The sequence below is a fragment of the Microvirga sp. M2 genome, from assembly GCF_047497095.1.
Lineage (GTDB): Bacteria > Pseudomonadota > Alphaproteobacteria > Rhizobiales > Beijerinckiaceae > Microvirga.
Map to the genome: position 1 here is coordinate 3,643,196 of NZ_CP134063.1, position 114,022 is coordinate 3,757,217.

104 protein-coding genes, 2 tRNA genes, 1 other RNA gene and 2 pseudogenes (1 of these 109 only partly in view) are annotated in these 114,022 nt (G+C 65.0%); 41 read left to right on the top strand and 68 right to left on the bottom strand.

Translation table 11 applies throughout. The features are described from left to right. The first annotated feature begins 1 nt into the window (after window position 1). A pseudogene (locus tag RE429_RS17325) lies at window positions 2–1,088 on the top strand (IS3 family transposase). 65 nt (window positions 1,089–1,153) lie between these two features. On the opposite strand, the gene RE429_RS17330 reads toward RE429_RS17325, so the two are convergent. The 5 genes from RE429_RS17330 to RE429_RS17350 form a co-directional block, all read right to left on the bottom strand. After that, complete coding sequence (locus tag RE429_RS17330; RefSeq protein ID WP_414471945.1) at window positions 1,154–1,867, bottom strand: hypothetical protein; 714 nt, start codon at window positions 1,865–1,867, stop codon at window positions 1,154–1,156. A gap of 164 nt (window positions 1,868–2,031) precedes the next feature. Beyond that, window positions 2,032–3,089 (bottom strand): IS630 family transposase gene (locus RE429_RS17335; protein ID WP_414471946.1). Its coding sequence is split into 2 segments (ribosomal slippage): window positions 2,032–2,597 and window positions 2,597–3,089, totalling 1,059 coding nucleotides; the frame shifts between segments, so codons are not numbered across the junction. A gap of 28 nt (window positions 3,090–3,117) precedes the next feature. Next, entirely contained in the window at window positions 3,118–5,466 is a 2,349-nt protein-coding gene (locus RE429_RS17340; protein WP_414471947.1) for an HsdM family class I SAM-dependent methyltransferase, read from the bottom strand. Continuing rightward, window positions 5,463–5,843 carry a hypothetical protein gene (locus RE429_RS17345; RefSeq protein ID WP_414471948.1) on the bottom strand — a complete coding sequence of 127 codons (381 nt, stop codon included), beginning with the start codon at window positions 5,841–5,843 and terminating at the stop codon, window positions 5,463–5,465. The genes RE429_RS17340 and RE429_RS17345 overlap by 4 nt, the downstream gene beginning before the upstream one ends. Window positions 5,844–6,317: 474 nt before the next feature. Further along, a tRNA-Glu gene (locus tag RE429_RS17350) sits at window positions 6,318–6,393 on the bottom strand. Window positions 6,394–6,578: 185 nt separating this feature from the next. Between RE429_RS17350 and RE429_RS17355 the strand changes: the two genes are divergently transcribed. Continuing rightward, on the top strand, window positions 6,579–7,517 hold the full coding sequence (locus RE429_RS17355) for an RluA family pseudouridine synthase (RefSeq protein ID WP_414474236.1): 939 nt from the start codon (window positions 6,579–6,581) through the stop codon (window positions 7,515–7,517). A 198-nt stretch (window positions 7,518–7,715) separates the two neighbouring features. Further along, window positions 7,716–8,615: an RNA polymerase sigma factor RpoH gene (gene rpoH / locus RE429_RS17360; RefSeq protein ID WP_414471949.1), complete on the top strand. Its 900-nt coding sequence runs from the start codon at window positions 7,716–7,718 to the stop codon at window positions 8,613–8,615. A 110-nt stretch (window positions 8,616–8,725) separates the two neighbouring features. Here rpoH and RE429_RS17365 read toward each other — a convergent pair whose 3' ends face one another. Together RE429_RS17365 and RE429_RS17370 are read right to left on the bottom strand one after the other, a co-directional pair. Next, a complete protein-coding gene (locus RE429_RS17365; protein WP_414471950.1) occupies window positions 8,726–9,976 on the bottom strand; it encodes a histidine kinase in 1,251 nt (416 codons plus the stop codon). Next, window positions 9,973–11,265 (bottom strand): adenylosuccinate synthase, encoded by a 1,293-nt coding sequence (locus RE429_RS17370; protein WP_414471951.1) that lies wholly within the window; start codon window positions 11,263–11,265, stop codon window positions 9,973–9,975. The genes RE429_RS17365 and RE429_RS17370 overlap by 4 nt, the downstream gene beginning before the upstream one ends. Before the next feature lie 332 nt (window positions 11,266–11,597). Here RE429_RS17370 and RE429_RS17375 point away from each other — a divergent pair, with 332 nt between their 5' ends. Continuing rightward, entirely contained in the window at window positions 11,598–11,963 is a 366-nt protein-coding gene (locus tag RE429_RS17375) for a hypothetical protein (RefSeq protein ID WP_414471952.1), read from the top strand. 21 nt (window positions 11,964–11,984) lie between these two features. Here RE429_RS17375 and RE429_RS17380 read toward each other — a convergent pair whose 3' ends face one another. Beyond that, window positions 11,985–12,848 carry a type 1 glutamine amidotransferase gene (locus tag RE429_RS17380; protein ID WP_414471953.1) on the bottom strand — a complete coding sequence of 288 codons (864 nt, stop codon included), beginning with the start codon at window positions 12,846–12,848 and terminating at the stop codon, window positions 11,985–11,987. 76 nt (window positions 12,849–12,924) lie between these two features. Between RE429_RS17380 and RE429_RS17385 the strand changes: the two genes are divergently transcribed. Beyond that, window positions 12,925–13,827, top strand: coding sequence for a DMT family transporter (locus tag RE429_RS17385; protein ID WP_414471954.1), 903 nt, complete (start codon window positions 12,925–12,927; stop codon window positions 13,825–13,827). A gap of 24 nt (window positions 13,828–13,851) precedes the next feature. Here RE429_RS17385 and purU read toward each other — a convergent pair whose 3' ends face one another. The 3 genes from purU to RE429_RS17400 all read right to left on the bottom strand — a co-directional run bounded on the left by purU (window position 13,852) and on the right by RE429_RS17400 (window position 17,699). Then, entirely contained in the window at window positions 13,852–14,724 is an 873-nt protein-coding gene (purU, locus tag RE429_RS17390; protein WP_414471955.1) for a formyltetrahydrofolate deformylase, read from the bottom strand. A gap of 66 nt (window positions 14,725–14,790) precedes the next feature. Beyond that, window positions 14,791–16,383, bottom strand: a complete 1,593-nt coding sequence (serA, locus tag RE429_RS17395; protein ID WP_414471956.1) for a phosphoglycerate dehydrogenase — start codon at window positions 16,381–16,383, stop codon at window positions 14,791–14,793. 134 nt (window positions 16,384–16,517) lie between these two features. Continuing rightward, window positions 16,518–17,699 carry a phosphoserine transaminase gene (locus RE429_RS17400; RefSeq protein ID WP_414471957.1) on the bottom strand — a complete coding sequence of 394 codons (1,182 nt, stop codon included), beginning with the start codon at window positions 17,697–17,699 and terminating at the stop codon, window positions 16,518–16,520. Window positions 17,700–18,119: 420 nt separating this feature from the next. On the opposite strand from RE429_RS17400, the gene RE429_RS17405 reads away from it, so the two are divergent. Both RE429_RS17405 and RE429_RS17410 read left to right on the top strand, forming a co-directional pair. Further along, window positions 18,120–19,373: an efflux RND transporter periplasmic adaptor subunit gene (locus RE429_RS17405; RefSeq protein WP_414471958.1), complete on the top strand. Its 1,254-nt coding sequence runs from the start codon at window positions 18,120–18,122 to the stop codon at window positions 19,371–19,373. Window positions 19,374–19,584: 211 nt separating this feature from the next. Further along, complete coding sequence (locus RE429_RS17410; protein ID WP_414471959.1) at window positions 19,585–22,734, top strand: efflux RND transporter permease subunit; 3,150 nt, start codon at window positions 19,585–19,587, stop codon at window positions 22,732–22,734. Between the two features lie 94 nt (window positions 22,735–22,828). Here RE429_RS17410 and RE429_RS17415 read toward each other — a convergent pair whose 3' ends face one another. The 6 genes and pseudogenes from RE429_RS17415 to pal form a co-directional block, all read right to left on the bottom strand. Continuing rightward, the gene (locus RE429_RS17415; protein WP_414471960.1) at window positions 22,829–23,575 is read right to left on the bottom strand and encodes an outer membrane protein; all 747 of its coding nucleotides are present in this window, start codon (window positions 23,573–23,575) and stop codon (window positions 22,829–22,831) included. Window positions 23,576–23,781: 206 nt separating this feature from the next. Next, window positions 23,782–25,137 carry a phosphoglucosamine mutase gene (glmM, locus tag RE429_RS17420; RefSeq protein ID WP_414471961.1) on the bottom strand — a complete coding sequence of 452 codons (1,356 nt, stop codon included), beginning with the start codon at window positions 25,135–25,137 and terminating at the stop codon, window positions 23,782–23,784. 263 nt (window positions 25,138–25,400) lie between these two features. Further along, window positions 25,401–27,324, bottom strand: a pseudogene (gene ftsH / locus RE429_RS17425) (ATP-dependent zinc metalloprotease FtsH). A 152-nt stretch (window positions 27,325–27,476) separates the two neighbouring features. After that, the gene (tilS, locus tag RE429_RS17430; RefSeq protein ID WP_414471962.1) at window positions 27,477–28,574 is read right to left on the bottom strand and encodes a tRNA lysidine(34) synthetase TilS; all 1,098 of its coding nucleotides are present in this window, start codon (window positions 28,572–28,574) and stop codon (window positions 27,477–27,479) included. Next, window positions 28,565–29,521 (bottom strand): tol-pal system protein YbgF, encoded by a 957-nt coding sequence (ybgF, locus tag RE429_RS17435; RefSeq protein ID WP_414471963.1) that lies wholly within the window; start codon window positions 29,519–29,521, stop codon window positions 28,565–28,567. The genes tilS and ybgF overlap by 10 nt, the downstream gene beginning before the upstream one ends. A 106-nt stretch (window positions 29,522–29,627) precedes the next feature. Next, window positions 29,628–30,125: a peptidoglycan-associated lipoprotein Pal gene (pal, locus tag RE429_RS17440; RefSeq protein WP_414471964.1), complete on the bottom strand. Its 498-nt coding sequence runs from the start codon at window positions 30,123–30,125 to the stop codon at window positions 29,628–29,630. Between the two features lie 229 nt (window positions 30,126–30,354). On the opposite strand from pal, the gene RE429_RS17445 reads away from it, so the two are divergent. Both RE429_RS17445 and RE429_RS17450 read left to right on the top strand, forming a co-directional pair. Next, complete coding sequence (locus tag RE429_RS17445) at window positions 30,355–31,857, top strand: phospholipase D-like domain-containing protein (protein ID WP_414471965.1); 1,503 nt, start codon at window positions 30,355–30,357, stop codon at window positions 31,855–31,857. A gap of 72 nt (window positions 31,858–31,929) precedes the next feature. Continuing rightward, complete coding sequence (locus RE429_RS17450) at window positions 31,930–32,550, top strand: HdeD family acid-resistance protein (RefSeq protein ID WP_414471966.1); 621 nt, start codon at window positions 31,930–31,932, stop codon at window positions 32,548–32,550. Between the two features lie 40 nt (window positions 32,551–32,590). Here RE429_RS17450 and tolB read toward each other — a convergent pair whose 3' ends face one another. The 13 genes from tolB to ssrS all read right to left on the bottom strand — a co-directional run bounded on the left by tolB (window position 32,591) and on the right by ssrS (window position 42,953). Then, window positions 32,591–33,865 carry a Tol-Pal system beta propeller repeat protein TolB gene (tolB, locus tag RE429_RS17455; protein ID WP_370439371.1) on the bottom strand — a complete coding sequence of 425 codons (1,275 nt, stop codon included), beginning with the start codon at window positions 33,863–33,865 and terminating at the stop codon, window positions 32,591–32,593. Between the two features lie 87 nt (window positions 33,866–33,952). Beyond that, window positions 33,953–35,056, bottom strand: coding sequence for a cell envelope integrity protein TolA (gene tolA / locus RE429_RS17460; protein WP_414474237.1), 1,104 nt, complete (start codon window positions 35,054–35,056; stop codon window positions 33,953–33,955). Window positions 35,057–35,090: 34 nt separating this feature from the next. Further along, the gene (locus tag RE429_RS17465) at window positions 35,091–35,525 is read right to left on the bottom strand and encodes an ExbD/TolR family protein (RefSeq protein ID WP_414474238.1); all 435 of its coding nucleotides are present in this window, start codon (window positions 35,523–35,525) and stop codon (window positions 35,091–35,093) included. A gap of 24 nt (window positions 35,526–35,549) precedes the next feature. Further along, on the bottom strand, window positions 35,550–36,275 hold the full coding sequence (gene tolQ / locus RE429_RS17470; protein ID WP_414471967.1) for a protein TolQ: 726 nt from the start codon (window positions 36,273–36,275) through the stop codon (window positions 35,550–35,552). Between the two features lie 327 nt (window positions 36,276–36,602). After that, complete coding sequence (gene ybgC, locus RE429_RS17475) at window positions 36,603–37,058, bottom strand: tol-pal system-associated acyl-CoA thioesterase (RefSeq protein ID WP_414471968.1); 456 nt, start codon at window positions 37,056–37,058, stop codon at window positions 36,603–36,605. Then, the gene (gene ruvB / locus RE429_RS17480; protein ID WP_414471969.1) at window positions 37,051–38,097 is read right to left on the bottom strand and encodes a Holliday junction branch migration DNA helicase RuvB; all 1,047 of its coding nucleotides are present in this window, start codon (window positions 38,095–38,097) and stop codon (window positions 37,051–37,053) included. The genes ybgC and ruvB overlap by 8 nt, the downstream gene beginning before the upstream one ends. Before the next feature lie 98 nt (window positions 38,098–38,195). Beyond that, window positions 38,196–38,813, bottom strand: coding sequence for a Holliday junction branch migration protein RuvA (gene ruvA, locus RE429_RS17485; RefSeq protein WP_414471970.1), 618 nt, complete (start codon window positions 38,811–38,813; stop codon window positions 38,196–38,198). Between the two features lie 138 nt (window positions 38,814–38,951). Beyond that, window positions 38,952–39,455, bottom strand: coding sequence for a crossover junction endodeoxyribonuclease RuvC (ruvC, locus tag RE429_RS17490; RefSeq protein ID WP_414471971.1), 504 nt, complete (start codon window positions 39,453–39,455; stop codon window positions 38,952–38,954). 276 nt (window positions 39,456–39,731) lie between these two features. Further along, window positions 39,732–40,478, bottom strand: coding sequence for a YebC/PmpR family DNA-binding transcriptional regulator (locus tag RE429_RS17495; protein ID WP_370438647.1), 747 nt, complete (start codon window positions 40,476–40,478; stop codon window positions 39,732–39,734). 132 nt (window positions 40,479–40,610) lie between these two features. Continuing rightward, complete coding sequence (locus RE429_RS17500) at window positions 40,611–41,303, bottom strand: exopolysaccharide biosynthesis protein (RefSeq protein ID WP_414471972.1); 693 nt, start codon at window positions 41,301–41,303, stop codon at window positions 40,611–40,613. A gap of 65 nt (window positions 41,304–41,368) precedes the next feature. Further along, window positions 41,369–42,190, bottom strand: coding sequence for a TIGR00282 family metallophosphoesterase (locus RE429_RS17505; protein ID WP_414471973.1), 822 nt, complete (start codon window positions 42,188–42,190; stop codon window positions 41,369–41,371). A gap of 17 nt (window positions 42,191–42,207) precedes the next feature. Beyond that, on the bottom strand, window positions 42,208–42,792 hold the full coding sequence (locus RE429_RS17510) for a 5-formyltetrahydrofolate cyclo-ligase (RefSeq protein ID WP_414471974.1): 585 nt from the start codon (window positions 42,790–42,792) through the stop codon (window positions 42,208–42,210). A gap of 4 nt (window positions 42,793–42,796) precedes the next feature. After that, window positions 42,797–42,953, bottom strand: a non-coding RNA gene (gene ssrS / locus RE429_RS17515) — 6S RNA. A 276-nt stretch (window positions 42,954–43,229) separates the two neighbouring features. Here ssrS and RE429_RS17520 point away from each other — a divergent pair. After that, a complete protein-coding gene (locus RE429_RS17520; protein WP_414471975.1) occupies window positions 43,230–43,439 on the top strand; it encodes a hypothetical protein in 210 nt (69 codons plus the stop codon). Between the two features lie 56 nt (window positions 43,440–43,495). On the opposite strand, the gene RE429_RS17525 is transcribed toward RE429_RS17520, so the two are convergent. Together RE429_RS17525 and RE429_RS17530 are read right to left on the bottom strand one after the other, a co-directional pair. Continuing rightward, window positions 43,496–43,867, bottom strand: coding sequence for a cell division protein ZapA (locus RE429_RS17525; RefSeq protein WP_414471976.1), 372 nt, complete (start codon window positions 43,865–43,867; stop codon window positions 43,496–43,498). A 2-nt stretch (window positions 43,868–43,869) separates the two neighbouring features. Next, a complete protein-coding gene (locus RE429_RS17530; RefSeq protein WP_414471977.1) occupies window positions 43,870–44,163 on the bottom strand; it encodes a DUF4164 domain-containing protein in 294 nt (97 codons plus the stop codon). Window positions 44,164–44,583: 420 nt separating this feature from the next. Between RE429_RS17530 and tkt the strand changes: the two genes are divergently transcribed. The 9 genes from tkt (at window position 44,584) to RE429_RS17575 (ending at window position 54,740) form a co-directional block, all read left to right on the top strand. Then, complete coding sequence (gene tkt, locus RE429_RS17535) at window positions 44,584–46,518, top strand: transketolase (RefSeq protein ID WP_414474239.1); 1,935 nt, start codon at window positions 44,584–44,586, stop codon at window positions 46,516–46,518. 43 nt (window positions 46,519–46,561) lie between these two features. Then, the gene (gene gap / locus RE429_RS17540) at window positions 46,562–47,569 is read left to right on the top strand and encodes a type I glyceraldehyde-3-phosphate dehydrogenase (protein WP_414471978.1); all 1,008 of its coding nucleotides are present in this window, start codon (window positions 46,562–46,564) and stop codon (window positions 47,567–47,569) included. Between the two features lie 14 nt (window positions 47,570–47,583). Further along, a complete protein-coding gene (locus tag RE429_RS17545) occupies window positions 47,584–48,774 on the top strand; it encodes a phosphoglycerate kinase (protein ID WP_414471979.1) in 1,191 nt (396 codons plus the stop codon). Window positions 48,775–48,892: 118 nt separating this feature from the next. Then, window positions 48,893–49,981 carry a class II fructose-bisphosphate aldolase gene (gene fba / locus RE429_RS17550; protein ID WP_414471980.1) on the top strand — a complete coding sequence of 363 codons (1,089 nt, stop codon included), beginning with the start codon at window positions 48,893–48,895 and terminating at the stop codon, window positions 49,979–49,981. Window positions 49,982–50,085: 104 nt separating this feature from the next. Next, a complete protein-coding gene (locus RE429_RS17555) occupies window positions 50,086–50,736 on the top strand; it encodes a thiamine phosphate synthase (protein ID WP_414471981.1) in 651 nt (216 codons plus the stop codon). Window positions 50,737–50,753: 17 nt separating this feature from the next. Continuing rightward, window positions 50,754–51,635, top strand: coding sequence for a tetratricopeptide repeat protein (locus RE429_RS17560; RefSeq protein WP_414474240.1), 882 nt, complete (start codon window positions 50,754–50,756; stop codon window positions 51,633–51,635). A gap of 206 nt (window positions 51,636–51,841) precedes the next feature. After that, window positions 51,842–52,636, top strand: a complete 795-nt coding sequence (locus RE429_RS17565) for an inositol monophosphatase family protein (protein WP_414471982.1) — start codon at window positions 51,842–51,844, stop codon at window positions 52,634–52,636. Window positions 52,637–52,752: 116 nt separating this feature from the next. Next, on the top strand, window positions 52,753–53,712 hold the full coding sequence (locus RE429_RS17570; RefSeq protein WP_414474241.1) for a MotA/TolQ/ExbB proton channel family protein: 960 nt from the start codon (window positions 52,753–52,755) through the stop codon (window positions 53,710–53,712). After that, entirely contained in the window at window positions 53,712–54,740 is a 1,029-nt protein-coding gene (locus RE429_RS17575) for a peptidoglycan -binding protein (protein WP_414471983.1), read from the top strand. Before RE429_RS17570 ends, RE429_RS17575 begins: the two co-directional genes overlap by 1 nt. Before the next feature lie 19 nt (window positions 54,741–54,759). Here RE429_RS17575 and RE429_RS17580 read toward each other — a convergent pair whose 3' ends face one another. Then, window positions 54,760–54,939 (bottom strand): DUF3606 domain-containing protein, encoded by a 180-nt coding sequence (locus tag RE429_RS17580; RefSeq protein WP_414471984.1) that lies wholly within the window; start codon window positions 54,937–54,939, stop codon window positions 54,760–54,762. 236 nt (window positions 54,940–55,175) lie between these two features. Beyond that, on the bottom strand, window positions 55,176–56,975 hold the full coding sequence (locus tag RE429_RS17585; protein WP_414471985.1) for an ABC transporter transmembrane domain-containing protein: 1,800 nt from the start codon (window positions 56,973–56,975) through the stop codon (window positions 55,176–55,178). 163 nt (window positions 56,976–57,138) lie between these two features. On the opposite strand from RE429_RS17585, the gene rpmE reads away from it, so the two are divergent. After that, window positions 57,139–57,378 (top strand): 50S ribosomal protein L31, encoded by a 240-nt coding sequence (gene rpmE / locus RE429_RS17590; RefSeq protein WP_414471986.1) that lies wholly within the window; start codon window positions 57,139–57,141, stop codon window positions 57,376–57,378. Between the two features lie 65 nt (window positions 57,379–57,443). Here the strand turns inward: rpmE and RE429_RS17595 are convergent, their stop codons facing one another. Together RE429_RS17595 and RE429_RS17600 are read right to left on the bottom strand one after the other, a co-directional pair. Beyond that, a complete protein-coding gene (locus RE429_RS17595; protein WP_414471987.1) occupies window positions 57,444–57,977 on the bottom strand; it encodes a DUF1465 family protein in 534 nt (177 codons plus the stop codon). Between the two features lie 261 nt (window positions 57,978–58,238). Further along, window positions 58,239–58,445, bottom strand: coding sequence for a DUF1192 domain-containing protein (locus RE429_RS17600; RefSeq protein WP_414471988.1), 207 nt, complete (start codon window positions 58,443–58,445; stop codon window positions 58,239–58,241). Window positions 58,446–58,558: 113 nt separating this feature from the next. On the opposite strand from RE429_RS17600, the gene RE429_RS17605 reads away from it, so the two are divergent. Both RE429_RS17605 and RE429_RS17610 read left to right on the top strand, forming a co-directional pair. Beyond that, a complete protein-coding gene (locus RE429_RS17605) occupies window positions 58,559–59,548 on the top strand; it encodes an NAD(P)H-quinone oxidoreductase (RefSeq protein ID WP_414474242.1) in 990 nt (329 codons plus the stop codon). 257 nt (window positions 59,549–59,805) lie between these two features. Further along, on the top strand, window positions 59,806–60,519 hold the full coding sequence (locus RE429_RS17610) for a DUF1013 domain-containing protein (RefSeq protein WP_370438666.1): 714 nt from the start codon (window positions 59,806–59,808) through the stop codon (window positions 60,517–60,519). Between the two features lie 203 nt (window positions 60,520–60,722). Here the strand turns inward: RE429_RS17610 and RE429_RS17615 are convergent, their stop codons facing one another. Then, entirely contained in the window at window positions 60,723–62,636 is a 1,914-nt protein-coding gene (locus RE429_RS17615) for a propionyl-CoA synthetase (protein ID WP_414471989.1), read from the bottom strand. A 108-nt stretch (window positions 62,637–62,744) separates the two neighbouring features. On the opposite strand from RE429_RS17615, the gene RE429_RS17620 reads away from it, so the two are divergent. Further along, the gene (locus tag RE429_RS17620) at window positions 62,745–63,503 is read left to right on the top strand and encodes a sulfite exporter TauE/SafE family protein (protein ID WP_414471990.1); all 759 of its coding nucleotides are present in this window, start codon (window positions 62,745–62,747) and stop codon (window positions 63,501–63,503) included. A gap of 102 nt (window positions 63,504–63,605) precedes the next feature. Here the strand turns inward: RE429_RS17620 and RE429_RS17625 are convergent, their stop codons facing one another. Beyond that, window positions 63,606–63,788: a YdcH family protein gene (locus tag RE429_RS17625; protein WP_370439377.1), complete on the bottom strand. Its 183-nt coding sequence runs from the start codon at window positions 63,786–63,788 to the stop codon at window positions 63,606–63,608. A gap of 187 nt (window positions 63,789–63,975) precedes the next feature. Between RE429_RS17625 and RE429_RS17630 the strand changes: the two genes are divergently transcribed. The 5 genes from RE429_RS17630 (at window position 63,976) to RE429_RS17650 (ending at window position 67,499) form a co-directional block, all read left to right on the top strand. After that, window positions 63,976–64,176, top strand: a complete 201-nt coding sequence (locus RE429_RS17630; RefSeq protein ID WP_370438669.1) for a YdcH family protein — start codon at window positions 63,976–63,978, stop codon at window positions 64,174–64,176. A 199-nt stretch (window positions 64,177–64,375) separates the two neighbouring features. Beyond that, window positions 64,376–64,867, top strand: coding sequence for a 5-(carboxyamino)imidazole ribonucleotide mutase (gene purE, locus RE429_RS17635; protein WP_414471991.1), 492 nt, complete (start codon window positions 64,376–64,378; stop codon window positions 64,865–64,867). A 5-nt stretch (window positions 64,868–64,872) separates the two neighbouring features. Beyond that, window positions 64,873–65,952 (top strand): 5-(carboxyamino)imidazole ribonucleotide synthase, encoded by a 1,080-nt coding sequence (locus tag RE429_RS17640; protein ID WP_414471992.1) that lies wholly within the window; start codon window positions 64,873–64,875, stop codon window positions 65,950–65,952. Window positions 65,953–66,118: 166 nt separating this feature from the next. After that, window positions 66,119–66,349: a 30S ribosomal protein S21 gene (gene rpsU / locus RE429_RS17645; RefSeq protein WP_009763401.1), complete on the top strand. Its 231-nt coding sequence runs from the start codon at window positions 66,119–66,121 to the stop codon at window positions 66,347–66,349. Window positions 66,350–66,632: 283 nt separating this feature from the next. After that, complete coding sequence (locus RE429_RS17650; RefSeq protein WP_414471993.1) at window positions 66,633–67,499, top strand: tetratricopeptide repeat protein; 867 nt, start codon at window positions 66,633–66,635, stop codon at window positions 67,497–67,499. Between the two features lie 108 nt (window positions 67,500–67,607). Here the strand turns inward: RE429_RS17650 and RE429_RS17655 are convergent, their stop codons facing one another. Beyond that, window positions 67,608–68,087 carry an N-acetyltransferase family protein gene (locus RE429_RS17655; protein WP_414471994.1) on the bottom strand — a complete coding sequence of 160 codons (480 nt, stop codon included), beginning with the start codon at window positions 68,085–68,087 and terminating at the stop codon, window positions 67,608–67,610. Between the two features lie 242 nt (window positions 68,088–68,329). Here RE429_RS17655 and RE429_RS17660 point away from each other — a divergent pair, with 242 nt between their 5' ends. Then, on the top strand, window positions 68,330–68,665 hold the full coding sequence (locus RE429_RS17660; RefSeq protein ID WP_414471995.1) for a low affinity iron permease family protein: 336 nt from the start codon (window positions 68,330–68,332) through the stop codon (window positions 68,663–68,665). Window positions 68,666–68,735: 70 nt separating this feature from the next. Here RE429_RS17660 and RE429_RS17665 read toward each other — a convergent pair whose 3' ends face one another. From RE429_RS17665 to RE429_RS17695, 7 genes are all read right to left on the bottom strand, one after another. Then, window positions 68,736–70,172, bottom strand: coding sequence for an NAD(P)(+) transhydrogenase (Re/Si-specific) subunit beta (locus RE429_RS17665; RefSeq protein ID WP_414471996.1), 1,437 nt, complete (start codon window positions 70,170–70,172; stop codon window positions 68,736–68,738). Window positions 70,173–70,176: 4 nt separating this feature from the next. Further along, on the bottom strand, window positions 70,177–70,617 hold the full coding sequence (locus RE429_RS17670) for a proton-translocating transhydrogenase family protein (protein ID WP_370438676.1): 441 nt from the start codon (window positions 70,615–70,617) through the stop codon (window positions 70,177–70,179). A gap of 18 nt (window positions 70,618–70,635) precedes the next feature. Then, window positions 70,636–71,772, bottom strand: coding sequence for a Re/Si-specific NAD(P)(+) transhydrogenase subunit alpha (locus tag RE429_RS17675; protein WP_414471997.1), 1,137 nt, complete (start codon window positions 71,770–71,772; stop codon window positions 70,636–70,638). Between the two features lie 69 nt (window positions 71,773–71,841). Beyond that, window positions 71,842–72,135 (bottom strand): aa3-type cytochrome c oxidase subunit IV, encoded by a 294-nt coding sequence (locus tag RE429_RS17680; RefSeq protein ID WP_414471998.1) that lies wholly within the window; start codon window positions 72,133–72,135, stop codon window positions 71,842–71,844. A 111-nt stretch (window positions 72,136–72,246) separates the two neighbouring features. Continuing rightward, on the bottom strand, window positions 72,247–73,464 hold the full coding sequence (locus RE429_RS17685; RefSeq protein WP_414471999.1) for a glycosyltransferase: 1,218 nt from the start codon (window positions 73,462–73,464) through the stop codon (window positions 72,247–72,249). Window positions 73,465–73,581: 117 nt separating this feature from the next. Next, on the bottom strand, window positions 73,582–74,949 hold the full coding sequence (locus RE429_RS17690; protein WP_414472000.1) for an ABC1 kinase family protein: 1,368 nt from the start codon (window positions 74,947–74,949) through the stop codon (window positions 73,582–73,584). Between the two features lie 89 nt (window positions 74,950–75,038). After that, a complete protein-coding gene (locus RE429_RS17695) occupies window positions 75,039–76,883 on the bottom strand; it encodes a M3 family oligoendopeptidase (protein WP_414472001.1) in 1,845 nt (614 codons plus the stop codon). 171 nt (window positions 76,884–77,054) lie between these two features. On the opposite strand from RE429_RS17695, the gene RE429_RS17700 reads away from it, so the two are divergent. The 3 genes from RE429_RS17700 (at window position 77,055) to RE429_RS17710 (ending at window position 81,964) form a co-directional block, all read left to right on the top strand. After that, window positions 77,055–78,089, top strand: coding sequence for a sigma-54-dependent transcriptional regulator (locus RE429_RS17700; protein ID WP_414472002.1), 1,035 nt, complete (start codon window positions 77,055–77,057; stop codon window positions 78,087–78,089). 106 nt (window positions 78,090–78,195) lie between these two features. Then, window positions 78,196–79,974 carry a L,D-transpeptidase family protein gene (locus tag RE429_RS17705; protein ID WP_414472003.1) on the top strand — a complete coding sequence of 593 codons (1,779 nt, stop codon included), beginning with the start codon at window positions 78,196–78,198 and terminating at the stop codon, window positions 79,972–79,974. A 292-nt stretch (window positions 79,975–80,266) separates the two neighbouring features. Continuing rightward, on the top strand, window positions 80,267–81,964 hold the full coding sequence (locus RE429_RS17710) for a DUF882 domain-containing protein (protein ID WP_414472004.1): 1,698 nt from the start codon (window positions 80,267–80,269) through the stop codon (window positions 81,962–81,964). 36 nt (window positions 81,965–82,000) lie between these two features. On the opposite strand, the gene RE429_RS17715 is transcribed toward RE429_RS17710, so the two are convergent. Further along, window positions 82,001–82,861 (bottom strand): urea carboxylase-associated family protein, encoded by an 861-nt coding sequence (locus RE429_RS17715; RefSeq protein ID WP_414472005.1) that lies wholly within the window; start codon window positions 82,859–82,861, stop codon window positions 82,001–82,003. 315 nt (window positions 82,862–83,176) lie between these two features. On the opposite strand from RE429_RS17715, the gene RE429_RS17720 reads away from it, so the two are divergent. Together RE429_RS17720 and RE429_RS17725 are read left to right on the top strand one after the other, a co-directional pair. Then, window positions 83,177–83,317, top strand: a complete 141-nt coding sequence (locus RE429_RS17720) for a hypothetical protein (protein WP_414472006.1) — start codon at window positions 83,177–83,179, stop codon at window positions 83,315–83,317. 124 nt (window positions 83,318–83,441) lie between these two features. Continuing rightward, window positions 83,442–85,148, top strand: coding sequence for a PAS domain S-box protein (locus RE429_RS17725; RefSeq protein WP_414472007.1), 1,707 nt, complete (start codon window positions 83,442–83,444; stop codon window positions 85,146–85,148). Window positions 85,149–85,322: 174 nt separating this feature from the next. Here RE429_RS17725 and RE429_RS17730 read toward each other — a convergent pair whose 3' ends face one another. The 13 genes from RE429_RS17730 to RE429_RS17790 all read right to left on the bottom strand — a co-directional run bounded on the left by RE429_RS17730 (window position 85,323) and on the right by RE429_RS17790 (window position 100,622). Further along, complete coding sequence (locus RE429_RS17730; protein WP_414472008.1) at window positions 85,323–87,086, bottom strand: ABC transporter substrate-binding protein; 1,764 nt, start codon at window positions 87,084–87,086, stop codon at window positions 85,323–85,325. A 91-nt stretch (window positions 87,087–87,177) separates the two neighbouring features. Further along, complete coding sequence (locus RE429_RS17735) at window positions 87,178–87,459, bottom strand: DUF2160 domain-containing protein (RefSeq protein WP_414472009.1); 282 nt, start codon at window positions 87,457–87,459, stop codon at window positions 87,178–87,180. A gap of 11 nt (window positions 87,460–87,470) precedes the next feature. Next, window positions 87,471–88,247 carry a carbohydrate ABC transporter permease gene (locus tag RE429_RS17740; RefSeq protein WP_370439378.1) on the bottom strand — a complete coding sequence of 259 codons (777 nt, stop codon included), beginning with the start codon at window positions 88,245–88,247 and terminating at the stop codon, window positions 87,471–87,473. Between the two features lie 104 nt (window positions 88,248–88,351). Continuing rightward, entirely contained in the window at window positions 88,352–89,248 is an 897-nt protein-coding gene (locus tag RE429_RS17745; RefSeq protein WP_370438690.1) for a carbohydrate ABC transporter permease, read from the bottom strand. Then, on the bottom strand, window positions 89,245–90,345 hold the full coding sequence (locus tag RE429_RS17750; protein WP_414472010.1) for an ABC transporter ATP-binding protein: 1,101 nt from the start codon (window positions 90,343–90,345) through the stop codon (window positions 89,245–89,247). Before RE429_RS17750 ends, RE429_RS17745 begins: the two co-directional genes overlap by 4 nt. A gap of 10 nt (window positions 90,346–90,355) precedes the next feature. Then, window positions 90,356–91,444, bottom strand: a complete 1,089-nt coding sequence (locus tag RE429_RS17755) for an ABC transporter ATP-binding protein (RefSeq protein WP_414472011.1) — start codon at window positions 91,442–91,444, stop codon at window positions 90,356–90,358. Window positions 91,445–91,455: 11 nt separating this feature from the next. Beyond that, a complete protein-coding gene (gene glpD / locus RE429_RS17760; protein WP_414472012.1) occupies window positions 91,456–92,982 on the bottom strand; it encodes a glycerol-3-phosphate dehydrogenase in 1,527 nt (508 codons plus the stop codon). Between the two features lie 151 nt (window positions 92,983–93,133). Continuing rightward, the gene (locus RE429_RS17765) at window positions 93,134–93,913 is read right to left on the bottom strand and encodes a DeoR/GlpR family DNA-binding transcription regulator (protein WP_414472013.1); all 780 of its coding nucleotides are present in this window, start codon (window positions 93,911–93,913) and stop codon (window positions 93,134–93,136) included. A 210-nt stretch (window positions 93,914–94,123) separates the two neighbouring features. Next, window positions 94,124–96,892 carry an EAL domain-containing protein gene (locus RE429_RS17770; RefSeq protein ID WP_414472014.1) on the bottom strand — a complete coding sequence of 923 codons (2,769 nt, stop codon included), beginning with the start codon at window positions 96,890–96,892 and terminating at the stop codon, window positions 94,124–94,126. 300 nt (window positions 96,893–97,192) lie between these two features. Beyond that, window positions 97,193–98,866, bottom strand: a complete 1,674-nt coding sequence (locus RE429_RS17775) for a diguanylate cyclase (protein WP_414472015.1) — start codon at window positions 98,864–98,866, stop codon at window positions 97,193–97,195. 281 nt (window positions 98,867–99,147) lie between these two features. After that, window positions 99,148–99,405, bottom strand: coding sequence for a DUF2312 domain-containing protein (locus tag RE429_RS17780; RefSeq protein ID WP_036361868.1), 258 nt, complete (start codon window positions 99,403–99,405; stop codon window positions 99,148–99,150). Between the two features lie 62 nt (window positions 99,406–99,467). Next, on the bottom strand, window positions 99,468–99,773 hold the full coding sequence (locus RE429_RS17785; RefSeq protein ID WP_414472016.1) for a DUF1244 domain-containing protein: 306 nt from the start codon (window positions 99,771–99,773) through the stop codon (window positions 99,468–99,470). 15 nt (window positions 99,774–99,788) lie between these two features. Continuing rightward, complete coding sequence (locus RE429_RS17790; protein WP_414472017.1) at window positions 99,789–100,622, bottom strand: N-formylglutamate amidohydrolase; 834 nt, start codon at window positions 100,620–100,622, stop codon at window positions 99,789–99,791. Between the two features lie 105 nt (window positions 100,623–100,727). Here RE429_RS17790 and RE429_RS17795 point away from each other — a divergent pair, with 105 nt between their 5' ends. The 3 genes from RE429_RS17795 to pyk all read left to right on the top strand — a co-directional run bounded on the left by RE429_RS17795 (window position 100,728) and on the right by pyk (window position 103,775). Further along, window positions 100,728–101,660: a DMT family transporter gene (locus RE429_RS17795; RefSeq protein ID WP_414472018.1), complete on the top strand. Its 933-nt coding sequence runs from the start codon at window positions 100,728–100,730 to the stop codon at window positions 101,658–101,660. Window positions 101,661–101,874: 214 nt separating this feature from the next. Then, window positions 101,875–102,342: a DUF1036 domain-containing protein gene (locus RE429_RS17800; RefSeq protein WP_414472019.1), complete on the top strand. Its 468-nt coding sequence runs from the start codon at window positions 101,875–101,877 to the stop codon at window positions 102,340–102,342. Continuing rightward, the gene (gene pyk / locus RE429_RS17805) at window positions 102,339–103,775 is read left to right on the top strand and encodes a pyruvate kinase (RefSeq protein WP_414472020.1); all 1,437 of its coding nucleotides are present in this window, start codon (window positions 102,339–102,341) and stop codon (window positions 103,773–103,775) included. Before RE429_RS17800 ends, pyk begins: the two co-directional genes overlap by 4 nt. 156 nt (window positions 103,776–103,931) lie before the next feature. On the opposite strand, the gene RE429_RS17810 is transcribed toward pyk, so the two are convergent. The 5 genes from RE429_RS17810 to cpdR form a co-directional block, all read right to left on the bottom strand. Continuing rightward, the gene (locus tag RE429_RS17810) at window positions 103,932–104,951 is read right to left on the bottom strand and encodes an alpha/beta fold hydrolase (RefSeq protein WP_414472021.1); all 1,020 of its coding nucleotides are present in this window, start codon (window positions 104,949–104,951) and stop codon (window positions 103,932–103,934) included. 135 nt (window positions 104,952–105,086) lie between these two features. After that, window positions 105,087–105,686: a tetratricopeptide repeat protein gene (locus RE429_RS17815; protein WP_414472022.1), complete on the bottom strand. Its 600-nt coding sequence runs from the start codon at window positions 105,684–105,686 to the stop codon at window positions 105,087–105,089. Window positions 105,687–105,755: 69 nt separating this feature from the next. Further along, window positions 105,756–105,881, bottom strand: coding sequence for a type B 50S ribosomal protein L36 (ykgO, locus tag RE429_RS17820; RefSeq protein ID WP_009763379.1), 126 nt, complete (start codon window positions 105,879–105,881; stop codon window positions 105,756–105,758). A 42-nt stretch (window positions 105,882–105,923) separates the two neighbouring features. Then, window positions 105,924–105,998 (bottom strand) — tRNA-Val (locus tag RE429_RS17825). Window positions 105,999–106,090: 92 nt separating this feature from the next. Beyond that, window positions 106,091–106,447, bottom strand: a complete 357-nt coding sequence (cpdR, locus tag RE429_RS17830; protein ID WP_047191407.1) for a cell cycle two-component system response regulator CpdR — start codon at window positions 106,445–106,447, stop codon at window positions 106,091–106,093. Window positions 106,448–106,621: 174 nt separating this feature from the next. Between cpdR and RE429_RS17835 the strand changes: the two genes are divergently transcribed. Continuing rightward, window positions 106,622–107,512, top strand: coding sequence for an N-formylglutamate amidohydrolase (locus tag RE429_RS17835; RefSeq protein ID WP_414472023.1), 891 nt, complete (start codon window positions 106,622–106,624; stop codon window positions 107,510–107,512). Between the two features lie 239 nt (window positions 107,513–107,751). On the opposite strand, the gene RE429_RS17840 is transcribed toward RE429_RS17835, so the two are convergent. Next, window positions 107,752–109,011 carry an MFS transporter gene (locus RE429_RS17840; protein ID WP_414472024.1) on the bottom strand — a complete coding sequence of 420 codons (1,260 nt, stop codon included), beginning with the start codon at window positions 109,009–109,011 and terminating at the stop codon, window positions 107,752–107,754. A 114-nt stretch (window positions 109,012–109,125) separates the two neighbouring features. Here RE429_RS17840 and hisN point away from each other — a divergent pair, with 114 nt between their 5' ends. Continuing rightward, on the top strand, window positions 109,126–109,908 hold the full coding sequence (gene hisN, locus RE429_RS17845) for a histidinol-phosphatase (RefSeq protein WP_414472025.1): 783 nt from the start codon (window positions 109,126–109,128) through the stop codon (window positions 109,906–109,908). Here the strand turns inward: hisN and RE429_RS17850 are convergent. Next, complete coding sequence (locus RE429_RS17850; RefSeq protein WP_414472026.1) at window positions 109,828–110,901, bottom strand: alpha/beta fold hydrolase; 1,074 nt, start codon at window positions 110,899–110,901, stop codon at window positions 109,828–109,830. The genes hisN and RE429_RS17850 overlap by 81 nt on opposite strands. A 189-nt stretch (window positions 110,902–111,090) precedes the next feature. On the opposite strand from RE429_RS17850, the gene RE429_RS17855 reads away from it, so the two are divergent. Next, complete coding sequence (locus RE429_RS17855) at window positions 111,091–111,549, top strand: Hsp20 family protein (RefSeq protein ID WP_414472027.1); 459 nt, start codon at window positions 111,091–111,093, stop codon at window positions 111,547–111,549. A gap of 325 nt (window positions 111,550–111,874) precedes the next feature. Here the strand turns inward: RE429_RS17855 and RE429_RS17860 are convergent, their stop codons facing one another. Beyond that, window positions 111,875–112,951 carry a threonine aldolase family protein gene (locus RE429_RS17860; RefSeq protein WP_414472028.1) on the bottom strand — a complete coding sequence of 359 codons (1,077 nt, stop codon included), beginning with the start codon at window positions 112,949–112,951 and terminating at the stop codon, window positions 111,875–111,877. A gap of 495 nt (window positions 112,952–113,446) precedes the next feature. Here RE429_RS17860 and gltB point away from each other — a divergent pair, with 495 nt between their 5' ends. After that, window positions 113,447–114,022: the beginning of a glutamate synthase large subunit gene (gltB, locus tag RE429_RS17865; RefSeq protein ID WP_414472029.1), read on the top strand. Its footprint extends 4,161 nt past the window's final position; the window shows 576 of its 4,737 coding nt (coding positions 1–576); it begins with the start codon at window positions 113,447–113,449; its stop codon lies off the right edge, out of view.

The following is a 114,022-nucleotide window of genomic DNA, read 5'->3' on the forward strand; positions in this document are numbered from 1 at the left end:
GATGAAAGCCTCGCAGTTTTCGGACGCCCAGAAGGCGTTCATCCTCAAGCAGGGCCAGGACGGCGTGCCGGTGGCGGAGATCTGCCGCAAGGCCGGGATCAGTCAGGCGACCTATTTCAACTGGAAGAAGAAGTACGATGGGCTGCTGCCGCCGGAGATGCGGCGGCTCAAGCAGCTCGAGGACGAGAACGCCAAGCTGAAGAGGATCGTCGCCGATCTGACCCTCGACCGCGAGATGCTCCAGGACGTCATCCGCCGAAAACTGTAAGGCCTGCTCGCAAGCGCAAGCTGGTGGACGGGGTGCGTGGCGAGTGGGGGGGCGATCCGGCGGGCGTGCCGGGTGCTCGATGTGGACACCTCGACCTATCACTACAAGTCCCGTCGCCCCGAGCAGGCCGGCCTCGAGCGGCGGATCCGGGAGATCTGCCAGACCCGGGTGCGCTATGGCTACCGGCGCGTCCATGTTTTGCTGCGGCGTGAGGGCTGGCGCGTCAATCACAAGAGGACGCGCCGGATCTACAGGGAGCTGGGCCTGCAACTGCGCAGCAAGACGCCCAAGCGGCGGGTCAAGGCGAAGCTGCGCGGCCACGCGGCCGAACGAGACCTGGGCGATGGACTTTGTGCATGACCAGCTCGCCACCGGCCGGAAGCTGCGGGTCCTGACCGTGGTGGACATCTTCTCGCGCTACTCACCGGTGATTGATCCGCGCTTCAGCTATCGGGGCGAGGACGTGGTGCAGGTGCTCGAGCGGACCTGTGCCGAGATCGGCTATCCGACGACGATCCGGGTCGACCAGGGCTCGGAGTTTGTCAGTCGTGACCTGGATCTGTGGGCCTATGCCAGGGGTGTCACGCTCGACTTCTCCCGGCCCGGCAAGCCGACCGACAACGCGTATATTGAAGCCTTCAACGGCCGCTTTCGGGCCGAGTGTCTGAACCAGCACTGGTTCCTGACGCTTGCCGATGCGCGCGAAAAGATGGAGGATTGGCGTCGATACGACAATGAGGATCGGCCACATGGCGCCCTTGGGCATAAGCCTCCGATCTCACTGACAAATCACGGCAGCACAGCCAGCCTGCCGCCGTGAACGAGGCCGGAAAACTCTAGCCTCCGGTGATCCAAAGAAGGGGCTCAGCGCAAAAGCATCATCCGTCAAATGCGCTCTAGTTCGATCTGGAGTAAGTTCACGGTGTTTACCACCCACATGCGTACAGCTGCCAGATCCGCAGGCCCGTGGGCGATAAGGCCATCAGCCCACGGCCTCATGGCACTGGCCAAATGCATTCGACCGATTTGGTACCAAGGCGGGTCAGGGACTGGAGCTGGCTCAGGAGCGCCGAACTCTCGCGGCTCAACTTCTCTCAGCAATTCGCGGGCCGCCTCAAGGTCTGCATCTAACTTCAACGTTTCAGCGATATCGATCTGCCAATGTGGATGAGCCGCGTTGCTGGGTTTGAAGGACCATCCTTCGAGGCTTTTCTCGGGCCCCATCCATTCAGCTCGCAGAATTTGCTGAAACGCTTCGCTTCCAGCAATTGCAAAGAAGATGGTCAGATCGGAAGAGGCGAAATTAAAGCGTTTGGGGTTGCCACCTTTTAATGTCCAGACTTCTCGATATCCAAGCCAGACTTCCCAGTTGCTGCTGATAGATCTAAACGGCACAACTGGCATTGGGTCTCCACGAAGCCGACCAGCCCGTCGTGCGGCTTCTCCGATGAAGGAGGCAATGAGCTTATCGCCAACTGGAGCGGCCTTTAGAGAGACTTTTGATGCGCGGATATCGAGCTGAGGGACTAACTCGGCTGTCAGTGTATTCCAATGTGGCGCGAGTTCACCCTCTGTTGCAGAGAATGGGTCAGGCATCATCCATTTCCAATAACGCTGCGACTAGATCAGGTCCCCAAGCCTTCCTTGAGAGTTCATCGGCTCTCTGAAGCCATCGCGATGAAAGCAAATCATCCGCGGTGGAGAGTTGAGCAAGTTCGCCCGTGAGGTCTCCATGCTCAATTAATACCAATTCCCGCTGATCATCATTGGTGCGCCCACTCGCGCAAGCCGATCGACATGATGGTCCAAGGCTGATCGATCAGCTTGTTCCAAGCCGCACAGCAGTGGTCGAGAATGTCCGTGTAGGACGTGAAGATCCGGTTGGAGATCCAGTTCTCCCTTATGAACTGCCAGATGTTCTCCACGGGGTTCAGCTCAGGCGCCATTGCCGGCAGCGGCACCAGAGTGATGTTGGGCGGCACCTTCAGCCTCCTCGAGACGTGCCATCCAGCTTGGTCGAGCAGCAGCACAGCATGCGCGCCAGGCGCCACCGCCTGCGAGATCTCGGCCAGATGCAGGGACATCGCCTCGGTCGTGCAGCGGGGCAAGACCAGGCCGGCGGCTTTGCCTTGGGCCGGGCAGATCGCCCCAAAGATGTAAGCAGACGCAGTCCGCAGATCGCGTGGGGCGGAGGGACGGGTGCCGCGCTTGGCCCAGCGCCGGGTGATCTTGTTCTTCTGGCCGATGCGGGCCTCATCGGCAAACCAGATCTCTATGGGCCGGCCGCCGGCCTCGTTGGTCGCGATCTCCTCCAGACGCGTGGGGAAGTCTTTTTAAAAGCAGCCACGGCCGCGTCGCTCCTGGCGTGATGACGCGGGCGAGCCGACAGCTTGCGGAAGCTCAGAGACCGCAGCTCACGGCTGAGCGTCTGCTTCGAGATCCGGATCCGGTACTCCTCCCAGAGCCACTGCATCAGGTCGGCCAGGCGCCAGCGCACTACCCCGTGGACGGCTGGGATCGGGCCGCTCTCGATCATCTCGCTCAGGCGCTGCCGATGCGCGTCGCTCAGGATCGAAGGCTGTCCCGGCGCCTTCCCGTCCAGAAGCCCATCGGGCCCATGGGCATTGAAGCGCAGGACCCAGTCACGCACCGTCTGCAGGCTGACCCCGCCGATCTCGGCCGCTTGGGTGCGCAAGCCGCCCTCGTAGATCACCGCCAGGGCCAGCAAGCGGCGGGTCTGCGGGGCATCCTTGCTCCGGCGGGCAAGTTGGCGCAGACGAACGGCATCGTAATCGGGCCGGAGGGCGACGGGAATGGACATGGCAAACCTCCTCGCTTGCCATGTTGAATCACATCTCAGGCGCTTTGACGCTGCGACGAGTCGCTCTCACCAGGACGTGGTATAAGGTTAGATCTGGAAGCGGAATTGGTCTGACGAAACGTGCGCTAAGATTGGACTGACCGCCTGCAACTGGATCAGAATAGACCTTCAACAGGCGCGCAAAGGTCCGAGAATTTAAAAGACTGTGGTAGGCGTTAAGAGTTTGCTCCAATGAGAAGCCAAGCGGCTGACCAGTGTTCTTCCGCCGTCCATTGAAAAACCAAACGTACCCATGTAGTGGAACAAATTTAGCGCTGTCATCGACTGCGAAGTCGCCAATTGCACCAAAGTACTTCGTCAGAATTCTGGCTTCTGTTGCCTGAACCCACGAATAGTACCGTGACAACGACCACCATGGCCTACGCACTTCGTCAATTCCAGAACGTTTCTTAAGTTCATGCTCGCGTTGCGCAAGATAACGTCCGAAATACACCGGAACTTGATTTCGGACATCCTCTTCACTCGAGAATATGAGACCTTCATTGTTGTATGGAAAGAAGACAAAGTATCGGTCGCGGATGACACCTTCAGAGATTGCATCACGAAAAAGCGCTGGTCGGAAGAACTGTTTCTCGGGACCAGGCAGTTCCTGAAGCTCCTGCGCGCTTAGGATGAAGGCGTCATTTAGCCCGGTGAGGAGACCTTGTTTGACGTCGAACAAATCTCCGACGCGCGGCATGCCAAGTTCGTCTAGGCGACGCAAAGAGTCGTCAACACTGGCAGGTAGGATACGCCACCGATCTGTCTTTAGAAGATCCCGTTTATCAATGTGAGCAATACGCCACCCCTTTCCGCTGGCATTAGCTACGACTGGGTGGTTTAGTCTGCGAAGCGCCCGAAGAGCTTCGCCAGTAGCGGCTTGCTCGTTTGCTGATCTAAGCGCCAAACCGGTCGTTTGCTTGTCCCCTGCGACAAGGACCATTGCTGCAACTTGAACTAAGGCATGCACAAAGAGGCCGTACTCCCCAAATGAGCCGAGGAACGCTAGGCGGGCGCGCTCAAGTAGGTCTCTACGCCACTCTTTTCCTGAGTCGAGCGCTAGAATGCTCGATGGCATCAAGCTGGCAACCACACCACCTTCGCCTACGGCATCAAGCGCTCTCGATACAAAAGCCATCGATAAGTCCGGTCGATGCTTGGCGGCCGAACCCAGGATTTGAGAGACCTTATCCCTTTGCAGCTTGTTCATCATTGGCCAAGCAAGGAAAGGTGGATTCATCACTACTAGATCAGCACGCGGTAATGAGTCGGGGTTGAGGGCATCCGCGACTTCGACGTCAATTTCAATTCCGCCAGCGGGTTGCCAGTCAAATTTAGCCGCGTGCAGCGCAAACTTCGCCATTAACACCGCTGATGGCGATAAATCACGTCCTACTAGCTTAAGCTTACCCGTGAAGCCGATTCTGCGCAGCGTTCGAGCAGTTTCAGTGAGAAAAGCACCCGAACCACATGCAGGATCGCACACTACAAGTTCAGGCCGTCGTTCAACATCGGCTATGGCAGCTAGTGACTGTTCGACGATGCTGCGTGCGAGTGATGGGGGCGTGAAGTGGTGTGCTCCACGAGTAATACTTTTTGTCGTGCTTGCCGGTTGATGCCCGAAAAGATCCGATTGGCCAGAGCTTTCGAAGGCAAAGTGCGCCTCCTGGAAGATCGCACTCGCAGCGTGTCGCACCGCTAAAGCTGCTGACAATTGAAGATCCAATAACGACGCAACTTGGTGTTTGAAGCCGACTTCAAGCCGCTGTTTCTGATCCGCGCTTAACGCGGAACCACCCTGCACGCTATTTCGAACATTATTCCAAACGGCTGCAAAGTTACCGCGACTGTCTGACGTTCGCTGCTCCGAAGCAACCAGCTCTGCCAGAACATCCAAAAACTCTGCGACTGCGGTTTCATCAGCAGCTCCCGCAACTTCAATCTCTCCGCGCACAGCTCTAAAGAGATCGAGCAGGGTAGCGATAACATCTCGTCTAGCTGACACTCTGCGCTGAGCCAGATAGCTATAGAAAGCATCAAGCTTTTGCGAGACGCTCTTATAGGTGAAGCTCTCGGGTGCCTGTAGAGTATCCCATCGGGTGACGAATACTTTGTCCTCGGTTACGGCTACGTGATGGGGCAATCCAGCGGACCATGCCCAAGATGCTGCCAAGCGCGGATCAAATGCTTCGTCGCATTGTGACAGGGCGAAGCTGCCATTTCCCCCATCCAGAAGAACAGCATGTCTATCTGGACTTTCGATTTCTCCGATCTCAAACAACGGAGCATGAGCCAAGCCAAAGCGCCGGCTCCAGTCTAATGAGAATTGGCTAGTCATCGTTTCACCAGAAGAGGCGGGAGAAGCGGCAGTTGGACTTCATCTTCTTCTGGACCGAACGCCCGCGAAATTTCGGCAAGATGCTCATCTAGTGGCAACGTAAGAAGGGCTTGCTTAGCATCGAAGGGGCTAGCAGGACTGATTACCATCCTTGCGCCGTCGTATACCGCCGCATGTCCATACAGCGCCGGAAAGGAAGATCCTTCCAGAGAGGCGCGCAACGCATCCATAATTGGTCCCCAATGCGCCACTGTTCCTCCAAATCGAATATGCACAAGCGCCAGGAGGCGCAGGACAAGAAGCGTGCGCCATCCAAAGAGCGCGTTGTGGCCACGCCCGCGTGGCAGCACATCAGGACGGATCAGGCCGCGCCGCATACACCACTCTTTGAGTTGGTGTTCGGTTAAACCTGCGATTTCAGCCGCGCGAGTGGATTGCACAAACATGGTAAAGAAGTGGTAACATACCCTTTCTTAGGGGCCAACAACCCCTCAACCTTATCAACGCCGAATAGTTCAAGCTGATTGGCTGACCAGTGGGCGTAAATCCCCGTCGGATATTTGAATTGCAAAACGCGGCCGCTAGAATCCATCGCCCAACGCAGAAGGCCAATCGAAACCGCAAATGGCCTTCAGATGGGGCGTTACTAGAGCGCACTTGTGTAGGAAGAAGTTGCTAAACGGGAGCTAAGGCTCCTCGGCCTCTGCCTGACAAGCCCCTGCGCACAGGTCAGCGCTGAGAACTCCGAATTTTCAGCCAAGTCGATTATGGCATCAAACTCGCATATTGGGTCGTTCTTGGGGTTTTGAGGCATTAGCATCAGAGGCCAAGCCTCTAAGCCTTGAAACCTTTGGCGCTCCCTAGGGGACTCGAACCCCTGTTTTCGCCGTGAGAGGGCGACGTCCTAGACCGCTAGACGAAGGGAGCTAGCAAGGTGGTGGGCGCTCGTATAACCAGCATCATGAATCGCTTCAAGCCCTTTCTCTCAAAAAAGAGAGGGCGACGTCAAAAATGAGGATGTGGTGGACGATACGACCCGGCAGGAATGGACCCTGAATGAAGAAACGGCGGCGGAGCGGCTGGATCGCGTGCTGGCGCGACTGGCCGGCGACATGTCGCGCAGCCGCCTGCAGGCCCTCATCCGAGACGGCCAGGTGACGGTGGACGGCGCGCCCGCGCTCGATCCGGGCCGCAAGGTGGGCGCGGGCGCACGGATCGCCCTGCAGGTGCCTCCTGCCGTCGCGGCGGAGCCCCAAGGCGAAGCCATGGACTTGTCCATCGTCTATGAGGACGACGACCTGATCGTGATCGACAAGCCGGCGGGACTGGTGGTCCATCCGGCGGCCGGGCACGAATCGGGCACCCTGGTCAATGCGCTCATCGCCCATTGCGGGGAGAGCCTCTCGGGTATCGGGGGCGTGAAGCGCCCCGGCATCGTGCACCGGCTCGACAAGGATACCTCCGGCCTTCTCGTCGTGGCCAAGAACGATCTGGCCCATCAAGGCCTCGCGGAGCAGTTCGCCGATCACGGCCGTACGGGCCCTCTTGAGAGACTCTATCTCGCTCTCGTCTGGGGCGTCCCGGAGCGCAGGCGCGGCACCGTGGAGGCCGCGCTCGCCCGCAGCCAGCACAACCGGGAAAAGATCGCGATCGTGTCCGACGACAACGAGCGTGGCCGCTATGCCGTCACCCATTACGAGGTTCTCGAAGCCTTGCCCTCGGAAGCCTTGCCCTCGAAAGCCCTGCCCTCGACCGGGCCGGTCGCCGCCCTCGTGCAATGCGAACTGGAGACGGGACGCACGCACCAGATCCGCGTCCATATGGCTCATATCGGCCATCCGCTCCTTGGGGATACCGTCTACGGGTCTGGGTTCAAGACCAAGGCGAACCGCCTCGCTCCGGACCAGCAGGAGGCGCTCGCAGCGCTGAACCGGCAGGCGCTGCATGCGGCGGTTCTGGGCTTCGAGCATCCCAGGACAGGTGAGTTCCTGCGGTTCGAAAGCCCCATTCCGGCGGATCTGGCGAGGTTGCTGCAGGCTTTGAAAGCTTGAGGGAACGAGCGTCAATGCGTCGCAAAATTCTGCCACGCTGGCACCCTTGCGATGCTGACGCGTTCACCAGGTCTTGAAGTCCGGCGCCTCTATCCGGACACGGTTGAACCGCTTATATAAGGAAGTTGGGCGGTCGGCCATCGAGGGGGCCGCCTCAGGCTTGCCTCACGGAAAGAGGGAGCCAAAGGAGGAGAAGATATGGCTGCAGCGCTTCCAGTGCTTGCCAATGAAGGGGGCCTGTCCCGCTATCTCGACGAAATCCGTCGCTTCCCCATGCTCGAGCCGCATGAGGAATATATGCTCGCCAAAAGCTGGCGGGAGCATGGAGACCGCGAGGCCGCCCATAAGCTCGTGACATCCCACCTGCGCCTCGTCGCCAAGATCGCCATGGGTTACCGTGGCTATGGCCTGCCGATCAGCGAGGTGGTCTCGGAAGGCAATGTCGGCCTCATGCAGGCCGTCAAGCGCTTCGAGCCCGACAAGGGCTTCCGCCTCGCCACATATGCCATGTGGTGGATCAAGGCGGCGATTCAAGAATATATCCTGCGATCCTGGTCCCTCGTGAAGATGGGCACCACCGCGAACCAGAAGAAGCTGTTCTTCAACCTGCGCAAGGCCAAGGGCCGCATCTCCGCCCTGGACGAAGGCGACCTGCGTCCCGACCAGGTGAAGCAGATCGCCACCCAGCTCGGCGTGACCGAGCAGGACGTGGTGGACATGAACCGCCGCCTCGGCGGCGACGCCTCCCTCAATGCGCCCCTGCGCGACGAGGGCGAAGGCGGAGGCGAGTGGCAGGATTGGCTCGTCGACCAGAGCGAAAGCCAGGAGCAGGTGCTCGTGGAGGAAGAGGAAGGCCAGAACCGGCTGACCGCCCTCCGCAATGCCCTGACCGTCCTGAATCCGCGCGAGCGCCGGATCTTCGAGGCCCGCCGCCTCTCGGACGACCCGATCACGCTGGAGGAGCTTTCGACCGAGTTCGGGGTCTCCCGCGAGCGCGTCCGCCAGATCGAGGTCCGCGCCTTCGAGAAGATCCAGGAGGCGGTGAAGAAGAACCTCACCCAGATCGAGAGCACACCCTCGGCCGAGGCCCCAGTCTGATCCTGTTCGGTCTGATCCTACCCGACCGGGCCTGACGAGGCCCGACGAGCCGCCATGAAAAAAGCCGCGCCCTCAGGCGCGGCTTTTTGATTGCCCCGTGTCGGGCCGCCTTACTGCCACTGGCTGAAGGCGCTGTTCAGAACCTGCTCTCCGGCGGCGCCCTTCTCGAAGCTGAGAATGGCGCGCTGGCCCGAGGCCATGCGGACGGGCAGATCGATCCAGTTCCGGCGCACGAAGAGCTCCGTGTTCCGCTCCACATCGCCCTGCAGGTTGGACAGGCCGATCAGGAACAGGTTCTCGCGCACCGGCACCGGAAGGCCCGCGATCGGCGTGCCGCGCGCGGCCTCTTCGTTCTTGAACTGAAGGAGGCCCACGTCGCGGATCACCCGGCCGCTGTCGCCCGCACGGGTCGTGAAGGTGAGCTCGACCGTATGGGACGCGGGGAGTGTCGTATCCAGGTTGCGGCGCAGCACCATTTTCATGGTCACCCCCGCATCGGGAATCTCGATATTCGCCGTGACCGCCTTCTCGAGCGGCTGCCCCTGGCCCGGGTTCACGTCCTCGAGCCGCCAGACCACGCGCCCGACATAGGCCTTGGGCGTCTGCGGATTGGTGGCGTCTTCCTCGTAGAAGACGGCGCGATGCGCCACGCCGATGGCCTGCCCCGCGTTCGGGGAGCCGGCGGGAGCCTGTCCGCCGACACGCTCTTCGATTTTTGCCGTTTCCTGGCTGGCCGGTGCTTCCTGAGGAGCCTGGGCGACCGGCGTCTCGGGAATGGGGCCGTCAGAGCGGCTCTGCCACCAGGCCAGCCCTCCGATGAGGAGGAGCACGAGAAGGATCGCCCCTCCGAGCATGACGGAGCGCATCTGCCGGTTGCTCTGCATGGCCGGATGCGGCCTGCTGTCGACCCGCGGACGGGCAGCCGGGGCCGCCTCCTCGACGGTCCGGGGAGCCGGCGCAGGCAGCGGTGCGGGCTGGGGTTCTCCCTGAGAGGCCGGCCGCGGCGGGGCCTGCCTCGGCGTCATCACGCTGCGCAGCCGCTCCGCCGGTGTCTGAGGAGCCTGCTCCTCGACCAGCATCTCGGCGAAGGCATTCGGATCGAAGCCGGCCGGAGGTGGCGTGTAATCCGCTTCGACGCGCGTGATCGCATCATCGAGGGACGCGCGCTCCCGCTGAATGTCCGCTTCGGACAGGGGCGGATTGAGGGAGCGCAGCTGAGCCACCAACGCCGTTCGGGCGCGCTCGTAAACGGCGCGCCGCGCGACGGGCGTCTGCTCTGTCAGACCTTCGACGGCCCGCACAATGAGAGGGTAATAATCTGCCATTTCCTTGGGAATGACCCGGAGAAGCTCCGCCGTCAACCCTCAAAGGGGTTCTTCATGAGGATTGTATCGTCGCGTTCGGGCGAGGTGGACAGGACCGCCACGGGCGCACCGATCAATTCCTCGATACGACGCACATATTTGACGGCCTGAGCCGGCAGATCCGCCCAGGACCGCGCACCGGCCGTGGAGCCGCTCCAGCCCTCGAACTCCTCGTAGATCGGCTCCACCCGCGCCTGAGCCCCCTGGCTCGCCGGGAAATAGTCGATCGTCTGGCCGTCGAGCCTGTAGCCGACACCGATCTTGATGGTGTCGAACCCGTCCAGGATGTCGAGCTTGGTGAGCGCGATGCCATCGATTCCGGACGTGCGCACCGTCTGGCGCACCAGGGTGGCATCGAACCAGCCGCAGCGGCGCTTGCGGCCCGTCACCACGCCGAACTCCTTGCCCTTCTGGCCGATCAGCTCGCCGGTCTCGTCGTGGAGCTCCGTCGGGAACGGCCCCTCGCCGACGCGGGTGGTATAGGCCTTGGCGATGCCCAGCACATAGCCGACGCCGCCCGGGCCGAGGCCCGATCCGGTCGCGGCCTGGCCGGCCACTGTGTTCGAGGAGGTGACGAAGGGATAGGTGCCGTGATCGACATCGAGCAGCGCGCCTTGCGCTCCCTCGAACAGAATGCGCTTGCCGGCCCGGCGCTCCTCGTCGAGGAGGCGCCACACGGCGTCCATGTAGGGGAGCACCTTCGGAGCGACCGAGGACAATTCCTCATAGATCTCTTCGGGCTTGAACTCGTCGAGGCCGAAGCCGCGGCGCAAGGCATTATGGTGCGTGAGCAGCCGGTCGATCTTGTCGCGCAGCGAAGGAAGGTCGGCGAGGTCCATGAGACGGATGGCGCGGCGGCCCACCTTGTCCTCGTAGGCGGGCCCGATGCCGCGCTTGGTGGTGCCGATCTTCGTGCCCGCGCTGCCGCTCTCGCGCAGAGCGTCGAGCTCGCGATGGATCGAGAGGATGAGAGTCGCGTTCTCGGCCACGCGCAGGTTGTCGCGGGAGATCGACACGCCCTGCTCGGACAGCCGCTCGACCTCCGCCGCCAGGGCGTGCGGATCGAGGACCACGCCGTTGCCGATGACGGAGAGCTTGTTGGGGCGCACGACGCCGGAGGGCAGCAGCGACAGCTTGTAGACCTTGTCGCCGATCACGAGGGTATGGCCGGCATTGTGTCCGCCCTGGAACCGCACGACCACGTCTGCCTGTTCAGACAGCCAGTCGACGATCTTGCCCTTGCCTTCGTCGCCCCACTGGGCGCCCACGACAACTACGTTCGCCATCGCTCAAGCCTCACAATAAAAAACCCCGGCGCAAGGCCAGGGTTGGGTAAAAACCTTGCAAACCCTCTTCGTGGATCGCGCGTCTCAGGTCAAGCCGGAATGAGCCTTGTCCCATGCATCGTACTCCGTCCTGATGTGCGCCAGATGTCCCATGCCTCCCGCTTGTCAAGGGACGGGCGAAGCCATGGGGATCACCGCCGCGGCCGGCCCAGCGCTCCGAAGGGAGGGAAAGGACGGAGATGGAGACATCGGAAGCGCCGACATCTTTCCCAACGGCACATGGTTATCTAGATCACCTTGGGAGAGCGATTGATGCATCCCTGGGGGCTGTCGTGAAAAGAGTTATCGTCGTTGTTGGCATCGCGCTCGGCGCGACGGGCTGCGTCCCGGCGGCCTATGAGGCCACTCAGCTTTCATGCGCGGACTTTGTCGGCCGGCCGATCTCGGAGCGCATCGCGGCCCTCGGGCCGCCGCGGGCGACCTACCGCATCAGCCCGACCGAAGTGGGATACGTGTTCGAGACCAAGGAGACGGCGTTCGTCGGCGGCTACGAGTATTACACGGTCAACTATCTGGTCGGGGCCGACCGGCACCACACGCCGATCTACCCGGTCACCACGAAATGCCGGGGCTTCGTGGTCAGCGCGCCATCCCCCGCCACTCCGGTCTCCCAGCGCGTCATCGTGGATGTGCTCTGAGGGTCGGACAGCCGTCGGGGATCAGGCCCGCCCCCGCGCGCTTTTCTCGGCCTGGACCCGGCGCTCGATGAAGTTGCGAATCTCGCGGGTGCGGCAGGCCGGATCCAGAACCTCGGCATCGACCCCGTGCCGCCAGGCCAGATCGAAGCGGGACGGATCCCTGTCGAGGACCGTCAGGTCGTCCGCGTAGGACGCGACCTCCTCGGGCGTCCGGCAGAACCCTTCGCGGATCAGGAGGTCCGTGCGCTGGCGCAGGATCGTGGCCAGCTCCGTCAGGCCGAATTCCGGATGATACTGCACGCCCCAGAACAGGCCTCCGTCCCGCCGGATCTCCGCCGCCTGAACCGCCGAGACCGGATTGGTCGCGATCACCGTGGCGTCGTCGGGCAGCGCCGTGACCATGTCGAGATGAATGGCGGGTGCGTCGTAGACCTCGGGCCGCCCTGCCAGCATGGGATGCCCTCTCCCCTCCTCCGTCGGCCGCAGGCGGCGGGCGAAGCCCACCTCGCGGCCGAGCGGGTTCTTGCGCACGTCCCCGTCCGCCGCGACGGCCGCCACCTGCAGCCCCCAGCAGGACCCGAAGGACGGGGTGCCCGAGGCGTAGATGGCCCGCATCAGGTCGATCTGGCGCAGGATCTCGGGTGTCCGGTCGTAGATGTTGAGATGAGAGCCGGTCAGCACGATCCCGTCATAGGACGCAAGCCCCGCCCGATCGGGCAGGTTCGCGCCTTCGTCCGTCGGGAAGGCGATGTCGCAGACGGCGTCCCGCGCGATGGCGTGAATCACCTGCGCATAGGACTCCGACAGCATTTGGCCATAGGCCGCCTTGTGGGCCTGCCTTGCACCGCGCGTATTGCCCTCGACCACCAGAAACCTTAAGGCCATAACCGTCACCCGCTTCGTTGAGCGCTGGTTTATCGAAACTGTGCGCGGCGGCAAGCGTCATGAGGTCCGGCCGTCCATGAAATTCCCGCAATCGCTCGGCAAGGGACTTTGGGAAAGGGCCTATCTGCTCCTGATCCTCACCACGCTCATGTGGGGCGGCAACGCCATCGCCGGACGTCTCGCCGTCGGCCAGGTCTCGCCGATGCTGCTCACCTGCATCCGCTGGGCCATCGTGGCCGCCATCCTGGGTCCGCTCGTCGGCCGGCAGGTCCTGGCCGAGTGGCCGCAGATGGGGTCGCGCTGGCCCTTCATCGTCCTCATGGGCTCGTCGGGCTTCACCGCCTTCAACGCCCTGTTCTATGCCGCAGCCTACCACACGAGCGCGGTGAACCTGACGATCTTCCAGGGCGCCATTCCGGTGCTCGTGCTGATCGGCACGATCCTGTTCTTCGGCTCGCGGGTGATTCCGCTGCAGATCCTCGGCATGGTCGTGACGATCCTCGGCGTCGTCCTGGTCTCGGTGAAGGCGGATCTCGAGGTTCTCAAGGCGCTCGCGCTCAATATCGGCGATGTCTGGATGCTGATCGCCTGCGTCTTCTATGCAGGCTATACCCTGGGCCTGCGCCGCCGCCCGCCCGTCTCCGGTCTCGTCTTCTTCACGGCCCTGGCCGGCGTCGCGTTTCTATCCTCGCTGCCCCTGCTCGCCCTGGAAATCGCGCAAGGCGCCATGCAATGGCCGACCTGGAAGGGATGGCTGATCCTTCTCTATATCGGCCTTTGCCCGTCGCTCGTCTCGCAGATCTTCTTCATCCGCGGCGTCGAGCTGATCGGCCCCGCCCGGGCGGGATTGTTCGTCAACCTGGTGCCGGTCTTCGGCGCGCTGCTCGCCGTGCTGCTGCTCGGCGAGCCCTTCGCCTTCTATCACGCGCTCGGCCTGTTCCTGGTGCTCGGCGGCATCTGGCTCGCGGAGCGGAAGTGAGAGCCGCGCTCCTCTTCCAAGTGTTCAGTCCGCGAACACCACGGTCTTGCGGCCGTTGAGCAGAATGCGGTCTTCCAGGTGGTCGCGCACCGCGCGGGCGAGGACGCGCCGCTCGATGTCGCGGCCCTTGCGCACGAGGTCCTCCGCGCTGTCGCGATGGGTGATCGGCTCCACATCCTGCGCGATGATCGGCCCCTCGTCGAGGTCGGACGTGACGTAATGGGCGGTCGCCCCGATCAGCTTCACGCCGCGGGCATGAGCCTGGTGGTAGGGCTTGGCGCCCTTGAAGCTCGGAAGGAACGAGTGATGGATGTTGATGCAGCGGCCCGAAAGTTTCGCCGCGAGCCCGTCGGACAGAACCTGCATGTAACGGGCGAGCACCACGAGATCGGCCTGTGAATCGCGAATGAGCGACCAGATCTTCGCCTCCTGCTCGAGCTTCGTGTCCCTCGTGACCGGCAGGTAGTGGAACGGAACGCCGCCCAGATCCACATGGCTGTAGGCCTCGACAGGATGGTTGGCGATGACGCCGACGGGCTCGAAATCGAGTTCGCCGATGCGCCAGCGATAGAGCAGGTCCGCAAGGCAGTGATCGAACCTGGACACCATGAGCATGACCCGCCGGCGCTCGCCCTGGTCGCGCAGGGCCCAGCCCATGCCGAAACGCTCGGCCAGCGGCGCGAAGCCCTCCTTGAGCGCCTCGATGTCGGCTTTCCCGTTCACCGGGTTGAAGACGACGCGCATGAAGAAGCGATCGGTCTGGATGTCGTCGTATTGCTGGGCATCGAGGATGTTGAGGCCCGCATCGGACAAATGCCCCGCCACGGCGGCAACGATGCCGGGACGGTTCGCGCAGGCGAGCGTCAGGACGAAGCGTTGTGACGGGGAAGCGGCCATGTCTGCACCTGATTGTCTTGATGAAATGGCCGGAGAAGCGGCAACCGCTCCTCCGGACAGCGTTTTTCAGAAGCGGACCGCGCGGGCGCGCTTGACCTGCGGAATCTCTTCGATCTTGCGCAGGAGCTCTTCGGACACGGGCTCGTCGACCGACACGAAACAGATCGCGTCGCCGCCCGGCTTGTCGCGGCCGAGCGCGAAAGTGGCCACGTTCACGCCCGACTCGCCGAGCAGCGTTCCGAAGCGGCCGATGAAGCCGGGCTTGTCGTCGTTGCGCACATAGATCATGTGCGGCGCGAACTCGGCATCCACCGCGATGTCGCGGATCTCCGTCACCCGCGGCTTGCCGTCCTGGAAGACGGTGCCGCCGGCGTGGCGGGCCATGTCCTCTGCACTCACGACGATGCGGATGAAGCTCTCGTAATCGCGCGCGGCGCTCTCGCGCTTGACCTCTTCCACGGTGATGCCGCGCTCACGGGCGACGATCGGAGCCGACACCATGTTGACGTCCTGCAGGAAGGGCCGCAGCACGCCCGTCACGGCGGCCGACGTCAGCGCGCGGGTGTTCATGTCGGCGACGGCGCCCTCGTACTCGATGCGGATGCCCTTGATGGCGGCTTCCGTGAGCTGGCCGAGGAAGGAGCCGAGCTTCTCGGCGAGCGCCACGAAGGGCTTGAGGCGCGGGGCTTCCTCCGCCGTGATGGAGGGGAAGTTCACGGCGTTCTGAATCGCGCCCTGGAGCAGGTAGTCGGACATCTGCTCGGCCACCTGCAGCGCCACGTTCTCCTGCGCCTCCGAGGTGGCGGCGCCCAGATGCGGCGTGCAGACCACGTTGGAATGGCCGAAGAGCGGATTGGTGAGCGCAGGCTCCTCCACGAACACGTCGAAGGCCGCGCCCGCCACATGGCCGGAATCGAGGGCCGCGCGCAAGGCCACCTCGTCGACGAGGCCGCCGCGGGCGCAGTTGACGATGCGCACGCCCTTCTTCGTCTTGGCGATATTCTCGGCCGAGAGAATGTTCTTCGTCTTCTCGGTCATCGGCACGTGCAGCGTGATGATGTCGGCGCGGCGGAGCAGATCCTCGAGCTCCACCTTCTCGACGCCGAGCTCGACGGCGCGCTCCGGCGACAGGAACGGATCGAAGGCGATGACCTTCATGCGCAGGCCGATGCCGCGGTCGGCCACGATGGACCCGATATTGCCGCAGCCGATGACGCCCAGCACCTTGGCGGTCAGCTCGACGCCCATGAAGCGGTTCTTCTCCCACTTGCCGGCCTGGGTGGAGGCATCGGCCTGCGGGATCTGGCGCGCGAGCGCGAACATCATCGCGATTGCGTGTTCGGCGGTGGTGATGGAATTGCCGAAGGGCGTGTTCATGACGATGATGCCCTTCGCCGTGGCGGCGGGGATCTCGACATTGTCCACGCCGATGCCGGCGCGGCCGATCACCTTCAGGTTCTTCGCCTGCTCGAGGATCTTCGCCGTGACTTTCGTGGCGGACCGGATGGCGAGGCCGTCGTAGTTGCCGATGATGGCGGCGAGCTTCTCTTTGTCCTTGCCGAGATCGGGCTGAAAATCGACCTCGATGCCGCGATCCTTGAAGATCTGCACGGCGGCGGGAGACAAAGCGTCGGAAATGAGAACGCGGGGAGCGGGCATGGGATGAACCTCATGGCGTCGTGGCCGGGCTCGTCCCGGGGATGCATGTCTGCCGGGATGACAAGCTCAGCGGCCGGAAAAGTCGTGGATCCCCGGGACGGGCCCGGGGATGACGGTTCAGAGAGACTTGAACGTCAGGCGGCCTTCGCGAGCTTCGCCTTTTCCTGCGCGAAGGCCCAGTCGAGCCAGGGCGTCAGGGCTTCGAGGTCGGATTGCTCGACCGTCGCGCCGCACCAGATGCGAAGGCCGGGAGGCGCATCGCGATAGGCCCCGATATCGAGGGCCACGCCCTCCCTCTCGAGGGCCGACGTGATGCCCTTGGCGACCTGAGCCACGGCCTCGGGCCCCTTGGCGACCACGTCCGGATCGGCCACGACGAGGCACACGCTGGTGTTGGAGGCGGTTGCCGGGTCCTTCGCGAGGTTGGCGATCCACGGGGTCCGGGCGACCCAATCGTGAATGACCTTCGCGTTCGCGTCGGCCTTGGCGACGAGCCCGTTCAGACCGCCGACGGACTTCGCCCATTCGAGCGCGTCGATGTAATCCTCGACTGCGAGCATCGATGGGGTGTTGATGGTCTCGCCCTGGAAGATGCCCTCGATGAGCTTGCCGCCCTTGGTCATGCGGAAGATCTTCGGCAGCGGCCATGCGGGCTTGTAGGTCTCGAGGCGCTCCACGGCGCGCGGCGAGAGAATGAGCATGCCGTGTGCCGCTTCGCCGCCCAGCACCTTCTGCCAGGAGAAGGTGACGACGTCGAGCTTGGCGAAGTCGAGCTTCTGCGCGAAGGCGGCCGAGGTCGCGTCGCAGATGGTGAGGCCCTCCCGGTCCGCCGCGATCCAGTCGGCATTCGGCACGCGCACACCGGAGGTGGTGCCGTTCCAGGTGAAGACCACGTCACGATTTTTCGTGTCGACCTGCGCGGGATCGGCGAGATCGGGCAACTCGCCGTAGGGCGCATTGATCACGCGGGCGTCGGCGAGCTTGAGCTGCTTGACCACATCGGTGACCCAGCCCTCTCCGAAGCTCTCCCAGGCCAGCATGTCCACGGGCCGGGCGCCCAGCATGGACCACAGAACCATCTCCACGGCGCCCGTATCGGAAGCCGGGACGATCCCGATGCGGTAATCGGCAGGCACTTCCAGCACTTCGCGGGTGAGGTCGATGGCGAGCTTCAGGCGCGCCTTGCCGAGCTTCGCGCGGTGCGAACGGCCCAGGGATTCGGTTTTGAGGTTTTGCAGGGACCATCCGGGGCGCTTCGCGCAGGGGCCGGACGAGAAGAAGGGCGCGCGGGGACGCGCGTTGGGCAGGTCTGTCATGTTGAGTCCATCCTTACAGATGGGCGCCTCTCGGTGGGGAGAGGTGTCCCGCCGACCGGTATGATGGAACTGCAGAGAACGGTCAAGGCCATTCAGGACAGACGTCAGGACGAGCCGCCGGGCGCGGCGGAACGGGGCCTTTCATGGAGGGGGCTCTCCTGTCCGCCGCCTCTCGTTCATGGGCTGAACGGCAGCAGATCCTGAAAGGAAGGAATCTTTCCTAGAACGGACCAGGAGCATTTTCAGGCCGGACGTCGGCTCGGGGAGCAGCCCGGGAGGGACGAAGACGGCAGATTACGAAATCGTAATACAAAACCCTGTGCTTAGTGCGTTATAGTCGACAAGCCCGGCCTGTGATGTGTTAGGCCTCATCAAAACATTCTAAACTGAAAAAGACTTCCGAGAGTTCAAGGAGCGAGCATGCGTGTGTCCGGTCAACTCGCCGTCATCGCCTTGCTGGGGGCAGCAGGGTTTGGCGGGTGGTATGGGTATCAGAACGGATACCTAGGAAACCAGTCGACGGAACAGCAGGGCGGGCCTTCCGGAGGGCGGGGCGGCAATCGCGGCGGGCCATCGGGCCCCGCGGCCGTGGAAGTGGATACCGTCAAGACGGGACGCATCGTGGAAACCCGCGAGGCCGTAGGAACGGTGCGCGCCTATGAATCGATCACCGTGACCGCCAAGGTGGCGGGCGTCATCGACCAGATCGGGTTCGAGGAAGGCCAGAAGGTCAAGGCGGGCGATGTGCTGGTGCAGCTCGACGCCGCCGAGCGCCGGGCCGACATCGATCAGACCATCGCCGAGTCGAACCGCGCCGTGGCTCAGCGCAACGAGGTCGCCATCAAGCTCGAGCGTGCCCAGGCCCTCAACCGCACCGGAGCGGGAACCACCGCCCAGGTCGAGGACCTCACCGCGCAGCTGAAATCTCTCGAGGGAGCCATCGCGTCGGCTCAGGCGCAGCGCAAGGGCGCCGAAGCACGGCTGCAGGATCTCACGATCCGGGCGCCCTTCAACGGGCGCGTCGGAACGCGCTCCGTTTCGCTCGGAGCCTATGTGGCGCCCGGGACGCGGATCACGTCCCTCGACGATCTCTCCAGAGTCCGGCTCGACTTCGCCGTGCCGGAAAATCTTCTCGGCCGTCTGGAGCCCGGGCAGACGGTGACCGCCCTTTCCGCCGCCTACAAGAGCCGCACGTTCAAGGGCAAGGTGGCCACCATCGATCCCCGTGTCGATCAGGCGACCCGCACGGCGCGCCTGACGGCCGAGTTCGACAATCCGGACGAGGCCCTCAAGCCCGGCATGTTCCTGGCGGTCCGGCTCGAAGTGTCGTCCAACGACGAGGCCGTCGTGGTGCCGGAAGAGGCCATCGTCAGCGAGGGCCTGCGCCACGTGGTCTACCCGGTGAAGGACAACAAGGTGGAGCGCCGCGTCATCACCCTTGGCCAGCGCCAGGGCGGCAAGGCCGAGGTCGTCGAGGGCCTCAAGGCCGGCGAGACCATCGTGATCCTCGGCGTTCAGCGCGTGCGCCCCGGGGCCGAAGTGATCGCACGCCCGCTCGGCTCGGGCTCCGGCGAGCCGCAGGGAACCCCGGCCGCCGATCGCCAGCAGCCCTCGCGCTCCTCGCTGAACGTGCCGCACGCCATCGGCACGGCGCAGGCGGCCGAAGCGAAGTAGATGACCTGTTCAGGGTACCCCTCCTTCAGGCCCCCCTCCTGCCCCCCTCGCCCGAGGGGGAGAAGTGTGCCGTCGCGTTAGAGCCTTTTCCGCAAAAGTGGATGCCGGTTTTGCGAAGAAAAGGCGTCTTTCTCAAACAACAGGAGCCTTTGCCATGAACCGAAGTTCATGGAAAAGGCTCTAGTCTGATTTCACCGGAACGACCAGAACCATGCAGGTTTCCGACCTCTTCATTCGCCGTCCCGTCTTCGCCGTCGTGGTGAGTCTGCTGCTGATCGTGGGCGGCCTGTCCGCGCTCATGAACCTGCCGATCCGCGAGTATCCGAGCGTCGACCGGCCGGTCGTGTCCATCTCGACCGTCTATCGCGGCGCTTCGAACGAGGTCATCGAGAGCCGCGTGACGGAGGTGATCGAAGGCGCCGTGGCAGGCATCGAGGGCATCAAGCAGATCCGTTCGCAGAGCCGGGACGAGCGCTCCTCCGTCACGATCGAGTTCGACGTCTCGCGCGATCCCGAAGGCGCGACCTCCGACGTGCGCGACGCCGTGTTCCGCGTCGTCGGCCGCCTGCCGGACGGGGTCGACCAGCCGGTGATCCGCAAAGTGGACGACGACGCGTCGGCGATCATGTGGATCAGCGTCACCTCCTCCACCTACGATGCCCTCGAGCTCAGCGACTTCCTGAAGCGCGTCTATGTCGACCGCCTCTCGACCGTCCCCGGTGTCGCCAACGTCTCGCTGGCCGGAGAGCGCCGGTATTCCATGCGCATCTGGGTCGACCGCCCCGCCCTCGCGGCGCGCGGACTGACCGTGCAGGACCTGAATGCCGCGATCAAGCGGCAGAACGTGGAGCTCCCGGGCGGCCGCATCGAATCCTCGCAGCGCGAATTCACCGTGAAGACGGATTCCCGCCTCTCCAGCCAGCAGGATTTCGAGCATCTCATCGTCTCGAACAAGAACGGATACCTCGTGCGCCTGGGCGAGGTCGCCAAGGTCGAGGTCGGCCCGGAGGACAACCGCTTCGAGTTCTATGAAGGCGGCAAGGTCGCCATGGGTCTCGGCGTCGTGCGCCAATCGACGGCCAACACCCTCGCGGTCGCCGACGGCGTGCGCGCGGAGCTTGAGAACCTGAAATCCTCCCTCCCCCCGGGCACCACGGCGCAGATCTCCTATGACGAGAGCCAGTTCATCAGCGCCTCCATCAAGGGCGTGCTGCACACGCTGATGGAGGGCATCGGCCTCGTGGTTCTGGTGATCCTGATCTTCCTGCGCGACTGGCGCTCCACCATCGTGGCCATCGTGGCGATTCCGGTGTCGATCATCGCCGCCTGCATGGTGATGGCCTATTTCAACGCCTCCATCAACGTGCTGACGCTGCTCGCCGTGGTGCTCGCCATCGGCATCGTGGTGGACGACGCAATCGTGGAGATCGAGAACGTTCACCGCCGTATCGAGGAAGGCCAGCCGCCGCTTCTGGCCTCCTTCGACGGCGCGCGCGAGATCGGCTTCGCGGTCATCGCCACCACGGCCACGCTGATGGCCGTGTTCGTGCCGCTCGCCTTCATGACCGGCAATACCGGCCAGCTCTTCCGGGAATTCGGCATCACGCTCGCGGCCGCGATCTTCTTCTCCGGCATCGTGGCGCGCACGCTCACGCCGATGATGTGCTCGAAGCTGATGGTGCCCGCCCATGGCCGCATCCAGACGATGACCGAGCCCTTCTTCACGGGCATGAACAACGTCTACCGCAAGATCCTGACGCGGGTTCTCAAGGCGCCGCTCGTCATTCTCGCGGTCGGCTTCATGGTGTGTCTCTCGGCCTACGGACTGTTCCAGATGCTGCCGAAGACCTTCGCGCCGACGGAGGATCGCGGCGCGATCATCGTGCGCATCGAAGCCCCCGAAGGCTCGAGCCTCGACTATACCCGGGAGCGCGTGAAGGAGGTCGAGAAAATCCTTCTGCCCTATCAGAAGCAGGGTGTCGTATCGTCCATCACCAGCCAGGTGGCGCCGGGATACGCCCGTCCCTCGCCGGTCAATTCCGGATTGATCATCGTGCGCCTCGTGCCGTGGGAACAGCGCACCATGAAGCAGCAGGATCTGGTGCAGGAAATCAACCGCAAGGTCGCGAACTTCCCCGGCGCGCGTGTGGCCCCGATCAGCCCCGGCTCGCTGGGACAGCGTGGTCCGTCGAAGCCCATTCAGTTCGTGCTGGGCGGGCCGGACTACAATACCCTGCGCGACTGGCGCGATATCGTCATGCAGAAGGCGCAGGAAACGGGACTGTTCATGAACATGGATTCCAACTACCGGGAATCCCAGCCCGACATCCGCGTGCAGATCGACCGGCAGCGCGCGGCGGATCTCGGCGTCTCGGTGGAGGATATCGGCAGCACGCTCGAACTGATGTTCGGCGAGCGCGAGATCTCGACCTTCGTCAACCGCGGCGAGGAGTACGGCGTCATCATGCGGGGCCGCGCGGAAGACCGCGCGACGCCGAACGATCTCGCCAATACCTTCGTGCGCGCCACGAACGGCGAGCTCGTTCCCCTCTCGTCCTTCGTGACGCTGACGGAATCCGCGGCCCCGCAGATGCTCAACCGCTTCGACCGGATGCGCTCGATCACCATCGATGCCAGCCTCCAGGGCAACACCTCGATCGGCGATGGCCTCGCGGTCCTGGAGCAGATCGTGCGCGACAACCTGCCGGCGGATGCGCGTATCGGCTATTCGGGGCAGTCGAAGGACTTCCTCGAATCCTCGAACGCGATCTATGTCACCTTCGGCATGGCGCTGCTCGTGGTGTTCCTGGTGCTGGCGGCGCAGTTCGAGAGCTGGATCAACCCCTTCATCATCATGCTGACCGTGCCGCTCGCGGTCACGGGCGGCCTGGCGGCTCTCGTGATCACGGGTCAGTCCCTCAACATCTACAGCCAGATCGGCATGATCCTCCTCATCGGCCTGATGACCAAGAACGGCATTCTCATCGTGGAATTCGCCAATCAGCTGCGTGAGCGGGGCCTGTCCGTGTGGGACGCGGTGATCGAGGCGTCCGTGCTGCGCCTTCGCCCGATCCTCATGACGTCGATCGCCATGATCGGCGGCGCCGTCCCGCTCGCCTGGTCCACGGGCGCGGGCGCGGAAGCCCGCAGCGCCATCGGCACGGTCATCGTCGGCGGCGTGACCATGTCGACCCTGATGACGGTGCTCGTGGTGCCGGCGATCTATCTCCTCATCGGCGGCTACACCAAGCCCGCGACCTACGTGAGCGATATGCTCGACAAGCTGCGGGTCCAGACCGGCCAGCGTCCGCACGGCGAGGACATCCATGTCCCGCAGCCGCCGGCCCATCCGGCGGAGTGAGGCCCCCTTCGCCACGCAAAAACCCCGGTGTCGTCACCGGGGTTTTTCTTTTGCCGGAACTGGGCTTTCCGGCGATGGACCGATGTCCGAAAACTCAGTCGAAGGCGTAGCGCACTCCCAGCCTCACCTCGTGCGAAGCGATGGATTCCACGTCGGCGCCTGCGCGGCCGGCGTCGCCGCGGGTCTTCGCGTCGCCCAGGCTCACATAGCGGTAGCCGAGGTCGAGAGTGAAATTGTCCGAGAGCCTGTAGCCGATGCCCGCCATGAGGGCCCAGGCGAAGCTCCAATCGCCGCGGCCGGAGAGATGCTCCTGCGTGATCGCGCCGAGAGCATCCGTCGTCGTGCGGGCATAGTGTCCGAACGCGTTATATGCCACGCCGACGCCCGCACCCACATAGGGCGTGAAGTCGCGATAGGCGCCGAGATCGGCATAGACGTTGAGCATGGCGGTCGACGACCGGAAGCGTCCCCTGTCGAACACCGATCCTGTCGTGGGGCCGGCATCCGTCGGGAGGCCCGTGAAGCGTGAGGACAAGCGGTGATCCACGGTTACGTCGGCGCGAATCAGAGGACTGAAGCGGTAACCGATGCCGGCGCCGAGGACGGCGGTGTCTCCGACACCTTCGCGGGCCATGCTGCCCTCGATGAGGCCCGATGTGAAATCGGCCTCCGGGCGCGTGAAATGGGTGTAGCCGACGTCGCCGCGCAGGTACCAGCTCTCGGTGGTCTCGCCGAGGTCGGGCACGGGGGGCAGCATCCCGCGGGAGAGGTCGGCCGCGAAGGCCCCCGAAGCGGTCATGCCGATCAGGCCAGCGAGAACCGTGGTCTTGATGATGCTCATGGGTACGCTTCGTCGCTCGACAGGCACGGGCCGCCGAGATCTTCGACGGCTCTGTTAGACTGTAGCCCTGCCGTGTGAAGAGAGCGTTAAGTTTAATTCTTGGTCTCGCGGACACGACCGACGGAGGCGCGATGGCGGGAAGGCAAAAGAAAAGGCATGGATGCGGACATCCATGCCTGACCGTTTCAGAAATCCGGCTCCCGCCCTCAGGCGGCGACCTGGGAGGCGGCCCGGGTCACCGCATCCACCACGTCGTCGACCACCTGGGTGACGAGATCCGCATTGTCGCCCTCGCCCATCACGCGAATCACCGGCTCCGTGCCGGAGGGGCGGATGACGAGGCGGCCGGCCGCTCCGAGCCGCTCGCGGCCCGCCTCGATGGCCTTGATCACGGAGGCATCCTGCAAAGGCGCGCCGGACTTGTAGCGCACGTTCTTGAGGATCTGCGGCAGAGGCTCGAAGCAGTGGCAGACCTCGGAAACGGTTCTGCCCATGTTCTTGACCACGGCGAGCAGCTGAAGGGCCGCGACGAGGCCGTCGCCGGTGGTCGTGTAATCCGACATGATGATGTGGCCGGATTGCTCGCCGCCGAGATTGTAGCCGTGCGCGCGCATGTGTTCGAGCACGTAGCGGTCACCCACGGCGGTGCGCACGAGGTTGAGGTCGAGCCCGTTCAGGTAGCGCTCAAGGCCCAGATTGGACATGATCGTCGCGACGATCCCCGGCTGAGCGAGGCGCCCGTCCTCCTTCCAGGACCGGGCGACGACGGCCATGAGCTGGTCGCCGTCGACCTTCTGGCCCTTCTCGTCCACGATCAGGACGCGATCCGCATCGCCATCGAGCGCGATCCCCACATCGGCGCGCAGCTCGCGCACCTTATGGACCAGGGCTTCGGGGGCGGTCGAGCCGACCTCGTGGTTGATGTTGAAGCCGTTGGGCTCCACGCCGATGCTCACGACTTCGGCGCCGAGCTCCCACAGGGTCTCGGGCGCTACCTTATAGGCTGCTCCGTTGGCGCAATCGACGACGACCCGCATGCCTTCCAGATCGACCTGGCGCGGCAGGGTGCGCTTGGCGAATTCGATATAGCGGGCGTGAATGCTCTCCGGGCGCTTGGCGCGACCCAGGGCGGCGGAGCCTGCGAGCTGCGCCGTGAGGTCCGAATCGATGAGAGCCTCGATCCGCTTTTCGAGATCGTCGTTGAGCTTGAAGCCGTCCGGGCCGAAGAGCTTGATTCCGTTGTCCTCGTAGGGATTGTGCGAGGCGGAGATCATGACGCCGAGATCGCAGCGCATGGAACGCGTGAGCATGGCCACCGCCGGCGTCGGCATGGGGCCCAGGACCAGCACGTCCATGCCCACCGAGGTGAAGCCTGCGACCAGGGCGTTCTCGATCATGTAGCCGGACAGGCGCGTGTCCTTGCCGATGACGACCCGGTGACGGTAATCGCCGCTCTGCCTGAACATGAGGCCCGCCGCCTGGCCGACCCGCAGGGCCAGATCGGGCGTGATGATCCCATTGGCCCGCCCCCGGATGCCATCGGTCCCAAAGTACTTCCGCATGGGATTAATCTCCGCTTTTCGTTTCGCGGCTGTGCGCTTTGTTTTTTTCAAAGCACCCCCCTCCAATCCGGGTCAAGACTTCGCCCTGCCAAGCCTCATCACAAGTGATGAGCAATTGTTACAAGAGGGGATGATCCTCTTGTCGGATTGAAAGTAGAAGGGTCAGGTAAACAAAAAAGAACGCTCGCCGTAAGGCGAGCGTTCTGGGTAATACCCAAGGGCCAGCTTCGGTCAGGCCCGGGTTCGGTTAGGCCTGGGTTCGGTTAGGCCTGGGGCTGAGGCTCCATGCCCCCGTCGTTTTCTCTGGGTCGGCCGGTTCGGGTCGAGGGCACGGCGGAGCCGCGCACCGGGGCGGCGGTGTCGCCGCCGGCATCGCGCACCGGCGGCTGCCCGTCGAGCAGGTTGCGGATCTCCTCGCCGGTCAGGGTCTCGTATTCCAACAGCCCCCGCGCCAGCGCCTCGAGATCATGCTGCTTCTCGGTCAGAATCGTGCGCGCGTCGTTGAGCCCGGTCTCGACCAGACGCCGCACCTCCGAGTCGATCTTCTGCGCGGTCGCCTCCGACACGTTCTGCTGGCGCCCCATCTGCATGCCCAGAAACACCTCGTCCTGGTTCTCGCCATAGGCCACCGTGCCCAGCTCCGGCGAAAACCCCCACTTGGTCACCATCATCCGGGCCAGCCGCGTCGCCTGCTCGATGTCCGACTGCGCGCCCGACGTCACCTTCTCCTTGCCGAAGATCATCTCCTCGGCAATCCGCCCGCCCATCATGATCGCCAGCCGCGAGGTCATCTGCTCGAAGCTCATCGACAGCTTGTCGCGCTCGGGCAGCTGCATCACCATGCCCAGGGCCCGCCCGCGCGGAATGATCGTCGCCTTGTGCACCGGGTCGGTCGCCGGCACGTTCAGCGCCACGATCGCATGCCCGGCCTCGTGATAGGCGGTCAGCCGCTTCTCGTCGTCGGTCATCACCAGGGTGCGCCGCTCCGCCCCCATCATCACCTTGTCCTTGGCGTCCTCGAACTCGCGCATCGTCACGATGCGCTTGCCCCGCCGCGCCGCCAGCAGCGCCGCCTCGTTGACCAGGTTCATCAGATCCGCCCCGGAAAACCCCGGCGTGCCGCGCGCGATCACCCGCAGGTCGACGTCCGGCGCCAGCGGCACCTTGCGCACATGCACCCGCAGGATCTTCTCGCGCCCGGTCACGTCCGGGTTCGGCACCACGATCTGGCGGTCGAAGCGGCCCGGCCGCAACAGCGCCGGATCGAGCAACGTCGGGCCGGTTGGTGGCCGCGATGATGATCACGCCCTCGTTGGCCTCGAACCCGTCCATCTCGACCAGCAGCTGGTTGAGGGTCTGCTCGCGCTCGTCGTTGCCGCCGCCCAGGCCGGCGCCGCGATGGCGCCCGACCGCGTCGATCTCGTCGATGAAGATGATGCACGGCGCGTTCTTCTTGGCCTGCTCGAACATGTCGCGCACCCGGCTCGCGCCCACGCCCACGAACATCTCGACGAAGTCCGAGCCCGAAATCGTGAAGAACGGCACATTGGCCTCGCCCGCCACCGCCCGCGCCGTCAGCGTCTTGCCCGTGCCGGGCGGCCCGACCAGCAGCACGCCGCGCGGGATCCGCCCGCCCAGACGCTGGAACTTCTGCGGATCGCGCAGAAACTCCACCACCTCCTGCAGATCCTCCTTGGCCTCGTCGATCCCCGCCACGTCGTCAAACGTCACGCGCCCATGCGCCTCCGTCAGAAGCTTCGCCTTCGACTTGCCGAAGCCCATGGCGCGGCCGGCGCCGTTCTGCATCTGGCGCGACAGGAAGACCCAGGCTCCGATGAAAAGCGCGATGGGCAGGATGTTCATCAGGACGGCGATGAACCAGGGGGTCGAATCGGATTGCGGACGGGCCGTGATCTGCACGCCCTTCTGCTGCAGCTTCGAGACCAGAGTGGGATCGTTCGGCGCATAGGACGAGAACGTACGGCCATCGTTATAGGTGCCGCTGATCTCCGGGCCGGAGATGATGACGCTCGTGATGCGCCCGGCATCGGCATCGTTCAGAAGCTGGCTATAGGCGATGTCGCTGCCGCCGCCCCGATGGCCCGGGCTCTGGAAAAGAGTGACGAGCGCCAGGACCAGCAGGAAAATGACAACCCACAAGGCGAAGTTGCGGAAATTTGAATTCATCGGATCAGGTTCTGCCCCAGAGGGAGATGAAGCATGGAAAAGACACAAAATCCCCCATGCGGCTAAACTCAATGTAGGCACACCGTTCTCCCTTGCCAAGGGAATGCGGCGGGCATACGGCATCATCCGGCGCTCTTGGCTAAGAGAATTGGCTAACGGCCTCGTGAACGGGGCGGTTCCGGCCTCAGGCTCACGCGTCCGGTCCGGTCGAGACGAAGGAGCGCCCCCGCGATCGTGATGCGCAGCCCCTTCCCGGCCGGGATCGCGGCCCGCAGGCGCTCCAGGCAGGTTTCGAGGCGCTGCAGGCGGCTGTTTTCGAGCCCGATCCGGCTCAGGGACAGCTCCAGAATCCGCAGGCCGATCTCGAACGGCTCCTCAGCGAGGCAGGCAGCCCGGAAGGACAATGTCCCCTCGGTCCCCTCGGTCCTCTCGGCCTCCTCGGTCCCCTCGCCCCCCTTGCCCGCGACAGGATCCGCGGCCTCCAGCGCCTGTCGCGCCTTGGCGTCCAGGGCCTCGTCCGCCCGACCCGCCCGCCGCGCCAGGAGCGCCAGCCGGTCGGCCGTCAGCCCCTCCGCGGCCAGAAGCGGCAGCAGCTTGCGCCAGCGCACCCGGGCGAAGCGCTCGTCCGCATTGGACGGATCGGTCACGAATCGCCAGCCGTTCCGCCGGCAGAGATCGAGCAAAGACGCCTTGGGGTGATCGAGAAGCGGCCTCGCGTGGACGATCCCGTCCAGGTCCCGCTCCCGGCGCATGCCCTTGAGGCCTTTCAGGCCGGATCCTCCGGCAAGGCGCATGAGGATCGTCTCGGCCTGATCGTCCAGGGTATGGGCGGTGACGAGGTGGGACGCGCCCGCCTCGCGGGCCTGCCGGACGAGCAGGCGGTAACGCGCCTCGCGCGCTTCCTCCTGCAGGCCGGTCCGCGGCTTCTCGCCCGTCCAGACAAGGGTGCGATGGGGGAAACCCAGGCCCGCCGCCTCGCGGCCGACGAAGGCCGCCTCCTCGGCGGCTGCGGGCCTCAGGCCGTGATCGACCGTGGCAATGAGGACAGGGGGGCGGCGCTCGGAGCCCCAGCGGGCGAGCAGATGCATCATGGCCACGGAATCGGGGCCGCCGGAAACGGCCGCCAGGATGCCCGTGGCGTGGCTCAAATTCGAAAAGAGAAGCTCCGGATCGTCGATCGGGAGTGGATCGTCAGGCGCAGGAGCGGCCACGGTGCGGGTGCTCGACTGGTCGGCCCGGATCAGGTGCACTTGTTGCGCTTCTGCTCCCGGTCGGAGCCCTGGCGCACATTGGCGGAGGCCTGCGGATACTTGCGGTCGAGCTCGGCGAAAACGGCGCAGGCCCGGTCACGGGCGCCCAGCCCGTTGAGAGCCATGCCGAGGCGAAGCAGCGAATCAGGCGCCTTGGCGGCGCTCGGATGATCCGCGGAGACGCTCAGGAACTGCTCGGCGGCCTCCCGGTAGCGGCCACGCTGCAGATAGGTTTCTCCGAGCCAGAACGTGGCCTCCGGGACCAACCCGTCGCGCGGGTTCGACTGGAGGAAGCGGCGAAAGCCCATCTCGGCCTGGTCGTAGTCCTTCTGGGCAAAGGAGGCGTAGGCCCCATCGAAATCGGCCCGGGGATCCCCCGTGCTGGTCGCCGCCACGCTCGGGCCGGGCCGTCCCGGAAGAGCGCCCTGAGGCAGGGGCATCCCGCTGCTGATCGCACCGCCGGGCGCCGTCTGGTCCTCCTCCTCGATCAGATCGCCGATCCCGGCGAACTGCTCGCCCTGCCCGCCCATCTCAGTGCCGGCCAGGGGCGCTGAGGGAGGGGTGGCGCCCAACGGGCGCGGAGCGCCCGGGGCATAGGGATCCTGGGAGGGATCGAACACGTCGCTGCGCCGCTGGGGCGTCGTCTGCGGCTGCACCGGGCGAGGCGCCGGCGCGGCCGAGGGCGAAGCCTTGGAGCCGCCGCGGCCGCCGCTCTCCTGGAAGCGGAACTCCACGTCCTCCTGGAACTTGCGGAGCTGATCCTTCAGCTGGCGGTTCTCGTATTGGAGCTGCTCGAGCTGGCCGGACATCTGGCGCATCTGGTTCTCGAGCCGGTTGATGCGCACGATGGCATCGGCCGCGTCCTGCGCGGCGGCAGGACCTGCCGAGGCCAGAGGACCTGCCCAGGCCAGAGCCAGAGTGAAAAAGACAAGGATTCGTCGTAACATGCTGGATACCGTATGGGGTCGGATGCGAGGAGTCCCGATAACACAAAAGCGCCGCCACGGCGATAATGTGGCGGCGCTCTGCTGTTTCACAACCTGCCCCGGGGGCTTACGAGCTGGCGCCGCCGAGCACGGTGACCGAGCGGCGGTTCTGCGACCAGCAGGAGATGTCGTTGCAGACGGCCACCGGGCGCTCCTTACCGTAGGACACGGTGCGGAAGCGGTTGCTGGGGATGCCGCGGGAGATCAGATAGTCGCGCACGGTCTGGGCGCGGCGGGCGGACAGCGAGAAGTTGTACTCGCGGGTGCCGCGCTCGTCCGCATGGCCTTCCACGATGAAGGCGTAGTTCGGATAGCGCTGCAGCCATTGGGCCTGCTTGTCGAGGGTGGAGACGGCCGTGGGGGTGAGATCGGTCGAATCGGTCTCGAAGAAGACGCGATCGCCGACATTCACGACGAAATCCTGGGCGCTGCCGGGGGTCGCGGCACCACCGGCGCCGAAGCCGCCGGATCCATCGGCCATGCCATCTTTATTGGAAGAACAGGCCGCTGCCCCAAGGGCGAGGACAAGGGCGGCGGCGAATTTGACGGCGCGCAGCGACATCATTGGCAATACTCCTTACACACGTTTGCCGAACGTTGTGTCTTTCATATCGGGCGGATGGTTAAGGGAGGGTTCCGTCAACCTTAAGGGAGGCAGCCGGGAATTAAGGTGAATTATGGCCAAGTTGTGGAACTTGCGCTTAAGGTTAACAGATCGTGACAGTTGATCCGGATCTCCCTGAACGGCTCATGAGCCGAATGCCGGTCTTATGCGTTGAAAGGTCATGCATCTCATGACGAACCAGCCCGTTCTGTCGGCTCAACCCTATCGCGCTGCCCTGGACGAACTCCGCATGGAGCGCGCCTTCTCGCGGATCGCGGACAGCGACCTGCGCCACGGCAACGCGGTCGCGCTGCTCAGGAATTCCAAGGAGAACTACCCGGCCTGGCTGGATGCGATCCGGTCGGCTCAGGCCGTGATTCATTTCGAAAACTTTATCATTGCGGATGACGCAACCGGCCGCCTGTTCGCGGAGGCCCTCATGGAACGGGCCCGCGCGGGCGTGAAGGTCCGCGTTCTCTACGACTGGCTCGGATCGTCCTTTCGCGCCCTCCCGGCCTTCTGGCGGCGGCTGCGCGAGGCCGGTGTGGAGGCCCGGGTCTTCAATCCGCCCCGCCTGACGGACCCGTTCTGGATCCGGCGCAACCACCGCAAGCTGATCACGGTGGACGGCCGGATCGGCTTCGTGTCGGGCCTGTGCATCTCCGACAGCTGGGAAGGCGGAAAGGAGGCCGAGCCCTGGCGCGACACCGGGATCTCGGTGGAAGGCCCGATGGTGGCCGATCTCGACGAGGCCTTCGCCGAGAGCTGGGTGCTCGCGGGCATGCGGCCCATTCCGAAATCCGACCTGCCTCAGGCCGACGGAATTCCCCATGCGGGCACCGTGGCCGCGCGGCTCATCAGCGGCGAGCCCGGCATGTTCCGCACCTACCGCGTCGACCAGTTCATCGCAGCCACGGCCCAGCGCAATCTCTGGCTTACCGACGCCTATTTCGTCGCTACCACCTCCTATGTGCAGGCCCTTGGCGAGGCGGCCCGCGACGGCGTCGACGTGCGCCTGCTCGTGCCGGGCTCGAGCGACGTGCCGGCCCTGCAGCCGATCGTGCGCGCGGGCTACCGCTCCCTCATCGAGGCGGGCATCCGGGTCTTCGAGTGGAACGGCTCGATGCTGCACGCCAAGACCGCCGTGGTGGACGGGCGCTGGGCCCGGGTGGGCTCCACCAATCTCAACCTCGCGAGCTGGGCGACGAACTGGGAACTCGACGTCATCGTCGAGGATGCCGGCTTCGCAGGTCAGATGGAGGCCATGTATCTGGAGGACCTCGCCAACGCCACCGAGATCGTCCCAGGCTCGTATTCCCGCCGCAGGCGCGCACGCAACATGCGCTCCAGGCGGAGCCCCCGCTTCAAGCGAGGCGGCGTCCGCAGGCTCGCCGCCGGCGCTCTCGCGCTGTCGAGCAGCATCGGCAAGGCCATGGGGGCGCGCTCGCTCACCGCCACGGAAACCAGCAGCATCGCGATCATCGGCTGCGCTCTCCTGGCGCTGGCCGTGGCCGTCACGGTCTTCCCGGTCGTGATCGTCTCGCCCATCGTGATCGGCCTCATCTGGTTCGGCCTTGCGCTCCTGATCCGCTCCCTGCACCTGAAACGGCGCGTGCGCCTGAGGCGACGCAAGCTCGCAATCCGCAGGCGATTGAGTAAAATCAAGGACGAGGCTGCCTCCACTGGGAAATAATGGAAACCTGCCACCAAGCTCGGCATTGATAGGATGCCTTCCGTTGAGGAGGCCTGATCGAAGGAGACGACGATGGCGACCGGAACCTCCAGCTCACCTTCCTATGATCCGCTCTTCCGTGCCGAATCCATGAGCGCGCTGCTCGCGCGCAACTGGTGGGCGGTGGCGCTGCGCGGCGTCTTCGCCGTCATCTTCGCGCTCATCGCCTTCTTCTGGCCGGGCGCGACGCTCCTGTCCTTCGTGCTGTTCTTCTCGGCCTATATGCTGGTCGACGGCGTGTTCGGCATCGTGTCGGGCATTCGCGCGGCCTCCCGCAACGAGCGCTGGGGTTTGCTGATTCTGGAAGGCATCCTCGACATCGTCGTCGGCGCCGTCGCCTTCCTCATGCCCGGCCTGACCGTGGTGTTCTTCGTCGCCCTGCTGGCCGTCTGGTCCCTGATCACCGGCATCCTGATGATCGTTGCCGCCTTCAAGCTGGATCCGGCCTTCGGGCGCGGCTGGCTGATCTTCAGCGGCCTCGTGTCGGTTCTGTTCGGCGTGGCGCTCCTGGTCGCCCCTCTCGTAGGCGCCGTGGTCCTGACCTGGTGGCTAGGGGCCTATGCCCTCGTCTTCGGCATCGCGCTCATCGTGCTCGCCTTCAAGCTGCGCAGCAGGAAGGACGATCTGACCGGGGGCGCACCGCTGCACGCCTGAACGAACGAGAAAGGGGCGCCGGAGCGCCCCTTTCTCGTTCTCATTGACGTGTCTCGCTGAGCAGCGGAGACCAGGTCGGGTCCGACGCAAAGGACGGCGTCGGCACGGGCTGCTCCACGCGGCCGGTGATGTCCACCATGTAGAGCTTGCCGCCCGACTGGCCGCCCGGATCGCGGAAGAACATGATGTACTGGCCGTTGGGAGCCCAGACGGGGCTCTCGTTGTGGAAACCTTCCGTCAGGATGCGCTCGCCCGAGCCGTCGGGCTTCATGATGCCGATGGCGAAGCCGCCGGAATGCTGCTTGGTGAAGGCGATGTAGTCGCCGCGCGGGGACCAGGCCGGCTGCGAATAGGAACCGTCGCCGAAGGAGATGCGGCGCTGGTTGGAGCCGTCGACCCCCATCACGTAGAGCTGCTGCTTGCCGCCACGGTCGCTCTCGAACACGATCTGCGACCCGTCCGGAGAGAACGAGGGCGAGGTATCGATGGCGCCGGTCGAAGTGAGGCGCGTGGTCGCCTGCGAACCGAGATTCATCATGTAGATATTCGCATTGCCGCCCTGCTGCAGGCTCATGACGATGCGCTGCCCATCCGGCGCGAAGCGCGGGCTGGAGGTCATGTCGGGGAAGTTGCCGACGATCTGGCGCGACCCGGTTTCCAGGTTGATCACCTGCACGCGCGGCTGCTGGCCCTCGGCCTGCGACATGTAGGCGATTTCCTGGCTCACCGGCGAGTAGCGGGGCGACACGACGGTGTTCTCGCCCTGCGTCAGGTAGCGCACATTGGCGCCGTCCTGATCCATGATGGCCAGACGCTTGTGCCGGTTCTCCTTCGGACCGGATTCCTCGACGAAGACGACGCGCGTATCGAAGAAGCCGCCGAAGCCCGTGATTTTCGTATAGACCGCATCGGAAATGATGTGGCCGACGCGGCGCCAGAAATTGGCGTCCGTCACATATTGCTGGCCGGTGAGCTGCTGTCCGGAATCGATGTCCCAGAGACGGAACTCGGCCCGCAGCCGGCCCGACGGATCGCGCGAGACACGGCCCGTCACGAGCGCCTGGGCGCCTGCCATCTTCCACGCGTCGAAACGCGGAGCCGCATCGAAGGACGGGCGCTCCGGAAAGCGCGACCTGTCGAGCGCCACGAAATAGCCTGACCGCTGCAGGTTGTTGGAGATGATGCCGGAGACGCGCTGGCCGAGGTCCCCCTCGCCCGAGAAATCGGCGACGGCGATCGGCATGGGCTGGAACTGGCCGCCGGGACCGACCCGGAAGGTGAGCTGCGCCTGGGCCGCGGGCGCGAGCGCCGCCATCGGGACGATGATGGAAAGGACGAGGAGAAGACGGGAGACGAGGCGATTGATCATGATGTCGTGTCTCAAGCGTAATGGGCTTAAAGATCAGGAAAGGTCGAACTGGACGTTGAGAATTTTCCAGTCCGAATAGAACTGCATGTACTGGGCGGGTACGCGGTAGGGGGCGCAGCGGCGCACGGCGCGCAAGGCGGCACTCGCGACGGCCTGGTCCGTGCTGCTGCTGCCTGCGCGAAGAACGGTCGGCTCGCCCGCCAGCGAACCGTCCTGGTTGAGACGGATATCGAGCATCGGCGGCGTTCCGTCGCTTCCCGACGCGCTGATCGGCGCGGTGTAGCAGCGCCGGATCTGCTCCTGCAGGATCCCCATGAGCGCGTCGCGCTGGCTCGGATTGAGCTTCGCGGCCGTCCCGGTCGCCGTGCCGAGGGAAGCGGTTTTCTGAACCTCCGCTCCGGTGGCTCCGCTGGACTGGCTCTTCTGCTTGTTGTCGAGGAACTGCTTGAGATCGCCCATGTCGAGCTTCTTGGCGACTTGCGCTTCCTTGCGCGCCTTCGCTTCCGCCTCGGCCTTGGCTTTCGCCTCCGCGACCTTCTTCGCCTCGGCCTCGGCCTTGGCCTTCGCTTCGGCTTCGGCCTTCGCCTTGGCCTTTGCCTCGGCGACGCGCTTGGCCTCCGCTTCGGCCTCGGATTTCGCCTTGGCCTCGGCGCGCGCCTTGGCGTCCGCCTCGGCCTTCGCCTGCTCGATCTTGGCTTTCTCGATGGCCTCGGCCTCGGCCTTCTCGGCCGCCTTCTTCTCCGCCTCCGCCTTGGCCTGCGCGGCCTTCTGCTCTGCGGCCCTGGCGGCGGCGGCCGCCGCCGCCGCGGCCTCCTCGTCGGCGACCTTCATGTCTTCGGGGCGCTTCGGAGGCGCGGGCGTATCGAGCTTCTCCTCGCCGGGAGCGCGCTGTTCGGTCTTGTCAGCGATGCGGTCGGCGCGGGGCTTCGGCGTGGGCTGCACGGACTTGGCATCCGTCTCGCCCTTGGTGATCTGCGAGAACTGGTTGTCGGTGATGACCTCGACGGGGATGCCTTCCTGCGCTTCGGGGAATTCGGTCGCGTAGGGCAATCCGATCAGGGCGGCCGTCAGCAGCGCCACATGGACGCCGCCGGAAACCCAGAAGCCCGGCTCGGAGGTGTTGAATTTCAGCTTCAACGCCACGTCGTTCTGCCCCTTGCGCTCGATCCGCCTAGTTCTGTTCCGTTGCCGTCACCAGCGCGACCCGCTTGTAGCCAGCGGTTGTCACAATGGCCATGACCTGGGCGACGCGCCCGTAATCGACCTTCTTGTCGCCGCGCACGAAGATGCGCTCGTCGAAGCCCGCCTTCGACACCTCGGCGAGCTTGCCGACGATGGCCTCGTCCGTGAGCTCGGTCTCGCCCAGGAACACCTGCCCCGTCGCCTTGATGGAGAGCGCCACGGGCTTCGCATCGGAGTTGAGGGGCGCCGCCTTCGTTTCCGGCAGATCGATCGGCACGCCGGCGGTCATCATCGGGGCCGCCACCATGAAGATGATGAGCAGAACCAGCATGACGTCGATGAACGGCGTCATGTTGATCTCGTTGATCGCGCCGCCGCGCTTCGCCCGCCTCCGGCGACGTCCGCCCGCTCCGCCTGCTGCCATCATGGCCATCGCTCAAAGCCCTCCTCAAGCCGCGCGCGACGAAGAGAGACGCTCGTCGATCTGGCGCGACAGGATGGCCGAGAACTCGTCGGCGAAGCCTTCGAGCCGCGACTGCAGCTTGCTCACCTCCGACTGGAGCTTGTTGTAGGCGAGCACCGCCGGAATGGCCGCGAAAAGGCCGATCGCGGTGGCGAACAGCGCCTCCGCGATGCCCGGAGCCACGACCGCGAGGCTCGTGTTCTTCGAGGCGGCGATGGACGTGAAGGAGTTCATGATGCCGATGACCGTGCCGAAGAGGCCGATATAGGGGCCTGCCGAGCCGATGGAGGCCAGGATCATGAGGCGGGAATCGAGACGCTCCACTTCGCGCTGGATGGTGACGTCGAGAACCTTGTCGATGCGCTGGGAGAGGCTCTGGAACGAGCGGGCGGACCCCTCGAAGGAGCGCTTCCACTCGCGCATGGCGGCGACAAAGACGGCGGCGAGCCCGGTCGCCGGGCGGTTCTGAAGCGAGCGGAACAGCTCCTCCAGGGACTGGCCGGACCAGAACACGTCCTCGAAGCGATTCATGGCCCGCTTCGTGCGGGCGTAGAGCAGGGTCTTGTCGATGATGATGGCCCAGCACCACACGGAGGCCGCGAGCAGGCCCATCATCACGAGCTTGACGATGAAATGCGCCTGCCAGAACAGGCTAAAAAAGGACAGGTCGTGCACCACAGGAGCAGCCTGGGCCACATCAGCCGGATTCATAAGTCTCGTCCTCGCTCTTCGAGCAGCCTTGGGAGGAGCCCAGGGCCCACCGCAGTCGGGTCTAGGAAAATCTTGTTGTGTTACCCTGCTCGTTCGCCCGTGAATCTGTCGAAAATAAGGGCGCGGACTCGCGGGCGACCAATGACCTTCCAAGTGTGATCTTTTAGGCACCCGGTGTGGTTAAGGCTTGGTTTAGACGGGGCTAAACAGCTCTGGAATCAGCCGTATAGCCAAGCTGGACCGGGGCTGCCATGCGCTGGAGGCAGAGCCAGGGCCCCCTCCCCTTGCGGCATGCCGATACGCTCCCGGAGCGGGCTGCCGTCAGGATCAGATGTCCCGGCCTGCCGAGAGCGCCGCGCGAAGATTGTCCGGGATGCGCACGGCGCGTCCGTCGCGGACGGCCGCGACCACGACATCCGCACGGACGAGCACGTCCTCGCCCCGGAGCACCTCCTGGGCGAGCGTCATGGAGGCGCCGCGCATTTCCTTGGGCTTCGTCACCACGGTGAGCACGTCGTCCATCAGGGCCGCGCCGAGAAAATCGATGGTCATCTTGCGGACCACGAAGGCGAGCCCGCCCATCTCCGCATGGAGATCGGACTGCGCCACCTCGACCGCGCGCAGGATCTCCGTGCGTCCGCGCTCCAGGAAGCGCAGGTAGCTCGCGTGATACACGCGGGCGGAAAAGTCCGTGTCCTCGTAATAGACGCGCACCGGCAGGACATGCGCGCCGTCCCGCATGTGGCCGGAGAGATGGGGCCAGGGGTGACCCGCCTCACTCATCCTCGTCTCCGTTGAACAGGCCGAACTGCGCCGTGGTCTCGCGGGTGGGCTCGGAGATGCCGAGATGCCTGAAGGCATGGGGCGTGAGGATGCGGCCGCGCGGCGTGCGCTGCACGAAGCCTTTCTGGATGAGATAGGGCTCGATGATGTCTTCGATCGCGTCGCGCGGCTCGGAGAGGGCCGCCGCGATCGTCTCGATGCCGACCGGGCCGCCGCCGAAGGAACCGGCGATCATGGTGAGGTATTTGCGGTCCATCAGGTCGAGGCCGATGGGATCCACGTCGAGCAGGCGCAGCGACCGGTCCGCCAGATCGCGGGAGACGATCTGCACACCCTCCACGATGGCGAAATCGCGCACGCGGCGCAGGAGACGGCCCGCGATGCGCGGCGTTCCGCGCGCTCGGCGGGCGATCTCGTTCGCGCCCTCCTCGCTCATGTTGAGGCCGAGCACGCGCGCGCCGCGGCGAACGATCAGCTCCAGTTCCTCGACGGTGTAGAATTCCAGGCGGATCGGGATACCGAAACGGTCGCGCAGCGGCGTGGTGAGCAGGCCCGCGCGGGTCGTGGCGCCCACGAGCGTGAATTTCGGCAGCTCGATCTTCACCGAGCGCGCAGCGGGGCCCTCGCCGATGATCAGGTCGAGCTGGTAATCCTCCATGGCGGGATAGAGAATTTCCTCCACGGCCGGATTGAGGCGGTGGATCTCGTCGATGAAGAGCACGTCGCGCTCTTCCAGGTTGGTGAGCTGGGCGGCCAAGTCCCCCGCCTTGGCGATGACGGGGCCCGAGGTCGAGCGGAAGTTCACGCCGAGTTCTCGGGCGACGATCTGCGCCAGGGTGGTCTTGCCGAGGCCGGGGGGGCCGACGAAAAGCACGTGGTCGAGGGCGTCGCCCCGGGTCTTGGCGGCGTTGATGAAGACTTGGAGGTTGGCGCGTGCGGCAGCCTGGCCCGTGAAGTCGGACAGCGACAGCGGCCGGATCGACGCATCGACATCGTCCTCGCGCTTCTCGGGGCTGAGCAGGCGGCGTGAATCGGTCAAGGAGAGTTACCTTCCAAAGGCTTCATATAGGGGCTGGAACCCTAATACGCCATTCTTAACGAGATCAAAACAGGAACGGAACCAGGCTCCGACTTGGCTTATCGCGCCAACTCCCTCAGCCCAAGCCGGATGAGCGTCTTCGCCTCGGCTTCCTCGCCCGCCTGCTTCATGGCGGCGGCGACAGCGGCGGAGGCCTGGACCTGCGGGTAGCCGAGATTGACCAGGGCCGAGATGGCGTCCGCCACCGGAGCAGGCGCGCTCCGGTCCTCCACCGCGCCTGTGAGGCGGATGAGAGCCGGATCGACGGCGGCAAAGGCCGGAGCCTTGTCCTTGAGTTCGGAGACAATCCGTTGGGCGAGCTTGGGCCCGACGCCGGGGCTTCTGGCCACCGAGGCCTTGTCGCCGGTGGCGATGGCGGTCGCGAGGCCGCCGGGGTCGAGCACGGACAGGATGCCGAGCGCCACCCTGGAGCCGACCCCCTGCACGCTCTGGAGGAGGCGGAACCATTCCCGCTCGGAATCCGACCGGAAGCCGAACAGGCGGATCATGTCCTCGCGGACCAAGGTTTCGATCGCGAGGGTCGCCGCCTCGCCGGTGGGCGGCAGGTTCTGGAGCGTGCGGGAGGAGCAATGGACCACATAGCCGACCCCATGCACGTCGAGGATCACGAAATCCTCGCCGTAGGAATCCACCACGCCTTTGAGTTTGCCGATCACGTTCTCATCCCTCCTGGGTCATCCCCGCGAAGGCGGGGATCCATGATCCGCGTCGGCGCCCGCTGGGTAACGACGGCATATATGGTTTCCGGGCCCGGCTCACGCCGCCCCGGAAAGACAGTGCTGCTCTGTAACATCTTATAGGCTGGCCGCCAAAGCCCGCGCTTTCCGGTGATGGGCGTGGGCGATCGCGATGGCGAGCGCGTCAGCGGCATCGGCCTTCTTGAAGTCGGCCTTGGGCAGCAGGATCTTCACCATGGCCTGCACCTGGTCCTTCTCGGCATGGCCGACGCCGACGACGGTCTTCTTCACCTGGTTCGCGCCGTATTCCGCCACGGGCAGGTTGTGCAGGGCAGGCACGAGGAGCGACATGGCGCGGGCCTGGCCGAGCTTGAGGGTCGCCTGCGCGTCCTTGTTCACGAAGGTTTCCTCGACCGCGACCTCGTCGGGGGTCCAGGCTCGAATCACGTCCGTGATGCGGTCATGCAGCTGCTTGAGGCGCAGCGCAAGGTCGAGGTCCCCGTCGGAGGTCACGACCCCGCAGGCCACATAGGAGAGCTTCGTTCCCTCGATGGTGATGACGCCCCAGCCCGTGTTGCGCAGGCCGGGATCGAGGCCGAGGATGCGGACGCGTTCGGTCACTTTATGGTCTCCACCGTCATGGCCGCACTTGGTTTACGGCCATCCATGCCTTCAAGCGGTTAGAAGACGCGGATACCCGGGACGAGCCCGGGCATGACGTGATCGGCGGTTAGCGTATGGTGGGAGCATCGGATTCAATCCCAAAAGTGGAAACCACTTTTGGGTCCGATGCTCTAGAGCCTTTTCCGCAAAAGTGGATGCCGGTTTTGCGAAGAAAAGGCGTCTTTCTCAAACGACAGGAGCCTTTTCCATGAACCGAAGTTCATGGAAAAGGCTCTAGCCGGCCATCTTCTGCATGAGAGCGTCGGACAGTTCGAAATTGCCGTAGACGTTCTGCACGTCGTCGTGCTCTTCGAGCGATTCCATGAGCTTCATGAGCTTCTCGCCGGTCTCGTCATCGACCGCGACGGGAGTCTGGGGCTTCCAGACAAGCTTGGAGGCCTTCGGCTCGCCGAACTTGTCCTCGAGCGTCTTGGTGACCTCGTTCAGCGATCCCTGGTCGCAATAGATCTCGTGGCCGTCTTCCGTGGAGACGACGTCCTCCGCACCGGCCTCGATGGCGGCCTCCAGCATGGTGTCGGCATCGGCGACGGCGGCCGGGAACTCCACGAGGCCCACCCGGTCGAACATGAAGGAGACGGCACCCGTCTCGGCAAGATTACCACCGCTCTTCGTGAAGTAGGAGCGGATATCGGACGCCGTGCGGTTGCGGTTGTCGGTCATGGCCTCGACGATGATGGCGGCGCCGCCCGGGCCGTAGCCCTCGTAGCGGATCTCCTCGTAGTTCTCGCCGTCGTTGCCCGCCGCCTTGTTGATGGCGCGCTGGATGTTGTCCTTGGGCATGTTCTCGGCGCGGGCGGCGATGATCGCGGCGCGCAGGCGCGGGTTCATGTTCGGGTCGGGTGTGCCCATCTTGGCCGCCACGGTGATTTCGCGGGCGAGCTTGGAGAAGAGCTTGGAGCGCATCGCATCCTGGCGCCCCTTGCGATGCATGATGTTCTTGAATTGCGAATGTCCGGCCATCGGGCCTCCGTGGTCACCGCTGACAGCGGCCCGGTGACAGGCGCTCGTCAGGCTCGTGAATGTTGACGATGAGAGGCTTATAAGGCGGCGGAGGGCCACAGGCCAAGCCCCCCGGGCGGATTGGTGAAAAAACTAGAAGCCGAGCCAGGACGGCAGGTTGTGAATCGTGGCCAGGATCAGGTGGTAGGAGGCCCCCAGCACCGTGACCGTATAGGCCAGGCCCGCAAGGCCGATGAGATAGCCGACGATCAGCAGGTAACCGTCCTCCTCCATCACGGCGATGGACGCGATGACGAGGGCGATGGAGGGCGGGAAATTGGTTCCTGGAAAGGGAATGAGCACCGAGACGGCCACCAGGAAGGCGAACAGCCCCGCCACCCGGTCGCCGAGGGGGCCGAACAGGAAGGGCAGCCTCGGCCGGCAATAACTCTCCAGTTTCTGGAGCCTGGGCTCGGTGATGTCGATCAGGCGCTTGAACTTGGCGACCGAAACCGTCCGCCGCAGGATGAAGCCCGGCAGCCAGGGCTGCTTGTGGCCCAGCATCATCTGAATGCCGAAGATCAGGACCGGCGTCCCCACGATCCCCGCGACGCCGGGCACGTTCGGCACGCAATTGGGCAGGGAGAACAGGATCAGCACGAACCCGAAGGCACGCTCGCCGAAGGCCCCGATGATCTCGCCGATGGAGATCGCCTCCCCCTCGGCATTGTCGATCACGGCCCGCAGCACGGCCGAGGCGCTACGATGCTCATAGGCCCGATGAAGGTCGTCCGTTCCGTGATAGGAATGCTTGCTGGTATCGGCCGGCTCTGTCTTGGCGTCCAAAGTGTCCTCCGTGGCGCAAAGATGGGGGCGGACCAGGACGAGGTAAAGGGACGGAAGGGAGAGCCTTATTCCCAGAACCGGGGCCGGGCTTCTTCCAGGTTCGGCCCGATCCGTACGGCCGCTACGCGGATCGCGAGGCCGGTCCGGTCGTCCGTCTCGACCGCAATCCCCGAGAGCGTACCCTCGCCCGCCGCCGGTTCGAGACGGGTGCCGGGGGTCTTCTGGAGAAAGCGCCGAATCGGCTCCTCCTTCTGCATCCCGAGCACGGAATCGTAATCGCCGCACATGCCCGCATCGGTCATGTACGCGGTGCCGCCCGGCAGAACCCGGTGATCGGCGGTGGGCACATGGGTGTGGGTGCCGACGACGAGGCTCGCCCGCCCGTCGAGGTAATGGCCCATGGCCTCCTTCTCGCTGGTGGCCTCCGCGTGGACGTCCACGATGACGGCGTCCGCGACCTGCCCCAAGGGGCAATCCTCCAGCGCCTGGTCGACGGCCGCAAAGGGATCGTCGAGGGCGTCCATGTAGATGCGCCCCATCACGTTCACCACCAGAACCCGATGGCCCGAGCGGGTGTCGATGAGGTTTGCGCCGCGCCCCGGCGTGCCGGGCGGATAGTTCGCCGGGCGGAGGAGCCTGGGCTGGCGCTCGATGAAGACGAGCGTTTCCCGCTGGTCCCAGGTATGATTGCCGAGGGTGACGGCATCGGCGCCCGCGCTCAGGATCTCGTCGCAGATCGCCTCGGTGATGCCGAAGCCTCCGGCGGAATTCTCGCCGTTGATCACCACGCAGTCGAGGTTCCACTGCTCGCGGAGGCCCGGAAGCCGGTCGATCACCGCATTGCGACCGGCGCGCCCGACGATGTCGCCGAGGAAGAGAAGACGCATGGCTTTCCTTTTATAGATTATAGAGGCTTGGTCCGAATGAGTTCGGTTTCCGTAATCACAACGTCGAGCAGGCGGTCGTGCTCCTCGACGGGGACCTGCTCGATCTCCTGAACCGCATAAGCCAGGCCGATGGTCAAGACCGGATGTTGCGCTTCGAGCGCCGCGATGGTCCGGTCGAAATGCCCCTTGCCGTAGCCGATGCGCCCTCCCCTGCGGTCGAAGGCGACGAGGGGCACGATGAGGGCCTTGGGAAAGACCTCGGGCGCATCGGGGCCGGGTTCGCGCACGCCGAAGCCGCCCTTGATCAGCACGTCGCCGGGCCGCCAGAGGCGCCAGCTCAGGTGGGGATGAAGGATCTGCGAGAGGGCCACGTCCTGGCCGCGCTCCACGAGCGCCTCCATGAGGGGACGTGGATCGACCTCGCTGCGGATGGGCCAGTAGCCGCCCACCGGATTGACGTCATGAAGGTCGGAGAAGCCCTGGGCCCGCTCGGCGATCGCCCGGGCGGCCTCCTCACGCAAGAGGCTGTCGAGCCCGTCGCGCCGGACGAGCGCCTCGCGGCGAAGCTGTTCTTTCCAGGCGGGAGGCGGAAGGGAATGCATGAGGTGCGGAGCCACAAAAGCCGTCGGAGAAGCGATCCCGGGAACCTACAAAGTAGGTGGGCGCCGTATGTCCCGGTCCACGGACCGGGTCAGGGACAGCTCCCTTCAGGATCGATAAGGCCCCGGGGAATATGAACTCCTAACGCGCCCCGCAGCCCCGCCTTCCCTATGTAGGGAGGAAGCAGGCCGGTTGGAAGGGGAAAAGTGAACGGACGGGCATCTTCTTCGGACATCCACGAGGATGTGGCTCGTGCCTACCTCCAACGAGGTACGTAGCCGATGCCGTAGTTCTCCGGATAGGATCGCGCTGCGCCCGGGACCAGTTTCTCTCGCGCCCCCACGCCGGGAACAATGGAGGAAACATGCCCTTTTCCAAGCACGATCTTGGGTGCCCGCCGCACAAAAATACCCGGCTTCGTTCCCCCGGCAGCGCCGCCATGATGAGGGAAGTGCTGCATCGGCTCGGCGATCTCGAGGTGGAGTGCGAGATCCGCCTGGACGAAGTCGAACGGAGCAGCGCCGATCAGGACCTGAAGGCCCATATCAAGGACAAGATCAGAGCCGCGCACCGGGAGCGGAGAGAGCCCTATGTGGATCTCCTAGCGACACTCCGTCAGCGCCAGGTCCGCCTATCGCTCAACAACTAACCTTAAGCCACATCGTCATGCCCGACCTTGCGCCGCAACGAGGGCGGAGCGGCCCCTTATGGCCCCTGCCCCTGCCCTGCCGCGTTGAGGCTGCGCACCAGAAATTCGATCCGCTCGGCGGTCTTGTGGACCCCCTCCGCCAGCCGCGCCTCGATCATCCGGGTGCGCTCGTCCCCGGATGAGGATCTCAGACGGCCGAGCTCCGCCTCGACCTCGGCCAGCCGCCTTCTGGTCGCGTGCAGCTCGTCCGCCTGGGTCATGGCCGCCATGACATGCAGGCGCAGGTCGCCGATCTCGCCGAAGGCGGCGCGCATCTCCTCGATCCTGGAATCGTAGGATGCGGCCAGCCGCTCCAGATGTGCCTCCTCACCCGGCGCGCAGGCGATCCGGTAGCTCTGACCGGCGATGGTGACCGTGACCTGAGCCATGCCTACCCCCCTTCAGCCTCGAGCTGGCCCGCCTGGGCGAGCACGGTCTGGACCGCGAGAATCGCCAGCTGGACCCTCCGGCTCACATCATCCGTCGCGGCCTCGAAACGGTGAAGGCGGGTGAGCGCTCCATCGAGCTCCTCCGCGAGGCGGGAACGGTCGTCCTCCATGAGCTGCAGCTCGGTTTCCAGGCCTCCCCGACGCTTTTCGGCGTCGAGACGGCGGGCGACGGAAGCTTCGAGAAGCCCTAGGGCCGCATCGAGCCGTTTCATCGCGTCGTCGAGGGGGGACGTCATTCTACCTCCGGGAATCGCAACGACACTAGCGCATCGTGCGGAAAAGTGGACCCGGTTTTCCGCAAGAACGATGCGCTCCTTGAGGAGGGAGCAGCGGATTTAATCCCAAAAGTGGAGACCACTTTTGGGTCCGATGCTCTACGCATCGTGCGGAAAAGTGGACCCGGTTTTCACGAACATGGCCCTTCGGGTCGGCTCAAACGATGCGCTCCTCGTGAGGAAGGAGCCACGATCCTTCGGAGAATTGCAGCCTGTGATCTCTTTGACTCGGAACCCTCGCGTGTTAAGGAGCCCACGCCTTTTCCAGACAGACCCGCCCCTTTGCAGGGCTCAAGATTTGTGGATCACGCCGTGCTGAACACCGTCCCCGCCGATCGCGTCGCCCATTCCGATCTGGCGAACGCCGTGCGCGTCCTCGCCATGGATGCCGTCGAACAAGCCAAGTCCGGTCACCCCGGCCTGCCCATGGGCGCCGCCGACATCGCCACGGTGCTGTTCACCAAGTTCCTGAAATACGATGCCGCCGACCCGACCTGGCCCGACCGCGACCGGTTCATCCTCTCGGCGGGCCACGGCTCGATGCTGCTCTACGCCCTGCTCCACCTGACCGGCGTGGAGGGCATGACCATCGAAGAATTGAAGAATTTCCGCAAGCTCGACTCGAAGACCCCGGGCCATCCGGAAAACTTCATGACTCCGGGCGTCGAGACCACCACGGGCCCCCTCGGCCAGGGCATCGCCACGGCGGTGGGCTTCGCGCTCGCCGAGCGCATGCTGAACGCAGAATACGGCAGCGATCTCGTCGACCACCACACCTACGTGCTCGCCTCCGACGGCGACCTGATGGAAGGCATCAGTCACGAGGCCATTGCGCTCGCCGGCCACCTGAAGCTCAACCGCATGATCGTCCTGTGGGACGACAACGGCATCTCCATCGACGGCCCCCTCTCCATTTCCGACTCGGTCGACCAGGTGAAGCGCTTCCAGGCCTGCGGCTGGAATGCGGTGCGCATCGACGGCCACGATCCGAAGGCGATCCAGCGCGCCATTTCCCGCGCCCAGAAGTCGGACAAGCCGACGCTCATCGCCTGCAAGACCACCATCGGCTTCGGCGCTCCGAAGAAGGCCGGCACCTCCAAGGCCCATGGCGAACCGCTGGGCGCAGAGGAGCTCGCCGGCGCCAAGGCGGCGCTCGGCTGGAGCCATGCGCCCTTCGAGATCCCGGACAACATCCGCGACGCCTGGGCCAAGGCCGGCAAGAAGGGCCGCCGCCTGCGCAAGGCCTGGGCCGACCGGGTGAAAGCCCTTCCGCAAGACAAGCGCGGCGAGTTCGAGCGCCGGCTCAAGGGCGAACGTCCGCAAGGACTGGCCGATGCGATCGCCAAGCTGAAGGACCGCCTGGCGGCCGAGCCCCAGAACGTCGCGACCCGCAAGGCGAGCGAGATCGCGCTCGAGGTTCTCACCGAGGCCGTGCCCGAGCTGGTGCTGGGCTCGGCGGACCTGACGCCCTCCAACAACACCAAGACCAAGAACCTCACCGCCATCTCGCCCGGCCACTACGCGGGCCGCTATATCCATTACGGCATCCGCGAGCATGGCATGGCGGCGGCCATGAACGGCATCGCCCTCCATGGCGGCTACGTGCCTGCGGGCGCGACCTTCCTGGTCTTCACCGATTATGCCCGTCCGGCCATGCGCATCGCCTCGCTCGCCGGGATTCCGGCGGTCTATGTGATGACCCACGACTCGATCGGCCTGGGCGAGGACGGCCCGACCCACCAGCCCGTGGAGCATCTCGCCGCCCTGCGCTCGATGCCGAAGATGCGCGTGTTCCGCCCGGCGGACGCCATCGAGACGGCGGAGGCCTGGCAGATGGCGCTCGAGCGCACGGACGGCCCGACGACCCTGGCGCTGACCCGTCAGAACCTGCCGCAGGTGCGCAAGGAGGGCGGGTCCAGGAACCTGTCCGCCACCGGCGCCTACGAGCTCTCGCCCGCCAGCGGCAAAGCCCGCGCCACGATCTTCGCGTCCGGCTCCGAGGTCGAGATCGCCCTTGCGGCCCAGAAGCTCCTGGAAGAGCAGAGCTTCGCGGTCCGCGTGGTGTCGGTGCCGTCGCTCGATCTGTTCCTGGCCCAGCCCGAGAAGGTGCGCCACGAGATCATCGGCGACGCGCCGATCAAGGTCGCGGTCGAGGCGGCGGTCCGCTTCGGCTGGGATTCCGTGATCGGTCCCGACGGAATTTTCGTCGGCATGCATGGGTTTGGCGCGAGCGCGCCCTACAAGGACCTGTACAAGCACTTCGGCATCACTGCCGAGGCCGTAGCGGAAAAAGTTCTCAGAACCCATAATCTCTGAGACAGCGAGAGGCCAGGCGCCTCATCACAAGGGAGCTAAGACTATGACGGTGAAGGTCGCGATCAACGGTTTCGGTCGCATCGGACGCAACATCCTCCGCGGCATCGTGGAGAGCGGCCGTAAGGATATCGAGGTTGTCGCCATCAACGATCTCGGTCCGGTCGAAACGAACGCCCACCTGCTGCGCTTCGATTCCGTCCATGGCCGCTTCCCGGCGGACGTGCAGGTCGAAGGCGAGTTCCTCGTCGTCAACGGCCAGCGCATCCGCGTGACGGCGATCAAGGATCCGGCGACCCTTCCGCACAAGGATCTCGGCGTCGACATCGCGATGGAATGCACCGGCATCTTCACCTCGAAGGAAAAGGCCTCCGCCCACCTCGCCGCCGGCGCCAAGCGCGTCATCGTCTCGGCTCCCGCCGACGGCGCGGACCTCACCGTCGTCTACGGCGTGAACCACGACAAGCTGACGAAGGACGACATCGTCATCTCGAACGCCTCCTGCACCACGAACTGCCTCGCTCCGGTGGCGAAGGTGCTTCATGAGACGGTGGGCATCGAGAAGGGCTTCATGACGACGATCCACTCGTACACCAACGATCAGCCGACGCTGGATCAGATGCACAAGGACCTCTACCGCGCCCGCGCGGCGGCCCTGAACATGATCCCGACCTCCACGGGCGCCGCCAAGGCCGTCGGCCTCGTTCTGCCGGAGCTCAACGGCAAGCTCGACGGGTCCTCGATCCGCGTGCCGACCCCGAACGTCTCCGTGGTCGACTTCAAGTTCGTCGCCAAGAAGGCGACCTCGAAGGAAGAGATCAACGCGGCGATCAAGGCTGCGGCCGACGGCCCGCTGAAGGGCATCCTCGGCTACACCAACCAGCCGAACGTCTCGTCGGACTTCAACCACGACCCGCACTCCTCCGTGTTCCACATGGACCAGACCAAGGTCATGGAGGGCAACTTCGTGCGCGTCCTGTCCTGGTACGACAACGAGTGGGGTTTCTCGAACCGCATGGCGGACACCGCCGTCGCCCTGGCGAAGCTCATCTGAAGGAGGCCGCGTAGATGACCGCCTTCCGCACGCTCGACCAAGCCGACGTCAAGGGAAAACGCGTTCTCGTCCGTGTGGACCTCAACGTCCCCATGGAGAACGGCCGGGTGACGGACGCGACGCGCATCGAGCGCGTGCTCCCCACCATCCGGGAAATCGCCGATAAGGGCGGCAGGGTGATCCTGCTCGCCCATTTCGGGCGCCCGAAGGGGCGCGACCCGAAGGAATCCCTGAAGCCGGTCGCGGAAGCGGTCTCGCAGCATCTTGGAAAGACAGTGGCCTTCGCCGATGACTGCATCGGCGAAGCAGCCTCCGGCGCCGTCTCGTCCCTGAAGGACGGAGAGGTGCTCCTTCTCGAAAACACCCGTTTCCACGCGGGTGAAGAGAAGAACGATCCCGGCTTCGTCAAGGAACTGGCGAAGCTCGGCGATCTCTACGTGAACGACGCGTTCTCGGCGGCCCATCGCGCCCACGCCTCCACCGAGGGCCTCGCCCGCGTGCTGCCGGCCTACGCCGGCCGCACCATGCAGGCGGAACTCGACGCGCTCACCAAAGGGCTGGAGGCGCCGAAGCGCCCGGTCGTCGCCATCGTCGGCGGCGCGAAGGTATCGTCCAAGATCGACCTGCTCGAAAACCTCGTCGCGAAGGTCGATGCCCTCGTCATCGGCGGCGGCATGGCCAACACCTTCGTGCACGCGACCGGCCTGAACGTGGGCAAGTCGCTGGCCGAAAAGGACCTCGCCGCGACGGCCCTGCGGATCATCGAAAAGGCGCGCGCCTCGAACTGCGCCATCATCCTCCCGGTGGACGGCGTCTGCGCCTACGAGTTCAAGGCGGGCGCCCACAACCAGACCTATGGGATCGACGCGATTCCCGAGGACATGATGATCCTCGACGTGGGCTCGCAATCGGTCGAGCGCATCTGCGCCGCCATCAACGACGCCGCGACGCTCGTGTGGAACGGGCCGCTCGGCGCGTTCGAGATCCCGCCCTTCGACCAGGGCACGGTCGCGGCCGCCCGTCACGCGGCCCAGCGCACGAAGGAAGGCAAGCTCGTCTCCGTGGCCGGCGGCGGCGATACGGTCGCGGCCCTCAACCACGCTGGCGTTGCGGAAAGCTTCTCCTATGTATCCACGGCGGGCGGCGCCTTCCTCGAATGGCTCGAGGGCAAGGCGCTCCCCGGCGTGGAAGCCCTGCGCGCTTGACCATCCCGCTCCGGCGAAGGGGGTAGCCTCTTCGCCGGGAGAAATGTCGGACGGGATGGCTTAAGCTCAGGTTCAGCTTCCGCTTCCTAAGAAGCCAAGATCAATCGGAGAGGACGAAATGGCCCGCATCACCATGAGGCAGCTTCTGGATCACGCAGCCGAGCAAGGCTATGGCGTGCCTGCCTTCAACATCAACAACATGGAGCAGGCGCTGGCCATCATGGCGGCGGCCAACGAGGTCGACGCGCCGGTGATCATCCAGGCGAGCCGCGGCGCGCGTTCCTACGCCAACGACGTGATGCTCAAGCACATGATGGACGCGGTCACCGAGATCTATCCGCACATCCCGGTCTGCGTGCATCTCGACCACGGCAACGAGCCCGCCACCTGCATGACCGCCATCCAGGCCGGCTTCACCTCGGTGATGATGGACGGCTCCCTCAAGGCGGACGGCAAGACCCCGGGCGACTGGGACTACAATGTCGGCGTCACCAGGAAGGTGGTCGAGATGGCCCATCTCGGCGGCATCTCGGTGGAAGGCGAGCTCGGCGTGCTGGGTTCGCTCGAAAGCGGCATGGGTGAGGCCGAAGACGGTCATGGCGCCGAGGGCAAACTCTCGCACGACCAGCTGCTGACGAACCCCGACGAGGCCGTGAAGTTCGTGGCCGAGACCAAGGTCGACGCGCTCGCCATCGCCATGGGCACCTCGCACGGCGCCTACAAGTTCACCCGCAAGCCCGACGGAGCGATCCTCGCCATGCACGTGATCGAGGAGATCCACAAGAAGCTCCCGAACACGCATCTCGTGATGCATGGCTCGTCTTCCGTGCCGCAGGATCTGCAGGACATCATCAACCAGTACGGCGGCCAGATGAAGCCGACCTGGGGCGTTCCGGTGGAAGAGATCCAGCGCGGCATCAAGCACGGCGTGCGCAAGATCAACATCGACACCGACAACCGCATGGCGATGACCGGCCAGATCCGCAAGGTTCTCCAGGAGAACCCCGGCGAGTTCGATCCGCGCAAGTATCTGAAGCCCGCCATGGACGCGATGACCAAGCTCTGCAAGCAGCGCCTGCAGGAGTTCAACACCGCCGGTCAGGCCTCGAAGATCAAGCGCGTGTTCACCCTGGCCGAAATGGCCAAGCGCTACGCTTCGGGCGAACTCGACCCGACCTTCGCCTCGAGCCGCCAGGCGGCCGAGTAACCGATCAGGTTTTCGCCTTAATCTTCACCGACAAGCGGGGCCTCGCAAGATGGCCCCGTTTTCGTTATGGGTGCTTGTCTCACTATTTCCGAGTGCTGCGATCGATGTCCGAGTCTGCCCGCCTTTATCTCGTTACGCCCGTTCTGGAGGACGCCTCCTTCGCTCCCATGCTGGCCGAAGCCTGCAAGGGCGGAGCCGTGGCGGCCGTGCTGCTGCGCCTCGCGGCAGCCGACGAGCGCAGCCTCATCAACCTGGTGAAGGCCGTCGCCCCCTCTGCCCAGGAGCATGGCGCTGCCCTCATCGTGACCGCCGAGGGCGAGGCGGACCTGGCGAATGTCGCCGTTCGCGGCGGTGCCGACGGAGCCCATCTCTCGGGCGCGACCCCCGCGCAGATCCGCGAGCTGCGCGAGCGCCTCAAGGGCGACCGCGCCATCGGCGCAGGCGGCATCCGCGCGAAGGACGACGCCATGAGCCTGGGCGAAGCCGGCGTCGATTACCTGCTCTTCGGCGAGCCCCGCCGCGACGGCTCCCTGCCCTCCCTGGAGAGCGTCGCGGAACGGGCCGCCTGGTGGGCCGAGATCTTCGAGACACCGTGCGTCGCCTTCGCGCCCAGCCTCGAGGCGATCGAGCCTCTGGCGGCCACGCAGGCCGAATTCATCGCCCTGGGAGACGCGGTCTGGACCTATCCCGAGGGCCCGGCCGCGGCCGTCAAAGCCGCCTCCGACATCCTCGATCGCCTGGAGGCCTCTCATTGAGGCGGGCATTCGGACCGATGGTCGGCGCCATGCTGGCGGCCTCCGTCGCGGGGGCCCATGCGGCCGTGCCCGACCTCGCCTATGGCGCCTATCAGCGCGGCCTCTACCAGACGGCCTTCCGGGAGGCGACCCTGCGGCTGGAGAAGAACAAGAGCGACGCCGCCGCCATGACCCTCCTGGGAGAGCTCTACAACCAGGGCCTCGGGGTCAGGCTCGACCCGAAGAAGGCCGCCGAGTGGTACCTGCTGGCGGCCCAGCGGGGCGACGCCAACGCCATGTCCTCTCTCGGGCTGATGAGCCTCGGCGGGCGCGGCATCGAGAAGAACCCCGTCCAGGGCAAGGTCTGGCTCGAAAAGGCCGCGGCCAAGGGCAACGCCGTCGCGAGCTACAATCTCGGTCTCCTGCTTCTGACCAGCGGCTCCGACATGGATCTGGAGCAGGCGGTCGAGCTGCTGCGCAAGGCGGCCGATGCGGAGATTCCCGACGCGCAGCATGCGCTCGGCGTGCTCTATCTCCAGGGCCGGGGCGTGGCCAAGAACGCCACCGAGGCCGCCCGCCTGTTCGAGCGCGCCGCGCAGAACGGCAGCTCCGTGGGCGAGGTGGAATACGCGATCCTGCTCTTCAACGGCGAGGGCGTGGCGAAAAGCGAGTCGCAGGCCGCCCGCTATTTCCGCCGCGCCGCGGCCAAGGGCAGCGCGATCGCCCAGAACCGTCTGGCCCGCCTGCTGGTGGCGGGCCGGGGCGTTCCGGCCAACAAGGTCGACGCGGCGGCCTGGCACATTCTTGCCGCCGCTCAGGGCCTCAGCGACCAGTGGCTCGACAACGCCCTGAAGGACCTCACGGCCGAGGAGCGGACCCGCGCCGAAAAGCTCGCCGCCGAGCGGCTCGGGATGCGCTAGCGCACCGCCCCGAGATACGGGAGCCATGCCGGACGAGCATGGCCATGATACGCAAGAGCCCCCGGCTCCGGCAGGCCGTGCGCCCAAAAACCGCAAAGGTACGGGATCAATCGAGCGGCCGCCCGGTTATCCCGGCTTGACGCCACACCTCCCGTGGTTCATCGACCAATTTCCCTCATTTTGCTCTTTGCCAGGACCTGCCCACCATGATCCGCTCGCCCCTCATGACCGTCATGACCGATGCCGTGATGAAGGCATCCCGCTCCCTGAAGCGCGATTTCGGCGAGGTGGAGAACCTGCAGGTATCCCGCAAGGGCCCCGGCGATTTCGTATCCGCCGCCGACCGCAAGGCCGAGAAGATTCTTCGCGAGGCCCTGGAGAAGGCCCGCCCCGGCTACGGCTTCATCATGGAGGAACAGGGCGTCGTCGAAGGCACCGATACCAGCCACCGCTGGCATATCGATCCGCTCGACGGCACCACGAACTTCCTCCACGGCCTGCCGCAATTCGCGATCTCGGTCGGCCTCGAGCGCGACGGCCAGATCGTCGCGGGCGTCATCTACGATCCCGCCAAGGACGAGCTGTTCATCGCCGAAAAGGGCAAGGGCGCCTATCTCAACAACCGCCGCATCCGCGTGGCGGCCCGCACGGAAGTGCCCGACGCGGTGGTGGCCTGCGGCCTGCCGCATATCGGCAAGGGCGATCACGGCCTTTTCCTGCGCGAATGCGCCTCGGTGATGGCCCAGGTGGGCGGCATGCGCCGCTGGGGCGCAGCCGCCCTCGACCTCGCCTATGTGGCCTGCGGCCGTTTCGACGCCTATTGGGAGCGGGGCCTGAATTCCTGGGACATGGCGGCCGGCATCCTCATGGTGCGCGAGGCCGGCGGCTTCATCTCCGATGCGGACGGCACGCCGAATCCCCTGGCCACCGGCTCCATCGCCTGCGGCAACGAATACATGCACCGCGAGCTGCTCGCGCTTTTGAAAAAAGCCAGGGGCTGATCCCGGACGCCGATATTTTCGTCCGTGTCCCCAGGGGAGGTTGCGCTCGCGCTTGATCCTTGCGTCCGGGGCGGTCACATTAGACCCGTCCCGAACCACATGAGCACAGGATAATGATGGCGGACCAACCCCTTACCCCACCGCGGATCTATCTCGTCCGCATGGCGGTCTTTCTGGTTCTGGCAGGGTTTATCGCCTTTATCCTGTACCGGCAGATCTGGTCGGCCTTCCAGGCCAATCCCGGGCTCAACGCCCTGATCCTGGGCGTGATGTTCATCGGGATCATTCTGGCGATCCGGCAGGTCTGGCGCCTGTTTCACGAAGTGCGCTGGGTCAACACCCTGCGCCAGACGGAGGAAGGGCTGGTCGCCGCCCATCCGCCCGTGCTGCTGGCGCCCATGGCCGCCTTCATCACCAACCGCTCCGGCAATTCGCTCTCCGTCGCGGCCATGCGCTCGCTGCTCGATTCCATCGGGGCGCGCCTCGACGAGGGCCGCGAAATTCTTCGCTACATGGCGGGCCTGCTGGTCTTCCTGGGCCTTCTCGGCACCTTCTGGGGCCTGATCGACACGGTGGGCTCGGTCGGCAACATCATCAAATCCCTGCGGACCGGCCAGGACACCGCCGCGATCTTCGACGAGCTGAAGAATTCGCTCGCAGGTCCGCTCCAGGGCATGGGACTGTCCTTCTCGGCCTCGCTCTTCGGCCTCGCGGGTTCGCTCATCCTCGGCTTCCTCGACCTCCAGGCCGGCCAGGCGCAGAGCCGCTTCTACACCGAACTCGAGGACTGGCTCGCCACCACCACCTCCGATGCCCCGGTCGACGGCTCCTCGCGCTCCACGACCCCGCACGACCTGGCGGTGGCCCTCAACCGCCTCACCGCCGCCGTGAACGACGGCGCAGGCGGGCGCGCGGCGACCCAGGCCATGGCGAATCTCGCGGAGGGCGTTCAGGGTCTCGTTCAGCACATGCGCGCGGAGCAGCAGATGATCCGCGACTGGGTGGAGGCCCAGGCCACCCGCGAAAAGGAGCTGAAGCAGGTGCTCGACCGCATTTCCCGTGAAAGGCTGCCCTGATGCCGGCCTCGGGCGCAGGAGGGCGCCGTCGCGGGCGCGTCAGCCAGATCAACTACTGGCCGGGCTTCGTGGACGCCCTGTCGACCCTGCTGCTGTCCATCATCTTCCTGATCTCGGTCTTCACGGTGGGACAGTTCTTCCTGTCGACCGAACTCTCGGGCCGCGACACGGTGCTCGACCGGCTCAACCGGCAGATCGCCGAGCTCACCGATCTTCTCTCCCTCGAACGCTCCGGCCGCCGCTCGGTGGAGGAAAACCTCGCCGCCCTGCAGACCACCCTCAAGGCCAACGAGGCCGAGCGGACCCGCCTGCAGGGGCTCCTGGATTCCGGCAGCGCGGCGCAAAGCCAGACGGGCGAGCTGAATACGGCGCTGGAGGCCGAGAAGCAGGCGACGGGACGCGCCCTCAGCCAGGTGGAAATCCTCAACCAGCAGATCGCGGCCATGCGCCGCCAGCTCGCAGCCCTGGAAGAGGCCCTCACGGCGTCCGAGAACCGGGACAAGGAGAGCCAGGCCCGCATCGCCGATCTGGGCAGCAGGCTCAACGTGGCCCTGGCCCAGCGGGTGCAGGAGCTGGCCCGCTACCGCTCCGACTTCTTCGGCCGCCTGCGGCAGATTCTCGGCAACCGGCCCGACGTGCGCATCGTGGGCGACCGCTTCGTCTTCCAGTCGGAGGTGCTCTTCCCCGCCGGCCAGGCGACCCTGCGCCCCGAGGCCTCGGGCGAGATCGACCGCATCGCCAGCGCCCTCATGGAGCTGGAGAAGCAGGTTCCGCCCGATATTCCGTGGGTGATCCGCGTCGACGGCCATACGGATGCGCGGCCCATCAACACGGCCCAGTTCCCGTCGAACTGGGCGCTCTCCTCCGCCCGCGCCATCGCGGTGGTGCAGGCCCTGATCGCCCGCGGCGTCCAGCCGCAGCACCTCGTGGCGGCGGGGTTCGGCGAGTTCCAGCCCCTCGACAACGGCACGACGGAAGAGGCCTATGCCCGCAACCGCCGCATCGAGCTCAAGCTGACGGAGCGCTGAGAGTCGGGCATCCTTGGAGTCAGGCATCCTTGCCGAGCGCGCGGGCGACATCCTTCACCTGCAAGCCGACACGCTTGACCGTGTCCACGATCTGCTGGCGCGGAACGCCCCATTTGTCGGACCAGTACCGCATCTCCCAATCCTCATGGAGGTTGATGCGGATGGCATCCTGCGGATGCCGCTTGAACATCGCCGCCATCCCCGATCTCCCCGAATGCCCGAACGCTGGCCTGCAGCATCGGACGTGACATCGAACCCACATCCGATGCCGTCAGTCTCTGTTCTCGAGCATCTTTTCACGCAAAACCGGGTCCCACTTCCCGCGTTCGATGCTCCACTTGCTTGAGCATCTTTTCACGCAAAACCGGTACCCACTTCCCGCGTTCGATGCTCTAAACCAACCGCGACGGGACGAAACGGTTCGATGCGACCCGGCTACTCGGCGGCCAGGCCCGGCTCGTGCAGGCCGCTGAACTGGAGGCGGGCGAGGCGCGCATAGAGGCCGCCCTGTCCGAGCAGGGCCTCGTGGGTCCCCTCCTCGACGATCCGCCCCTTGTCCATGACGAGGATGCGGTCGGCCGAGCGCACGGTGGCGAGACGGTGGGCGATGACGAGGGTGGTGCGACCGTCCATGAGCCGGTCGAGCGCCTCCTGCACCTTGCGCTCGCTTTCCGCATCCAGCGCCGAGGTGGCTTCATCGAGAAGCAGGATCGGCGCATCCTTGAGAATGGCGCGGGCGATGGCGAGGCGCTGGCGCTGGCCGCCGGAGAGCGTGACGCCGCGCTCTCCGATGAGGGTCTCGTAGCCCTGCGGCAGGGCCTGGATGAAGCCGTGAGCGGAGGCGAGCTCCGCCGCCCGACGCACCTCCTCCTCGGAGGCCTCGGGACGGCCGTAGCGGATGTTGTCGAGAACGCTTGACGCAAAGATCGTGGATTCCTGCGGCACCAGGGCCATGCGGGCGCGCAATGCGAAAGGATCGGCCTCGGTGACCGGCACCCCGTCGACCCGGATCGTGCCGCTCTGGGGATCGTAGAACCGCAGCAGCAACTGGAGAATGGTGCTCTTTCCGGCCCCGGAAGGACCGACGATGGCGACTCTCTCGCCCGACGCCACGGCGAAGCTCAGGCCGTGGAGAGCGCGCTGCTCCGCCCGGGTGGGATAGGCGAAATGCACATCGTCGAAGGCCACGGTGCCGGGCGAGGGCTCCGGCAGGGATTTGGGCTCGCGCGGCGCTTCGATGGCGGGCTTGGCCGCGAGGATCTCGCCCAGACGCTCCGCCGCACCGGCCGCCTGCGACAGTTCGCCGTAGACCTCCGAGAGCTGGCCGAGGGAGCTCGCCGCAAACACCGCGTAGAGCACGAACTGGGAGAGCCGGCCGGCCGTCATCTCTCCCGCAAGCACGTCCTGGGCGCCGTACCAGAGCACGGCCACCACGCTCGCCGAGACCAGGAAGATGCCGGCCCCCGTGAGAAGGGCCCGCATGGTGGTGGACAGCCGAGCGGCGTCGAAGGCCTCCTCGGCGGCCAGGGCGAAGCGGGAGGCGGTGAGGCCTTCCATGCCGAAGGCCTGCATGGTCCTGACCGCCCCGATGGCTTCCGCCGCATAGGCGGAGGCGTCGGCAAGCCTGTCCTGCGCGGCCCGCGAACGCCGCCGCACCGCCCGGCCGGAGAGGACCAGCGGCAGCACGATCACCGGAATGGCGAGCAGCACGAGAGCCGAAAGCTTCGGGCTCGTGACGATCATGAGCGCCACGGCCCCGAGAAACAGGAAAACGTTGCGAAGCGCGATCGAGATGCTCACGCCGAAGGCGGCCTTCACCTGGGTGGTGTCGGCGGTGAGCCGCGAAACGATCTCGCCGCTCTTGGTCTGGTCGAAGAAGGCAGGGTCGAGGGAGGTCAGGTGCCGGAACACGGCGGAGCGCAGGTCGGCCACCACCCGCTCGCCCAGCGTGATGACGAGGTAGTAGCGAAGGGCGCTCGAGACCGCGAGCACCGCCACCACGACGATCAGCAACGCGAAATAGGCGTTGATGTAGGCGTGCCCCTCTTCGGAGAATCCGAAATCCACCACCCGGCGGACGGCGACCGGTACGACCAGAGTGGCGGCGGAGGCCATGATGAGGGCAGCGAGCGCGCCCGCGATCCGTCCCTTGTAAGCGAGGCCATAAGGAACGAGCGGTTTCAGGGCGCCGAGCGCGGCGTTGGAACGGGATTGAGGATTTGGCAGATCGGCCATGGCAGCCTACGATTCGAGGAATTCGCGGTTGAAGCGGTTTAACACCTTTGCCCCGGCTTGTTTCAAGGTTCTAACTGAGGTATAGGCGCGCATTCATCAATTCAGGCTCGATCTTACGCTGCGGGCTGACCAGATGTGGCTGGCCGCAAGAAGGACAATGGCAATGGCGCGCAAAGAAACCGATCATCCCGACTACCACTTCATCAAGGTGGTCATGACCAACGGCACCGAGTACACCACCCGCTCGACCTACGGCAAAGAGGGCGACACCCTCAACCTCGACATCGACCCGAACACCCACCCGGCCTGGACCGGCGGCCAGCAGCAGCTGCTCGACCGCGGCGGCCGCGTTTCGCGCTTCACCTCGAGGTTCGGCAACCTGGGCATCGGCGCCAAGAAGTAATCCGGCTTCGCCCGGACCTTCCACGACATATGAAAAGCCCCGCTTTCGCGGGGCTTTTTCGTTTCCTATTCGACTGGACCGAAGGCCCGTTCCAGCAGACCGATCTGAGCCGCCACCGGATTGGGCCCCTGTGGCTGCGGCGGAACCCCTTCCAATTCGGTCAGCAGACGCTCCAGATGGAGGATGCGGGCATGAAGACGGGTCGCGAGCCCGATCAGCTCGCGCAGGCGCGCAGGCAGGGTCTCGTATTCCACGAGGGTCGTGGCGGTCTCGGTTGAATTCAGACGGACGCGGGCCTTCTCGGCACGGGCCTGTTCCGGCGTGATCTCCCCCTCGGCCACGGCCCGCTGCAGCAGCAGCCAGGAGGCGACCTGCATGAGACGAGTGGTCAGGCGCATGCTCTCGCTGGCATAGGCCACGCCCGCCTCGCGCTGCAGAAGGCGCGATTCCTCGCGGCCCTCGCCGTCCAGATAAGCAGCCGTTTCCTCGACCAGCTCCATGCCTTCCTGGAACAGGGCCGTGAAGGCCTCGGATCCCACGAAGCTCTCGCCGAAGCGGACAGGATCGACGTCAAGTTTGATCACGTCGGGTTCGCGCACCCACCGTCTCCCAAGGGATTTGCCCGGCGCCCGGCCGGGAAATTTTCGATATCGGAAGGGAATATAGAACGGCCTTGTCCCGGATGCGCCGGTAACTTCTTCTTAAGGTTAAGGGCGGGAAGTCGGGCAAAAATCGAGCCGCACAAGGCGGCTCACAAGTCTGACAGGGAAGCGTCACGAGAGTGGGAGGAAGAACCACCCAGGGCCCGGCGGGAGAGGACCGGACCCCTTCATGAAACGCCCGGATTTCTTAAATTGGGGTTAACCTTGTCCGAGCCGGAAGAACGCGCTGGCGGCAGCGCGGGAACTTTCCTTGGCGGCCTTCGCCTCCTTCAGGCGGGCTATTTCCTTTTCCAGAATAACAACACGCTCGTCGAGCTCGTCGACGGAGAGCATCGACAGGTCCTGGCCGATTTCATGGGCGCTCAACGTCGCGCGCGGCTCGTCGGCGAAGGGATCGAAGGCCATGGCATTCTCCTCCTCAAGAAGATTCCTTTTCGAACGTTAATGCGGCATGCACTCCTTGCCAACTTCGCCCTATATGAGCGGAGCTTGACCAAAGGAGGGAAATTATGGAGCCGATTCCAGGCACGATGCGCGCGGTGATCGCCGAGGGCAGCGGCGGACCGGACGTCCTGAAAGTGGTCGAGCGTCCGGTGCCCCAGCCCGGGGAAGGCGAGATCCTCGTGAGGGTGCGGGCCGCAGGCGTGAACCGTCCGGACGTGATCCAGCGCCAGGGCGGCTACCCCCCTCCTCCCGGCGCTCCGGATATTCTCGGCCTCGAGCTTGCGGGCGAAGTGGTGGGCTCGGACCCGAATGCCAACCGGTTTCCGCTCGGCGCCCGGATCATGGCGCTGGTGGCGGGCGGCGCCTATGCCGATTACGCGGTGGTTCACGAGAGCAACGCCCTGCCTGTTCCCGACGGCCTCTCCTTCGAGGAGGCCGGGGCGATCCCGGAGACCTATTTCACCGTCTGGACCAACGTGTTCGATCGCGGAGGCCTGAAGCCCGGCGAGACGCTTCTCGTCCATGGCGGCACCTCGGGGATCGGCACCACCGCCATCCAGCTCGCCAAGGCGTTCGGAGCCACGGTGATCGCCACGGCGGGGTCTCCCGAGAAATGCGAAGCCTGCCGCCGGCTCGGCGCCGACGCGGCGGTCAATTACCGCACCGAGGATTTCGTCGCCGCGGTGAAGGAGACGACCGGGGGACGCGGCGCGGACGTGATCCTGGACATGGTCGGGGGCGACTACATTCCCCGCAACCACGAGGCCGCCGCTCAGGACGGCCGCATCGTGCAGATCGCCTTTCTCAAGGGCAGCAAGGTCGAGCTGGACTTCCGCCGCCTCATGCTCAAGCGCCTCACCCATACGGGCTCGACCCTACGGTCCCGCTCGGTCGCCGAGAAGGCCGTGATCGCCCAGGCGCTCGAAACCCATGTGCTGCCCCTGCTGGAGCAGGGCCGGTGCAAACCCGTGATGGATTCCACCTTCGCGCTGGACGACGTGGCCGAGGCTCACGCCCGAATGGACGGCGGCGAGCATATCGGAAAGATCGTTTTGCGCCTCTAGCGCATCGTGCTGACCAGGAGGCGGCTCAAGCGGTGCCCCGGCCAAGGATCGGAGCACCGGATGGACGCGAAAAGCAGAGACACCTTTTCACGCCGGACGCTCTAAGGATTTGCAACATCGCCCCATGCTCCCTATAATCGTTATCGTTTCCCTCACAACGTGAGACGAGATACTCCGGTCCGGACCGGTTCGGAGTGCAAGAGAGTTTTGCCGTGCGGCGCCGATGTCCGGTGCCCGGCTCCAAGGAGGTTCGCCCCATGTCCCAGGGACCGCTGATGCCGAAGGCGACAGCCGTTTGGCTCGTCGAGAACACATCCCTGTCGTTCGACCAGATCGCCGATTTCTGCAAGCTCCACCCGCTCGAGGTGAAGGGCATCGCGGACGGCGAAGTCGCGGCAGGCATCAAGGGTCTCGACCCGATCACCACGGGCCAGCTGACCCGCGAGGAGATCGAAAAGGCGCAGAACAACCCCAATCACCGTCTGCGCCTTGCGGAATCCCGCGTGAAGCTGCCCGAGCAGAAGCGGGTGAAGAAGGGCCCCCGCTACACTCCCGTTTCGCGCCGCCACGACCGCCCCAACGCGATCCTCTGGCTCGTGCGTAACCATCCGGAGCTCAAGGACGCGCAGATCATGCGTCTGGTGGGTACCACCAAGACCACGATCCAGCAGGTCCGCGACCGCACCCACTGGAACTCGGCGAGCCTCTCCCCCATGGACCCGGTGACGCTGGGCCTCTGCTCGCAGATCGACCTGGATTTCGAGGTGCAGCGCGCCGCCAAGGACCGCCCGCACGTGGAGCCGCAGGAATATGGCGGCACCCTGATGCCGGCCGAAGTCTCCACGGCCGAGCCCGTGCGCGACGAACCCTTCGCCGACATGAGCCGCCCGAAGCCGCAGGAAGAGAACATCGACGTCAACTCGGTCTTCGCCAAGCTCAAGCAGCTCAAGCGCTCGGACGACGAGGAATAGGACAGTCAAAAGGCCCGGATCGCTCCGGGCCTTTCGCTTTAGCGCATCGTGCGAAAAAGTGGTCCCGGTTTTTCGCACAAACGATGCGCTCTTTCCAAGAAGGGAGCATCGGATTCAATCCCTAGAGTGCAAATCCACTTTTCACGTCCGATGCTCTATGGGATGAAATCATCCCGGCCCTCGCCGGGATGGTCCTCTTGAAGTCACCCCGCCACGCCCCGGCTCTTCAGCGCCTCGCCGATTTCGTCCAGGATCATGGGGTCGTCGATCGTGGCGGGCATGCTCCAGTTATCGCCGTCGGCGATCTTCTTCATGGTGCCGCGCAGGATCTTGCCGGAGCGCGTCTTCGGCAGGCGCGGCACGGTGATGGCGAGCCTGAAGGCCGCCACGGGGCCGATCTTCTCGCGCACCAGGGCCACCAGTTCCGCCTCGATCTCGGCCTGTGGCCGGTTGACGCCCGATTTCAGCACCACGAAGCCGCAGGGCACCTCGCCCTTGAGCATGTCCCGCATGCCGATCACGGCGCATTCGGCGACCGCCGGATGGGAGGCGAGAACCTCCTCCATGCCGCCCGTGGAAAGGCGGTGCCCCGCGACGTTGATGATGTCGTCCGTGCGGCCCATGACCCAGACGTAGCCGTCCTCGTCGATATAGCCCGCATCGGAGGTGTTGTAGTAGCCGGGATAGAGCGAAAGATACGCCTCCCTGAAGCGATCCTCCGCCTCCCAGAGGGTCGGCAGGGCGCCGGGAGGCAGAGGCAGCCTGATGACGATGGCCCCCATGGTGCCGGGCGGAACGGGCCTGCCGCTCTCATCCAGCACCTCGACCGTATAGCCCGGCAGCGGCACCGTGGGCGATCCGTGCTTGACCGGAAGGCCGCCGAGACCCAGGGGGTTCCCGACCACGGGCCAGCCCGTCTCGGTCTGCCACCAATGGTCGATCACCGGCACCTTCAGGATATCCTCGGCCCATTTGACCGTGTCGGGGTCCGCCCGCTCGCCTGCGAGGAACAAGGCCCGGAACGAGGACATGTCGTAGCCCTTCAGAAGCTCCGCCCTGGAATCCTCCTTCTTGATCGCCCGGAAGGCGGTGGGCGCGGTGAAGAGCGTGACGACGCCGTGGTCGGAGATCACCCGCCAATAGGCGCCCGCATCCGGCGTCCCGACGGGCTTGCCCTCGTAGAGGATGGCCGTACAGCCATGGAGCAGCGGCGCGTAGACGATGTAGGAATGACCCACCACCCAGCCGACGTCGGACGCGGCCCAGAACACCTCGCCCGGCTCGACGCCGAAGAAATTCTTCATGGTCCATTTGAGCGCGACCATGTGGCCGCCATTGTCGCGCACGACCCCCTTGGGCTTGCCGGTCGTGCCGGAGGTATAGAGCACATAGAGCGGATCGGTGGCCGCCATGCTCACGCATTCCGCCTTCCTGCCGGCGGCCCTCGCCTTGGAGATTTCCTGCGCCCAGTCGAGGTCGCGCCCTTCCGCGCGTGAGCATGCGAGCTGCGGACGCTGCCAGATCAGGCAGGCCTCGGGCTTGGAGGCTGCGAGCCGGATCGCTTCGTCGAGCAGCGGCTTGTAGGCCACCACCTTCGCGCCCTCGATGCCGCAGGACGCGGACAGGACGATCTTCGGCTTCGCATCGTCGATGCGGGTGGCGAGCTCCTTCGCGGCGAAGCCGCCGAACACGACGGAATGGATCGCCCCGATCCGCGCGCAGGCCAGCATCGCAAAGACGGCCTCCGGGATCATCGGCATGTAGACGATGACCCGATCGCCTTTCTCGACGCCCATGTCCCGCAGGACGGCCGCGAGGACCGCCACCTCGTCCTGCAATTCGGCATAGGTGATGCTGCGCTTCGAATTCGTGACCGGGCTGTCGTAGATGATCGCGGCCTGATCGCCACGCCCGGCCAGGTGCCGGTCGACGGCGTTGTGGCACGTATTGCACTGCGCCCCGACGAACCATCGTCCGTAGGCGCCGGCCTCCCGGTCGAAGACCGTGTCGGCTGGCCTGAACCAGTCGATCTCCCGGGCGGCCTCGCGCCAGAATCCTTCCGGATCCGACTTCCAGCGCGCATAGGTCTCGTGATAGCGGCTTTGGGTTGAAGGCATGGCGTTTCCCGTTGCTGTCACCGCATGGGACTTGTGTTTGTCATTGTGGTAGCAGGCGGCATGGCCGTGGTCAGCGGCGACTTTCGACGAGCTTCCCTCAAGGTTCCCATGATCACCGATCCTCTCTTCTACGCAGCCGCGATTCCGGCGGTCACGCTTTTGGGGCTCGCCAAAGGCGGTTTCTCGGGGCTTGGGCTCCTCTCGCTTCCCCTGATGGCGCTGGTGGTCTCGCCCGTGCAGGCCGCGGCCATCACGCTCCCGATCCTGATCGTGCAGGACGTGGTGTCCGTCTGGGCGTACCGGCATGCCTGGGACAAGCGCAACGTGGTGCTTCTGGTGACCGGAGCGCTCTCCGGCATCCTCATGGGCTACCTTCTGGCCGCGAGGGTCCCGGACGAGGCGGTCAAGTTCGCGGTCGGCGTGATCTCCATCGGCTTTGCCGTTCGCCGGATGATTCTGGAGCGCCGCGCCGTTCCGCCCGCGGCTGCCCCGGCCGATACGCCGCGCGGTCTCTTCTGGGGCTGGGTGACGGGCTTTACCAGCATGATCGCCCATGCGGGCGGTCCGCCCTTCCAGATTTACGTGATGCCGCAGAAGCTGCCGCGCGACGTGTTCGTGGGCACCGGCGCGGTCGTGTTCGCGATTCTCAACTGGATCAAGGTTCCCCCCTACATGGCGCTCGGCCAGTTCACGGCGGAGAATCTGGCAACCGCGGCCGCTCTCTTCCCGGTCGCCATCGCGTCGACCTGGGCGGGCGTCCTGCTCGTGCGGCGGGTCTCGGGAGAGAGCTTCTACACGGCCGTCTATGGGCTGCTGATCCTGGTGGGCGCGAAGCTCGTCTATGACGGAGCGGCCGTCCTGATCTGACGCCCCCATGGCTCGCATGGAAAAACGGCCCGCATGAAAAAGCCGCCGCTCCTGGTCGGAAGCGGCGGCTTTCGGTGGGAAAGCGATGTCGAAAGAGGGTCTTTAATGCACCGCCGTATCTGAGCTTCTCAGCCGGGTAATCTCATCCTTCAGTTGGAGTTTCTTCCGCTTCAGCTCCGCGAGTCTCATATCGTCCAGGGCCGGTCTGTTGAGGGCATCCTGAATCTCGCGCTCGAGAGCCCGGTGCTTCCGTTCGAGCTCCGTCAGGTGATTCTGTAGCGGCATGTCAGTTCCTCCTGTCTGATTACGGACAGGGATATTTTGCCAGACACACTGTGGCGAGTCGAAGGCAAAAATCCCAAAATCGAGAGTAGAAGATGATGGCCTCGGCTTGCCCTTCGGGTGGCTTGAGCGCATACTTCCGCGGTCCCGCCGTGTCCCGTTGGGGAACGGAAATTTGGATCGATTTTCAATGACGGAATTGGCTGAACTGGAAGCGGAATTGGCTCGCCTGAAGCAGGAGCACCGCGATCTCGACATGGCGATCGACGCCCTCGAGAGCATGATCGCCGGCGATCAGCTCCAGGTTCAGCGGCTCAAGAAGCGGAAGCTCGCCCTCAAGGATCAGATCATCCAGCTGGAAGATCAGCTCACGCCCGACATCATCGCCTGAAAAGGCCGCGTTTTCCACGCCAGCGCATCGCGCGGCCCTCCGGGTCCGCTCGAACGATGCGCTCTTTAAGGCGTGGAGCATCGGATTGGATCCCAAAAGTGGGTCCACTTTTGGGCCCGATGCTCTATAGCCTTGCCTGCCGGAGACACCTTCGTTATGTCCGGCTGAATTCCCTGGGCCTTCGAAGCCGGAGCACATCATGGCGAGCGTCCCCGTTGCCATCATCATGGGCAGTCAATCGGATTGGGCGACCATGCGCCATGCCGCCGAGACCCTCGACGCGCTCGGCATCGCCTACGACGCCCGCATCGTCTCGGCCCACCGCACCCCGGAACGGCTGGTCGCCTTCGCCAAGGGCGCCAAGGCGGAAGGCTTCCAGGTCGTCATCGCGGGCGCGGGCGGAGCCGCGCATCTTCCCGGCATGACCGCCGCCATGACCCCCCTCCCCGTCTTCGGCGTTCCGGTGGAATCGAAGGCGCTCTCGGGCCAGGACAGCCTCTTGTCCATCGTGCAGATGCCGGCCGGCATCCCGGTGGGAACCCTCGCCATCGGCAGGGCCGGCGCCGTGAACGCGGCGCTCCTCTCCGCCGCCGTGCTCGCCCTGCACGATTCCTCCCTGGCCGAACGGCTCGACGCCTGGCGCAAGCGCCAGAGCGACAGCGTGGCCGAGCGCCCCTCCGACGAAGGCTAAGTTTCATGATCCGTCCCGGCTGCACCATCGGTATCCTTGGCGGCGGGCAGCTCGGCCGCATGATGGCGATCGCCGCGGCGCAGCTCGGCCTGAAGGCCCATATCTACGCCCCGGAAGAGAACAGCCCCGCCTTCGACGTGGCGGCCGAGGTCACCGTCGCGGCCTATGAGGACGAGGCGGCCCTGGTCCGCTTCGCCAAAGCCGTGGACGTGGTCACCTACGAATTCGAGAACGTGCCGAGCGAGACCGCCGCCACCTTAAGCGCCCATACGCTGCTCGCGCCCAACGCCCAGGCGCTCGCCGTGTCGCAGGACCGTTTCCTGGAAAAAACCTTCATTTCCGGGCTCGGCATCCCGGTCGCACCGTTCGCGGCCTTTTCCGACGCGGCGGAGCTGAGCGAGGCCGTCGACCGGCTCGGCCGGCCGGCCGTGCTCAAGACCCGACGTTTCGGCTATGACGGCAAGGGCCAGGTCATGATCCGGCCCGAGACGGATCTCGCCGCCGCCTGGGACGAGGTGGGCCGCACTTCCTCCATCGTCGAGGGCTTCGTGCCCTTCGAGCGGGAAGTATCCGTGGTGGCCGCCCGCACCGCCTCAGGGGCCTTCGCGGCCTATGATCTGTGCGCCAACGAGCACCGGCATCATATTCTCGACGTCACGCGGGTCCCGGCGAATGTCTCGGCCTCGACCGAGGCCGAGGCCATGCGGATCGCCAAGGCCATCGCCGACGCGCTCGATTACGTGGGCGTGCTCGCGGTGGAGCTGTTCCTGGTCACCGCAGGCGGCCGGGAGCACCTCGTGGTGAACGAGATCGCCCCCCGGGTGCACAATTCCGGCCATTGGACCCTCGGCGGGGCCGTGACGTCCCAGTTCGAGCAGCATATCCGGGCCGTCTGCGGGTGGCCCCTGGGAGCGACCTCCCGCCTCGGCCGGGTGGAAATGAAGAATCTCATCGGGCATGACGCCGACGCGTGGGAGAGCCTTCTCGCCGAGCCCGGCGCTCACCTGCATCTCTACGGCAAGGCCGAGGCCCGGCCCGGCCGCAAGATGGGCCATGTGACCCGCGTTTTTCCGGAATCGGCCTGAACCTTTCGGAATCGGCGGCGTTACCACTCTGGTTCGGCGCTTTTGTCCGAAGCAACCCTGGACAGGCAAGGCTTCTTCTGGTATCGACGCCAGCCAATAGAGGTGCGCATGACGCGCCTCGTTTTCTTTTACACAATCGAAACGGCACAAAATACGAGGAATTCGCGTGCAGGTTCTTGTCCGGGATAACAACGTCGATCAGGCGCTCCGCGCTCTCAAGAAGAAGATGCAGCGCGAGGGCATCTTCCGCGAGATGAAGCTCCGCGGCCACTACGAGAAGCCGTCTGAGAAGAAGGCCCGCGAAAAGGCTGAGGCGGTCCGTCGCGCCCGCAAGCTCATCCGCAAGCGCATGCAGCGCGAAGGCCTTCTGCCTTCGAAGCCGCGCCCCACTCGCTAAGATCTTGACGCCGGCCTTTTCTTGAGGCCAGCCCGTCGATTGTGAATCAGCGCCCTCTGCGCAGCAGGGGCGCTGTTTGCGTGTCTGGAACAGGCTCTCCCGGGCCTTCACGGAGCACAAGCGTCCGGCCGGCTCCGGCTCCCAGCGGGTTTCGACCCAAGGCCCAGACCGCGATCAGACTTTTTTCCTTGTCGCCGCCATTCTGTTGCCGTGTTTCGCGGCTGTTAAGGTTTATCCGCTAAACCACCCCTCGACGATGTCGAGAAGTAAGTTGGAGACAAAGGTGATCGCCCCATCGATTGGCCGTTTCGCCCCCGTGAGCCTGGCCCTGACCGCCTTGAGCCTTGCTGCCTGCAGCACGATCGGAGGTGGCGCCCCCACTCAGCGCATCGCCGTCGTGGAAGAAGACACCCAGGGCACGAGCCAGGTGAACATCGCCTCCCTGTCCGATGTCATCCAGCGCAACCCGAACGATCCGAGCGCCTACAACACCCGTGGGGCGGCCTATGCCCGCGTCGGCCGCTACAGCGACGCCATGACCGACTTCTCGAAGGCGATCCAGCTCGATTCCAACTATGCCCCGGCCTATACGAACCGTGCCCTGGCCCTGCGCCAGACGAACCGGAACGACCAGGCCCTCGCGGATTTCAGCCGTTCCATCCAGGCCGACCCGAATTACGGCCCGGCCTATATCGGCCGCGCCAACCTGCTGCGCGTCCAGGGCCATTACCAGGAGGCCCTGAACGACCTCAACATGGCGACCCGCCTCCTGCCCGAATCGGCAGAGGCGCTCCACTCGCGCGGCCTGCTCTATCAGCGCCAGGGCATGCACCCGCAGGCGATCCTGGACTTCGACGCCACCATCGACCGCAATCCCTTCGTCGCGGCGCCCTATGCGGCGCGCGGCCAGAGCTACGTGGCGACGAACCAGTTCGACAAGGCCATCGAGGACTTCAACGCGGCGCTCAATGTGAACCCCAAGGACGCCGATTCCTGGGCCTGGCGCGGCGTGGCGCTCGAGCGCAAGGGCGACCGCCAGCAGGCGATCGAGAGCTATCAGCGCGCGCTCGGCATCGACAGCGCGAACGCGACCGCCCGCCAGGGCAGCTCCCGCCTCCAGGGCGGCGTGGCGAGCCTGTTCCGCGGCTGACCCGGGCGAGGGATGCGGGACTATCGGGAGCGCCTGGGGGTAGAGGATTGGGCCGCGCGCTGGCCAAGGCTCAGGTTTCTATGAAGCGGCGCCCTGCCGGGACCGCCTTCACAATTCCTTCTTCAGGAACGCCACGTATGGCTCGAAGCCGAACCGGCCATAGGTGCGCATCGCGCGCTCGTTCGCCACGAGCGCGCCGATCATGAGCCGCTTCAGGCCGGCCTCCCGGGTGAGGCGCTCCGCCTCGGTCAGGAGCAGCTGCCCGATTCCCTTTCCGCGCCAGTCCTGGTGGATGACGAGGTCCGTCACCGTGCCGTGCTGGCGGACATCGCCCGCCACATAGGCGGCGTCCTGGTCGAGAGAGAACCCCATGGCGCCCACGACGATCCCCTCCTCCTCGGCCAGGACGATCCGTCCGTTGCGACGGGAGAGCCGAGCCATGAGTTCGTCGTAATAGGTGTTGGCCCCATCGTAGTCCCGCCGCCGGTCGCCCACGAGATCGGCCTCGAATACGTTGAGCTGGTGAATCAGCTCGACGACCGTATCGCGGTCGTGGGGCAAGGCGGTGCGGAGACGGATGGAGGACATCGATGGAATCCGAAAGTGAACAAACAGATCGTGATGCGGGTTACTGCCTTTGAAGCTTGAAAAATCAGTCTCGAAGGCCGATAGGACGTCTGCAGGCCGAATGAGGCCCGCGCCATCAATGGAAGCACAACCCCATGTCCAGCGACAGTCGAAAGACCATGCCGTCGAGGGCTCGCATAGTAGGCTGATCGCTTAAGCCTCCTGTGACCGGGCCTTTGGCGGCTGGTCGCAAGGAGAGCATCATGAAAAAATTCATCACGAACCGCTTCGAGCGCCTCGCCGAGTGGATCTCCAACAATCTCGGCCATCCCTATGCCTTCATGGCCGCCTGCCTGTTCGTGTTCGTATGGGCCGTCACCGGCCCCGTATTCCAGTTCTCGGATACGTGGCAGCTCGTGATCAATACGGGCACCACCATCTGCACCTTCCTCATGGTGTTCCTGCTCCAGAACACGGGCAACCGCACCATCGACGAGATGGAGGAGCGCCTGCGGGCCATGGAGACTACGAACCGCGAACTGCTGCACGAGATCCGCAGCCTGCGGCAGGAGCGGATCCGCCTCAAGGAGGCGGCGTAGGAAATCCTTCTGGTTTCGACAAGAAATTGCCCGGTCCGAAGCCGGGCATTTTCATGAATCTTCCTGGAAATCAGAGGCTCTTCAGAATGTCGTCGACGACCTTCTTGGCGTCGCCGAAGAGCATCATGGTGTTGTCGCGGAAGAACAGTTCGTTCTCCACCCCCGCGTAGCCCGAGCCCATGCCGCGCTTGATGAACAGCACCGTCTTGGCCCTCTCCACGTCGAGGATCGGCATGCCGAAGATCGGCGAGGCCGGATCGGTCTTCGCAGCCGGATTCGTGACATCGTTCGCGCCGATCACGAAGGCCACGTCGGCCTGCGCGAACTCTCCGTTGATGTCCTCGAGTTCGAAGACCTCGTCGTAGGGCACGTTGGCTTCCGCCAGCAGCACGTTCATGTGGCCGGGCATGCGCCCCGCCACCGGGTGAATGGCGTATTTCACCTCGACGCCCTCGGCCTTCAGCTCGTCCCCCATCTCGCGCAGGGCGTGCTGCGCCTGCGCCACCGCCATGCCGTAGCCCGGCACAATGATCACCTTCGAGGCATTCTTCATGATGAAGGCGGCATCGTCCGCCGAGCCCTGCTTCACGGGCCGCGACTCCACCGCACCACCGGCGGCCGCCGCCGTCTCGCCGCCGAAGCCGCCGAGAATGACCGAGATGAAGGAGCGGTTCATGCCCTTGCACATGATGTAGGAGAGGATCGCGCCCGAGGAGCCCACCAGCGCGCCCGTGATGATGAGCGCGAGGTTGCCGAGGGTGAAGCCGATGCCCGCCGCCGCCCAGCCGGAATAGGAGTTGAGCATCGACACCACGACGGGCATGTCCGCGCCCCCGATGGGGATGATCAGCGTCACGCCCAGCACGAAGGACGCCAGCACGATCAGCCAGAACGCCGCGTGGCTCCCGGAGCGGATGAAGACGATGAGCAGCACCAGCAGCAGGAGCCCGAGGCCGATATTGATGAGATGGCGGCTCGGCAGCAGGATCGGCTTGCCGGACATGCGCCCGTCGAGCTTCAGGAACGCGATCACCGAGCCCGTGAAGGTGATCGCCCCGATGGCGACCCCTAGGCCCATCTCGAAGAGCGAACCGCCGGGGATCCGGGCGACGGGACCACCGGGAACGAGCCCCTGCCCCACCGCGCCGTCATGGAAGAGACCGAAGGCCTGCGGCGCATACAGGGCCGCCGCAGCCACGAACACCGCGGCGAGACCGACGCCCGAGTGGAAGGCGGCCACCAGCTGCGGCATCGCCGTCATGGGCACGCGCCGGGCGATGACGGCGCCGGCGCCGCCTCCGATGGCGAGCCCCAGGATGACGAGCCCCCAGCCGCCGAGACCGTCGGGCCGCGTGAAGGCCAGCGTGGTCAGGATGGCGAGCGCCATGCCGGCCATGCCGTACAGGTTGCCGCGCCGCGACGTCGTCGGATGGGACAGCCCCCGCAGGGCCAGGATGAAGAGGACGCCGGAGATCAGATAAAGAAGGTTCGAGACGTTCCCGGACATGGCCTCACCCCTTCTTCTTGTACATGGCGAGCATGCGTTCCGTGACGAGGAAGCCGCCGAAGATGTTGATGCCGGCGAGGACCAGCGCGATGAAGCCGAAGACCCGCGCCAAACCCGTTCCTTCGACCGTCAGCGGAACGCCGACCGCCAGCAGCGCACCGACCACGATCACCGAGGAGATCGCGTTCGTAACCGACATGAGCGGCGTGTGCAGGGCGGGCGTGACCGACCAGACCACGTAATAGCCGACGAAGATCGCCAGGACGAAGATGGCCAGGCGGAACACGGTGGGATCCACCGCCCCATGGGTGACCGTGGATACGGCCGCGCCTGCGGCGGTCGCCACCTGATCGGCCAGGAGCTGCGCCTGCTCGGCGGCGCGCTGGGCCGTTTCGGCCGCCGCGCGGGCCTGTTCGACGGCCTGTTCGGGCGTGAGTGTCGCCATGATCTCCCCCTTGGAAAGTTAGGCTGCGGGCTGGAAGGCGGGGTGAACCACCGCGCCGTCCCGGGTCAGGCAGGTGGCCTTCACGAGATCGTCGTCCCATTTCACGGACAGCGCCTTGGTCTCCTTGTCGACCAGCGTCTCGACGAAGGCGTAGAGATTCTTGGCGTAAAGGCTCGAGGCCGTGGCGGCGAGCCGCCCCGGCACATTGAGATGGCCCACGATCTTGACGCCGTTATGCTCCACCACTTCGCCGGGCTTCGACAGCTCGCAATTGCCGCCGCGCTCGACCGCGAGATCGACGATCACGGAGCCGGGCTTCATGGATTCCACCATGGCGCGGGTGAGGAGCCGGGGCGCGGGCCGGCCCGGGATGAGGGCCGTGGTGATCACGATGTCCTGCTTGGCGATGTGGGAGATGACGAGCGCCGCCTGCTTCTCGCGATATTCGGCCGACATCTCCTTGGCGTAGCCGCCGGCGGTCTCGGCCTGCTTGAATTCCTCGTCCTCCACGGCGACGAACTTGGCGCCGAGGCTTTCCACCTGCTCCTTGGCGGCCGGGCGGACGTCGGTGGCGGTCACGACCGCGCCGAGGCGCCGGGCCGTGGCGATGGCCTGGAGGCCCGCCACGCCCGCGCCCATGACGAAGACGCGGGCGGCCGGCACGGTTCCGGCCGCCGTCATCATCATCGGCATGGCGCGGCCGTATTCGGCGGTCGCATCGATGACGGCCCGGTAGCCGGCGAGATTGGCCTGGGAGGACAGCACGTCCATGACCTGCGCACGGGTGATGCGCGGCATCAGCTCCATGGCGAAGGCCGCGACCCCGGCCTCCGCCAGGCCCTTGAGAGCCGCTTCCTGGCCGTAAGGGTCCATGATCGCGATCACGAGGGCGCCGGGCTTCGCGCCGGCGAGCTCGCCTTCCTCCGGACGGCGCACTTTCAGGATGACGTCGGCGTCCCGCAGAGCCTCCTCGCGGGAGGGAGCGATCGCGGCTCCGGCGGCCTCGAATTCCCCATCCTGGATGCCGGCCCTCGCCCCGGCTCCCGCCTGGACGACCACGTCCGCTCCGAGGGCTTTGTACTTCTTGACCGTTTCAGGCGACGCGGCAACGCGGGTCTCCGCTCCATCGGCTTCGGAAAGAACGGTGATTCGCATCGTAGCCCCCTGCGATCGGTCGAGATAAAGAAAAGGCCCTGAAAACAGGGCCTCATCATACTCGGGATGTCAGTAGAAGATGAGTGCAAGCAATAAGAGGACACCCACGACAGCCGGGGCGCGAACCCCGATCGATGGAGCGATGGCCCCGATCGCCCCGGACGCGAGCGACAGGATCACGCCGAAGATCGCCGTCAGCCAGGCATGCTTGATGCCGCCGACCGCCAGAGCCAGCACGTGGCAGATGATGACGGCAGTCGCGATCTCGGCGAACCGCACGAACCCACTGTAGGTCACCTCATGGGCAGGGCCGTCCATCTCCGGACTATAACCCCCATGCGGCGCATGTTTTGTATCGGCCATGATTCAACGCCCTATTAGCATCGGTTGTTAATTGCTGCGTTTAACGCATGCGGTGAGGAGCCGCAATCTTTCCAAGCGACTCCGGCAGAACTTTATGAACGCGCGGGGCTGTTATTTTATCCCCATGAATTCGCGCCATTGCGGCAGGCACACGGTCTCGTAGTCGTAGCGTTCCACCGCGATCCTGCGCGCCTCTGCCGCCATGGCGGCGGATTTCTCCTTCTCGGCCAGGGTTTCCCGCACCCGCTCCGCCAGGGCCTTGGGGTCGAAGAAGGGGAAAAGACGCCCATTCACCCCGTCCGTGACGATCTCGCGGACCGGCTCCGTATCCGAGGCCACGATCCGGCATTCGAGCGCCATGGCCTCGATGGAGGACCAGGACAGGACGAAGGGATAGGTCATGTAGATATGGGCGGAGGAGACCTGGAGCACTCTCACGAACTGGTCGTAGGGCAGGTTTCCCACGAGATGGACCCGCGACCAGTCCACCGGCCGGTCGATACCCGCCTTGAAATGCTCGTACCAGGAGATTCCCCCGGGCGCCGCTCCCGAATAGCTGTTGCCCTTGCCGCCGATGACGACGACCTGGAGGTCCGGATCGATGGCGAGCAGATCGGGCAGGCTCTTGAACACGATATGGGCCCCGCGCATCGGCTCGATGTTGCGGGTCACATAGGTGACCACCGGCTTCTGGCGCGTCAGCCTCGGCCCGTCCTGGCCGATCTGGAGCCCGACCGTCGGGTCCGGCACGAGCCTCTTGGTGTCGATGCCGTCGTGGATGACGGCGATCTGATCCCGCAGATAGGACGGGAACGTGTCCCGCTGGTACCGGGTCGGCGCGACGGCCGCGTCGGCGGCATCGAGCGCGCCGAGCTGCATGGAGTTCTTCAGGCGAAGGCGCCAGATCACCTCCTCGTTGGTGATGGGGAACTCGGGGTCGAAATCGAGGTCCTGGCCCTTGGCGCGGTAATAATATTCGAAATAGGCCACGTGCCGGGCTTTGGGCCACACGTCCTTCAGGAACAGGTTCTCGCCCCAGCCGGTATTGACCACCACCACGTCGGGCTCGAAGCCCTGCTTCGCGAGTTCCCGCGCCGTGTGCGCCACGCCATAGGCCCGCCGCAGACGGGGAATGACCGGCGAGTAGCGCGCCTCGTGCTGAGGATCCTCCGGCCCCGGCGCAGGATCGTAGCGGATATACCGCACGCCCGGCAGATGGCATTGCTTCACCATGCCCAGCGCCACGACCTCGTGTCCCTCGGCGACGAAGCTCTGGGACAGGCGCAGAAACTGGCCCGGAAAATTCTGGTGAACGAAGACGATCTTCATGGGCAGCCTCCCGCTGGAGCATCGGACCCGAAAGTGGATTCCACCTTTGGGATCAATTCGATGCTCTCCCCGTAGAGGTACCGCCTGTAAGGCGTCCCACCGCGAAACGCAACCTGATTACACGGGATTCGGCAATCCGGAAGCGGCCAGGATCTCGGCCTGGCGCTGCGCCAGCCCCTCGAGCGAGAACCGCTCGATCTCGGTCTCGAAGAGCCGGTGGTAGTTCAGCTCGGCCTTGAGGTGCAGGAAGACGGCGCCGAGCCCCACCGCCGCCCGGTCCATGAAGACGAATTCGCGCGGCACCGTGACGGGGCCCTTCTCCTTCAGGGCCTTGTGCACCTCGAAGGCCTGGCGGCGGCCGTATTCGCCGGGCTTTACCCCATCGGCGACCGTGCGGACCCGGTCGTCGAGCAGCGGCGCGTAGATGAAGCGGGCCCAGATGTTGAGGATGTCGATCAGCTCGTTCGAGAGGCTCCGGAAGCCCCAGGTCTCGTAGGCATGGACGATCCTGGCGCGGTCGTCCGTCTGGAGACCCCGGTAGAGATCGACCACCCCGCCGACGAAGCGCGGGTGGAAGATGCGGATGCAGCCGTAATCGAGCAGGTTGATGCCCCTCGCCTCGCCTCCGTCGGAGAACACCGTGTAATTGCCTAGATGCGGATCGCCATGGATCACGGCGGCATGGCTGAAGGGGTGCCACCAGGCCTTGAACATGGCGATGGCCAGCCGGTTGCGGGTCTCGACCGGGCTTTCCGTGAACTGCAGGATCTTCTCGCCTTCCAGCCATTGCAGCGACAGGAGCCGGCGCGTGGAGAGCTCTGGGTGCACCTTCGGCACGCGCACATCCTCCACATCCGCCAGCGCCTCGGCATAGAGCGAGGCATGCTTGGCCTCGCGCTCGTAATCGAGCTCCTCGCGCACGCGCTCGCCGATCTCCTTGGCGATTTCGCGGGTGTCGATGGCCGGATCCATGCGCCGGTGGAGGGCGAAGACGAATTCGAGCTGCTTCAGGTCAGCTTCGACCGCCGATTGCATATCCGGATATTGCAGCTTGCAGGCGAGCTTCTCGCCGTCCTTCGTGGTCGCCCGGTGAACCTGGCCCAGAGACGCCGCAGCGGCGGGGTTGAGGTCGAAGGAGCCGAAGCGGCCCTGCCATTGCGGTCCGAGCTCCGCCTGCATGCGCCGCTTCACGAAAGCCGCCCCCATGGGCGGCGCTTCGCTCTGCAGCTTCTGCAGTTCGGCGGCATATTCCGGCGGAATGAGATCGGGAATGGTGGCGAGCAGCTGCGCCACCTTCATGATCGGCCCTTTCAGGCCGCCCAAGGCCTGCGCGAGCGCCGCCGCGCTGGAGGCGTCGCGCACGTCGCCGCCGAAGAGCCGCGCGCCGGCCATGCGCGCGGCCACGCCGCCCATATTCGCGCCGACGCGGGCATAGCGCGCGGCGCGGGCGGTAAAGCGGTTCGCTTCGTTGTCGCGATCACCCATGGGAGACAGTCTTTCCGATCATGTAACGATGAGACCGATGAGCCCTCATGATCGAGGACGCTCATCGGCACATTGCGTCAGAGCACGCGTCACGCCGTCGTTTCCATGGCCTCCAGCTCGCCGATCAGGCGCTCGATCATGGACAGGCCGATCTGCCAGAAGGAGGGATCGCGGGCATCGAGTCCGAACGGGGCGAGAAGCTCCGGATAGGGCTTGGAGCCGCCCGCCGAGAGCAGCGCGAAATAGCGGTCCACGAAGCCCTCGTTCGAGCGCTCGTAGATGCCGTAGAGCGAGTTCACCAGGCAATCGCCGAAGGCATAGGCATAGACGTAGAACGGCGAATGGATGAAGTGCGGGATATAGGTCCAGAAGGACTCGTAGCCCGGGCCGAGGCGGATTGCGGGACCGAGCGATTCGTCCTGCACCGACATCCAGAGATCGCAGAGACTGTCGGCCGTCAGCTCGCCGTTGCGGCGCTCCAGATGCACCTTGCGCTCGAAGGAATAGAAGGCGATCTGGCGCACCACGGTGTTGATCATGTCCTCGACCTTGGCGGCCAGCATGGCCTTGCGCTGCACGGGATCCGTGGTCTGATCGAGCAGGCGGCGGAAGGTGAGCATCTCGCCGAACACGCTCGCGGTTTCCGCCAGCGTCAGCGGCGTCGGCGCCATCAGGGCTCCGTTGGGGGCGGCGAGCACCTGATGGACGCCGTGGCCCAGTTCATGGGCGAGCGTCATCACATCGCGCGGCTTGCCCTGGTAGTTGAGCAGCACATAGGGGTGGGCCGACGGCACGGTCGGGTGTGCGAAGGCGCCGGGCGCCTTGCCGGGGCGGGTCGGGGCGTCGATCCAGCCCTCGTCGAAGAAGCGGCGAGCGATGTCGGCCATCCTCGGCGAGAACGCGGAATAGGCCGAGAGCACGGTGTCGCGCGCCTCGCCCCAGGGGATGGTGCGCTGCTCGACCTTCGGCAGCGGCGCGTTGCGGTCCCAATGGTCGAGCTTGTCCTTGCCGAACCACTTGGCTTTCAGCGCGTAGTAGCGGTGCGACAGACGGGGATAGGCCTCGCGGACGGCGGCGACCAGCGCGTCCACCACCTCACGCTCGACCCGGTTGGCGAGGTGGCGCGAATCCGCCACGTCCTGGAAGCCGCGCCAGCGGTCGGAGATTTCCTTGTCCTTGGCGAGGGTGTTCGTGATCAGCGTGAAGGTCCGCAGGTTCGCCTTGAAGGTCTTGGCGAGCGCGTCGGAGGCATCCTTGCGCACGCTCTCGTCCGGGTCCTGCAGCTTGTTGAGGGTCGGCTCGATGGGCAGTTCCTCGCCGCGCACGGTGAAGCGCAACGACGCGATGGTCTCGTCGAACAGCCGGTTCCAGGCCGAGCGCCCGGTCACCGACTTTTCGTGGAAAAGCTGCTCGATCTTGTCGTCGAGCTGGTAGGGCTTGTCCTTGCGCAGATCCTCGATCCAGGGCTTGTAGTGCGAGAGCGGCGCCTGCGCCACGGCCTTGTCCAGCACCTCGTCGTCGATGCGGTTGAGTTCGAGGCCGAAGAACAGAAGCTCCGTGGAAGCCGTGGTGAGCCGCTCCTGCGTGTCGCCGTAGAACTTCGCGCGGACCGGATCGGTGGTGTCTCCGGAATAGACGAGGCCGGCATAGGACATGATGCGGCCGAGAAGATCCTCCAGAGCCTCGTAGCGCTTGATCACGTCCGTCAGGACCTGGGGGGCGTCCTCGCCCCGCGCCATGGCGTCGAGCTTGCCGCGATAGTCCCCGGCGAAGGCCTTGCACTCGTCCTCGGCCCTGGCGAGATCGCTCTTGAACGCCTCGCTGTCCATGCCCGGATAGAGATGGGACAGGTTCCACTCTGGGAGCGAGCCGAGATCGACCTGAACGGCGCCGGTAGAGGATGTCTGGTGCACGGAAGAAACTTTCTGGGACATGACTGCAAGCGGGGTTGAAGGAGGTTGAACCACATATTGGCGGTTCGGCCTTCCGGATCAACCCGGGGAACGGGGATATGGATCCGACAGGAAGCCGCCGCCGTTAAGGGCGGATTTACCCTTCTTGCCCAGCATCCCTGAAGCGAATCCCTCAAACCGCGTCCGTTCCGAATGCCTCTTCACCGCTTCTTCGCAGACGATATCCGGGCCCTTCGCCTGGGCACGGACGGCTTCGAGGCGGGTTCCGAACGGGAAAGGACGGCGCGCCTCGCGGATCGCGCGGCCCGCTCGGCTCTGCCCGTGCTGATCCAGACGGAGGCCGGCAGCGGCGCCACGGCCCTGGCCAGAGCGATCCATGGGAGCGGCGAGCGCAAGACCCGCTCCTTCGTCGCCTTTCGAACGAACGAAGCCCTGTCCGGCCGGGACACCCAGGAAGCCGCCCTCCTGCGCCACATGAAGGATGCCCGCGGCGGCACGCTGTTCATCGAGGATGTCGGGCGCCTGTCAGGACACGCGCAGGAGCGCCTGGCCGAATCGCTGTTCCGGCAGGACGCCGGACCGCGTGCGGGCCGGCGCCTGGACATCCGTCTCATCGCCAGCGCCGGTTTCGACCTGTCGGAGAACGTCCGCGAGGGGCGCTTCAGGGAGGATCTCTATTATCGTCTCCAGACCATGGCTCTCGCCCTGCTCCCTTTGAGAGGCCAGAGAGACGTCATCGCCGAATGGGCGGGCCTCTTCGCCCGGCGCTTTGCCTCGGACGAGGGCAAGACGATCCGGGGCTTGTCCGCGGACGCCCTGTCCCTGCTTTCCCGCTATGACTGGCCGGGCAATCTCCGGCAGCTGGAAAATGCGGTCTATCGCGCCGTGATCCTCGCGGATGGCGCTTTTCTGACGCCGAGCGAATTCCCGCAGATCGCCGCTCAAGTGGAAGGCTTCCGCATCGACATCCCGCCGCTTCCGTCCGTGCGGGCGTTGGCCCCTCTTCGTGCGCAGGAACCCGGCGCGAAGCACGATCCGCACGCGCTCTCACTCATTCGTGAAAGCGGAGACATGCTGACGCTGGCGGAGCTGGAAGAGCGCGCGATCCGCTTCGCTCTCGTGCATTATCAAGGACATATGTCGGCCATTTCCCGTCATCTCGGAATCGGACGCTCGACGCTTTACCGAAAATTGAAGGAACTCGGCTTAAACGATGCAGCCGCATGACGCCTTTGCGCGTTAAGCGTGGCAGAGGTGTGCCGCGCACGGACGACAACATGAGGATGCGGAGGATGCAACGTCCTCCGATACCGTTGCGAGAAGGAGATAGGTCATGCGTGACTTGCGCAGGACGGCGTTATGGCTTGGGCTGATCGGATCGGCCTCGTTCTTGTCCCTTTCCGCGATGGCGCAGACCGCGACGCACGATTCACCGGGCGCAGCCGAGCCCGTTCTTGCGCAAAGCCCCGCCGAACCGTCGTTCCATGATGTGGTCGCCGAACCTGTCCCGGACCAGGAGAAGGCCACCCACCATGCGATTCCCCTCCCCGAGCCCGCACCGGTCGTCCTCGAGACCGCGGATCGCAAGCCCGAACCTGCCATCGACATTCCACTGCCGGAGGCCGCTCCGGTCACGGCACTCATGCAGCAGGACATGCTGCGCCTGACGGTCGAAGGCCTGCTCGCGGACGAGGCCGCGATGCGCGATCTTCGGCTCTCGACGAAAGAGCGCGAGGGGCTGCGGGCCTTCTATGCGCAAGCCCAGCGTCCGCTCGCCTGGGCCTCGGACGGCGCCTTCACGCGGGAGGCCATGGGAGCCATCGCACGGCTGAAGGCTGCGGACGAGGACGGATTGGATCCGACCGACTATCCTGTGCCCGACGTGAAACTGCGCAAGGAAGCCGCGCCCGGCCAATGGGCGGAAGCCGACCTGAAGCTTTCGGCCTCCGTGATCCGCTATGCCCGCGATGCGCGCGGCGGACGCATCGAGCCGTCCCGCCTTTCGCCTCTGGTCACGCCGGTTCTGGCCCTTCCCGAGGCCGACGAGGTCCTCGGAAAAGTCGCCTTCGCGAAGGATGCGAATGCGGCGCTCGCCTCCTACAATCCGCCGCATCCCGGCTATCGCGCCCTGAAGGAGAAGCTCGCGGAACTGCGGGCCAGCCATCCGTCGCAGCCCAGCGTGCACGTGCCCAAGGGGCCCGCGTTGCGCGTGGGCATGAAGGATCCGCGGGTTCCGCTGATCCGTGCGCGCTTCAACCTCAACGAGGACGACGACAACCGGAACGTCTACGACAAGCGTCTCTCCACGGCGGTCGCGGCGTTTCAGAAGGAAAAGGGTCTTCAGGGCAACGGCATCCTGACCGCGCAGACGGTGGCCGCCCTCTCCGGCCCGTCGCTCGCTCAGCGCGAGGCCAATCTCATCGCCAACATGGAGCGCTGGCGCTGGCTGCCGGAGGATCTCGGCAAGCGCCACATCATGGTGAATGTGCCCGAATTCCGTCTGCAGCTCGTGGACAGCGGCAAGGTCGCCCACGAGACCCGGGTGATCGTCGGCAAGGAGCAGTCGCAGACGCCGATCTTCTCCGAGGATATGAAATACCTCGTGGTTAATCCGTCCTGGACGATCCCGCCGTCCATCATGAAGAAGGAGATCCTGCCCGGTCTCGCCAACGATCCGGATTACGCGGCCAGGAGGGGATACACCGTCATCCGAAAGGGTGGCCGCCTCATCGTCCAGCAGCCCCCGGGCGAACGCAATGCGCTGGGATTCGTGAAGTTCATGTTCCCGAACAAGCATGCGGTCTATCTGCACGACACGCCCAACCGCAATCTCTTCACGGCCGCCAAGCGCGCCTTCAGCCATGGCTGCGTGCGTGTGGAAAAGCCCTTCGAGCTCGCGGAGTTCATCATGGGCGAGGACAGCAAGTGGGATGAGAAGAAATTGCGCAGCCTGATCGGCAAGGGAGAGCGCACGGTGTTCCTGCCGAAGCCTCTTCCCGTGCATCTGGCCTATTTCACCCTTGCGGTCGACGAGAAGGGATCCCTCAGATCCTATACCGATCTCTACGGCCTCGACCAGAAGGTCCGGGCGGCCCTGAACCTCGCTCAATAGCGCATCGCGCGAAAAAGTGACCCGGTTTTTCGCTCCGAGCGATGCGCCATTTAAGGAGTGGAGCATCGGATTGGATCCCAAAAGTGGGTCCACTTTTCACGTCCGGTGCTCTAGTGCATCGTGCGGCCCTTCGGGTCCGCTCGAACGATGCCCCAGCACGATCGAAGAGCGGCCTCAGGGCCGCTTTTTTTGCGTCCATTTAACCTGAAGGTAACCGTCTTCGGCAAACATCCTTTCACGATGTGCGATTACCGCATTTTCCCGAAATGCGGCGAGTAAAACGAGTACCCCAGTGAAAGTATTGCGTTCCGACGGCTTGGTGCGCCGCACCGGCATTGGTCTTGCGGCCTTCCTGGCCGTCATGGTCGGGGGCGTGCGCGGCACGCAGGATGCCATCGCCAACGGCGATACGCGCACACTGACCTTCTACCACAACAACACCAAGGAAACTCTGACCGTCACCTTCCGGCGCAACGGCCAGTACGATTCTGCCGCCCTGCAGCAGCTCAACTGGTTCCTGCGCGACTGGCGGCGGGACGAGGCGACCCGCATGGATCCGCGCCTGTTCGACACGGTGTGGGAGGTCTATCGCGAGGTGGGCTCGGGCGCGCCGGTCCGCGTGAACTCGGCCTATCGCTCGCCTCAGACCAACGCCATGCTGCGCCGCCGCTCCAGCGTCGTGGCGAAGAACAGCCAGCACATGCAGGGCAAGGCCCTGGACTTCTATCTGCCGGACATTCCCGCCGATCGCCTTCGGGCCGTCGGCATGAAGCTCCAACGGGGCGGCGTCGGCTATTATCCCAATGCCTACACGCCCTTCGTGCATCTCGACGTCGGCAGCGTGCGCGCCTGGCCGCGCATGACGCGCGATCAGCTCGTGCGAATCTTCCCCGACGGCAAGACGGTGCATATCCCCACCGACGGCAGGCCTTTGCCCGGCTACGACCTCGCCAGGGCCGAAGTGCTCGCCGGCGGCGGCACGGTCGCAGGCTACAGCGCCTATGCGGATGCCGAGGAGGCCATCGCCGCGCAGCAGCCGCGCCGCAAGAGCTTCTGGGCCACTCTGTTCGGTCTCGGCGACGACGAGGCGGAGGACGTGGAGGAAATCCGCACGGCGTCGCGCCCCAGCAGCACGCTCATGGCGTCCCGCAGCGCATCCGGCAGCTATTATGCGGATGACCGCAATGCGTCGCCCATCGCCGCCCTGCGCCAATACGAAGACAGGAATGCGCCGGTCGCGCGTCAGGCCCCCGTGGCCGTGGCCCAGGCCCGTCCCGAGCCTCCGGCCGCTCCGGCGGTGGTGGCCGCGATGGCGCCTGCCCTGCGCGAGGATCTGTCCCCGCCTGCGGCGGCGCCTCTGCCGCCGACCCGGATCAGCGGCCTGCCGAGCACGGTTCAGACCGAAAGCGGCCCGACCCTCGCCTGGCAGCAGGGACCGGGCGTCCAGAGCGACATGTCGATCGCCAAGGGCATGGCCTTCGCGCCGATGCCGCCGCGCCGCCCGGATGCGGATACGGCGGCTGCGGATGAGGTTGCCGAGACCACCGCGCTTGCCTATGCGCCGCTCCCGCCTGCGCGCCCCGGCTCGCTCGCAGCCACGAACCCGATCCCGGTGCTGAGCGAATTGCGGGGCCCTGCCGGCACGACGGTGGCAAGCTCGGCCCCGCTCCCTCCGCCGCGCCCCGAACGTGCGATCGTCGTCGCCTCCGCAAGCGCCGTCGACATCCCGGTCACGGGCTCGACTCCGAAGACCCCCGCCAAGGCTCCGCAAAAGGACACCAAGGCAAGCCAGGTTCCGGCGAGCGCAGTTTCCCTCCCGGAGGTCAAGGCTCCTGCCGCGAAGAAGCCGCAGAAGCCTGCCACGGCCCTGAGCGCCCTGATGTCCGCCGAGCCCAGCATCGCGATGGGCTTCTCCAACAAGCCCGTCGGGGATCTGGCGACGAACAAGTTCACGGGACCGGCCGTCAAGCCGCTGCCGGTGGTGCGATAAAGCAGAAAGGGCCCCGTTCGGGGCCCTTTTTCATGGTCAGTCGCCGTGCTTGCGGCTATAGCCGTTGCGCGACGGAGAGGTCCATCCGGCGGGCGCGGCCTTCGGCCTGTAGATCTCGACGAGCAGCGGGTGACAGACGGCGACATCGCTCGAATGCTCCGCGCTGCAATCGCCGCCGGGACAGGCCGACAAGGCGCCGAGAAGATCGATCTCCGCGAAGAACTCCAGGTAATCGCCCGGACGCACGGGGCTCGCCTTCATGAAGTACTGACCCGTATCGCGGGTGAAACCCGTGCACATGAAGACGTTGAGCACATCATGGACCGCAGGCTCCGCGGCCTCGCGCGAGCGGCCCGTCCGGTCGGCGAGCGCGCGCGTGAGGTTCGAGTGGCAGCAATGATGATACTCGTGACCCGAGAGGAGCTTGTGCGTGTAGGGATCGCAGCGCGTTCCGATCACGTCGTGCACGGAGCCGCCGAATGCATCGAAGCCGTACCAGTCGAGCGTATCGTGCGTGATCGTCGCCATGGGCCGAAGATATGGCAGGCAGGACCAGAGCTGGTCCCCCGTGGACAGGTGCGTGCCGTGAAGCGCGCGGGTCTTGCCCGAGAAAAAGCGCTCGTCGATGTCGTCCGCCGCCCACAGGTTCAAGTCGCCGACCTGCGGCCCTTCGATGCTGACGATGCGAAAGAAGGAGCCGGCCGGCACGGAGAAGCAGCGCGCCTCACGCGGCGGCACGATGACCTCGTCCACCTTTTCCCACCCTTTCCGGGCCGCCTGATAGGCGGAGAGGTTCGGGCGGGGAAGCGTATCGACCGGATAGCAGATGACCGGAGGAACCGCCCGGCGCTCCCCGGCGTCCTGAGGCTCCGTGACTTCGTTGCGCGCTCTCTTCATGGTCCACTCCTGGAAACCCGATGCTCACCCGTCCGGGTATAGAAGGGCGGCTCCGGCGGCGGCAAGCGAAGAGTTCGGGAGGGGCGTTCCGGAGGGGGGCCCACGGCTCGTCCGCTCCTCCTGCATGATCGCAGGCGGGCCTGCCCGAGGGACGACGGGAGCGGCAAGGCCGGAAGGCAGGACGCACCCCATGCGCGCCGCAGGTACCCCTCCCGGGTCGGCTCTCTCCATTCGCCCTATGACGCGTCTGCTTAAGAGTGGTCGCCTCGTGCGCTCCGCAAGCCTAGGAATGACGGATGATGGGTGGAGCCGGCCATGGATGACGAAGACGGCGACGGACTTCCCGAGATGCTGCCCCAATCGCCCGCGAACGACGATCTCGCCCGAATGCTGGACTGGGTCGGCCTGTCGGCAGCCCTCGGCATGATCGTGTTCGCCATCGTCCTGGCCGCATGAGCGCGGCGCTCGAGAGCGGGCCGGAGGCCGCTTTGCTCCGCGTCGCCCTGGAACATTGACCTCACCTGACAATTCCTAACCCGGAACCCTTTTTGCAAACGAGCCCGAACGGGAGCGGAACTCTGTGGACGCGCTCTTCAACCAGGCGACGGTCGGCCTCGCCGAGTGCGATCTGGGCGGCCGCATTCTGCGGGCGAACGATTACTTCTGCGCCATGCTTGCGCGCGGCCGCGACGAGTTGATCGGACGCCCCCTCGGGGACATCGTGCATCCCGACGATCTTCCGCGCACGGAGGCTCTTCTTGCCGGGCTCCTGAAGGAGGATCGCTACGAAGTCGAAAAGCGCTACCTCCGCCCCAACGGCTCCGTGGTCTGGACCCGCACCGCCGCAAACCTGATCCGCGACGAGAGCGGCCGGCCCGACAAAGCGCTCGCCATCTGCATCGACATATCGACGAACAAGCTCCAGGAGCAACATCTGCGCGAGAGCGAAGAGCGGTTCCGCCTCCTGGCGAATTCCGTGCCGGCCCTCGTGTGGATCACCGATCCCGAAGGCGGGATCACCTATACCAGCGAACTCTGGACCCGATATACGGGGCTCCCCCCGCATGCGGCCCTCGGTCAAGGCTGGCTCAAGGCGATCCATCCCGACGATGTCGCGGAAACGCTTCGACTCTGGGAGGAGGTTCGTGCGCGCGGCACCCGCTATGAAACGGAAATTCGCTACCTTTGCCATGACGGCGCCTATCGCTGGCATGTCGTGCGCGCCAACCCGTATCGTCACTCCACGACCGGCGAGATCCTCGCCTGGTTCGGCAGCTCCACGGATATCCACGAGCGCAAAGTGACGGAGGCGACGCTGCGCGAGAGCGAGCAGAGGCTTCGCGCCACCTACGAGCAGGCGGCCATCGGGATCGGCGAAGTCGACGCAGGCGGCCGGTTCATCCGGGTCAACGAGCGGCTGTGCGCCATCAGCGGCTACGGCCGCGGCGAGCTGCTCTCCATGACCCTGGAGGACATCACCTATCCCGAGGATCGGGGCTCCGAGCTCGAGATGTTCCGCAAGCAGATGTCCGGTGAGATCACCAACTATTCCATCGAGAAACGCCTCGTTCACAAGAACGGGAATCCCGTGTGGATCGGGGTTTCCGCATCCCGCGTGGACGACCTGGAGGGACGCCCCCTCTACGGCATTCGCGTCATTCGGGACATCTCGGCCCGAAAGCGTGCCGAACAGAGTCAAAGCCTGCTCATCAACGAGCTGAACCATCGCGTGAAGAACACCCTGACGACGGTCCAATCCATCGCGCGGCAGACCCTGCACAATGCCCGATCGCCCGGACAGGCCGCCGAGGATCTCGAAAGTCGGCTCCTGGCCCTGTCCCGGGCCCATGACGTCCTGACGCGCGAGAACTGGGAAGGCGCGCGCTTCTCGGACATCGTCGCACAGGCAATCGCCCCGTATCTGAACCGCGGCAAGGGACGTTTTCAGGTGACGGGGCCGGAAACGCGCCTGACGCCGCAACAGGCGCTGGCCCTCGCCATGGCACTCCAGGAGCTCGCAACGAATGCCGCCAAATACGGCTCTCTCTCGAACGACGAGGGACTCGTGGCGATCGCGTGGTACCTCGCGGAAGCGGCGGACGGGCTGCACCTGCATCTCACCTGGAGGGAAAGCGGCGGTCCGCCCGTCGAGCCTCCGACCCGGCGGGGCTTCGGAACGCGCCTCATCGAACGCAGTCTCGCGCGTGAGCTCGACAGCACGATGAAGATCGATTTTCTCCCGAAGGGAGTTGTCTTCACGGCGGATATTCCGGGCATGGGCGACTAGAGCATCGGACGTGAAAAGTGGGCACCGGTTTTGCGTGAAAAGATGCTCAAAAGCATCAACTGACAGCATCGGATGGGGGTCCGGTTTCACGTCCGATGCTGTAGGCCCGAACGGGCGGTCGGCCACTGCCGCCGCGGGCAAGCCCCGCCCCGTGCCGGGGCGGGGCCGGATCGGTCAGCTGCGCTTCGGCGGAGACGCGGGCCAGCTCTTGATGAGCGTGTCGTAATCCACCGTCTCGCCCTTCGGCTTCTCGTCCGCGAGCTTGCGCTGGGGCGCGAAGTTGCCGGCAGCCTCCGCCTTCTTGAACCACTCCTCGGCCGAGGTCTTCGGGTTCAGCTTCGGGCCGCACTCGCCCTGCACGTTGGCGCGCTCGAGACGGCCGAGCACTTCGTCCTGCGCGGCGGCGAGCGAGTTCATCGCCTCCTGCGGGGTCTTGGCTCCGGAGGCCGCATCGCCGATGTTCTGCCACCAGAGCTGCGCGAGCTTGGGATAATCCGGCACGTTGTTGCCGGTGGGCGTCCACTGCACGCGAGCGGGCGAACGGTAGAATTCGATGAGGCCGCCGAGCTTCGGGGCGCGCTCGGTGAAGCTCTTGTCCCAGATATCGCTTTCGCGGATGAAGGTGAGGCCCACATGGCTCTTCTTCAGCGAAACCGCCTTCGACGTCACGAACTGGGCGTAGAGCCAGGCCGCCTTGCGGCGCTCGACGGGAGTGGACTTCAGAAGCGTCCAGGAGCCCGCGTCCTGATAGCCGAGCTTCATGCCGTCCTTCCAATAGGAGCCATGCGGCGAGGGAGCCATGCGCCATTTGGGCGTGCCGTCCTCGTTCATCACCGGCAATCCCGGCTTCACCATGTCGGCCGTGAAGGCGGTATACCAGAAGATCTGCTGCGCGATGTTGCCCTGCGCCGGAACCGGACCCGACTCCGAGAAATTCATGCCGTTCGCCTGGGGCGGAGCATATTTCTTCAGCCAGTCGATGTACTTGGCGATGGAGTAGACGGCCGCAGGACCGTTGGTGTCGCCGCCGCGTTCGATGGAAGAGCCGACCGGCCGGCAGCCTTCCATGCGAATGCCCCACTCGTCCACCGGCAGCCCGTTGGGAATCCCCTTGTCCCCGTTGCCGGCCATGGAGAGCCAGGCATCGGTGAAGCGCCAGCCGAGCGACGGATCCTTCTTGCCGTAATCCATATGGCCGTAGACCTTGACGCCATCGATCTCCTTCACGTCGTTGGTGAAGAATTCGGCGATGTCCTCATAGGCCGACCAGTTCACGGGCACGCCGAGATCGTAGCCGTACTTGGCCTTGAACTTCTCCTTCAGGTCCGGGCGCTGGAACCAGTCGTAGCGGAACCAGTACACGTTCGCGAACTGCTGGTCCGGCAGCTGGTACATCTTGCCGTCGGGCGCGGTCGTGAAGGACCTGCCGATGAAGTCCTTGACGTCGAGCGTCGGCAAGGTGACGTCCTTGCCGTCTCCCGCCATCCAATCGTCGAGCGGAATCGCCTGCTTGTAGCGGAAATGCGTGCCGATGAGATCCGAGTCGTTGACCCAGGCATCGTAGATGTTGCGGCCGGATTGCATCTGGGTCTGTATCTTCTCGACCACGTCGCCTTCCTGGATGAGGTCGTGGTTGAGCTTGATGCCGGTGATCTCCGTGAAGGCCTTGGCGAGCACCTTCGACTCGTATTCGTGGGTCGTGATCGTTTCGGAGACCACGTTGATCTCCATGCCGGCGAAAGGCTTCGCCGCGTTCACGAACCATTCCATCTCCTTCAGCTGCTCGTCCTTGGACAAGGTTGAAGGTTGGAATTCCGTCTCGATCCAGCGTCGGGCCTCGTCCATGCCCGCATACGCTGCGCTCGAGCCGAGCGCCATGGCGATGACGCTCGTCGAGACGAAGAGCTTCAGGCGTCGGTGAGATTGAGTTCGATTCATGCGTTCCTCCCAAATGGTGCCCTGACCGGCCTTTTCGCCGTTGTCTCCTTCGGCCCGGGCTACCCGAAGGAATTGTTGGAACCTGCCGCTTTCACACCATGCGAAACACCAGGGCCGCGTAAAGGAGCGACAGGCCCGAAGCCCACCACAGATCGGGCCCGACCAGCCCAAGCCATGCGAGATGGATGAAGGCGGCGCCCAGGAGAGAGATGAAAAGACGATCGCCGCGCGTGGTGGGAATGCGTAAGGCTCCCACACGCGCCGTCTCGGGACGGTAGATCGCGAGGATCGTCATGGCGGCGAGCAGGAATCCGATGCCGGCGAAGAAGAGGCCGGTCTGCCACGTCCATGCCATCCAGCTCAAATCGGGCATGCGAGCCTCCCTCAGACCCGCCCCAGGGCAAAGCCCTTGGCGATGTAGTTGCGCACGAACCAGATCACGAGCGCGCCCGGAATGATGGTGAGCACGCCCGCCGCGGCCAGGAGTCCCCAGTCCATGCCGGCGGCGGACACGGTCCGCGTCATGGTGGCCGCGATGGGTTTGGCGTTCACCGAGGTGAGCGTGCGCGCCAGCAACAGCTCGACCCAGGAGAACATGAAGCAGAAGAAGGCGGCCACCCCGATGCCCGAAGCGATCAGCGGCATGAAGATCTTCACGAAGAAGCGCGGGAAGGAATAGCCGTCGATGGCGGCCGTCTCGTCGATCTCGCGCGGCACGCCCGACATGAAGCCTTCGAGAATCCAGACCGCGAGAGGCACGTTGAACAGGCAATGCGCCAGGGCCACGGCCCACGGCGTGTCGAAGAGGCCGATGGCCGAGTACAGATTGAAGAAGGGCAGCGCGAAGACCGCAGGCGGCGCCATGCGGTTGGTGAGGAGCCAGAAGAACAGGTGCTTGTCGCCCAGGAAGCGGTAGCGCGAGAACGCATAGGCCGCCGGCAGCGCGAAGGAGATCGACAGGATCGTGTTGATCAGCACGTAGGTGAGCGAGTTGATGTAGCCCGAATACCAGCTCCTGTCCGTGAAGATCGTGACGTAGTTCTCGAAGGTGAGATTCTGCGGCCAGAGCGTGAGGCCCGACGTGATCTCCATGTTGGTCTTCAGGCTCATGTTCACGAGCCAGTAGATCGGCATCAGGAGGAACAGGATATAGAGCGTCATCACGGCCGCGCGTCCGCTCACGCGCGGGCCGGCGAGGGCCTTGTTCGCCGCGACGGGCGTTGCTTGGGCCTTGATGTCCGACGTCCCGATGATGACGGAATCTGTCATGCCTCAGCTCTTTCGTTCCGTGCATCGACATTGGTCATGATGGTGTAGAACACCCAGCAGATGGCGAGGATGATCAGGTTGTAGACGAGCGACATGGCAGCCGCCTTGCCGAGATCGAACTGCCCGAGGGCGAGTTTCACCAGATCGATGGACAGGAAGGTCGTGGCGTTGCCGGGGCCGCCGCCCGTGAGGACGAAGGGCTCCGTGTAGATCATGAACGAATCCATGAAGCGCAGCAGCACCGCGATCAGCAGAACGCGCCGCATCTTCGGAAGCTGGATCGTGCGGAAAACCGCCCAGCGGGAGGCCCCGTCGATGCGCGCGGCCTGATAATAGGCATCGGGGATCGATTTCAGTCCCGCGTAGCACAGGAGCGCGACCAGGCTCGTCCAGTGCCACACGTCCATGACGACGATGGTGATCCATGCATCGAGCGGATCGCCCGTATAGTTGTAGTCGATCCCGAGATGGTTCACGAGCCAGCCGAGCAGGCCGATATCGCCACGGGCGAAGACCTGCCAGATCGTCCCGACCACGTTCCACGGGATCAGGAGCGGCAGCGCCATGAGGACGAGGCAGAGCGCGACGGTCCAACCCTCCCGCGGCATGGACAGAGCCACCAGGATTCCGAGCGGCACCTCGATCAGGAGGATGATCGCGGAGAACAGGAGCGTGCGCCAGAGCGCATCGAAGAAGCGGCCGCCGAGATCCGTCGAGGGATCGAGCAGCTCCTGAAACCAGCCGACGCCGTTCCAGAAGAACTGATTGTTCCCGAACGTATCCTGCATCGAATAGTTCACGACGGTCATCAGAGGGAGAACTGCCGAGAAGGCCACGATGAGAAAGACCGGCAGGACCAGCAGCCAGGCCTTGTTGTTGACGGTCTTCGTCATGGGGCCTGCCTTTCCAGCGGTTCGCCGGCGACCAGGCGCCCGTCGGCGTAGATGTGGATATGGCGCGGATCGAGTCGAAGCGCAGCCTCCTCGTCACCGATGACGAAGCTGTCCGGGACGCTCGCCGCGAGTGCGCGCCCGTCGAGCTCCACCCGCGCGATGCGCGCACGCCCGATATCGTCAATGCGACGGATCCGGACCGGAAGCCCTCTCCCCTTCGGCTGGAGCTCAGCAAATTCGGGCCGGATGCCGAGTTCGATGCGCTCGTGCTGAGTCAGGCCTGCATATCCCCAATGAAGCGCAACGGGTGCGCTGCCGAGATAGGCGGTCGCGCCCTCCACGCGGCAGGGCAGGACGTTCATGCCCGGCGAGCCGATGAAATGGCCGACGAACGTGTGGGCCGGCCGCGCGAACAGCTCGTCCGGCGTTCCGGTCTGCACCACCGCGCCGTCGTGCATGACCACGACCTTGTCGGCGAATGTCAGGGCCTCCGTCTGGTCGTGGGTGACATAGATCATGGTAATGTCCAACGCCCGATGGATCTCCTTGAGCGTGGAGCGCAATTGCCATTTCAAATGCGGGTCGATCACCGTGAGCGGCTCGTCGAACAGGATCGCCGCCACATCGGAGCGCACGAGGCCGCGCCCGAGCGAGATCTTCTGCTTCATGTCGGCCGTGAGGTTGCTGGCCTTGCGATCGAGAACGGGGGCGAGGTCGAGCAGGTGCGCGATCTCCTCGACCCTCCTGGCCGTCCTGTCCCTGGGAACGCGACGGTTCTTCAGCGGGAATGCGAGGTTCTCGCGCACCGTCATCGTGTCGTACACCACGGGAAACTGGAATACCTGTGCAATGTTGCGGGCTTCCGTCGGCAAGTCGGTCACATCACGGTCGTCGAAGAGGATGCGGCCCCGGGTCGGCCGCACGAGCCCCGAGATGATGTTGAGAAGAGTGGTCTTGCCGCAGCCCGAGGGGCCCAGCAGCGCATAGGCGCCGCCCTGGCTCCAGACGTGGTTGATTTCCTTCAGGGCGTAGTCGTGCGGCGTCCGCGGATCGGCCTTATAGGAATGGGCGAGATGGTCGAGGGTGATGCGGGCCATCGCGCTCTCCTCACGCGGCCTTCTGCGTCGCACCGGCCGCGGCGAGACGGCCTGTCCGGTCGAACAGAAAGAGATGGCGCGGATTCAGATGGGCCGTGACCGGGGTCCCTGGCTCCGAGCGCCGGACGCCCGGCATCAGCGACACGAACCGGTGCTCGCCGGCATCGAGATGCACATAGCTCTCGGAGCCTGTGATCTCGACCACCGAGACGACGGCAGGAATGGCGATCTCCTCCGTTCCCGACGGATCCAGGCTGAGGTGATGAGCGCGGAAGCCTGCGGTGTACTCTCCGTCGGGCGCGTCCGCGAGCGCCTCCGTCGCGCGAATTCGCCCGCCCGTGCTCAGCACGGCGCTGTCGCCCGCCTTGTGGATCGTCAGCGTGTTGAGCGGCGGGTCGGAGAACACGCGCGCCGTGACGAGGTTCTGAGGCTTACGGTAGACCTGCGGCGTAGGGCCGAACTGCGTCACACGCCCCTGGAACAGGGTCGCCGTGCTGCCGCCGAGCAGAAGGGCCTCGGACGGCTCCGTCGTCGCATAGACGAAGATGGCGCCGGACGCCGCGAATACGCGCGGCAGCTCTTCCCGCAGTTCTTCGCGCAGCTTGTAATCGAGATTGGCCAGCGGTTCGTCGAGCAGAACCAGATCCGCGCGCTTCACCAGGGCCCGCGCGATGGCGGTGCGCTGCTGCTGGCCGCCGGACAGGTTCAACGGCTTTCGGTCGAGATACGGTTCGAGCTTGAGAAGCCTTGCCGCATCACGGACGCGGCTGTCGATCTCGGCACGGGGCAGGCCCGCGACGCGCAGCGGCGAGGCGATGTTCTCGTAAACGCTGAGCGAGGGATAATTGATGAACTGCTGGTACACCATGGCGACGCTGCGACGTTGCACGGGCCAGCCGGTCACGTCCGTTCCATCCACGAGCACGCGGCCGCTGGTCGGCGCATCGAGCCCGGCCATGAGCCTCATGAGCGAAGTCTTTCCGGCAAGCGTCGCGCCCAGGAGAACGTTGAGCGAGCCCCGCGCCAGGGTCAGGGAGATATCGTCGATATGAACCGACGCCCCGGCCTTCTTCGACACTGTTTCGAGGACAAGCGTCATCTGCACTCCCTTCAGGCCGCGCTCGACGTGGCGGCGTCGCGCATGAATCCGTCGAGCGCTTCCGCCTGTCCGCCGGAGAGTCTCAAGCCCAGTTTGCTGCGCCGCCAGAGCACATCCTCGGCCGTGAACGCCCATTCCCGTTCGATCAGATACTCGACCTCGCGCTGCGTGAGGCCGGCCCCGAAGGTCCGGCCCATGTCGTGCATCGATCGTGCATTCCCCACCACGTCGCGGATCCGCGTGCCGTAGGCGCGCACGAGCCGCGCCACCACGGTCCGCTCCAGGAACGGATACTCGGCGCAGGCCTCGCCCACCAACGCCGCATAGCCGTTCCGGGGAAAATCGCCGCCCGGCAGCGCGGACGCTCCCGTCCAGGCGGGCTTCCTCAGGGTCGGCAGATGATCCTTGAGTCTGTCGAGGGCCGCTTCGGCAAGACGCCGATAGGTCGTGATCTTTCCGCCGAAGACGGACAGCATCGGCGGCTGCCCCTCCGGGGCCTCGAGCACGAGAACATAATCGCGTGTGGCTTCCTGCGCCCTCGATGCGCCGTCGTCGTAGAGCGGACGCACGCCCGAATAGGTCCAGACCACATCCTCCCGGCGAATGGGATCCCTGAAGTACTCGCTCGCCGCGTCACAGAGATAGAGGATCTCCTCCTCGGTCGCCCTCACGAGGGCGGGATCGCCGTCATAATCCCGGTCGGTCGTCCCGATCAGCGTGAAGTCGTTTTCGTAGGGGATCGCAAAAATGATGCGATTGTCCTTGTTCTGGAAGATATAGGCCCGCCCGTGCCGGAAGATCTTCTTCACGACCATGTGGCTGCCCTGCACCAGGCGCACCGAGGCGGGGCTGTCGGACCGGACGACGCCTTTGAGAACCTTCTCCACCCATGGGCCGGCGGCGTTGACCAGCGCCTTGGCCCGGACCCGCTCCTGACGGCCCGTCCGCATGTCTTCGCAAGTGACGACCCAGGAGGAGCCCGAGCGCTCGGCGCGTGCGACGCGGGTCCGGGTCCGGATCCGCGCACCGCGCTCCGCCGCGTCCCGCGCATTCAGCACCACGAGGCGGGAATCCTCGACCCAGCAATCCGAGTATTCGAAGCCTTTCATCAGGTCGCGCTTGAGAGGAACGCCCGCCGGATCGGACCTCAGATCGAGCGTGCGGGTCGGCGGCAACAGCTTTCGGCCGCCGATATGGTCGTAGAGCGCCAGCCCCAACCGCAGCAGCCATTGCGGCCGCAATCCCCGATGGTGCGGCAGAACGAAACGGAGCGGCCAGACAATATGGGGAGCGATTTTCCAGAGCACCTCGCGCTCCATGAGAGCTTCGCGGACGAGGCGGAATTCATAATGCTCCAGGTAGCGCAAGCCGCCATGGATGAGCTTCGTCGAGGCGGAGGAAGTACCGCCGGCAAGGTCGCTCTGCTCGAAGACGATCACGGAAGCGCCACGGCCGGCCGCATCCCGTGCGATCCCGCACCCATTCACGCCACCACCGACGATCGCGACGTCGAACGTCGCTCCCTCGAGCGAGTCCACAGGCGTCTCCCGGTTCAGCCCCCCGGCCGTATTTTCGTTTTATGTTCGTTTGAGGCTACGCGCCCCACAAAGTGAAAGCAAGTACCACTAAGTAACCGTGCCTTCCGCAAGGGAAGAGCAACAGCTTTCCGCAAGACCCTGCATCGGGGATCTATTCGCCGAAGCGTCCGACTTCCACCACCTGGACCTGAGCCTCATGGCACAGCTCCCGCAGATGGGGCGAGACGAGCGCGTCGGTCACGAAGATGTCGACCTCCCGAAGGTGACCGATCCGAACCGGAGCGGATCGCTCCGCCTTGAGATGATCGGCGACGAGAACGACCTTTCGGGCATTGTCGATGATCGCGCGGGACACGCGCACCTCGCGGACGTCGAAATCCAGGAGCGAACCGTCCTCGTCGATGGCCGATGTGCCGATCACCGCGTAGTCGACCTTGAACTGGCGCACGATATCGACGGCGGCCGCTCCGATGACGGCGCCGTCCGAGCGCCGCACGGGCCCGCCCGTCACGATGACGTCGATCTTGGAATGACGATAGAGGAGATTGGCGACATTGAGGTTGTTGGTGATGACGAGCAGCCCCTCATGGTCCAGGAGCGCCCGGGCTACCTCTTCCGTGGTCGTCCCGATATTGATGAAAAGAGAGCTGTTGTTGGGAATGAGGCGCGCGGTGGCGGCGCCGATCGCCTGCTTCTCCGCCTGGGCGATGAGGCGGCGCGCCTCGTAGGCCACGTTCTCGACGCCCGACGCGATGATGGCGCCGCCATGGACCCGGGTCATGAGCCGCAGCTCGCAGAGTTCGTTCAGATCCTTGCGGATCGTCTGCTGCGTCACGTCGAGGCGAGCGGCCAGATCATCCACATTGACGCGTCCCTGCAGACGGGCGAGGTCGACGATTTCCTGCTGCCGGGGCGTGAGCATCTGATGCATGACTCGAGATTTCGTTTCCGTACCGCTTCGAGCATGAAGCGAATGCGAAACGAAGCACGTGCGGCGCGGAACCGTCAAGACGATGGCGAGGGCGGCACGACCAAATAGACATGGGTTAGCTCGGCCTGCCGGGTCCGCACGATGCGCATGCCCTACGGCTGCAACCCGATATCCTCGTGAGCGGAACGAGGATGAAGCGCGGGCCTTCTCTCAGATGCGGGAGAGCGCGGCCCTGCAACCGACCGGCCACCCATCGAGCAGCTCGGTTATCTGCGCAGCGGACATCGGCCTTGCGTAAAAATAGCCTTGAGCGCTGTGGCACCCCATCCTCCGAAGCCGCTCGACCTGTCCTTCGGTCTCGACTCCCTCGGCCGTGACATGAAGGCCCAAGCTCCTGCCGAGGCCGATCACGGCCTCCACGATGGCGGCATCGTCCTCGTCCTCTTCAAGGTCGGCGACGAAGCTGTGATCGATCTTGATGTGGCCGACGGGAAATCGCTTGAGATGCGTCAGCGACGCATACCCGGTTCCGAAGTCGTCGAGCGCGATCTGGACACCATGCTCGTGGAACCGCTCCAGAATTTGCAGCACCAGATCGAACTGCCCGTCGAGCAGAACCCGCTCCGTCACCTCGATCTCGAAGCATCGCGCCGGAACCTTCACCAGGTTGAGTATGCGAATGACTTCATCCGCCATGCTCGGCTGGTTGAACTCCACGGAGGACAGATTGAAGGCCACGCGGCCGAACTGGCAACCTCCGTCCAGCCATCGGCGCATATCGGATGCGACCTTCCCGATCAGCCTCTTGCCGATCACGGGCGCAAGTTCAGGATCCTCGAACACGGCGCCGAACACGCCCGGTTCGAGAATGCCCTTGTCCGGATGCTGCCAGCGGGCAAGCGCCTCGAGGCCGACGATCCTTCCACTCGAAAGACAAACCTTGGGCTGGTAGAAAGGCACGAACTGATCCTGGGAGATCGCCTCTCGCACGTCCCGCCCCAGAGCCAGCCGCTGCTCCGTGACGAGCCGCATCTCGGGATCGTAGGTCACGACGCGGCCGCGCCCTTCCGCCTTCGCACGATAAAGGGCGATATCCGCATCCTTCATGAGTTCGACCGGCTCGGAATCGTGATCCGGATAAGCCGCGACACCGATGCTCGCCCGGTTCATGAGCGCTCTTCCCGCATACATGAACGGAAGGCGCAGCCTTTTCAGGATGATCTCGCCCAGGTTGGCGGCATGACTCAACCGCAACGGCTCGACGACCAGAACGGCGAACTCGTCTCCGCCGATGCGGGCGACGGTGTCCTGGTCCCGCATCATCACCGACAGGCGGTCCGCCGTTTCCTTCAACAGCATATCGCCCGCGTCATGGCCGAGCGTATCGTTGACGTCCTTGAAATCGTCGAGGTCGATCATCAGCAGGCTGACGCAGGTGCCGTTCCGCGTGGCCTCCTTGAGGGCGGAATCGAGACGGCGCTGGAACAGGACGCGATTGGGCAGTCCGGTGAGCCCATCATGATTTGCGGAGCGCCAGACCTCCTCCTCCGCAGCCTTGCGCTCCGTGATGTCGAACGTGACGCCTACCACGCGATTGGGGCCCGCCCACTCTCCACGCGAGGCCAGCCACAGCGTCTTTCCGGCCGGCAACCGGTACCGGAATTCCATGGTATCCCAGCCCGTCGTGCCGATCCTCTCGATGAACCGCTCCCGTGCGAGCCGGTCCTCATGGGGAACGTTCTCGATGAACTGCGACAGGGGCCCGGATCCGATGCCCAGCAGCTCGATCGCGTTGGCCGAGCGGGTGATATGGTCGGTTTCGAGGTCATGCTCCCAGGCGATCATCCGTCCCGCCTGCATGGCCAGTCTCAGTCGCTCGTCCGCCGCGAAGAGCGCATCCTCGGACAGCTTGCGCTGTGTCACGTCCTGTATCATTCCGACCTTGCGGATGGCCCGTCCGCTCGCATCGAGCACCGTTCGGGCGCTCGATGAGATCCATCGCACCTGCCCGGTATCCGCCCGGATGATGCGGAAGACGCCGCTGTAACGCGGCCCCTTGCCCGGCACATCGACGAAGATCTTGGCTTCGACGCTGGCAAGGTCGTCGGGATGGATCCGCTCGACGAAGCGTTCGGCGGAGGCCGGGACGTCCGGCGCAATCCCCAGGATCTCTCTCGTCTCGGCGGTCCATTCGACGCAGCCGGTGACGAGATCCATGTCCCAGATGCCCGCGGAGGTCGTCTCGGCGGCAAGACGCAGCCTTTCCTCGCTCCTCCTCAACGTGTCCTGGGCCCGTCTTCGGTCATGAATGTCCGTAACGGTCCCGACCCATTCCCGAACCGAACCGTCGGGATGCTTCAACGGAGTGGCGCGCGACACGACCCAGCGAAACTCGCCGCTCCTGTGCCTGACCCGAAATTCCGTCTCCAGCGTTTCGGCGGATGCCAGGGCATCGAGCCAGACTTGCATCAGAGTTTCGGAATCCTCCGGATGCACGGCGTCGAGCCAGCCATCGCCTGCATAGGCCTCCGGCCGCTGGCCGCAGAACTCCTCCCAGCCCCATCCGGACAGGATCGAGCCGTCTGGCGACGCACGCCAGACGATCGCCGCCGTGGCCTCGACGAGGGCACGGTACCTCTCCTCGCTCTCGGCCAAGGCTTGCTCGGCCTCTTTCCAGCCCTGGATATCCGTGTAGGTGCCGACCCACCGCTCGACCTGGCCCTGCGGGCCGCGAACCGGACCGCCCCGGCACAGAACCCACCGGTATTCGCCCGAGTGATGAAGGAGCCGATGCTCGTTCTCGTAATCCGATGCCGTCGCGAGCGCATTCCTCCAGGTCGCAAGGACGCCCTCGCGATCATCCGGATGGACGAGGTCGAGCCAGGCTTCTCCGACGACCGGATGAAAGATGCCGGTGAATTCATGCCAGCGCTTGTTGTAGGAGTTCCTGCGGCCATCGGCGGTGACGAGCCAGACCATGTGCGGCACCGCATCGATAACGATCCGAGACGTCTCCCCGCTTAGGAGAGCGTGCGGATCCGATGTCTTTTCCTTCCCCATGATAATAAAATTTCTGTCAACCGTCGTTTTCATCAGAACAATGCGGGGAGGCTCAAAATGCCGGAAGCAACGATAATTTTCCGCACTTAAAGAAAGGCTTAAACGCAACCGTCATCCTTACGCGGCATGGTCACGCCGCCCTGCCGGAGAATCGACGAAAGGATGCCGCCATGCGTAGTGGCGCAGCTCGACTCCCGGCCGCGGGCGTGGCCGAGACATTCAGGCGACGACAGCCAGATTCCTGCCGGCCCGCTTGGCTCTGTAGCAGGCCTCGTCGGCACGCCTTAGAAGCCTGTCGATGGAAAGATCCTGGTTGGTGACTTCCGTGACCCCGACGCTCAAGCCAAGGACGAAGCTCCTGTCGCTCCAGACGAAGTTCGTTGTCGAGATGGCCTTGATGAGAGTGGAGACGCATGCAATTCCACTATCGAGATCGGCGTCGTAAAGGATCAGGCCGAACTCGTCGCCACCGAGCCGCGCCAGAAAATCCATCGGACGGATGTGCTGCTTCAGGGTCGCCGCAACCATGCGAAGCACCTGATCGCCGGCGACGTGCCCGGCCGCATCGTTGACGCCCTTGAAGCCGTCGAGATCGATAAAGCACAACGCGTGCGGACGATTGCCGGCCTGTGCAGCCTTCATGGCGGAACTCAGCGCGTCTTCGAACGCGGTTCTGTTGGGCAGTCCCGTGAGGCCGTCATGGGCGGCCCGATAGGCGAGATCGGACAGGAGCGCATCGCGCTCGCTCTCCGCGTGCTTGCGCGCCGTCAGATCCTGAAGCTGGCTGATCATCTCGCCATCGGATCCGCCATTGCTGAAATGCACCGCCGATTGCAGGGCCCACCTGAGGGACCCATCCCGATGGATGAACCGGGTTTCCCGCTCAAGGGACAGGCTTTTTCCCGTGACGAGTTCGGCCATGACGGCGCGGGCGGAGCGCGCTTCCTCCGGCTCCATGAAATCCCAGAGCTTCTTCCCGATCAGCTCTCCCGGGGCATATCCGAGAAACCGCCCGTAGGCTTCATTGGCTTCAAGGATCGTCCCGTCATCCGACGCGATGCTCATGCCCACCGGCGAACGCTCGATCACGGCCCGGAAGCGCGCCTCCTGCGCCCGCGCCTGGCTCTCGGCCAGTTCGAGAGCCTGTCTCTCCCGGTTGTAGCGGGTGATGTCGAAATGCACGCAGGTTCTCAGTCCCTCGCGGCTGCGCTGTTCGACGATGCGAACCCATCGGTTTTTCGGAAGCGGAACTTCATAAGCGACGCCGGCAAAGCGCTTGTCGTCCTGCAGGATGGGCCGTACGGCTTTCTCGTAGTGCTCGCCGCCGCCCTCCTCCGGGTGCCGCTGCCATAGGGATTGAATGAGCTTTTCGAGAGCCTGACCCGCAAGATCCTGCTCCGGCGGCACCTCGTAGAGAGAGCGGAACAGATCGTTGCAGGAGACGATGATGTTGTTGCGATCGAGCACGACGATCGGATCCGGCATGTTCTCCATGGATGTCAGATGCGCAAGTTCCGGAGGCGCATTGGCAGGAAGGAAGAATCCGCGGCTTCGGCGCTGCGGCATCGGCACTTCGGTCCAGGCTCTCATCTTTCCCACGCCGTCGAGAGGGTGAACCGCGACGCGAACCCAGCGCTCACGGTGCCTGAAGACGTAGGGGGGATGATCGGAACGGTGTCGCGTGATGCTGCGTTCGATATACTCGTCGATGAACTGGACTTCGTCTTCGTCCAGCCGAAGTGCGTAAAATCGTCGCAGGTTCTCGCTGTAGTGCTCTCCGATCGCGACATGCCCGGCATGCTCCGGGAAGAAGTGCAGGAACGTGTCGTTCCAGAGCACGGCCCGATCGTCCGTATCGAGGATGTAGACGGCGACACCGAGGGAATCGAGCAATGTCGCGATCGGAGCATAAAGCGCTCTGATACGGTCGGCAGAGGCACCTGCCGACAATGATACCGGAATCACGAAAGAGCCCCCCGCGGCGGGGGCGCCATCCGGCCTGGGGTTTCCACACGCGCGTGATCCCGGCCGGTTCTCGACGCTCCCAGGAAGGATTTGAAGCTCCCTTACGTCAGAAGGTCAACTCCCATCTGGGTAGAGGATCTGCGGGTCCTTAGGCTTCGCCCGAGAGCATCGGACCCAAAAGTGCAAATCCACTTCCCGCGTCCGAGGCTTTAGACCATCCCGAGCGCCTGCATATAGAGTTCGAGAATGGCCTCTTCCTCCTGGCGCTCGGCATAGTCGCGCTTGCGGAGGGAAATGATCTTGCGGAGCACCTTGGTGTCGAACCCGTTGCCCTTGGCCTCGGCATAGACGTCCTTGATGTCCCCGGCGATTCCGGCCTTCTCCTCCTCGAGACGCTCGATACGCTCGATGAAGGCCTTCAGCTGATCGGCTGCGACGGATTCGGTGTTGAAAGCTGCGTCATCCATGATGAAGCCCCTGAATTGATGGCGTTGGCGCCAGTGTTATCGTCGATTTGGTTGAAGTGGGTTTAATGCCCCGGCTTCGATTTCTCGAATTGGTCGAGCTGCGCGGGGGACGCGTCCTTCTGGTGGCGCGTTTTCCACTCTTCGTATGGCATGCCGTAAACATATGTCCGGCTCTCGTCCTTGGAGAGGGGCACCTGCCTGGCATCGGCGGCATCCTTGAGCCAGTTGGACAGGCAGTTCCGGCAAAAGCCAGCCAAGTTCATGAGGTCTATGTTCTGGACATCGGTGCGTTCCCGCAGGTGCTCCAACAGCCTGCGAAAGGCGGCGGCCTCCAGTTCGGTGCGGGTCGCATCGTCGAGGTCCTTCATGAGCCCTCCCCCTCTTCAGTGTTGGCGCAAGCGCTCGCGGGTCCGCGTTCCGAAGATCGCCGGCTTGCGCAGTTCCGACCGCGTCGCCAGGGGCTTGAGGAGCCGGGCGAAGCGCTCAGCCCATTCCTCCGCCCCTTCGTCCGAGGCGATCAGGTCCTGCCGGATCTCGATCAGCGCATTGGCCAGGCCGCGGATCGTGGCATGCCGGTCGACCGTATCGCCGGCGAGGGCCCCATCATAGGGCTCGTTGTCGCCGACGACGAGTCCTTTCTCGGCCGCGAGGCCCTCCAGGAGAGGCCGGGCATAGCGATCGTCCGCATCCCACAGGATGCCCACGTGCCAGGGGCGCGGCCAGCCGCGCCAGACCGGGGTGAAGCTGTGCACCGTCACGATCGCCGGCGGATGGCCCGACGCCATGGCTTTGTGAACGGCGTCCGAGATGGCCGCATCGTAAGGATCGTAGAAGCGTTCGATGCGTCTTTGAATCTCCGCCTCGTCCACCTTGGCGTTCCCCGGCACGACCGCTCCGTCGGACAGGCGCATGACCAGGGTCGGGTCGTCCCGCCCCCGGTTGGGGTCGATGACGAGGCGTGAGAACCGGGTGAGGATCGCCGGAGCGTCGAGGCGGCGAGCCAGCGAGCGGGTGACGGCGGCCGCCCCGATGTCGTAGGCGATATGCCTCTCGAACTCGCCGGCCGGCAGGCCGAGGTCGCCGAGATCGGGCGGCACGGCATTGGATGCATGGTCGCAGAGGAGAAGAATGCCGGATTCGAGAGTTCCCTCGAGGATCTCGACAGGATGGGGCTCAAGGGCGGGGTCGGCGCTCTTGAGCGCGGCAGAAGCGGACATGGCTTAAAGTGTGAAACAAGACGTTGATTGGCAGAGGAAAACCCTTACCCTGCGCGCCGCCCCCTGACAACGCGACCATCCGCGCAACGACCTGGCGATCAAAAGATGTCCTCTATCTCCACTCCGGCACGGTCCGAGTCCGGCTTCGTCACCGCTTTCGCGGCCCTTTGCCTGGGCGCGGTCGCCATGGGCATTTCCCCCATTTTCGTGCGTTTCGCCTCTGCCGGCGTGAGCGGGGCTCCGGCCGATGTGGGTCCCTTCACCAGCGCCTTCTGGCGCGTTTCCCTCTGTCTGCCCCTGCTCTATGCCTGGATGCGGCTGGAAGAGCGAAAGGCGCCCGCCGATGCGCCGCGGGTCCCCTTCTCCCGGGCCGCGATCCTGGGAGGCCTCGTCTTCACGGGCGACCTTCTGGTCTGGCACCTCGCCATCCTCAAGACCACGGTCGCCAATGCGACCTTCTTCGCCACCATGGCGCCCCTCGTGGTGGTGCTGGTGGTGTGGCTGGTGCTGCGGCAGAAGGTTTCGCGCGGCACCTTCGTGGGCCTGGGACTGTGCCTTCTGGGCGGCGCCGCTCTCATCGGCCAGAGCATGCATGCCGATCCGGCCCGTCTCACGGGCGATCTTCTCGGCCTCGCCACGGCTTTCTTCTTCGGCCTCTACTTCATCGTCGCGAGCAAAGCGCGCAAGACGGCGGGAGCCGCGCGGGTCACCTTCGAGACCAGTCTCATCACGGCGGCCCTTCTTCTCGTGGTCGCGCTCGTCTTCGAAAACCGCATCATGCCGCAGACCTGGCAGGGAGCGGCGGCGCTGTTCGCCATGTCCTATGTCAGCCATGCGGGCGGCCAGGGCCTGCTCTCCATCGCTCTCGGGATCCTGCCCCCGGTCTTCTCGTCCCTCGTCATCTTCCTTGAATCGATTGCGGCGGCGGTATTCGGCTGGGTGATTCTCGGCGAGCCGCTCACTCTGATCCAGAGCCTGGGAGGCGCCTTGATCCTCCTGGGAATTTGGGTCGCCCGCCCGGAAAACGAGGCCGCATGAGCGCCCCCCAGCCCTCTCCAGTCCTCTTCGAACAAGGGGGAAATGCCTCGCAGGGAGATCCCAAGACGGCGCCCGCGATTTTTTAGCGGGCTAAATGTCTCGAAGGGCGCCTTTTGGGTCTTGATGCAATGCGTCTTCTGGCCGACAAGGATTCGACATAGTTCTCGAAGCATTGTGCGATTTCATTCCTGACCCGTTGACCGAATCGACGTCCATGAAGGTTTTGACACTTCCCTCGGCTTCCCGGCGGCTGCGAAGCCTTGCACTGATGGCGGCCGCGCTGGGCGGCCTCGTCCTCGCGGCCTCTCCGGCACGCGCGGATCTGCGTCTGTGCAACATGACGTCGAGCCGCGTCGGCGTCGCCCTCGGTTACCGGGATCCGCAGGGATGGGTGACGGAGGGCTGGTGGAACCTGAACGCCCGTGGATGCGAAACCCTGCTCAAAGGGCAGCTCGGCGGCCGCTTCTATTATATCTACGCCATCGATTACGACCGGGGCGGGGAATGGAGCGGACGCTCCTTCATGTGCACCCGCGAGCGGGAATTCACGATCCGCGGCACGGAAGATTGCCTTGCACGAGGCTTTGATCGCAGCGGCTTCTTCGAAGTCGATACCGGTGAACAGAAGAGCTGGACCATCCAGCTGACAGAGACGAATCGCCCAGGGGGGGCACAGCCATGAGACGCTCAAGGCGCACGAAAATTCTCGCAACTCTCGGACCGGCCTCCGAGTCTCAGGAAATGATCGAGAAGTTGTTCCAGGCGGGCGCCGACGTGTTCCGCCTGAACATGAGCCATCTGCCGCGCGAAAAACTGAAAGAGCGTGTGGCGATGATCCGGGCGGTGGAGGCGAAGTTCAAGCGCCCCATCGCGATCCTGGCCGACCTGCAGGGTCCGAAGCTGCGCGTGGGCGCATTCGAGGGCGACAGCGTCATGCTGAAGCCGGGACAGACCTTCACGCTCGACGCCGACCCGGCGCTGGGTGGGACGGAGCGTGTCCATCTGCCTCACCCCGAGATCCTCTCCTCCCTGGAGCCCGGCCATACGGTGCTTATCGACGACGGCAAGCTGCGTCTTCGCGTCAAGAGCGTGAAACAGGGCTCTGCCACGACGATCGTGGAGGTGGCCGGCAAGATCTCGAACCGCAAAGGCGTGAGCCTGCCGGACACGACGATCCCCGTCGCCGCCATGACCGAGAAGGATCGCTCGGATCTCGAAGCGGCCCTCGATGCGGGCGTCGACTGGATCGCGCTGTCCTTCGTGCAACGTCCCGAGGATGTGGCCGAGGTGAAGAAGGTTGCGCGCGGACGCGCGCTCGTCATGTCCAAGCTCGAAAAGCCTCAGGCGATCACGCGTCTCGACGAGATCATGGAGATTTCGGACGCCGTCATGGTCGCCCGCGGCGACCTCGGCGTGGAGATGCCGCTCGAAAAGGTGCCCGGCATCCAGAAGCGCATCGTCCGCGCGGCGCGGCGCCTCGGCAAGCCCGTGGTGGTGGCGACGCAGATGCTGGAATCCATGATCACCTCGCCGGTTCCGACCCGCGCGGAGGTCTCCGACGTGGCGACCGCCGTCTATGACGGCGCCGACGCCGTGATGCTCTCGGCCGAAAGCGCCTCGGGTCAGTATCCCGTCGATGCGGTCGCCACCATGAGCCGGATCGCGGAGGAGGTGGAGCAGGATCAGAACTACTGGTCCATCATGCGCACCCTCAACACCGAGCCGGAAGCGACCGGCTCGGACGCGATCGCGGCCGGTGCGCATCAGATCGCGCATACGCTCAACCTCAAGACGATCGCCGCCTGGACCTCGTCCGGTTCCACGGCCTTCCGCATCGCACGCGAACGGCCGAACTCGACGGTGATCGCGCTCACGCCGAGCCAGGACACGGCCCGCCGTCTCGCACTCGTTTGGGGTGTACACTCGATCCGCACCAAGGACGCGAGCGACATCGACGACATGGCCTTCCGCGCCTGCAAGTTCGCCGTGCGCGAGGGCCATTCGGACGTGGGCGACCGCATCATCATCGTGGCAGGCGTTCCCTTCGGGACGCCGGGCGCCACCAACATGGTGCGCATCGCCTTCATCAACCAGGAGCATGCCGCCCAGGCCTGATACGCTCCTCCGAGAAGGAGCATCGGACCCGAAAGTGGAATCCACTTTTCGCGTCCGATGCTGGAGCTGACAGCTTTTCCCAAGAACAGCTTTTCGCAAGACATGGATGCCCGGCTCAAGGCCGGGCGCGACGAGGAAGCAGGCCGGCTTCATCACTCATCCGGTTTCACCGCCTCTGCCCTCCCCCGCCCTGCCCTTTCCCGCGAGGACGACGGACGAATCCGAGATCCGCTCGGCCAGGGCCTCGATGGCCGCGAGAACCCGCTGTCCATCGGCATATTGCGGCATGTGCCCGATGCCCGGCAGCAGGATGAGCTCGGCGCCGGGAACCGCATTCGCGAAGGAGCGGCTGTGCAGATCGGTCCAGACGATCTCGTCGCATTCTCCGGCGATGACGAGGACCGGCATGCGGATGTCGGCATAGCGGGGGCTTTGGCGAACGACGGCATCGTACATGACGGCGAAGTCCTGCATGTTCGCCTCGTAGGCGCGTGGCCGGAAGGCGAGCGGAATGAAGCCGTTCTGAACGATGCCCGGGGTCGGCATCTGCGGAGCGTAGGTTTTCCTCTTCAACCACGGCCGCAACGCGAGCGTGACAGGCACCGCGAACGTGCGCATGGCGAGCCATCCCGCCCAGGATGCGATCAGCCGCCGATACCAGCCGGTATAGCCGCCCGGCCAGGGCGTGGTGATTCCCGCCAGGATGACGATGGCCCCCGTCACATCACGATGATCGAGGGCGAAATGCGGCACGAGGGTGCCAGACCAGGAATGCCCGACGATGACCGCGTTACGCACATGGAGCCGACGCAAGGCCTCGGCGATCAGGGCCGCCTGGCGCGCGGGCTCGGCTTCGCTCAAGCCCCCCTTCCGCTCGCTCCAGCCATGACCGGGCCGGTCGAAGGCCAGGACCCGGTAGCGCCGTGCAAGGTGTGAGCCGAGGCCGAACATCGATTCGGCGAGGTTGGACGACGCGCCATGGAGGAGGACGATGGTGCCGCGCGGCGGGCCCTCGGGTCCGACGTCCCGGTAATGCAGCTTCGAACCCGCGACCTCGATGAACCGGCCCGTCGGTGGATAGCGGCGCCCGATGATCCAGGTGTGGATGCCGGTAAACGCCGCCCCGGCCACGGCAAGAAGAAAAAATGCAGCCAGGAGGCCGAGAACGTGGCTCATCGTGAAACGCGGGCTAGGGCATCGGATTCGATCTCAAAAGTGGAATCCACTTTTGAGATCGAATCCGATGCTCCCGTCTTGGAGGGAGCGCATCGTTCGGAGCGAAAAACCGGGGCCACTTTTTCGCACGATGCGTTAGAGATCCTGCCCGTCCACGTCGGGGCTGAGGCGGTCCACGATCGTCTTCACGCTCGATTGTTGCGGATTGATCGTCAGCACGTGCCGATAGGCCTCGAGCGCCCGCGCCTTGTCGTCGGAAGCCATCAGGATGTGGCCGAGTCCGGTCCAGGCGTTGAAATGGCGCGGCTCGATCGTGAGCGCCCGGCTGAGATCCGCCATGGCCCCGACCGGATCGTCGAGCTGATAGAACACCGTCGCCCGGCGATACCAGGCCTCCGCCCAGTTCGGCTGAAGGGCCAGCACCCGGTCGAGCAGCTCGATGGCGAGGGGGAACTCCTTTTTCTCGAAGGCCTCGGTGGCCCGGCCGAGGAGCAGGTCCGCCGTATCGGAGCCGGAACGGGCGAATCGCCGCTCGATCAGGTTCGAGATGCCCTCCGCCTCGCGCTCCGAACCGGCCTTGGAGAGGCGGTCGAACAGGTCGTCGAGCGTGACGGGCTTGGGCTTTGGCGGCTGCTCCTTCGCCGGAGGCGAATGGGGTCGAGCGGCCTCCTGCGCATCCGAGGGATACGCGGCCAGGCTCAGCGATGCGGTCAGCAGGAACGCAAAAAAACGCATGCCGGGATTTTAGGATCCCGGCATGCGCGGTCAATTCATAAAAGCGTGCGCGGGATCGCCGCGCCCGACTTAGCCCTGACGGGCCTTGTAGCGCTTCTGGGTCTTGTTGATGATGTAGACCCGGCCCTTGCGACGCACCAGCTGGTTGTCGCGGTGACGGCCGCGGATCGACTTCAACGAGTTACGGATCTTCATATCCGGTCTCCTGCGGCCCTTCGGGAAGGCCGGAAAAAGAAATGGTGGGCGCGGCTGGGATCGAACCAGCGACCCCTACGATGTCAACGTAGTGCTCTCCCGCTGAGCTACGCGCCCGGGAAACGGTGATGTTTGACGTCCCGTCTCGGCTGTGGGGGGCGATATACCCAGAACTGGGCATATGCGCAAGTCATGATGAGCAACCTTTTTCAGGCTGCCATCATTTTGTCGACTTCGCTGACGAGGTCGCGCAGGTGGAAGGGCTTGGAAAGCACCTTCGCATCCTTCGGAGCCTGAGAATCCGGATTCAGGGCCACGGCGGCAAAACCGGTGATGAACATGACCTTGATGTCCGGGTCGAGCTCGGTGGCCCGGCGGGCCAGCTCGATTCCGTCCATCTCGGGCATGACGATATCCGTCAGGAGAAGCTCGAAAGGCTCCTCGCGCAGGCGGTTATAGGCGGAAAGCCCATTGTCGAACGGGGCCACCTCGTAGCCTGCGTTCTCCAGCGCCTTCACAAGAAAGCGCCGCATATCGTTGTCGTCTTCGGCAAGAAGAATCTTCATCGGCTGCCAAGCCCCGAATCGTGGCGAATGATCTCAGGAGCCTTTCATGCTCCCGCCGGGTAAATAACCCGTGAAAGAACGACGCAGCGCCCCCACCATATTGTCGTGGACAGGCGGCGCCGCTGCCGTACACTACCGAAAAAGCCGATCTTCATTTCAGAATAGCCAGTTTTCATGCGGCCAGCCATCGTCGACGAGTTCGATCCCCCTTTTGTCCTGAATGAGCCTGCGGCACAGACGATTCCGTTCGTCTTCAATGCCCCCCATGCGGGCGCCGTCTACCCGGCCTCCTTCCTGGCGGCGTCCCGCCTGGACGCCGTGGCCTTGCGCCGGTCGGAGGACGCCTATGTCGACGAGCTCTTTGCCTCGGTCACGGAGCTGGGCGCTCCCCTGATGGCGGCGCGCTTCCCGCGAGCCTATCTGGATCTCAACCGGGAGCCCTACGAACTCGATTCCCGGATGTTCGACGGCCGCCTGCCGCCCTTCGCCAATACCCGCTCCATGCGGGTGGCGGGAGGCCTCGGAACCATCCCCCGCATCGTCGCCGACGGGCAGGAGATCTATCACGCACGCCTCCCGGTCGATGAAGCGCTTCACCGGATCGAATGGCTCTACAAGCCCTATCACCGGACCTTGCGCCAGGTCGTGCGCCGCACCGCGGATCACTTCGGCCATGCGGTTCTCATCGATTGCCACTCCATGCCCTCTTCGAGCGTAAGCCGGGATGACGGCACGAGGGCCGATATCGTCCTCGGCGACCGATACGGCACCTCCTGCGCGGGCCTGCTCATCGACATCGTCGAGGCGGCCCTGAGGGAGCGCGGCTATGCAGTGGTGCGCAACAAGCCTTACGCGGGCGGCTTCATCACCGAGCATTACGGGGAGCCGGCCCTCGGACGGCACGCTCTGCAGGTGGAGATCAACCGGGCGCTCTACATGGAGGAGCGCAGCATGGCGAAAAGGGCGGGCTTCGCGATTCTGGCGGAGGATCTGTTCCAGGCCTTCCATCAGGTCATCGGCGACATTGAAGGGGAGCTGACGACCCGGCGCATCGCGGCGGAGTGATGCTGTAAGCCTCTGTTTTCGAGCATCTTTTCACGCAGAACCGGTTCCCACTTCCCGCGTTCGATGCTCTCGCCCGCCCGAAGCGCGGCCCGAAAAAGAAAAAAGGCCGCCGTCGCCGGCAGCCCGAAGTTTAGGGAGGAAACGCCCAAGAAGGGCTACGACAAGGCGACGCCATCGCCATATCGCACTGCAATATTGCCTTCGCGCCGCACAAAAATCAACAAAAAAATCGCGCCTCGTTATGCTTTAGGCGCATATCTGTTGGGATGAGGGTCAATAGCCCTGCCATAAATGAACAGGCTCAGGAGCAGCCAGCCGCCCAGGGCTGCGAAGACGAGCCGATATCCCTCCGCCGCATAGCCCCCGCTTCCCGAGCGTCCCATGGCGTCGATCAGGATGCCCGTGACGCTTTGAGACAGGAACGCGCCGCCCATGGTGCCGATATTCATGAGCGTGATGCCCCGGCCCGTCAGATGGGGCGGAAACAGGGATTTCCCGTGCGAGGTCAGAATGGGCGTGAACGACACGCTCAAGCCGAACAGGATGAACCAGACCGGAATCAGGCTCAGATCGAGGGGCGCGAAAACCAGGACCGCGATCATCGCGACCACCGCAAGGCCGCCGATGAGAACCGGCTTCTTGTAGCTGCCCCGGAACCGGTCGGTCGCTCCCCAAAGGAGCATCCCGCAGATCTGGGCTCCGGCCCCGAGCAGGAGGATCCGCCCCTTCGTGGCGAGGTCGGCCCCGTGCACGTCCGCCAGCCAGGGCCCGCCCCAGAGACCGATGATGGAAACGAAGCACGAATAAGTGGTCAGGTGCATGAAGAACACGCGCCAGAAGGACGGCACCTGCGCGGCCGAGGCCACGCCCTTCAAAGCCTCGCCCCAGCTTTCCCGCTTCCCGGCGCTGCCGGCATCCTTCGGCACCGCGACCATGATCACCAGCATCGCGGCGACCGTGAGCGCCGCGACGATCACAAACGAGCTGCGCCAGCCGATGGCCGCCGCCGATGCCGCCAGGGGCGCCGTGGCCGCGAGCGTGCCGAGATTGGCGCCACCCATCTGAATGCTCGTCAGACCGGCAAATCGCTGCGGCGGGAAGCGCCGCGCATAGATGACGAGGGGCGCCATGAAGAAGGTGGAGCAGCCGAGCCCCATCAGGGCCCGGGCGGCGATCAGCAGGGAGGCCGAGGGCGCCATGGCGAACATCGCCGTGGCGGCCACCGCGATCACGGCCGTTGCGAGCATGATGCGTTTGGGGCCGAAGCGGTCGATGAGGATCCCGATCGGGACCTGAACCGTCGCGAAGGTGAGGAAGAAAGCGCTCGACAGAAGACCGGTCTGCGTGGCGGAGAGGGACAATTCCCTCGCCAGATCGCTGGCGATAACCCCAATGGAATTGCGCAGGAACTGACTGACGGCGTACATTGCCACCAGCGCCGCAACGAGGAAAACAGTGGCCTCCGAGCGGGTTGCAGACACCTTGGTTGCCGAATCCATGTCTATCCCACCCCTTCCCACGCCGCTGCTCACTTGCCGTACGCCAGACGCTTGATAAAAGCGGAGCGACAACAGGCCAAGGCCGGCCTGGACGATTCACGAGGACATCCCAGCATGGGGCTCATCGACTTCACGCATTTCGTCAACGAGCTCGCCACCTCGTCCGGTCAGGCGATCATGCCGTTCTTCCGCACGGCCATTGCGTCCGAGGACAAATCCCGCGGCGGAGCGTTCGACCCGGTCACGGAAGCCGACCGGGCGAGCGAAGCCACCATGCGCCACCTCATCAAGCGCAGCTTCCCCACCCACGGCATCATCGGCGAGGAGTTCGGAGCGGAGAACGCGGATGCGGATTACGTGTGGGTGCTCGACCCCATCGACGGCACCCGCGCCTTCATCGCGGGCCTTCCCACCTGGGGCACGCTGATTGGCCTCACCTACAAGGTCCGTCCGGTCTTCGGCATGATGCACCAGCCGTTTACCGGCGAGCGCTTCTTCGGCGACGGCGGCTCGAGCACCTACCGGGGCCCCGGCGGCGAGCGCAAGCTCATGACGCGCCGCTGCGCCTCGCTGAAGGACGCGGTGATCTCCACCACGAGCCCGCGCCTCTTTGCGGGCGAGGATCTGCGCGCCTATGACCGCGTGGAAAGCGTGGCACGCCTCGCCCGCTACGGCTGCGACTGCTATGCCTATTGCATGCTCGCGGCGGGCCATATCGACCTTGTCGTGGAATCCGGCCTCAAGTCCTACGACATCGCGGCTCTGGTGCCGATCATCGAAGGCGCGGGCGGCATCGTCACCACTTGGGACGGAGGGTCAGCGGCCGGCGGCGGGCGCATCGTCGCGGCTGGCGACCGCAGGGTCCACGCCGCCGCCGTCGAGCTGCTCAGCCGATAAGCCCAAGGCGTCGAGATGGGCGTCGAGATCCGGCGCCGGCTTGGTCCGGTCATCGGGCGTTCCGGGGATGAAGGCATCGAACGCGGCCCAGAACTGCTCGCGGATCTCGTCGCGCTCCATGAGAATCTCATGCCGCGCGCCGGGAATGACAATGGCGTGTCCCGCCTTCAGCCGCGCGGCGAAGCGCTCCGTCGCGGGCGTCGCGCAGACCGGATCCCCTCCCGCGGCGACGATCAGCGTGGGCAGGCGGATCTTCAGCGCATAGTTCGGCGCCGTGAAGCACCTCATGAAGCGGAAGGCGGAATCCATCCACGCCACCGTCGGCGCACCGATGGCGCCCGGCCCGATGGCGGTCGCCGCATCCGCGTTGCGGGAGTAGCGCACCGGGTCGCTCGTGAGGCGGTTTCCCTTGAACGGCAGCGTGGAGATCGACGTCTCGCCGCCACCGGGAACGAACGTCCTGCCCATGCCGGAAAGCCTCAGGAGACGTGCGAGAAAGGCCGCCCCGCGGGTCCGCCTGACGATGGAAAGCGCGATCATCGGCGTGGTGGTGACGAGCCGGCGGAAGGGCAGCCAGCTCTCGTGGGCCGCGTTGAGCGCGATCGCCCCACCCATGGAATGGGCGAGCGCGAAGTGAGGCTCGGGCATGTGCGGCACCAGGATCTGGTCGCGCACGGCTTCCAGATCGAGCCGGTAATCGGCAAACCGCCTCACATGTCCCTTGCGAGGGTTCTTCACCTGCCGTCCCGAAAGCCCCTGCCCGCGCCAGTCGAAGGTCGCCACCGCAAAGCCGCGCGCGAGAAGATCTCCGACCGTCTCGAAATACTTCTCGATGAACTCGGCCCTGCCGTGCAGGATGCAGACGGTTCCCTTGGGCCGGTCGGTTTCGGCCTTCCAGTACGCGACCCGCAGAGCGATACCGTCGGCTGTGGTGATGCCGGTGAGCACCGGCTCGCCGGGCACGGGATTGTTGGGGGTCGGGAAGAATTCCACGGCTGGCCTCACGAAACGATGTGACCCCTTTATAGGGCGGTATGGGCCCGAGGGGCGAGCCTCTTGAACGGGAATGGATCTATTCCCACATGCTTGATGTGCCGGCCGATGGCGGCACGGATCCTGATCCAGCCTTTTTGAGAGGTGGATCTTCAAGGAATGCATGTTGCTTCTGTAGGAGGATATGCCATGCGACAGTTCGATCTTGCTCCCCTGTACCGCAACACGGTCGGTTTCGACCGTCTGTTCTCGATGCTCGACCAGATGGTCGGCGTCGACGCGGCCCCGAGCTACCCGCCCTACAATATCGAGCGCACCGGCGAGAATGCCTATCGCATCTCGATTGCGGTCGCCGGATTTACCGACAGGGACCTCACCATCGAGGTGAAGGAGAACACCCTCTCCGTTCGCGGCGAGAAGAAGCCCAGCGAAGAGCGTAAGGCCGAAGTGCTCCATCAGGGCATCGCGGCGCGCAGCTTCGACCGGCGCTTCCAGCTGGCCGACGGCGTCCAGGTCATGGGCGCCAGCCTCGAGAACGGCCTGCTGCACCTGGATCTCGTGCGCGAGACGCCCGAGGCCAAGAAGCCGAAACTCATCCCGATCGCCATGAACGGCGCCCGGGCGGTCGAGACCAAGCAGGCCGCCTAAGGCGGACCACTTAAACAATCAGGCCGCGGCCTGGCCGGTCCCCGGGCTCGATCCGGGGACCGGCTCCGCAATCCGCGTTTCTCCCGGATCTGCTCCCTCCGGATGCGTCATGGTTTTGGATCCGCGCCTGGGCGGGGCTGACGAGAGAGGCGGGGATTGCCGGGGCGAACACAAGGCCCTGAAACAAAAAGAGCGCCCCGTTGGCTCGGGGCGCTTTTGTTTTGATCCCTGGTCCAGATAGTCCCGCCGGGGCTGGAGGTGAACCCCGTTGGTCAGGTCTCGTAGGCCAGACATCGCGGGTGAATGCGGCAGGGTTAGGGCAATGTCACTCCGCCGCCTGTCGCGGAGCGGCCGAACGGGCGATCTCCAACAGCTTTCGCACATCCTGCTCCTGCGAGGCGAAGGAGAGCACGAGGCGGATCAAGGTCTCGTCCGGCCCGATGGCCTCGCCCGCGGGCAGGCTCAGCTCCGTCCAGGGGTGATAGAGGGCGCCCGCCTCCTTGAGCGCCTTGTCCATGGACCTCGGGATGATCGGGAAGACCTCGTTGGCCTGCGTCGCCCAGGCGAGACGCACGCCGGGAAGCCCTGAAAGCCCGTCCGAGAGAAGCCTCGCCAGGCGATTGGCGTGGCGGGCATTGGCATACCAGTGGTCGTCGGCGAAATAGCCCTCGAACTGCGCCGAGATCAGGCGGCCCTTGGACACGATCTGACCGGCGCGCTTCGCCCGGTAGTCGAGCGCCTCGGCGAGCTCGGGCTTGAACACCACGATGGCCTCGGCCATCAGGCAGCCGTTCTTCGTCCCTCCGAAGGAGAGAATGTCCACACCCTGTTTCCAGGTCATCTCGGCCGGCGTGCAGCCGAGCGACACGAGGGCGTTGGCGAAGCGTGCCCCGTCCATGTGGAAGGAGAGCCCATGCTCCCGGCAGACCTCGCCCAGCGCCTCGAGCTCGTCCGGATGGTAGACGAGGCCGCATTCCGTGACCTGGGAAATCGACAGGGCCTTGGGCGGCATCTGCTTCACCGCCCTGGAAAGCCCCTTCAGATACGTCGAGACCCCCTCGGCCGTGAGCTTCGCGCCGGTCCCGGGGAGACCCGCGAGCTTGGCTCCATGCATGAAGAATTCCGGCGCGCCGCATTCGTCGTCGATCGCATGCGCCTCGCGGTGACAGACGCACAGGCCGTAGGGCGGCACGGCCGAGGAGAGCGCGAGAGCGTTGGCGGCGGTTCCGGTGGTCACGAAGAACACCGAGACCTCTCGCTCGAAGATCTCGTTGAAGCGCGCCTTCACCCGCCTGGTGATCTCGTCGCCCCCATAGGCCGCCATGGATCCCGCATTGGCTTGGCTCAGAGCCTGCAGAACCTGGGCGCTGGCGCCTACGATATTGTCGCTTGCAAAATTCATGAATGCTCTCCTTGACGGCGCAGCCTCCCCATGGGGAGCAACATGTCAAGATCATTGACCCATCGGCGAAGACTTTCGTTTCCAGGCGCCAAAGACTGCTTTTGTTACATTCCCGGTTGGCCGCTTGTAACTTTCGTCTAAAATTTTTCCAAACCCCTCTTGTGCCCCTTTCGGTTCTCTGGCACTTTGCCGACATTAGGACAGCGATGCTGTCCCATTTGGGGTGTCCGCACCCTTTGGCCTGAGGTTTTCTTGATGCTTCGTCAGATGCGAACGACGCGAGATACCGAAAAACCTGCCCCCAAAACGTGGGCGGGACGGGCAACTTTGGGCTGAATTCAAGCCTGGGATGCCCGCGAGGTGCGGGCTCTCCCTCCGGTGACCCGAGCCTCGCAAGACGCGAGAAGCGGCGGGCATCCGGAAGATCCAACCATCCGACGGGCCCGAAAGCCGCCTCAACAACCTTGAAGACGTGTTCGGATGTAAGGATCTGCCATGAGCGACGCGCCAACGAAGAGCCTGGGAAGCAAAGTGCCAAGCCGCACGGCCGCGACGGCGGATACGGTCAAATTCGTGCGCGATCCGGGTCTGCCCGCCCCTCAGGGCCTCTACCATCCGAACAACGAGCAGGATTCCTGCGGTGTCGGCTTCATCGCCGACATGAAGAACCGCAAGTCGCATACGATCGTCGAGCAGGGCCTGTCGATCCTGCACAATCTCGATCATCGCGGCGCCGTCGGGGCGGACCCGAAGATGGGCGACGGCTGCGGCATTCTGGTGCAGATCCCGCATAAATTCTTTGCCGCCGAATGCGCCAAGCTCGGCATCTGGCTGCCGGAGGAAGGGCAGTACGGCGTCGGTCACCTGTTCATGCCGCGCAATCCCGAGGGCCTCCAGCTCGTCGAGGAGATCGTCACCAAGGCGATCACGGACGAGGGCCTGCAGGTTCTCGGCTGGCGCGACGTGCCCGTCGATTCGAGCGATCTCGGCGAGAGCGTGAAGGCCACCGAGCCCCTGCACCGCCAGATCTTCATCGGCAAGGGCAAGAGCCTTGGAAGAACCTCGGGGGTG

Coding starts and splice junctions, on each gene's coding strand:
- RE429_RS17330 (WP_414471945.1), bottom strand. CDS start 1,867: ATGATGCCTGACCCATTCTCTGCAACAGAGGGTGAACTCGCGCCACAT.
- RE429_RS17340 (WP_414471947.1), bottom strand. CDS start 5,466: ATGACTAGCCAATTCTCATTAGACTGGAGCCGGCGCTTTGGCTTGGCT.
- RE429_RS17345 (WP_414471948.1), bottom strand. CDS start 5,843: ATGCGGCGCGGCCTGATCCGTCCTGATGTGCTGCCACGCGGGCGTGGC.
- RE429_RS17355 (WP_414474236.1), top strand. CDS start 6,579: ATGTCGCGCAGCCGCCTGCAGGCCCTCATCCGAGACGGCCAGGTGACG.
- rpoH (WP_414471949.1), top strand. CDS start 7,716: ATGGCTGCAGCGCTTCCAGTGCTTGCCAATGAAGGGGGCCTGTCCCGC.
- RE429_RS17370 (WP_414471951.1), bottom strand. CDS start 11,265: ATGGCGAACGTAGTTGTCGTGGGCGCCCAGTGGGGCGACGAAGGCAAG.
- RE429_RS17380 (WP_414471953.1), bottom strand. CDS start 12,848: ATGGCCTTAAGGTTTCTGGTGGTCGAGGGCAATACGCGCGGTGCAAGG.
- RE429_RS17385 (WP_414471954.1), top strand. CDS start 12,925: ATGAAATTCCCGCAATCGCTCGGCAAGGGACTTTGGGAAAGGGCCTAT.
- purU (WP_414471955.1), bottom strand. CDS start 14,724: ATGGCCGCTTCCCCGTCACAACGCTTCGTCCTGACGCTCGCCTGCGCG.
- serA (WP_414471956.1), bottom strand. CDS start 16,383: ATGCCCGCTCCCCGCGTTCTCATTTCCGACGCTTTGTCTCCCGCCGCC.
- RE429_RS17400 (WP_414471957.1), bottom strand. CDS start 17,699: ATGACAGACCTGCCCAACGCGCGTCCCCGCGCGCCCTTCTTCTCGTCC.
- RE429_RS17405 (WP_414471958.1), top strand. CDS start 18,120: ATGCGTGTGTCCGGTCAACTCGCCGTCATCGCCTTGCTGGGGGCAGCA.
- RE429_RS17410 (WP_414471959.1), top strand. CDS start 19,585: ATGCAGGTTTCCGACCTCTTCATTCGCCGTCCCGTCTTCGCCGTCGTG.
- RE429_RS17415 (WP_414471960.1), bottom strand. CDS start 23,575: ATGAGCATCATCAAGACCACGGTTCTCGCTGGCCTGATCGGCATGACC.
- glmM (WP_414471961.1), bottom strand. CDS start 25,137: ATGCGGAAGTACTTTGGGACCGATGGCATCCGGGGGCGGGCCAATGGG.
- ybgF (WP_414471963.1), bottom strand. CDS start 29,521: ATGTTACGACGAATCCTTGTCTTTTTCACTCTGGCTCTGGCCTGGGCA.
- pal (WP_414471964.1), bottom strand. CDS start 30,125: ATGATGTCGCTGCGCGCCGTCAAATTCGCCGCCGCCCTTGTCCTCGCC.
- RE429_RS17445 (WP_414471965.1), top strand. CDS start 30,355: ATGACGAACCAGCCCGTTCTGTCGGCTCAACCCTATCGCGCTGCCCTG.
- RE429_RS17450 (WP_414471966.1), top strand. CDS start 31,930: ATGGCGACCGGAACCTCCAGCTCACCTTCCTATGATCCGCTCTTCCGT.
- tolB (WP_370439371.1), bottom strand. CDS start 33,865: ATGGCGGCGCTCGCGCCCGCGGCCCAGGCGCAGCTCACCTTCCGGGTC.
- RE429_RS17465 (WP_414474238.1), bottom strand. CDS start 35,525: ATGGCAGCAGGCGGAGCGGGCGGACGTCGCCGGAGGCGGGCGAAGCGC.
- tolQ (WP_414471967.1), bottom strand. CDS start 36,275: ATGAATCCGGCTGATGTGGCCCAGGCTGCTCCTGTGGTGCACGACCTG.
- ybgC (WP_414471968.1), bottom strand. CDS start 37,058: ATGAGTGAGGCGGGTCACCCCTGGCCCCATCTCTCCGGCCACATGCGG.
- RE429_RS17495 (WP_370438647.1), bottom strand. CDS start 40,478: ATGGCCGGACATTCGCAATTCAAGAACATCATGCATCGCAAGGGGCGC.
- RE429_RS17505 (WP_414471973.1), bottom strand. CDS start 42,190: ATGCGTCTTCTCTTCCTCGGCGACATCGTCGGGCGCGCCGGTCGCAAT.
- RE429_RS17510 (WP_414471974.1), bottom strand. CDS start 42,792: ATGCATTCCCTTCCGCCTCCCGCCTGGAAAGAACAGCTTCGCCGCGAG.
- RE429_RS17520 (WP_414471975.1), top strand. CDS start 43,230: ATGATGAGGGAAGTGCTGCATCGGCTCGGCGATCTCGAGGTGGAGTGC.
- RE429_RS17525 (WP_414471976.1), bottom strand. CDS start 43,867: ATGGCTCAGGTCACGGTCACCATCGCCGGTCAGAGCTACCGGATCGCC.
- RE429_RS17530 (WP_414471977.1), bottom strand. CDS start 44,163: ATGACGTCCCCCCTCGACGACGCGATGAAACGGCTCGATGCGGCCCTA.
- tkt (WP_414474239.1), top strand. CDS start 44,584: ATGGATGCCGTCGAACAAGCCAAGTCCGGTCACCCCGGCCTGCCCATG.
- gap (WP_414471978.1), top strand. CDS start 46,562: ATGACGGTGAAGGTCGCGATCAACGGTTTCGGTCGCATCGGACGCAAC.
- RE429_RS17545 (WP_414471979.1), top strand. CDS start 47,584: ATGACCGCCTTCCGCACGCTCGACCAAGCCGACGTCAAGGGAAAACGC.
- fba (WP_414471980.1), top strand. CDS start 48,893: ATGGCCCGCATCACCATGAGGCAGCTTCTGGATCACGCAGCCGAGCAA.
- RE429_RS17555 (WP_414471981.1), top strand. CDS start 50,086: ATGTCCGAGTCTGCCCGCCTTTATCTCGTTACGCCCGTTCTGGAGGAC.
- RE429_RS17560 (WP_414474240.1), top strand. CDS start 50,754: ATGGTCGGCGCCATGCTGGCGGCCTCCGTCGCGGGGGCCCATGCGGCC.
- RE429_RS17565 (WP_414471982.1), top strand. CDS start 51,842: ATGATCCGCTCGCCCCTCATGACCGTCATGACCGATGCCGTGATGAAG.
- RE429_RS17570 (WP_414474241.1), top strand. CDS start 52,753: ATGGCGGACCAACCCCTTACCCCACCGCGGATCTATCTCGTCCGCATG.
- RE429_RS17575 (WP_414471983.1), top strand. CDS start 53,712: ATGCCGGCCTCGGGCGCAGGAGGGCGCCGTCGCGGGCGCGTCAGCCAG.
- RE429_RS17580 (WP_414471984.1), bottom strand. CDS start 54,939: ATGGCGGCGATGTTCAAGCGGCATCCGCAGGATGCCATCCGCATCAAC.
- RE429_RS17585 (WP_414471985.1), bottom strand. CDS start 56,975: ATGGCCGATCTGCCAAATCCTCAATCCCGTTCCAACGCCGCGCTCGGC.
- rpmE (WP_414471986.1), top strand. CDS start 57,139: ATGGCGCGCAAAGAAACCGATCATCCCGACTACCACTTCATCAAGGTG.
- RE429_RS17600 (WP_414471988.1), bottom strand. CDS start 58,445: ATGGCCTTCGATCCCTTCGCCGACGAGCCGCGCGCGACGTTGAGCGCC.
- RE429_RS17610 (WP_370438666.1), top strand. CDS start 59,806: ATGTCCCAGGGACCGCTGATGCCGAAGGCGACAGCCGTTTGGCTCGTC.
- RE429_RS17615 (WP_414471989.1), bottom strand. CDS start 62,636: ATGCCTTCAACCCAAAGCCGCTATCACGAGACCTATGCGCGCTGGAAG.
- RE429_RS17620 (WP_414471990.1), top strand. CDS start 62,745: ATGATCACCGATCCTCTCTTCTACGCAGCCGCGATTCCGGCGGTCACG.
- RE429_RS17625 (WP_370439377.1), bottom strand. CDS start 63,788: ATGCCGCTACAGAATCACCTGACGGAGCTCGAACGGAAGCACCGGGCT.
- RE429_RS17630 (WP_370438669.1), top strand. CDS start 63,976: ATGACGGAATTGGCTGAACTGGAAGCGGAATTGGCTCGCCTGAAGCAG.
- purE (WP_414471991.1), top strand. CDS start 64,376: ATGGCGAGCGTCCCCGTTGCCATCATCATGGGCAGTCAATCGGATTGG.
- RE429_RS17640 (WP_414471992.1), top strand. CDS start 64,873: ATGATCCGTCCCGGCTGCACCATCGGTATCCTTGGCGGCGGGCAGCTC.
- RE429_RS17655 (WP_414471994.1), bottom strand. CDS start 68,087: ATGTCCTCCATCCGTCTCCGCACCGCCTTGCCCCACGACCGCGATACG.
- RE429_RS17660 (WP_414471995.1), top strand. CDS start 68,330: ATGAAAAAATTCATCACGAACCGCTTCGAGCGCCTCGCCGAGTGGATC.
- RE429_RS17665 (WP_414471996.1), bottom strand. CDS start 70,172: ATGTCCGGGAACGTCTCGAACCTTCTTTATCTGATCTCCGGCGTCCTC.
- RE429_RS17670 (WP_370438676.1), bottom strand. CDS start 70,617: ATGGCGACACTCACGCCCGAACAGGCCGTCGAACAGGCCCGCGCGGCG.
- RE429_RS17675 (WP_414471997.1), bottom strand. CDS start 71,772: ATGCGAATCACCGTTCTTTCCGAAGCCGATGGAGCGGAGACCCGCGTT.
- RE429_RS17680 (WP_414471998.1), bottom strand. CDS start 72,135: ATGGCCGATACAAAACATGCGCCGCATGGGGGTTATAGTCCGGAGATG.
- RE429_RS17685 (WP_414471999.1), bottom strand. CDS start 73,464: ATGAAGATCGTCTTCGTTCACCAGAATTTTCCGGGCCAGTTTCTGCGC.
- RE429_RS17690 (WP_414472000.1), bottom strand. CDS start 74,949: ATGGGTGATCGCGACAACGAAGCGAACCGCTTTACCGCCCGCGCCGCG.
- RE429_RS17695 (WP_414472001.1), bottom strand. CDS start 76,883: ATGTCCCAGAAAGTTTCTTCCGTGCACCAGACATCCTCTACCGGCGCC.
- RE429_RS17700 (WP_414472002.1), top strand. CDS start 77,055: ATGCCTCTTCACCGCTTCTTCGCAGACGATATCCGGGCCCTTCGCCTG.
- RE429_RS17705 (WP_414472003.1), top strand. CDS start 78,196: ATGCGTGACTTGCGCAGGACGGCGTTATGGCTTGGGCTGATCGGATCG.
- RE429_RS17715 (WP_414472005.1), bottom strand. CDS start 82,861: ATGAAGAGAGCGCGCAACGAAGTCACGGAGCCTCAGGACGCCGGGGAG.
- RE429_RS17720 (WP_414472006.1), top strand. CDS start 83,177: ATGGATGACGAAGACGGCGACGGACTTCCCGAGATGCTGCCCCAATCG.
- RE429_RS17730 (WP_414472008.1), bottom strand. CDS start 87,086: ATGAATCGAACTCAATCTCACCGACGCCTGAAGCTCTTCGTCTCGACG.
- RE429_RS17735 (WP_414472009.1), bottom strand. CDS start 87,459: ATGCCCGATTTGAGCTGGATGGCATGGACGTGGCAGACCGGCCTCTTC.
- RE429_RS17740 (WP_370439378.1), bottom strand. CDS start 88,247: ATGACGCTCTATATCCTGTTCCTCCTGATGCCGATCTACTGGCTCGTG.
- RE429_RS17745 (WP_370438690.1), bottom strand. CDS start 89,248: ATGACGAAGACCGTCAACAACAAGGCCTGGCTGCTGGTCCTGCCGGTC.
- RE429_RS17750 (WP_414472010.1), bottom strand. CDS start 90,345: ATGGCCCGCATCACCCTCGACCATCTCGCCCATTCCTATAAGGCCGAT.
- RE429_RS17755 (WP_414472011.1), bottom strand. CDS start 91,444: ATGACGCTTGTCCTCGAAACAGTGTCGAAGAAGGCCGGGGCGTCGGTT.
- RE429_RS17765 (WP_414472013.1), bottom strand. CDS start 93,913: ATGCATCAGATGCTCACGCCCCGGCAGCAGGAAATCGTCGACCTCGCC.
- RE429_RS17770 (WP_414472014.1), bottom strand. CDS start 96,892: ATGGTCTGGCTCGTCACCGCCGATGGCCGCAGGAACTCCTACAACAAG.
- RE429_RS17780 (WP_036361868.1), bottom strand. CDS start 99,405: ATGGATGACGCAGCTTTCAACACCGAATCCGTCGCAGCCGATCAGCTG.
- RE429_RS17785 (WP_414472016.1), bottom strand. CDS start 99,773: ATGAAGGACCTCGACGATGCGACCCGCACCGAACTGGAGGCCGCCGCC.
- RE429_RS17790 (WP_414472017.1), bottom strand. CDS start 100,622: ATGTCCGCTTCTGCCGCGCTCAAGAGCGCCGACCCCGCCCTTGAGCCC.
- RE429_RS17795 (WP_414472018.1), top strand. CDS start 100,728: ATGTCCTCTATCTCCACTCCGGCACGGTCCGAGTCCGGCTTCGTCACC.
- RE429_RS17800 (WP_414472019.1), top strand. CDS start 101,875: ATGAAGGTTTTGACACTTCCCTCGGCTTCCCGGCGGCTGCGAAGCCTT.
- pyk (WP_414472020.1), top strand. CDS start 102,339: ATGAGACGCTCAAGGCGCACGAAAATTCTCGCAACTCTCGGACCGGCC.
- RE429_RS17810 (WP_414472021.1), bottom strand. CDS start 104,951: ATGAGCCACGTTCTCGGCCTCCTGGCTGCATTTTTTCTTCTTGCCGTG.
- RE429_RS17815 (WP_414472022.1), bottom strand. CDS start 105,686: ATGCGTTTTTTTGCGTTCCTGCTGACCGCATCGCTGAGCCTGGCCGCG.
- ykgO (WP_009763379.1), bottom strand. CDS start 105,881: ATGAAGATCCGTAACTCGTTGAAGTCGATCCGCGGCCGTCACCGCGAC.
- cpdR (WP_047191407.1), bottom strand. CDS start 106,447: ATGAAGATTCTTCTTGCCGAAGACGACAACGATATGCGGCGCTTTCTT.
- RE429_RS17835 (WP_414472023.1), top strand. CDS start 106,622: ATGCGGCCAGCCATCGTCGACGAGTTCGATCCCCCTTTTGTCCTGAAT.
- RE429_RS17840 (WP_414472024.1), bottom strand. CDS start 109,011: ATGGATTCGGCAACCAAGGTGTCTGCAACCCGCTCGGAGGCCACTGTT.
- hisN (WP_414472025.1), top strand. CDS start 109,126: ATGGGGCTCATCGACTTCACGCATTTCGTCAACGAGCTCGCCACCTCG.
- RE429_RS17855 (WP_414472027.1), top strand. CDS start 111,091: ATGCGACAGTTCGATCTTGCTCCCCTGTACCGCAACACGGTCGGTTTC.
- RE429_RS17860 (WP_414472028.1), bottom strand. CDS start 112,951: ATGAATTTTGCAAGCGACAATATCGTAGGCGCCAGCGCCCAGGTTCTG.